This is a genomic window from Candidatus Poriferisocius sp., from assembly GCF_965219775.1.
Taxonomy (GTDB): domain Bacteria; phylum Actinomycetota; class Acidimicrobiia; order Acidimicrobiales; family Bin134; genus Poriferisocius.
The window spans coordinates 461372-576714 of sequence record NZ_OZ244793.1 but is presented as its reverse complement, the minus strand read 5'-3'; the positions used below and the strand labels follow the sequence as shown (position 1 = coordinate 576714).

The 115343-nt window shown below is 68.8% G+C and carries 92 protein-coding genes and 1 pseudogene (2 of these 93 running past the window's edge); 34 read left to right on the top strand and 59 right to left on the bottom strand.

The genetic code is table 11. The features are described from left to right. The 10 genes from ACOQPQ_RS02565 to ACOQPQ_RS02520 form a co-directional block, all read left to right on the top strand. Positions 1–458 carry the 3' portion of a hypothetical protein gene (locus tag ACOQPQ_RS02565; protein ID WP_420637880.1) on the top strand. It extends 4 nt beyond the left edge of the window, so the window shows 458 of its 462 coding nt (coding positions 5–462); the start codon falls outside the window, past its left edge; its stop codon occupies positions 456–458. A 69-nt stretch (positions 459–527) separates the two neighbouring features. After that, entirely contained in the window at positions 528–1784 is a 1257-nt protein-coding gene (locus ACOQPQ_RS02560) for an amidohydrolase family protein (RefSeq protein ID WP_420637879.1), read from the top strand. Continuing rightward, complete coding sequence (locus tag ACOQPQ_RS02555; RefSeq protein WP_420637878.1) at positions 1784–3601, top strand: AMP-binding protein; 1818 nt, start codon at positions 1784–1786, stop codon at positions 3599–3601. The genes ACOQPQ_RS02560 and ACOQPQ_RS02555 overlap by 1 nt, the downstream gene beginning before the upstream one ends. A 70-nt stretch (positions 3602–3671) precedes the next feature. Next, positions 3672–5924, top strand: coding sequence for a hydrogen gas-evolving membrane-bound hydrogenase subunit E (gene mbhE, locus ACOQPQ_RS02550; protein WP_420637877.1), 2253 nt, complete (start codon positions 3672–3674; stop codon positions 5922–5924). A 17-nt stretch (positions 5925–5941) separates the two neighbouring features. Beyond that, positions 5942–6418 (top strand): MnhB domain-containing protein, encoded by a 477-nt coding sequence (locus ACOQPQ_RS02545; RefSeq protein WP_420637876.1) that lies wholly within the window; start codon positions 5942–5944, stop codon positions 6416–6418. Continuing rightward, positions 6415–6777 (top strand): sodium:proton antiporter, encoded by a 363-nt coding sequence (locus tag ACOQPQ_RS02540; protein WP_420637875.1) that lies wholly within the window; start codon positions 6415–6417, stop codon positions 6775–6777. The genes ACOQPQ_RS02545 and ACOQPQ_RS02540 overlap by 4 nt, the downstream gene beginning before the upstream one ends. After that, positions 6774–8267, top strand: a complete 1494-nt coding sequence (locus tag ACOQPQ_RS02535) for a proton-conducting transporter membrane subunit (RefSeq protein ID WP_420637874.1) — start codon at positions 6774–6776, stop codon at positions 8265–8267. The genes ACOQPQ_RS02540 and ACOQPQ_RS02535 overlap by 4 nt, the downstream gene beginning before the upstream one ends. Continuing rightward, complete coding sequence (locus ACOQPQ_RS02530; protein ID WP_420637873.1) at positions 8264–8773, top strand: Na+/H+ antiporter subunit E; 510 nt, start codon at positions 8264–8266, stop codon at positions 8771–8773. Before ACOQPQ_RS02535 ends, ACOQPQ_RS02530 begins: the two co-directional genes overlap by 4 nt. Beyond that, on the top strand, positions 8770–9045 hold the full coding sequence (locus ACOQPQ_RS02525) for a monovalent cation/H+ antiporter complex subunit F (protein ID WP_420637872.1): 276 nt from the start codon (positions 8770–8772) through the stop codon (positions 9043–9045). The genes ACOQPQ_RS02530 and ACOQPQ_RS02525 overlap by 4 nt, the downstream gene beginning before the upstream one ends. Further along, the gene (locus ACOQPQ_RS02520; RefSeq protein ID WP_420637871.1) at positions 9042–9377 is read left to right on the top strand and encodes a cation:proton antiporter; all 336 of its coding nucleotides are present in this window, start codon (positions 9042–9044) and stop codon (positions 9375–9377) included. Before ACOQPQ_RS02525 ends, ACOQPQ_RS02520 begins: the two co-directional genes overlap by 4 nt. Before the next feature lie 100 nt (positions 9378–9477). Here ACOQPQ_RS02520 and ACOQPQ_RS02515 read toward each other — a convergent pair whose 3' ends face one another. Next, complete coding sequence (locus ACOQPQ_RS02515; protein WP_420637870.1) at positions 9478–10455, bottom strand: Gfo/Idh/MocA family protein; 978 nt, start codon at positions 10453–10455, stop codon at positions 9478–9480. Between the two features lie 139 nt (positions 10456–10594). On the opposite strand from ACOQPQ_RS02515, the gene ACOQPQ_RS02510 reads away from it, so the two are divergent. After that, positions 10595–11446, top strand: coding sequence for a phytanoyl-CoA dioxygenase family protein (locus ACOQPQ_RS02510; RefSeq protein WP_420637869.1), 852 nt, complete (start codon positions 10595–10597; stop codon positions 11444–11446). A gap of 123 nt (positions 11447–11569) precedes the next feature. Continuing rightward, positions 11570–13666: a glycoside hydrolase family 3 C-terminal domain-containing protein gene (locus ACOQPQ_RS02505; RefSeq protein WP_420637868.1), complete on the top strand. Its 2097-nt coding sequence runs from the start codon at positions 11570–11572 to the stop codon at positions 13664–13666. Positions 13667–13810: 144 nt separating this feature from the next. On the opposite strand, the gene ACOQPQ_RS02500 is transcribed toward ACOQPQ_RS02505, so the two are convergent. Both ACOQPQ_RS02500 and ACOQPQ_RS02495 read right to left on the bottom strand, forming a co-directional pair. Further along, entirely contained in the window at positions 13811–14203 is a 393-nt protein-coding gene (locus ACOQPQ_RS02500) for a type II toxin-antitoxin system VapC family toxin (RefSeq protein WP_420637867.1), read from the bottom strand. Positions 14204–14220: 17 nt separating this feature from the next. Then, positions 14221–14484, bottom strand: coding sequence for a type II toxin-antitoxin system Phd/YefM family antitoxin (locus ACOQPQ_RS02495; protein WP_420637866.1), 264 nt, complete (start codon positions 14482–14484; stop codon positions 14221–14223). A gap of 122 nt (positions 14485–14606) precedes the next feature. Here ACOQPQ_RS02495 and ACOQPQ_RS02490 point away from each other — a divergent pair, with 122 nt between their 5' ends. From ACOQPQ_RS02490 to ACOQPQ_RS02475, 4 genes are all read left to right on the top strand, one after another. Next, entirely contained in the window at positions 14607–15644 is a 1038-nt protein-coding gene (locus ACOQPQ_RS02490) for a dienelactone hydrolase family protein (protein WP_420637865.1), read from the top strand. A gap of 132 nt (positions 15645–15776) precedes the next feature. Continuing rightward, entirely contained in the window at positions 15777–16607 is an 831-nt protein-coding gene (locus tag ACOQPQ_RS02485) for a phytanoyl-CoA dioxygenase family protein (protein WP_420637864.1), read from the top strand. Positions 16608–16693: 86 nt separating this feature from the next. Then, a complete protein-coding gene (locus ACOQPQ_RS02480; protein ID WP_420637863.1) occupies positions 16694–19036 on the top strand; it encodes a putative PEP-binding protein in 2343 nt (780 codons plus the stop codon). Beyond that, complete coding sequence (locus ACOQPQ_RS02475) at positions 19036–19887, top strand: coniferyl-alcohol dehydrogenase (protein WP_420637862.1); 852 nt, start codon at positions 19036–19038, stop codon at positions 19885–19887. The genes ACOQPQ_RS02480 and ACOQPQ_RS02475 overlap by 1 nt, the downstream gene beginning before the upstream one ends. Before the next feature lie 34 nt (positions 19888–19921). On the opposite strand, the gene ACOQPQ_RS02470 is transcribed toward ACOQPQ_RS02475, so the two are convergent. Beyond that, entirely contained in the window at positions 19922–22231 is a 2310-nt protein-coding gene (locus ACOQPQ_RS02470) for a xanthine dehydrogenase family protein molybdopterin-binding subunit (RefSeq protein WP_420637861.1), read from the bottom strand. Between the two features lie 76 nt (positions 22232–22307). On the opposite strand from ACOQPQ_RS02470, the gene ACOQPQ_RS02465 reads away from it, so the two are divergent. The 5 genes from ACOQPQ_RS02465 to ACOQPQ_RS02445 all read left to right on the top strand — a co-directional run bounded on the left by ACOQPQ_RS02465 (position 22308) and on the right by ACOQPQ_RS02445 (position 28592). Next, positions 22308–23705, top strand: coding sequence for an amidohydrolase family protein (locus tag ACOQPQ_RS02465; protein WP_420637860.1), 1398 nt, complete (start codon positions 22308–22310; stop codon positions 23703–23705). A 102-nt stretch (positions 23706–23807) separates the two neighbouring features. After that, positions 23808–24977, top strand: a complete 1170-nt coding sequence (locus ACOQPQ_RS02460; protein ID WP_420637859.1) for a BMP family lipoprotein — start codon at positions 23808–23810, stop codon at positions 24975–24977. A 15-nt stretch (positions 24978–24992) separates the two neighbouring features. Continuing rightward, positions 24993–26543 (top strand): ABC transporter ATP-binding protein, encoded by a 1551-nt coding sequence (locus ACOQPQ_RS02455; RefSeq protein WP_420637858.1) that lies wholly within the window; start codon positions 24993–24995, stop codon positions 26541–26543. Beyond that, complete coding sequence (locus ACOQPQ_RS02450; protein ID WP_420637857.1) at positions 26536–27660, top strand: ABC transporter permease; 1125 nt, start codon at positions 26536–26538, stop codon at positions 27658–27660. Before ACOQPQ_RS02455 ends, ACOQPQ_RS02450 begins: the two co-directional genes overlap by 8 nt. Then, positions 27657–28592, top strand: a complete 936-nt coding sequence (locus tag ACOQPQ_RS02445) for an ABC transporter permease (RefSeq protein WP_420637856.1) — start codon at positions 27657–27659, stop codon at positions 28590–28592. The genes ACOQPQ_RS02450 and ACOQPQ_RS02445 overlap by 4 nt, the downstream gene beginning before the upstream one ends. On the opposite strand, the gene add is transcribed toward ACOQPQ_RS02445, so the two are convergent. From add to ACOQPQ_RS02425, 4 genes are read right to left on the bottom strand one after another with little or no spacing between them, the layout of a single operon-like run. After that, positions 28574–29575: an adenosine deaminase gene (gene add / locus ACOQPQ_RS02440; protein ID WP_420637855.1), complete on the bottom strand. Its 1002-nt coding sequence runs from the start codon at positions 29573–29575 to the stop codon at positions 28574–28576. The genes ACOQPQ_RS02445 and add overlap by 19 nt on opposite strands. Continuing rightward, the gene (locus ACOQPQ_RS02435) at positions 29572–30810 is read right to left on the bottom strand and encodes an acyl-CoA dehydrogenase family protein (protein ID WP_420637854.1); all 1239 of its coding nucleotides are present in this window, start codon (positions 30808–30810) and stop codon (positions 29572–29574) included. The genes add and ACOQPQ_RS02435 overlap by 4 nt, the downstream gene beginning before the upstream one ends. A gap of 31 nt (positions 30811–30841) precedes the next feature. After that, complete coding sequence (locus tag ACOQPQ_RS02430) at positions 30842–32671, bottom strand: adenine deaminase (protein ID WP_420637853.1); 1830 nt, start codon at positions 32669–32671, stop codon at positions 30842–30844. A gap of 40 nt (positions 32672–32711) precedes the next feature. Continuing rightward, a complete protein-coding gene (locus ACOQPQ_RS02425) occupies positions 32712–34481 on the bottom strand; it encodes an adenine deaminase (RefSeq protein WP_420637852.1) in 1770 nt (589 codons plus the stop codon). 102 nt (positions 34482–34583) lie between these two features. Here ACOQPQ_RS02425 and ACOQPQ_RS02420 point away from each other — a divergent pair, with 102 nt between their 5' ends. Beyond that, a complete protein-coding gene (locus ACOQPQ_RS02420) occupies positions 34584–35915 on the top strand; it encodes an amidohydrolase family protein (RefSeq protein ID WP_420637851.1) in 1332 nt (443 codons plus the stop codon). Between the two features lie 22 nt (positions 35916–35937). On the opposite strand, the gene ACOQPQ_RS02415 is transcribed toward ACOQPQ_RS02420, so the two are convergent. The 10 genes from ACOQPQ_RS02415 to ACOQPQ_RS02370 all read right to left on the bottom strand — a co-directional run bounded on the left by ACOQPQ_RS02415 (position 35938) and on the right by ACOQPQ_RS02370 (position 45758). After that, entirely contained in the window at positions 35938–37155 is a 1218-nt protein-coding gene (locus ACOQPQ_RS02415; RefSeq protein WP_420637850.1) for an MFS transporter, read from the bottom strand. Positions 37156–37168: 13 nt separating this feature from the next. Continuing rightward, positions 37169–37840, bottom strand: a complete 672-nt coding sequence (locus ACOQPQ_RS02410) for a TetR/AcrR family transcriptional regulator (protein ID WP_420637849.1) — start codon at positions 37838–37840, stop codon at positions 37169–37171. A 66-nt stretch (positions 37841–37906) separates the two neighbouring features. Then, positions 37907–38668 (bottom strand): alpha/beta fold hydrolase, encoded by a 762-nt coding sequence (locus ACOQPQ_RS02405; protein ID WP_420640345.1) that lies wholly within the window; start codon positions 38666–38668, stop codon positions 37907–37909. Between the two features lie 2 nt (positions 38669–38670). Further along, complete coding sequence (locus tag ACOQPQ_RS02400; RefSeq protein ID WP_420637848.1) at positions 38671–39546, bottom strand: alpha/beta hydrolase; 876 nt, start codon at positions 39544–39546, stop codon at positions 38671–38673. A 1-nt stretch (position 39547) separates the two neighbouring features. Beyond that, on the bottom strand, positions 39548–39913 hold the full coding sequence (locus ACOQPQ_RS02395) for a hypothetical protein (protein WP_420637847.1): 366 nt from the start codon (positions 39911–39913) through the stop codon (positions 39548–39550). Further along, entirely contained in the window at positions 39913–40782 is an 870-nt protein-coding gene (locus ACOQPQ_RS02390) for a hypothetical protein (RefSeq protein ID WP_420637846.1), read from the bottom strand. The genes ACOQPQ_RS02395 and ACOQPQ_RS02390 overlap by 1 nt, the downstream gene beginning before the upstream one ends. Positions 40783–40801: 19 nt before the next feature. Beyond that, a complete protein-coding gene (locus ACOQPQ_RS02385) occupies positions 40802–41857 on the bottom strand; it encodes an ABC transporter ATP-binding protein (RefSeq protein ID WP_420637845.1) in 1056 nt (351 codons plus the stop codon). 17 nt (positions 41858–41874) lie between these two features. Beyond that, the gene (locus tag ACOQPQ_RS02380) at positions 41875–43542 is read right to left on the bottom strand and encodes an ABC transporter permease (protein WP_420637844.1); all 1668 of its coding nucleotides are present in this window, start codon (positions 43540–43542) and stop codon (positions 41875–41877) included. 215 nt (positions 43543–43757) lie between these two features. Continuing rightward, on the bottom strand, positions 43758–44960 hold the full coding sequence (locus ACOQPQ_RS02375) for an ABC transporter substrate-binding protein (protein WP_420637843.1): 1203 nt from the start codon (positions 44958–44960) through the stop codon (positions 43758–43760). A gap of 159 nt (positions 44961–45119) precedes the next feature. Beyond that, the gene (locus ACOQPQ_RS02370) at positions 45120–45758 is read right to left on the bottom strand and encodes a hypothetical protein (RefSeq protein ID WP_420637842.1); all 639 of its coding nucleotides are present in this window, start codon (positions 45756–45758) and stop codon (positions 45120–45122) included. Positions 45759–45908: 150 nt separating this feature from the next. Between ACOQPQ_RS02370 and ACOQPQ_RS02365 the strand changes: the two genes are divergently transcribed. Next, positions 45909–46562, top strand: a complete 654-nt coding sequence (locus ACOQPQ_RS02365; RefSeq protein ID WP_420637841.1) for a cyclase family protein — start codon at positions 45909–45911, stop codon at positions 46560–46562. A gap of 32 nt (positions 46563–46594) precedes the next feature. After that, positions 46595–47458 carry a dihydrodipicolinate synthase family protein gene (locus tag ACOQPQ_RS02360; protein WP_420637840.1) on the top strand — a complete coding sequence of 288 codons (864 nt, stop codon included), beginning with the start codon at positions 46595–46597 and terminating at the stop codon, positions 47456–47458. 67 nt (positions 47459–47525) lie between these two features. On the opposite strand, the gene ACOQPQ_RS02355 is transcribed toward ACOQPQ_RS02360, so the two are convergent. Genes ACOQPQ_RS02355 through ACOQPQ_RS02305 form a run of 11 tightly spaced genes read right to left on the bottom strand, consistent with a single transcriptional unit; the run spans position 47526 to position 59413 of the window. Then, on the bottom strand, positions 47526–48422 hold the full coding sequence (locus ACOQPQ_RS02355; protein ID WP_420637839.1) for an ABC transporter substrate-binding protein: 897 nt from the start codon (positions 48420–48422) through the stop codon (positions 47526–47528). After that, positions 48419–49468, bottom strand: a complete 1050-nt coding sequence (locus ACOQPQ_RS02350) for an alcohol dehydrogenase catalytic domain-containing protein (protein ID WP_420637838.1) — start codon at positions 49466–49468, stop codon at positions 48419–48421. Before ACOQPQ_RS02350 ends, ACOQPQ_RS02355 begins: the two co-directional genes overlap by 4 nt. After that, positions 49465–50499 carry an Ldh family oxidoreductase gene (locus ACOQPQ_RS02345; protein WP_420637837.1) on the bottom strand — a complete coding sequence of 345 codons (1035 nt, stop codon included), beginning with the start codon at positions 50497–50499 and terminating at the stop codon, positions 49465–49467. The genes ACOQPQ_RS02350 and ACOQPQ_RS02345 overlap by 4 nt, the downstream gene beginning before the upstream one ends. A 58-nt stretch (positions 50500–50557) precedes the next feature. Then, complete coding sequence (locus ACOQPQ_RS02340; protein ID WP_420637836.1) at positions 50558–51757, bottom strand: anhydro-N-acetylmuramic acid kinase; 1200 nt, start codon at positions 51755–51757, stop codon at positions 50558–50560. Further along, complete coding sequence (gene nagA, locus ACOQPQ_RS02335) at positions 51754–52863, bottom strand: N-acetylglucosamine-6-phosphate deacetylase (protein ID WP_420637835.1); 1110 nt, start codon at positions 52861–52863, stop codon at positions 51754–51756. The genes ACOQPQ_RS02340 and nagA overlap by 4 nt, the downstream gene beginning before the upstream one ends. After that, positions 52860–53831 (bottom strand): ABC transporter ATP-binding protein, encoded by a 972-nt coding sequence (locus tag ACOQPQ_RS02330; RefSeq protein WP_420637834.1) that lies wholly within the window; start codon positions 53829–53831, stop codon positions 52860–52862. The genes nagA and ACOQPQ_RS02330 overlap by 4 nt, the downstream gene beginning before the upstream one ends. Beyond that, positions 53828–54841, bottom strand: a complete 1014-nt coding sequence (locus tag ACOQPQ_RS02325) for an ABC transporter ATP-binding protein (protein ID WP_420637833.1) — start codon at positions 54839–54841, stop codon at positions 53828–53830. Before ACOQPQ_RS02325 ends, ACOQPQ_RS02330 begins: the two co-directional genes overlap by 4 nt. Continuing rightward, a complete protein-coding gene (gene murQ, locus ACOQPQ_RS02320) occupies positions 54838–55809 on the bottom strand; it encodes an N-acetylmuramic acid 6-phosphate etherase (protein WP_420637832.1) in 972 nt (323 codons plus the stop codon). Before murQ ends, ACOQPQ_RS02325 begins: the two co-directional genes overlap by 4 nt. Beyond that, positions 55806–56651 carry an ABC transporter permease gene (locus ACOQPQ_RS02315; protein WP_420637831.1) on the bottom strand — a complete coding sequence of 282 codons (846 nt, stop codon included), beginning with the start codon at positions 56649–56651 and terminating at the stop codon, positions 55806–55808. Before ACOQPQ_RS02315 ends, murQ begins: the two co-directional genes overlap by 4 nt. Beyond that, positions 56648–57607 carry an ABC transporter permease gene (locus ACOQPQ_RS02310; protein ID WP_420637830.1) on the bottom strand — a complete coding sequence of 320 codons (960 nt, stop codon included), beginning with the start codon at positions 57605–57607 and terminating at the stop codon, positions 56648–56650. Before ACOQPQ_RS02310 ends, ACOQPQ_RS02315 begins: the two co-directional genes overlap by 4 nt. Before the next feature lie 51 nt (positions 57608–57658). Continuing rightward, positions 57659–59413 (bottom strand): ABC transporter substrate-binding protein, encoded by a 1755-nt coding sequence (locus tag ACOQPQ_RS02305; RefSeq protein WP_420637829.1) that lies wholly within the window; start codon positions 59411–59413, stop codon positions 57659–57661. Positions 59414–59631: 218 nt separating this feature from the next. Between ACOQPQ_RS02305 and ACOQPQ_RS02300 the strand changes: the two genes are divergently transcribed. Continuing rightward, positions 59632–60456: a GNAT family N-acetyltransferase gene (locus tag ACOQPQ_RS02300; protein ID WP_420637828.1), complete on the top strand. Its 825-nt coding sequence runs from the start codon at positions 59632–59634 to the stop codon at positions 60454–60456. Positions 60457–60466: 10 nt separating this feature from the next. Here the strand turns inward: ACOQPQ_RS02300 and ACOQPQ_RS02295 are convergent, their stop codons facing one another. From ACOQPQ_RS02295 to ACOQPQ_RS02240, 12 genes are all read right to left on the bottom strand, one after another. Next, entirely contained in the window at positions 60467–61198 is a 732-nt protein-coding gene (locus ACOQPQ_RS02295) for a sulfite exporter TauE/SafE family protein (protein WP_420637827.1), read from the bottom strand. A gap of 12 nt (positions 61199–61210) precedes the next feature. After that, on the bottom strand, positions 61211–61948 hold the full coding sequence (locus tag ACOQPQ_RS02290; protein WP_420637826.1) for a sulfite exporter TauE/SafE family protein: 738 nt from the start codon (positions 61946–61948) through the stop codon (positions 61211–61213). Between the two features lie 63 nt (positions 61949–62011). Further along, positions 62012–62989 (bottom strand): ABC transporter ATP-binding protein, encoded by a 978-nt coding sequence (locus ACOQPQ_RS02285; protein WP_420637825.1) that lies wholly within the window; start codon positions 62987–62989, stop codon positions 62012–62014. Between the two features lie 22 nt (positions 62990–63011). Then, on the bottom strand, positions 63012–63992 hold the full coding sequence (locus tag ACOQPQ_RS02280) for an ABC transporter ATP-binding protein (protein ID WP_420637824.1): 981 nt from the start codon (positions 63990–63992) through the stop codon (positions 63012–63014). Beyond that, positions 63985–64875 (bottom strand): ABC transporter permease, encoded by an 891-nt coding sequence (locus ACOQPQ_RS02275; RefSeq protein ID WP_420637823.1) that lies wholly within the window; start codon positions 64873–64875, stop codon positions 63985–63987. Before ACOQPQ_RS02275 ends, ACOQPQ_RS02280 begins: the two co-directional genes overlap by 8 nt. After that, entirely contained in the window at positions 64875–65798 is a 924-nt protein-coding gene (locus ACOQPQ_RS02270) for an ABC transporter permease (protein ID WP_420637822.1), read from the bottom strand. The genes ACOQPQ_RS02275 and ACOQPQ_RS02270 overlap by 1 nt, the downstream gene beginning before the upstream one ends. Before the next feature lie 152 nt (positions 65799–65950). Then, the gene (locus ACOQPQ_RS02265) at positions 65951–67567 is read right to left on the bottom strand and encodes an ABC transporter substrate-binding protein (protein WP_420637821.1); all 1617 of its coding nucleotides are present in this window, start codon (positions 67565–67567) and stop codon (positions 65951–65953) included. A gap of 160 nt (positions 67568–67727) precedes the next feature. After that, positions 67728–68498, bottom strand: coding sequence for an SDR family oxidoreductase (locus ACOQPQ_RS02260; RefSeq protein ID WP_420637820.1), 771 nt, complete (start codon positions 68496–68498; stop codon positions 67728–67730). Positions 68499–68526: 28 nt separating this feature from the next. After that, entirely contained in the window at positions 68527–69972 is a 1446-nt protein-coding gene (locus ACOQPQ_RS02255) for an aldehyde dehydrogenase family protein (protein WP_420637819.1), read from the bottom strand. A 28-nt stretch (positions 69973–70000) separates the two neighbouring features. After that, entirely contained in the window at positions 70001–70474 is a 474-nt protein-coding gene (locus ACOQPQ_RS02250) for a GlcG/HbpS family heme-binding protein (RefSeq protein WP_420637818.1), read from the bottom strand. 32 nt (positions 70475–70506) lie between these two features. Further along, positions 70507–71448, bottom strand: a complete 942-nt coding sequence (locus tag ACOQPQ_RS02245) for an ornithine cyclodeaminase family protein (RefSeq protein ID WP_420637817.1) — start codon at positions 71446–71448, stop codon at positions 70507–70509. A gap of 55 nt (positions 71449–71503) precedes the next feature. Continuing rightward, positions 71504–72991: a gamma-glutamyltransferase gene (locus tag ACOQPQ_RS02240; RefSeq protein ID WP_420637816.1), complete on the bottom strand. Its 1488-nt coding sequence runs from the start codon at positions 72989–72991 to the stop codon at positions 71504–71506. A gap of 158 nt (positions 72992–73149) precedes the next feature. Here ACOQPQ_RS02240 and ACOQPQ_RS02235 point away from each other — a divergent pair, with 158 nt between their 5' ends. The 3 genes from ACOQPQ_RS02235 to ACOQPQ_RS02225 all read left to right on the top strand — a co-directional run bounded on the left by ACOQPQ_RS02235 (position 73150) and on the right by ACOQPQ_RS02225 (position 74705). Then, complete coding sequence (locus ACOQPQ_RS02235) at positions 73150–73905, top strand: TenA family transcriptional regulator (protein WP_420637815.1); 756 nt, start codon at positions 73150–73152, stop codon at positions 73903–73905. 84 nt (positions 73906–73989) lie between these two features. Further along, the gene (locus ACOQPQ_RS02230) at positions 73990–74352 is read left to right on the top strand and encodes a 2Fe-2S iron-sulfur cluster-binding protein (RefSeq protein ID WP_420637814.1); all 363 of its coding nucleotides are present in this window, start codon (positions 73990–73992) and stop codon (positions 74350–74352) included. Continuing rightward, positions 74349–74705, top strand: coding sequence for a Rieske (2Fe-2S) protein (locus tag ACOQPQ_RS02225; protein WP_420637813.1), 357 nt, complete (start codon positions 74349–74351; stop codon positions 74703–74705). Before ACOQPQ_RS02230 ends, ACOQPQ_RS02225 begins: the two co-directional genes overlap by 4 nt. A gap of 19 nt (positions 74706–74724) precedes the next feature. On the opposite strand, the gene ACOQPQ_RS02220 is transcribed toward ACOQPQ_RS02225, so the two are convergent. The 17 genes and pseudogenes from ACOQPQ_RS02220 to ACOQPQ_RS02140 all read right to left on the bottom strand — a co-directional run bounded on the left by ACOQPQ_RS02220 (position 74725) and on the right by ACOQPQ_RS02140 (position 96567). Next, positions 74725–78237: an indolepyruvate ferredoxin oxidoreductase family protein gene (locus ACOQPQ_RS02220; RefSeq protein ID WP_420637812.1), complete on the bottom strand. Its 3513-nt coding sequence runs from the start codon at positions 78235–78237 to the stop codon at positions 74725–74727. Beyond that, positions 78230–79899: pseudogene (locus ACOQPQ_RS02215) on the bottom strand (isochorismatase family protein). Before ACOQPQ_RS02215 ends, ACOQPQ_RS02220 begins: the two are co-directional and overlap by 8 nt. Before the next feature lie 10 nt (positions 79900–79909). After that, positions 79910–80887 (bottom strand): NAD-dependent epimerase/dehydratase family protein, encoded by a 978-nt coding sequence (locus ACOQPQ_RS02210; RefSeq protein WP_420637811.1) that lies wholly within the window; start codon positions 80885–80887, stop codon positions 79910–79912. Further along, entirely contained in the window at positions 80851–81561 is a 711-nt protein-coding gene (locus ACOQPQ_RS02205) for an SDR family NAD(P)-dependent oxidoreductase (protein WP_420637810.1), read from the bottom strand. The genes ACOQPQ_RS02210 and ACOQPQ_RS02205 overlap by 37 nt, the downstream gene beginning before the upstream one ends. Next, positions 81558–82658 (bottom strand): xanthine dehydrogenase family protein molybdopterin-binding subunit, encoded by a 1101-nt coding sequence (locus tag ACOQPQ_RS02200; protein WP_420637809.1) that lies wholly within the window; start codon positions 82656–82658, stop codon positions 81558–81560. The genes ACOQPQ_RS02205 and ACOQPQ_RS02200 overlap by 4 nt, the downstream gene beginning before the upstream one ends. Positions 82659–82725: 67 nt before the next feature. Beyond that, on the bottom strand, positions 82726–84096 hold the full coding sequence (locus ACOQPQ_RS02195) for a xanthine dehydrogenase family protein molybdopterin-binding subunit (RefSeq protein ID WP_420637808.1): 1371 nt from the start codon (positions 84094–84096) through the stop codon (positions 82726–82728). Next, the gene (locus tag ACOQPQ_RS02190) at positions 84096–84623 is read right to left on the bottom strand and encodes a (2Fe-2S)-binding protein (protein WP_420637807.1); all 528 of its coding nucleotides are present in this window, start codon (positions 84621–84623) and stop codon (positions 84096–84098) included. The genes ACOQPQ_RS02195 and ACOQPQ_RS02190 overlap by 1 nt, the downstream gene beginning before the upstream one ends. A 76-nt stretch (positions 84624–84699) precedes the next feature. Then, on the bottom strand, positions 84700–85482 hold the full coding sequence (locus tag ACOQPQ_RS02185; protein WP_420637806.1) for an FAD binding domain-containing protein: 783 nt from the start codon (positions 85480–85482) through the stop codon (positions 84700–84702). 149 nt (positions 85483–85631) lie between these two features. After that, on the bottom strand, positions 85632–86276 hold the full coding sequence (locus ACOQPQ_RS02180; RefSeq protein ID WP_420637805.1) for a response regulator: 645 nt from the start codon (positions 86274–86276) through the stop codon (positions 85632–85634). Further along, complete coding sequence (locus tag ACOQPQ_RS02175) at positions 86273–87952, bottom strand: ATP-binding protein (protein ID WP_420637804.1); 1680 nt, start codon at positions 87950–87952, stop codon at positions 86273–86275. The genes ACOQPQ_RS02180 and ACOQPQ_RS02175 overlap by 4 nt, the downstream gene beginning before the upstream one ends. A gap of 103 nt (positions 87953–88055) precedes the next feature. Further along, positions 88056–88778, bottom strand: a complete 723-nt coding sequence (locus ACOQPQ_RS02170) for an ABC transporter ATP-binding protein (protein WP_420637803.1) — start codon at positions 88776–88778, stop codon at positions 88056–88058. Continuing rightward, positions 88775–89551 carry an ABC transporter ATP-binding protein gene (locus ACOQPQ_RS02165; protein ID WP_420637802.1) on the bottom strand — a complete coding sequence of 259 codons (777 nt, stop codon included), beginning with the start codon at positions 89549–89551 and terminating at the stop codon, positions 88775–88777. Before ACOQPQ_RS02165 ends, ACOQPQ_RS02170 begins: the two co-directional genes overlap by 4 nt. Positions 89552–89580: 29 nt before the next feature. Continuing rightward, the gene (locus ACOQPQ_RS02160; protein ID WP_420637801.1) at positions 89581–91182 is read right to left on the bottom strand and encodes an ABC transporter substrate-binding protein; all 1602 of its coding nucleotides are present in this window, start codon (positions 91180–91182) and stop codon (positions 89581–89583) included. A 77-nt stretch (positions 91183–91259) separates the two neighbouring features. Beyond that, on the bottom strand, positions 91260–92309 hold the full coding sequence (locus ACOQPQ_RS02155) for a branched-chain amino acid ABC transporter permease (protein ID WP_420637800.1): 1050 nt from the start codon (positions 92307–92309) through the stop codon (positions 91260–91262). Continuing rightward, positions 92306–93364: a branched-chain amino acid ABC transporter permease gene (locus tag ACOQPQ_RS02150; protein WP_420637799.1), complete on the bottom strand. Its 1059-nt coding sequence runs from the start codon at positions 93362–93364 to the stop codon at positions 92306–92308. The genes ACOQPQ_RS02155 and ACOQPQ_RS02150 overlap by 4 nt, the downstream gene beginning before the upstream one ends. A gap of 180 nt (positions 93365–93544) precedes the next feature. Continuing rightward, positions 93545–94273: a DNA-processing protein DprA gene (locus ACOQPQ_RS02145; protein ID WP_420637798.1), complete on the bottom strand. Its 729-nt coding sequence runs from the start codon at positions 94271–94273 to the stop codon at positions 93545–93547. Positions 94274–94488: 215 nt separating this feature from the next. Next, positions 94489–96567: a RecQ family ATP-dependent DNA helicase gene (locus tag ACOQPQ_RS02140; RefSeq protein WP_420637797.1), complete on the bottom strand. Its 2079-nt coding sequence runs from the start codon at positions 96565–96567 to the stop codon at positions 94489–94491. A 524-nt stretch (positions 96568–97091) separates the two neighbouring features. Between ACOQPQ_RS02140 and ACOQPQ_RS02135 the strand changes: the two genes are divergently transcribed. Continuing rightward, positions 97092–98357: a DUF222 domain-containing protein gene (locus ACOQPQ_RS02135; RefSeq protein ID WP_420637796.1), complete on the top strand. Its 1266-nt coding sequence runs from the start codon at positions 97092–97094 to the stop codon at positions 98355–98357. A 393-nt stretch (positions 98358–98750) separates the two neighbouring features. On the opposite strand, the gene ACOQPQ_RS02130 is transcribed toward ACOQPQ_RS02135, so the two are convergent. Then, positions 98751–98891 carry a hypothetical protein gene (locus ACOQPQ_RS02130; RefSeq protein ID WP_420637795.1) on the bottom strand — a complete coding sequence of 47 codons (141 nt, stop codon included), beginning with the start codon at positions 98889–98891 and terminating at the stop codon, positions 98751–98753. Positions 98892–99083: 192 nt separating this feature from the next. Between ACOQPQ_RS02130 and ACOQPQ_RS02125 the strand changes: the two genes are divergently transcribed. The 5 genes from ACOQPQ_RS02125 to ACOQPQ_RS02105 form a co-directional block, all read left to right on the top strand. Then, a complete protein-coding gene (locus ACOQPQ_RS02125) occupies positions 99084–99395 on the top strand; it encodes a hypothetical protein (protein WP_420637794.1) in 312 nt (103 codons plus the stop codon). 8 nt (positions 99396–99403) lie between these two features. Then, positions 99404–99820 carry a putative toxin-antitoxin system toxin component, PIN family gene (locus ACOQPQ_RS02120; protein WP_420637793.1) on the top strand — a complete coding sequence of 139 codons (417 nt, stop codon included), beginning with the start codon at positions 99404–99406 and terminating at the stop codon, positions 99818–99820. 364 nt (positions 99821–100184) lie between these two features. Further along, positions 100185–101468, top strand: coding sequence for a DUF222 domain-containing protein (locus ACOQPQ_RS02115; protein ID WP_420637792.1), 1284 nt, complete (start codon positions 100185–100187; stop codon positions 101466–101468). Between the two features lie 235 nt (positions 101469–101703). Next, positions 101704–102189, top strand: coding sequence for a hypothetical protein (locus ACOQPQ_RS02110; RefSeq protein WP_420637791.1), 486 nt, complete (start codon positions 101704–101706; stop codon positions 102187–102189). Between the two features lie 368 nt (positions 102190–102557). Further along, a protein-coding gene (locus ACOQPQ_RS02105; protein WP_420637790.1) for a GLUG motif-containing protein crosses the window boundary here: on the top strand, positions 102558–115343 show its 5' portion. 4089 nt of this gene lie beyond the right edge of the window; only the first 12786 of its 16875 coding nucleotides appear in the window; it begins with the start codon at positions 102558–102560; its stop codon lies off the right edge, out of view.

Sequence of the window (115343 nt, the reverse complement as noted above, 5' to 3'; positions counted from 1 at the left end):
CCGAACCGTCGACGTTCAGTGATCAATTCGCCGATGGATTCGAGATCGTCAAGCACCGTGGCCGGGAGGTGCGACCCCTGTTGCGGTTGGCGGCGTCGGAGGGAACCAAGGTGCGGGTGGAGCGCACCGCGGCGCGCACCGACCGCCGACAGGCCCTCAAGCTGGCCGCGGTCGGCGGCCTGCTGCAGGTGAACGAAGCCGTCTCCGAGGTGATCACCCTGTGGTCCGACACCAGCCCGTCGGAAGTGGAGCTGACCGTGGTCGGCGACCGAATCAGACGGCTGGAGGTGTGGAACGCCTGGGATCTGGGTGGACTGGAAACGGCCTGGCTGGGCAACGCCGGCATCATCGTCGAACCGGGAGATCGACACCTGGCCCTGCACTGCAGCGACGGCCTCGGCCCCCCCAGCTTCACCGACCTGCAGGTCCGCATCTCGGTGGCCGACCCGTCCCCGTAGCCCGGCCCACGACGACGCCCGTGCAGAGGGGCAGTGGCCCGGACCCGGTGCTTCGGGGCAAGCTTGGGTATGGCCATTTCGCTGGACGACCTCACCGCCGACACCTCGTTCACCCAGAACGTCAAGGGCCGGGTGACGTTCCTGCCCGAACCCGAGCGAGCGCCGCGGTGGACCCCGGTCATCTCGGTGGACGACCACATCGTGGAGCCCCCCGATGCCTTTGCCGAGCGGTTTCCGGCCAAGTACGCCGACGACGCCCCCCGGGTGGTCACCCTCGACGACGGGTCCGAGAGCTGGGTGTACGCCGGGCATTCGCTGCCCAATGTGGGGTTCAACGCGGTGGCCGGTCGGCCGGTCAGCGAGTACAGCTTCGACCCCACCCGCTTCGAGGACATGCGCCGGGGTGCCTGGGACATCACCGCCCGCGTCGCCGACATGGACCTCAACGGGGTCTACGCCTCCCTGTGCTTCCCGTCGTTTCTGCCCGGGTTCTGCGGCCAGCGCTTTCAGCAGCTCACCACCGACCCCCAGTTGGCCCTGGCCGCCGTTCGGGCCTGGAACGACTGGAACATCGAAGAGTGGTCGGGAGCCTGTCCCGAACGCATGATCCCCTGCCAGATCACCTACTTCCTCGATCCCGAGGTGGGGGCCGCCGAGGTGTACCGCAACGCCGAGCGGGGCTACCGGGCCATCAGCTTCTCCGAGGCCCCCCACTCGCTGGGCTTCCCCTCGCTGCACACCGGCCACTGGGATCCCATCATGGCCGCCTGCGAGGAGACCGACACCGTGGTGTGCCTGCACGTGGGCTCCTCCGGCACGTCACCCGCCACCGCCCCCGACGCCCCGTCCGACACCGTGGGAGTGCTGTTCTTCGGCTACGCCATGTTCGCCGCGGTGGATTGGCTGTACTCCAAGATCCCGGTGCGATTCCCCAACCTGAGAATCGCCCTCAGCGAGGGGGGCACCGGGTGGGTGGCCGGACTGCTCGACCGCTTGGAGCACGTCCGCAAGTACGACGCCATGTACGGCACCTGGAACGACGTGACCCTCTCCCCGGCCGACACCCTGCGCCGCAACTTCTGGTTCTGCGCCATCGACGACCCGTCGGCCTATGACCACCGCCACTACATCGGCGTGGAGAACCTGATGGTGGAGTCCGACTATCCCCACGCCGACTCCAGTTGGCCCGACACCCAGCGCCTCCTGGCCGACCAGCTTGCCGACGTTCCCGCCGATGAGGTGGCCCGCATCTGCTGGGCCAACGCCGCCGAGCTGTTCCGCCACCCGGTGCCCGACGCGGTGGTCGCCGACCCCAACTCCTTCTAGTGGCCCCGGCGCCCACCGGTGATCCCCGGACATCCGAAGCCCCCGCCGCCGATCCCAACCGGGCGACCGACCCCAGCCCCGCTGCCGACCCCAACCGGGCGACCGACTCCAAACGGGCGCCCGACCCCCTGCCCGCCGCCGACCCCGAGGTGGCCGCCGCCTACGTGGCGGCGGGCTGGTGGGGCCACCACACCCCCACCGACCTGATCCGGCGCAACGTCGCCCAGCGCCCCGACGATCCCGCCTACCTCACCTGGCACCGCCCGCAGGCGGAGCCCGACCACCCCGAGGGGCCCGACGGCCGCGTCGACCGGACCACCTGGGCCGATTACGACCTCCTGTCCGACCGGGTGGCCGCCGCCCTGTTGGCCGCCGGTCTGGACCGGGGCGACCGGGCCGCGGTGATTCTCCCCGACGGGGCCGCCGTCCACGCCACCTTCACCGGGGCCGATCGGGCCGGGGTGGTGGTGATGGGCATCGGCCACCGCGCCGGACCAGCCGAAATCGCCCACCTGGTGGCCACGTCCGGGGCCCGAGCCATCATCACCGGTCCCCGGCACCACGGCCGGCCCGCGGGCGAACTGGTGGCCGACCTCCGCAACACGCTGCCCGCCCTGCGCACCCACCTCACCGTGGACGGTGTCGGCCAAGGGGCGGACCTGAGGCTCGACGGCCAACCGGCCCCGACCCCAGCCGCGGTGGCCGATTTCGACGAAATCGTGGAGGAGCGCCGCCTCGGACCCTCGGAGCTGTGCCTGCTGAACTCCACCTCGGGGACCACCGGGCGGCCCAAGTGCGTGATGCAGACCCACAACCGCTGGTTCTACTTCCACCAGAAGGCGGTGGACTACGGCGGGCTGGGGTCCGACGAGGTGTTCTGCGTGCCGGTGCCCGCCCCGTTCGGTTTCGGCCTGTGGACCGCCCACTACACCCCGACCATCCTCGGGGTGCCCACCGTGGTGATGGCCGAGTTCGACGCCGCCGCCCTGTTGCGCCTGATCGAGGCCGAACGGGTGACCGTGCTGTGCGCGGTGACCACCCAGTTCATCATGATGCTGAACAGCCCGGCGTTCGACGATCACGACCTGTCCTCGTTGCGGGTGATGTTCACCGGGGGCGAGGCCATCCCCGAACAGCGGGCCGCCGAGTTCGAGGACCGCACCGGCTGCACGGTGTTGAACTTCTACGGCTCCAACGAGACCGGGATGCTGAGCGGCACCCGCCGGAGCGATCCCCGATCGGCCCGGCTGCGCACCGGGGGCCGCTGCGAACCGGAGATGAACTGCCGGTTGTACGACCCCGACGACGGCCGGAGGCTGCCCGACCTACGGGGGCGGGGCCGCCCTGCTTGTCGGGGACCGGCCACCGCCCTCGGCTACTACAACGACCCCGAGGCCAACGCCGAGCTCGTCACCGAGGACGGCTGGATGCTCATGGGCGACATCGTGGAGATCGACCGCGAAGGCTATCTGCGGGTGGTGGGACGCACCTCGGACTTCATCATCCGGGGCGGCAAGAACATCAGCGCCCCGGCGGTGGAAGACGAGTTGATGACCCATCCCGCCATCGCCCTGGTGGCCGCCGTGGCCGCCCCCGACCCGACCTTCGGTGAGCGGGTGGCCGCCTACGTGGAGTTGGTGTCCGGCACCGCGTTGGACCTGGACGGGCTGCGGGAGCACCTGGCCCGCCGGGGTGTGTCCCGGGAGTGGTGGCCCGAGCACCTGTTCATCCTGGACGCCCTGCCTCGGTCCTCGGGGGGCAAGGTGGCCAAGGGCCACCTCAAGGCCGACGCCGCCGCCCGACTCCACCGAGGGTGATCCGAACCACGGTCAACCCGCCCGATCGTGGTGTGACCGTTTTTCCGGTCGGACCTATATCTTGTGGCCCATGGTCTTGGGGCTGCTCGCTGCGCACCTGATCGGCGTCGTGGCCGCGGCCCTGGCGGGCCGCAGGTCCATGAGGTCGGGGTTGGCAGTGGCGGCCCTGCCCCCGGCGGCCACCGCCGCATGGGTCGTGGCCCGATTGGTGAGCGACGCGGCACCCACCACGGCCGAGGTCGTGTGGGTGGACGGCCTCGATCTGTCGCTGGGGTTTCGCATCGGGCCCATGGCCGACCTCATGGGGCTGCTGGTGGCGGGCATCGGCGCCCTGGTGTTCGTGTACGCCGTCGGGTACTTCGACCCGCAGGCCCCGGGCGGCACCCGGTTCCCGGCCACCCTGCTGGCCTTCTCCGGCTCCATGCTCGGGCTGGTGTGGGCCGACTCGGTGTGGACCCTGTTCATCTTCTGGGAACTCACCTCGATCACGTCTTTTCTGTTGATCGGTCACAAGCACTCCGACGCCGCCGTGCGGGCCGCCGCCCGCCGAGCCCTCATGATCACCGGTATCGGCGGGCTGGTGTTGTTGGCCGGCCTGTTGCTGTTGGTCAGGACCACCGGCGTCAACGCCATCAGCGACCTCGGCCCGGCAACGGGGGCCACCGCGACCTTGGCCGCGGTGCTGATCCTGATCGGTGCCGCCACCAAGTCGGCTCAGGTGCCGTTTCACGTCTGGCTCCCGGGGGCGATGGCCGCGCCCACGCCGGTCAGTGCCTACCTGCACTCCGCCACCATGGTGAAGGCGGGCGTGCTGCTCATGGCGTTGACCGGTCCGGCGCTGCGCCACACGGTGAGCTGGCAGGTCGTGGGGGGATGCCTGGGGGTGGCAACCATGCTGTGGGGGGCGGTGGGCGCTCTCCGCCACCGTGACGCCAAGCTGATCTTGGCCTGGGGCACGGTGTCGCAGCTCGGGCTCATGGTCATCCTGTTCTCCCTCGGCCCGGCCAAGGCCACGTTCGCCGGCGTGGCCATTCTCTTCGCCCACGCCCTGTTCAAGGCCACGTTGTTCCTGGTGGTGGGCGAAATCGACATCCGCACCGGCACGAGGGACATCGCCGAACTGGGCGGCCTCTGGCGCTCGATGCCGATGGCCGGTGCCACCGCCGCCCTGGCCTCGCTGTCGATGGCCGGTGTGCCCCCGCTGATCGGCTTCATGGCCAAAGAGTCCGCCATCGAAGCGAGCCTCGAACTCGGTTGGGCCAACCGCATCGTCTTCACCGGCGCCATCGCCGCGGGGTCAGTGCTCACCGTGGCCTACACCACCCGGTTCCTCGTCAGCGTGTTCGGCCCCGGTCCCGCCACCGCGGTGCGCCCGTTGCGGGCGGCGATGGCGGTGCCGTCGGTGCTGTTGGCCGCCGCCGGAGTGTTGGGCTACGCCGCCGTCAGCGGGGCCAACCGCATTGTCGCCCCGGCGGCGGTCCAGCTCGACCCTGCGGCCGAAGTCCACCGCTTGATCGCGTGGCCCGGCGTAAACACCGCCCTGGTGATTTCCGCGGCGGTGGTGGTGGCCGGAGCCCTGGTGGGCGCCACCCTGGCCCGGCGCGGCGTCGGCAACGCCCCCGTAGCAGTGGGCGAACAACGCGCCGATGCGTTGACCGACGGCGTTCTGACGTGGTCACCGCGGTTCACCGGGATGGTCCAGCACGGATCGCTCCCCGTCTACATCACCACCATGATGGCCGCCGCGTCCCTGGCGTCGCTGCCCTTCTTCGTATCGCTGGCCGGCGTCGATCTGCGGTGGTGGGACCACCCCCTCGAATGGGCCATCGCCGTGGCCACCGTGGGCTCCGCACTCGCGGGCACGATCCTGCGCTCCCGGTTGGGCGCGGCGCTGACGCTGGGGGCCGTCGGGCTGGGTATGGCCTCACTCTTCGTGATTCGCGGCGCTCCCGACCTGGCCCTCACCCAGTTGCTGGTCGAGACGATCATCGTCGTCGGCTTCGTGCTCGGCCTGGGGCGTCTCGGGCGCCGATTCCCCCCGGCCGGCAACACCTGGAGGAGTGTTCGGATTGTCTTCGCCGCCGTCGGCGGCGCGGCCGTCACCGTTGCGTTGGCGGCCGCCGGCGCACGCCCCACCGGCCGCGCCCCGGTGGACGAGCTGGTGGCCTCCGCCGTCGACGAGGGGGGTGGCAAGAACGTGGTCAACGTGATACTGACCGACATCCGTGCCCTCGACACGCTGGGCGAGGTGATGGTCCTCGCCGCAGTCGCCATGGGGGTGCTGGCCTTGGCCCGCGTCCGTCGTCTGGAGCGATCCCGGTGATCCGTTCACGTTCCCCGGTGGCGCAACTGGGCATTCGGGCCGCGGGCCCCTTCGGGTTGGTCGTCGGCGCGTACCTGCTGTTCGCCGGACACAATCGGCCCGGCGGGGGGTTCGCCGCCGGGCTGGTGTTCGGCGCGGTTCTGACCCTGCGCTCGGTGGCCGGGTTCCCGCGTACCACGCACGGTTTCGGACTGGTCGCCGCCGGGATCACCGTGGTGGTGGCCACCGCGGCCGCGCCGGTGTTCTGGAACAATCCCCTCTTGGATCAGGCGGTGTGGTCCACCGACCTACCGCTCTTCGGCACCGTCAAGTCGGGTACCGCCCTGGTGTTCGACATCGGCGTCGCCGCCATCGTGGTCGGCCTCGTCATCGCCCTCCTCGACGGCCTCGCCACCGAGGACCCGGAGCTCGACGAGCCAACCCCGGACGGCGACGCGCCCCCGAACCCCTCCCCCTCCGACGTTGCCCCCAAACCGAGGGAAGAGATCCGATGAGCATCGCGCTGCTGTTCGCCATTGGCGGCCTCACCTCCTGTGGCCTCTTCCTCATCACCACCCGCTCGTTGAGCCGCATCGTGCTCGGCTTCACGCTCTTGGGACACGCCGCCGTCCTTGCCCTGCTCGGCGCCGGAGGCCCCGGAGGCGACGCTCCGATCACCACCACCGGCGAGGAGATCTCCAACCCCCTTCCGCAGGCCCTCGCCCTCACCGCCATCGTCATCTCCTTCGGGCTGACCCTGTTCCTTTTGGCGCTGGCCGGCCGCCAGCAGACCCTGACCGGTGACGACCTGGTCGAAGACGACTTGGAGGACCGCCGGATCGCCGAGTCCGCCGACCAGCAGGACGACCCATGACGGCGTTGATTGCCACCACCATCGTGGCCCCGCTCATCTGCGCCGCCCTCAGTCTCGGGCTGCGCACCCAAACCCACCTCCGTGACGCCGTCACCCTGTTGGGGCTCGTCACCGCCGCGGGCGCGGCCATCGGGGCGCTCGTCCACGTGGCCGACCAGGGAACCCACTTCGTCCGCGTCGGCGGCTGGCACCCGGAGTTGGGCATCGTGCTCGTCGCCGACCTGCTCGCCGTGCTCCTGTTGCCGGTGGCTCTCATGATCATCGTGGTGGTGGAGATATTCGCCATCGGCCAGCGCCGTACCGCCTGGGGGGCCAACCCCGAACTCACCGGGCCGCTGCTGTGCGTGCTGACCGCCGGAGTCTCCCTGGCCTTTTTGACCGGGGACCTGTTCACGCTCTTCGTCGCCTTCGAGATGATCCTGGTCTCCAGTTACGTCCTGCTCACCCACCAAGGTCAGCGGGATCAGGTCCGCTCCGGGATGACCTACGTGTCCTTGAACCTGCTGGCCTCCACCCTGTTCCTCATCGGGGTGGCCCTCGTCTACACCGCCACCGGAACGGTCAACATCGCCTTGGCCGCCGAACGCATGGCCGATCTTCCCGACGGTGTCCGACTCGGCATCGGCGCCTGGTTCCTGGTCGTGTTCGGCACCAAGGCCGCGGTGTTCCCCCTGTTCGCCTGGCTGCCCGACTCCTACCCGACCGCGCCCACCACCATCACCGCGGTGTTCGCCGGTCTGCTCACCAAGATCGGGCTGTACGCCCTCATCCGCTTTCACTCGGCGACCGCCATGGACGATCTCGGTCCGGCCATGCTGATTTTGGCCGCCGTCACCATGGTCGTCGGCGCCATCGGCGCCCTGGCGCAATCCGACGTGAAGCGCATCTTGTCGTTCCACATCATCAGCCAGATCGGCTACATGCTCATGGGCCTCGGGCTGTTCACCGCCGCCGGCCTGGCCGGGGCCATCTTGTTCCTGGTGCACCACATGCCGGTGAAGACCGTGCTGTTCCTGGTCGGTGGGCTCATCGAGAACGAGCAGGGAACCGGGTCGCTGGAGCGCACCAGCGGGCTCGGCGCCCGCCGGCCCCTCTTTGCCGCCCTGTTCGCCATCCCGGCCCTCAGCCTGGCCGGGATGCCGCCCTTTTCCGGCTTCGTGGCCAAGTTCGCGGTGATCTCCGCGGGCATCGCCGAATCGTCCACCGTCGTGGTCACCGCCGCCCTGCTGGCCGGGGCCCTCACCTTGTTGTCCATGGCCAAGATCTGGCTCGGCGTGTTCTGGGGCCCGGCGCCGGGTGCCGGTGACCCCCCCGAGGACGAGAGCGACACGCCGCCGGGCAACCGGGCCACCATGGTGGCCGCCACCGGCCTCGCCGTGGCCGGAACCCTGGCCATCTCCTTGTTCGCCGGCCCCTTGTTCGACCTCAGCAAAGACGCCGCTGATGCCCTGCTCGCCCAAGCCGACGCCTTTGGCCAGGCCGCCCCATGAGCCGACTGTTTCGACTCCGCAGCCTGATCTCGCTGGTGGCGCTCACCGCCGTGTGGTGCGGTCTGTGGGCCGACCTCGCTCCCGGCACCGTGGTGGCGGGCTTGGCGGTAGCGGTGGCCGTCACCGCCATGGGCGTCGGCACCCGGGGCGCGGGCGGCGTTCGGTTGTGGCCCCTGCTGCGACTCCTCGGGGTGGTGGCCGCCGACCTGGCTCGGTCCACGCTGAATGTGGCCGTCGAGATCATCACACCGGTCGACAGCACCGACGAGTCCATCATCGCCGTGGACGTGCCGCTCTCCAGTCGGGACCATCTCCTGCTGCTGGTCATCGCCATCACCCTCACGCCCGGAACCGCGGTGGTGGACGCCGACCCCGACCGCAACATCTTGTACCTCCACCTCCTCCACGACCGGCTGCGAGACGACACCGTCGCCCACGTTCGCCAGCTCGCCCGCCTGGCCCACGACGCCCTGCCCGTCCCCCGACAAGAAAGCGCCGTGCTGTGATCTTCGCCATCTGCGGGTTCGCCTTCGCGGCGGCGTGTGGCATCGTTCGGCTCGTCATCGGCCCCGGCCTGGCCGAGAGGATCATGGCCATCGACGTGGCCCTCATCAGCGCCATGGGGGCCATCGCGGTGGACGCCGCCCGCCGCGACGACACCACCTACCTCGTCATCCTCATCGTGATCGCCATCATCGGCTTCACCGCCACCGTGGCCGCCAGCCGCTACCTCCAGCAGGAACAGCGCGGCATGGACTCCGAAGAGGCCCGACCGTGACCGTCCTGGCCACCACCCTCATGGTGATCGGCGGCGCCGTTGCCGTGCTGGCGGGCATCGGTATCCTCCGATTCAGCACCCCCTACGCCCGCTTGCACGCCGCGGGCAAGGCCAGCCCGGTGGCGTTCCTCATCGCCGCCGTCGGCGCGGGCATCCAACTCGGCGCCGGCGGTGCCGCCGCTTTGGCCATTGCCGGCGCGGCCATGGTCCTCACCCTGCCCGTCGGCGTCCACCTGCTCTTCAAGGCGGTCCACCGCACCACCGACAACCGCCACCTACTGGTCGACGACCTCGCTCCCGCCGAAGACGAAGCCGATCAAGACCCCCGCTGACCCACCCCCGGGGCCCGTCATCTGCCCCACCGCTCCTCGCACCCCGCACCCGACCGGTGGGGTGGCCGTGGCGGCGCCCGCCTCAGGGGGTGTTAGGGAGCTACTCGAAGGGGTAGGACACCTGGAGGTCGCGCCGCAGTCGGTCGCAGAGTTCGGCCATCTCCAGCGATTGGGCATGGGGCATGCGGTGGCTCTCGAGGACTCCTGATCGTACGCAATCCATGACTTCTTCGATTTGGTACTCGAAGCCGTTGCCCCGGTGCGGCACCTCCTCAACTATCTCCTCACCGGTGGTACGCAGGGTGGCCCGTTCCGCCCCCCAGAAGTCGGGAATCTCGATGGTGCCCTCGGTGCCGGTCATCACCGCCACCGGGTCCAGCTCAGCCACCACCGCGCATCCGAGCTGGGCGAGGCCACCGGTGGGGTACCTGGCCGAGATGGCCACGTGCTCGTCCACCCCGGTGTCGCCCACCACGCCGACCGCAGCCACCTGTTCGGGAGGCGCCCCGAACAGCCAGCGGGCCAGGCCCAGCGGGTAGACCCCGACATCCAAGAGACTTCCCCCGGCCAACGCCGGATCGAACAACCGATGGGTCGGGTCCACCGGCACCCGGAAACCGAAGGAAGCCGACAACTTGGTGACCTGGCCGATGCGCCCGTCGTCCAACCACCGCCGAACGATCTCGTAGACGGGCAGGAAGCGGGTCCACATGGCCTCCATGACAAACGCCCCACCGGCGGCCGATGCCGCCAAAATTTGCCGCACCTGGGCCTGGGTGGGCGCCAGCGGCTTTTCCACCAGCACCCCGACGCCGGCCTCCAAACACGCCACCGCCGCGTCGGCGTGCGCCGGATGGGGAGTACACACGTACACCGCGTCGAGTCCACCGGCGGCCAACATCTCCCCCGCCGACCCGTAGGCCGCCGGGATGCCGTGGGCATCGGCGAACGCCTCGGCCCGAGCCCGGTTGCGACCCGACACCGCCACCACCTCGGCACCGTCGACGACCCTGATGGCCTCCGCGAACCGACCCGCGATCATCCCGTGACCGACCATCCCGAACCTGAAGTCACTCACCACATCACCCATCGCCGCACCATCCGCAACACCCGGCCAAGCTAGCGGTGTGTCGCCGTCTCGGCCACCATCAGCTTCAGCGACGCTGAGGGACCGAGAGCGCGAGTGGCAAATCGACCGCGTTCACTATGATGCGCCGGTGACGACTCCGGGAAGCGTCTCTTCGCTTGAGATTCCCAGGCTTGCGGCCGACGCCTCCGACCACAGGGTGTGCGAAGCCATCACCGAGGCGGGTTGCTGCGTGATCGAACGAGCGGTGGACCCCGACATCATGGACGCCGCGGCCACCGAGATGGCCCCCTACACCGCCCACACGCCGCGGGGTACGTCCGACTTCGCCGGATCCGGCACCCGGCGCACCGGTCTGGTGGTGGGCCGCTCCCCCACGTTCCGCACCCATCTCGCCCGCCACCGGGCCGTCCTGGCCGCGGGCAGCCACATCCTCGGCCATGCCACCTCCTGGAAGCTCTCGTTCGCCCACTACTTCGAGCTCTTTCCCGGCGAGCCCGACCAGTTGCTCCACCGCGACACCTGGAAGTACGGGGCACCCCCGTTTCCGGTTGAGGTGGATCTCAACGCCCTGTGGGCGGTGTCCGACTTCACCGAGACCAACGGCGCCACCCGGGTGGTGCCCGGAAGTCACCTCTGGGCCGACGACCGGCGACCGGAACCGGGCGACGCGGTCGCCGCCGTGGCCCCCAAGGGCTCCGTGCTGCTCTACACCGGCCTGGTGTTCCACGGCGGCGGACACAACACCTCCGGCGACGTCCGGCTCGCCATCAACGCCCAGTACGCCGCCGGGTGGCTCTGCCCGACCGAGCAACTGCTGCTGGAGTACCCACCCGCGGTGGTCGCCGACTGGGACGACGACCTCATTCGCCTAATCGGCTACCAGCCCAGCGGCCCCGCCCTCGGCCACTGGCGCAACGCCGAAGACCCGTTCACCGCCGTCAAGGAGTACCGAAACGCCAACCCGCACGATCAGGGGTAAAGGCGATCGCGGTGTTCGCTGCGGTCGCGGTCAACCGCGACCGGCTCGTACAGTGGTCGACCGCGTGGCATCCGTTCGGGGTGTGCAGTTGCTTTGGCTGGGTTCCGGGGGCAACATTCCGCGGTGACTGCTTTCGATGACGCGGTGAGTCGGGTGGGTGCGGGCGCCGATGCCCGTGCCGAGGCCGAAGCGCTGGTGGGACAGATGACCCTGGAAGAGAAGCTGGGGTGCCTCGACGGCGATCTGCCGTTCTGGCCGGGTTTGCGGCAGATGATGGTGGGCTACGGGAGCCGGACGTGGCCCGCGGCCCACGTGGATCGCCTCGGCGTTCCGGGCCTCGATTTCGCCGACGGCCCCCGTGGCTGCGTGATGGGCCCCTCCACGTCTTTTCCGGTGTCGATGGCCCGCGGCGCCACTTTCGATCCGAACCTGGAGGAGCAGGTGGGCGAGGCCATCGGGGCCGAGCTGCGGGCCAACGGCGCCACCTTCACCGGGGCGGTCTGCATGAACCTGCTGCGTCATCTGGGGTGGGGACGAGCCCAGGAGACCTACGGGGAGGATCCCCACCACGTGGGTGAGATGGCCGCCGCATTCACCCGGGGGCTGCAGCGTCACGTGATGGCCGCCATGAAGCACTTCGCCTTGAACTCGATGGAGAACACCCGGTTCAAGCTCGACGTGACCGCCGATGAGCGGGCCCTGCACGAAGTGTACCTTCCCCACTTCCGTCGGGTGGCCGACGAGGGCGTGGCCGCCACCATGAGCGCCTACAACTCGCTCAACGGCCAATGGTGCAGCCAGAACCACGAGCTGCTCACCGACATACTCCGTGAGGAGTGGGAATGGGACGGGTTCGTGGTCACCGACTTCGTCGCCGGCCTGCGCGACCCGGTGCGGTCGGTGCAGGCCGGGTGCAACGTCGAGATGCCCTTCGCCCAGCAGCGGGCCATGACCCTGGCCGACGCGGTGGCCAACGGAACGCTCTCCACCGACGACGTGGACGCCCGGGTCGCCGAGACGGTGACCACCATGTTGCGCTTTGCCCGCGTCTACGGGGAACAACCGGACGCCTCGGTGGTCGGCTCCGAGCCGCATCGGTCCTTGGCCCGACGGGTGGCCGTCGAGTCGATGGTCCTCCTCAAAAACGACGGGCTGCTGCCGGTTGATCCTCGCGCCGTCACCAAGATCGCGGTGTTGGGCGAATTGGCCACCGCGGTGAACATGGGCGACGCCGGATCCAGCAACGTGGTGGACGTTCCCGACCCCGTCACCCCGCTCGCGGGCATCATCGAAGCATTCCCGGGTGCCCAGGTGACGCACTCCCCGGAGGACGCCACCATCGCCACCGACGCCGACTTGGTGGTGGTGGTCGTGGGCTACACCCGCCACGACGAGGGCGAGTTCGTCGGTGGGGTGGCCGAGATCATCTTCGACATCACGCCCCCCATGGACCACCCGACGCTCGGCCTGGATCCCGAGGCCCTGGCCTCGGACAGCGGCTGGGACGACGACGAGGAGGCCGCCGCGGGCGGCGACCGGACATCATTGCGGCTGCCCGCCGCCCACGAACGCCTGATCGAAGCCGCCGCGGCCCGAAGCGACCGTGTGGTGGTGGTCGTCGTCGCGGGCAGCGGCGTGGTGGTGCCCTGGCTCGACACGGTGCCCGCGGCCCTGGTCTCGTGGTACGCCGGCGTCGAGGGCGGTCGGGCCCTGGGCGACGTGTTGACCGGCACCGAGCCGGGCGGCCGGCTGCCCTTCGCCGTGCCCCGCGCCGAATCGGACCTCGTCGATTTCGAACCCGACGCCACCGAGGTCACCTACGACCTGCTTCACGGCCAGTGGTATCTCGACTCGTGCGGGGTCGACGCCCACCTACCCTTCGGCCACGGCCTCAGCTACGCCGACTGCGCCATCGCCGGTGCGACGATGAGCGACGACGGCCACCAGGTTGTGGTCACCGTGGAGAACCGGGCCAACCGACCGGGGTTGGCCGTGGTGTTCGCCTTCGGCTCGGTGGCCGACTCGGAGCACCGGCGTCCCGAACGCCGCCTCGTCGGCTTCGCCAAGGTCCGCCTCGAAAGCCAGGCCCGAACCGAGGTGGTCATCACCCTGGACCTTGGCCAACTCGACGTCCGGATCGACGGCCGGTGGCACACCGAGGACCGCCCCATGGTCATCTCCGTCGGCCTCGACGCGGCCCACACCCAACCGGTGGGCTAAGGCGGCGACTCCCGCCTCAGCACTCTGACGGCTCCAGGAACCGGCCCGCGACCAATTCGTGGGCGACCATCCCGAACCTGAAGCCACTGACCACGTGACCGATCGCCGCACCTTCCCAAACAACACCGCACCAAGTTTTCCTGTTCAATGCGGGGCCAGGACCGCCACACCATGGGCCGCCGCCGCCTCCGCCAATCGCCGGTCGTAGGTCACCATCACTTCGAGGTCATCTCCCAAATCCAGCGCGGCCGCCAGGTGAACGGCGTCCAGGGACCTCAACTCCACCGGGTCGATCCGACCGGCCTCGGCGAAGACCGCGGGGGTTACTTCGGTGAGGGTGACCGAATCCAACACTTGTTGGGCCAACACCGCCCGGTCGGGGGCAACTCGGCGCACCGCTCGCAGCAGTTCGGTTCGAACCAGATCACTGGCAACCAGATCGGCATCGGCTTCTGCGATCCACGCCCGCAGCGACGCAGTCTCGGGCTCGGCAACGACCAGCTTCACCAACGCCGAGGTGTCGAGATAGAACGCCACCTCAATACCGCTGATCTTCAATACCGCTGGTCGTCGCGCATCTCCGCCAGTACTCCGGACAGATCCGGGCCGGGCTCGGGAATCGGCAATTCCGTGGCCTCGCGGCGTGGCGGGCGGGCCCTCCCCGCTTCGACCAGGGCCTCCAGGCGCGACTTGCGCAGAGGCGTCATCTGAGCAACGGGCCTTCCCCGGTCCGTGATCGTCACCGTCTCACCGGCCGCCGCCTCGGCCACGACCGCAGACGCGTTCTGCTTAAGCGCACGAATCCCGACTTCCGACATGTGCTGCAATGTAGCACATACTGATGCCCGACGGCTCTACCGGCTCGGACAGCATGAGGCGAGGTTGCAACTGTCCGGGATGTGCAGTTGCTTTGGGCCGGTTCCGGGGGCAACATTCCGCGGTGACCGCTTCCGATGACGCAGTGGATCGGGTGAATGCGGAGGCCGATGCCCGAACCGAGGTGGCCGTGGCCACAGCCGGCATCACGAGGGAGGTGATCGCCTTCGAGTCGGCCAATCCACGGAACTACTGGCAGGCGATCACCGATCCCTCCGGCTGCCCCAGTGTCGAGATCACCGCCCAGCTCTACCTTCCTGAGGGCCCGCGTCCGCTTCCGATCGTGGCGGTGGTCCCCGGGAGTCTGGGGATCGGACCCAACCATCGGGCGCACGCCCGGACCCTGCTCGAAGCCGGGCTCGCCGCGTGCATTCTGGACCCCTTCGGCGGACGCGAGGTGGAATCCACCGTGGCCGACCAAACCCAGTACAGCTTCGCCGCCTCCGCCTTCGACGTTCTCGCTCTGGTGGCCACCCTGGCCGCCCGACCCGAGATCGACTCCCAGAGAATCGGGGCGCTCGGGCACAGTCGAGGCGGCACGGCGGTCACCCTGGCCGCCTGTCGACTCTTCGCCGATCCCATCCTCGGTCCCCACACCGGCATGGCCGCGGTGTACGCGGCCTATCCGTGGTGCGGCCATCAGTTCGCTCATCCGGCCATCGGCGCAACCCGCTACCGGGCGATCATCGGTGAACTCGACGAGTGGTGCTCCGTGCAACAGGTACAGGCCCAGACCCACGCCATGCGCCTTGCCGGTGCCGACGCCACCGTGGCCGTCGTGGCCGGGGCCCACCACAGTTTTGATCGCCTGGAGCGGGTCCATCGGATCGACGACGCCGCCGTGGCCGTAACCGCTCCCACCGTGCTGATCGATGACCAGGGTCGCCTGGTCGATCCCCGAACCGGCGTCGCCGATCCCCAAACCGTGGACCGCGACCTGTTCATCGCCGCATACCAGGGTGGCCACGTCACCAGGGGTGCTTCCATCGGAGGTACCGACGGCCAACCCGAACTCTTCCGTCAGGACATGCTGGACTTCTTCATGCCCCTGGCAGAACCCTCCTGGGACTCACCCAGACGCCATGGGCACCACGATGAGTGAGATCCCCAGCCTTTCGCCCACGACCCCGACGACACCGCCGCCCTACGGCGGGCCACATCCCCATGACGGGGCCAAGATGGGCCAACATGGTGTGGTGGCTCCTGAGCAATGTCCGGCCCCGGCGGTGAATTGATGCGGCGGCACCCCTGGAACACGGCGTTCGAGTGGAGCGCACCCTCGTCGGTGCCGACCACGCTGACGGGCGAAGAGGTCGACGCCTACGACCGCCACGGCTATGTGGTGCGGCCCGGAATGATCGACGGGGACACACTGGCCGGGGTCATCGGCGAGTGCGACGCCTTCGAGGCCGAGGTGGACGCCGGTCTGCGGCAGCTCCCCGACGGGCGCCTGGCCATCGCCGAGGCCGACGCCATCGTCTTCGCCCCCCATCTGGCCTCCCGCTCCGCGGTGCTCGGGGAGTTGGCCCGTGACCCCCGCGTCGTCGGTGCGGTGGTGGACCTCCTCGGACCCGACGTCAACCTCTACTGGGACCAGGTGGTGTACAAGAAGCCGGAAAAGCCCCGCCGGTTCCCGTGGCATCAGGACAACGGCTACACCTTCATCGAGCCCCAGCAGTACGTGACCGTGTGGTTGGCCCTCACCGACGCCACCGTCGACAACGGCTGCCCTTGGGTGGCCCCCGGCGTCCATCGCCACGGCACCCTGCACCACGACTACGTCGACCCGCTGGGCTTCCAGTGCTTCACCGAACCCCCGTCGAAGGCTGCGGCACCGGTCGGCGCGGGCGGGGCGGTGATCTTCTCCTCGCTCACCCCTCATCTCACCGGGCCCAACACCACCGAGGCGGTCCGCAAGGCCTACATCCTGCAGTACGCCCCGGTGGGCGCCGAGCTGCTGGAAGGCGACCCGGCCCAGGGCCCACCCACCGGCCGCCGACGCTGCGACGACCCGGTGAACCAGTTCCCGGTGGCCCGCAACGGCCACCGCGTCCCCACCGAGTAGCGCAGCATGGATGACACCGGTCACCGCGGCGAAGCTGGAATCCGCAACGGCCACCGCGTCCCCAGCGAGTAGCGAGACCCTCCGCCGTGTCCGACATCGCCGCAACCATCCGCGAAGCCGTTCGAGGGGCCAGAACTACCAGGGACCGCTTGGCCGTGGTCACCGCCCTCCGGAGCGTCGAGCCCGACGATCTGGCGGCGTTCTTCCACGAGGCCCTCGACGTCACCGACGCCGAGGCCATCACCACGGGCTTGCCCGCCTCACCGGGCGCGGCGGGCGGCGAGATCGTGCTCAGCGCCGAGGACGCCGTGCGGGCCGCCGACGAGGGGCGCGCCGTCATCCTCGTACGGGCCGAGACCACCCCCGACGATGTCGTGGGCATGCAGGCCGCCAACGGCATCCTCACCACCCGGGGCGGACTGGTCAGCCACGCCGCCGTGGTGGCCCGGGGCTGGGGCATCCCCGCGGTGGTCGGGGCCGCCGAAGCCCACATCGCCGACGGCACCGTCACCATCGGCGACCGCACCCTGTACCCCGGCGACCTGATCACCATCGACGGCAGCACCGGTGCGGTCTACACCGGGGCGCTGGCCACCATCCACCGCGACCCGCCGGCCGAACTCGACCAGCTCCTGGGGTGGGCCGACGAGGTGAACGCCGGCCACGTCGAGGTGCGGGTCAACGCCGACACCGCCGGGGACGCGGGCCACGGTCGAGAACTCGGCGCTCAGGGCATCGGGTTGTGCCGCACGGAGCACATGTTCCTGGCCGCCGACCGCCTCGGAGCCGTGCGGCGGTTCATCCTGGCTCCCGATCAGGCCACCGAGGCCGCCGCCCTCGCCCAACTCGAACAGGCTCAGCAGGCCGACTTCGAGGCCCTGCTGGCCGCGATGGGCTCGCTGCCGGTCACCGTTCGCCTGCTCGATCCGCCCCTGCACGAGTTCCTCCCCGACCTTCACGACCTGATCGCCCGAGAGGCCCGAGGCGAACTCACCGGCCCGGAGCAAACCGAACTGGCCGCCGTTCGCCGCCTCCACGAGTCGAACCCCATGCTCGGCACCCGCGGCGTGCGCCTCGCCGCCGTGCGCCCCGGCGTCTACCAGATGCAAGTGCAGGCCCTGTGTCGGGCCGCGGCCATCCTCTACGAGCGGGGCCTGCGTCCCCACGTGGAGATCATGATCCCGTTGGTGGTCGACGCCGAGGAGCTACGCATTGCCCGCGGCTGGGTGGCGGGCGTGCTCGACGAGATCGGCCACCCCGAATTCAGCTCCGACATCATCACCGTGGGGGCCATGATCGAGACCCCTCGGGCGGCCATCACCGCGGGTGCCCTGGCCGAACACGCCGACTTCTTCTCTTTCGGCACCAACGACCTCACCCAGATGACGTTCGCCTTCAGCCGCGACGACGTGGAGGCGAAGCTGTTGCCCGCCTACCGGGAACTCGGCATCCTGGCGGCCAACCCGTTCGGGGTGCTCGACCAGGAAGGGGTGGGGGCCATGCTGGAGCACGCCTGTCGCCACGCCCGGTCGGCCAAGCCGACCATCAAGCTGGGGGCCTGCGGGGAACACGCCGGGGACCCGTCCTCGGCTGCTTTCCTGGTCGGCCTCGGCGTCGATTCGGTGTCGTGCTCGCCGTACCGGGTGCCGATGGCCCGCCTCGGGGTGGCCCAGTCGCTCCTGGCGTGCGGGCGGGTCGACATCGCCGACGTGACGTTCACCTTCCCCACCGCACCAGATCCGAAGGCCGCCGCTCCGTCGGACACCGACACCCCGTCGGAAACGTCCCCCCCACCGGCCCCGGCGCCGTCGAACCCTGCGGTCGACGTCGGCGACATCACCGAAGCCCTGGTCCTGCACACCGTCAAGGTGCGCGGTTTCGTCACCCCCGAGGGCCTGGCCGCCAGCCTCGGGGCGGAGCCCGCCGGGGCTTTGGCCGACCTGGCCGAGCGGGGGCTGGTCCGCCACATCGAAGCCCGCAACCTGTACTGCCTCTCGCCCCCCGGCCAAGAACTCCACGCCGAGCAGATGGCTTCGGTACGCGACGACATGAAAGCCCAACTCGGCCCCCCGTACCAGCGGTTCCTCACCCTCAACGGCGAGTTCAAGACCCTGTGTACCACGTGGCAGATGCGGGGCCCCGACGAGCCCAACGACCACACCGACCCCGACTACGACGCCGCCTGCATCGCCCACCTCGCCGACCTCGCCACCCGCACGGCCCCGGTGATCCAGGAGTTGGCCGCCGTGCTCCCCCGCATGGCCCGCTACCAGCACCGCCTCGAGGAGGCAGCCGCCGCCGTCCGGGCCGGGGACACCAACCGCTTCACCGGCGTGATGTCCGACTCCTTCCACGACGTGTGGATGGAACTCCACCAGGATCTGATCGTGCTGCAGGACGTCGACCGGGTGGCCGAAGGGAGCTTCTGATGGAACCCGCCCCACCACCCGAACTGCTCCCGGTGTCGGGCTCGATCCGGGGCCTTCGCGTGCTGGTCACCGGGTGCGCATCGGGCATCGGCCTGGCCACCGTGCAGCTTCTGGCCGCTGAGGGCGCCCGGCTGGTGGGGGTGGACCGCCACGAACCCCCCGTGCCCATGGACGAGTGGTACCCGTGCGATCTCGGTGACCCCGAGGCCATCGACCACCTCGTGGCCCGCCTGGACGGCGCACTGCACGGCGTGTGCAACGCCGCAGGCCTACCCACCACCCGGCCCGCCGCCGACATCATGAGGGTGAACCTCTTCGGTCTCCGCCACCTGACCGAGCGGTTGCTGCCCCGACTGGAGGACGGTGCGTCGGTGGTGAACATCGCCTCGTGTGCCGGAACCGGCTGGCCCAAGCGACTCGACGTCATCACGCAACTCCTGGCCACCGACTCCATGGCCGCCGGTCTGGCCGAGTTCGCCCAACGGCAACTCGACCCGGTGGAGGCCTACTTCCTCAGCAAGGAGGCCGTCACCGTCTACACGATGGTCACCGCCACCAAACACGTGGACCGACGCATCCGGGTCAACGCAGTGAGCCCCGGCGCGGTCTACACCCCCATCCTGGACGACTTCTACACCACCATGGACGCCGATCGCCTGGCCGAACTCCGCACCTACGCCGGGGGGCGCGAGGGCTATCCCGCCGAGATCGCCGCCCCCATCGCTTTCCTGCTCAGCCGGGCCGCCTCGTGGGTCAACGGCACCAACCTGATCGTCGACGGCGGCGCCGAAACCGCGGTGACCCTCGGCACCATGGCCGAACGAACCCCCAACACCCCTCGCGACATCTGAGTACTTCCCGCCCGCCCGAACACAACGGTGGCGGTCAACCCTCGCCGTGCATGGCCTCCCACATCCGGTCGGCCGACAGCGGTGTGGTCAACTCCGACCAGTCGACGTCGGGCAACGCAGCGCACACCGCGTTCACCACCGCCCCGTAGGCGCCGTTGGTTCCCCCCTCGCCCATGCCCTTCATGCCGCCGGGGGTGTAGGGGCTGGGAATCTCCAGGTGCTCGATGCGGATGTCGGGCATCGTGTCCCCCGTCGGAACGTGGTAGTCAAGCAGGGTTGAACACCGGGGTTGCCCGTGCTCGTCGTAGACGAACTCCTCGATGAGCGCTGCCCCCAGGCCCTGGGCGACGCCGCCTTGGATCTGCCCCTCCACGATGGTGGGATTCACCATGGTGCCGCAGTCGCTCACCACCACGTAGTCCTCCACCTCCACCAAGCCGCTACCGGGATCGACCGCCACCCGGCAGGCGTGGGCAGCGTAGGAAAAGGTGGCGCTGACCGGGTCGTAGCAGTGCGACGCAACCAACCCCGGTTCCACCCCCTCGGGAAGCCGGAAGCCCTGCCAGGCCCGCCGAGCCACCTCGTCGATGCTCACGCCGATCTCAGTGCCCACCACCCGGGCCCGCCCCTCCCCCAGCTCGATGTCCGCCGCGCCCGCCTCCAGCATCTCGGCGGCGATGGACTTGATCTTGTCGGCCACTTCCCGAGCGGCCACCACCGCTGCGCCCCCACCCACCGCGATGGAACGGGAGGCCGCCGTGCCGTAGGCGGAATAGGGGGTGGTGTCGGTGTCACCGTGGACCAACTCGACGGCGGCCGGCGCCACACCGAGTTCATCGGCCACCAACTGGGGAATCGTGGTCTCCAGACCCTGACCGTGCGGAGATACCCCGGATGCCACCCGTACCCCGCCGTCCGGCTCCACGCGCACGGTGGCGCTCTCGAACCCGCCGATGCTGAGCCCGATGAACTCGTTGGCGTTGCTCGGCCCGATCCCGGCCATCTGCACGTAGCAGCAATAGCCCACGCCCCGGGCCCGACCGTCGTCGGAGGCCACCGGGCCCTCCTCCATGAGCCGTCGGGCCCGTCGTAGGGCCTCGGGATAGTCGCCGTTGTCGTACTCGATCATGGTGCGGGTCCGATAGGGCTGCTCCTCGGGGCCGATCATGTTCTGCAGCCGCAGCTCCACCGGATCCCACCCCAACTCGGACGCCACCAAGTCAACCGCCCGCTCCCGGATGATCGCCGCCTGGGTCTGCCCGAAGCCCCGGTAGGCACCGGTGGTCATGGTGTTGGTGGCCACCACCCGGCCCACACCCCGAACGGCGTCCCACCGGTAGGGGCCGGGCACCACCCCGAACACGGTGAACAGCGGCCCACCGCCGAACACGGCGAATCGGGCCCCGGCGTTTCGGCAGCTCTCCACCCGCAAACCCCGCAGCGTCCCGTCGTTGTCGAACGCCACCTCCACGTCGTGGATCTCGTCGCGGGCGTGGGTGGTGGCCACCAGCGACTCGCTGCGGTCCTCGACCCACTTCACCGGCCGGCCCAAATCCAGGGCGACGGCGGCCACCATCACCTCGTCCTCGTACACATGGTCCTTGAGCCCGAAGCCACCCCCCACGTCGGGGGCCACCACCCGCACCCGGCTTTGGGCCAAATCCAGGGACTCGCACAGGGAATCGCGCACCGAGTGGGGGGCCTGGGTGGACGTGTACACAACGAGCCTCCCCCCACCCTCGGGCACCGCGACGATTCCGCGCCCCTCCAGGGCCAACCCGTGAATCCGCCCGATCCGCAGCCTCATGCCCACCGTGCGGTCCGCACCGGCGAACACTGCGCCGGTGTGGTCGTCGGTGTCACCGGCGTCGAAGGCCGCCAGCACATTGGAACCCAGTTCGGGGTACAGCAGCGGGGCGCCGTCGGCCAAGGCCTGGTCCATGGCCACCACCGGCTCCAGCTCATCGATCTCCAGGCTCACCTGCTCGGCGTGGTCCTCGGCCGAGTAGCGGGATTCGGCGACGACCACCGCCATGGGCTGGCCCACATACCGCACCACCTCGTCCACCACCGGGGTGGAGTGCTGTTGCTGGCCCCCCAGAACCCACAGGACGGGCAGTTCGCCGGGAATCAGGGACGCCAACCGCTCGGGGCCGTACACCGTGGCCCGGCCACCGTCGGCCCCGTCGAACCCCACCAACCGCCCGTGGGGAAGCGGGCTGCGCACGATGGCCGCGTGCACCATCCCCGGAAGCACGATGTCGTCCAGGAATCGGCCGGCACCGCGCACCAGGCCTTCGTCGTTGACCCGAGGCACCCGCTGACCGACCCAGGACGACTTCATGGCACCCGTGACACTAGCCGTGAGGTTGGCGGACGGCGATTGCGCCCGTGCGGCCCAGGGGCGAGACTCGCAGGCGGTGACCGACACTCTCATACGGAACATCAGCCACCTCGTCACGTTCGATGCCGGCAACCGGGAACTGGAGGACGCCGACCTTCTGGTGTCCGGATCCCGCATCGCCGCGGTCGGCCACCACCTCGAGGTCGACGACACCGTGGAGGTGATCGACGGCCAAGGGTTGCTGGTGCTGCCCGGACTCATCAACGCCCACCAGCACCTCTACCAGGTGGGATTGCGCTCGTTCACCGAGCTGGAGCGGGCTCCCATCCACCCCTGGCTCACCGCCCTGCACGTGAAGACGCTGTACCTGTGGCGACAGGGCCACTACACCCCCGAAGCCGTGGGCGCGGTGGCCCGAGCCGGGATGGTGGAATCGCTGCTCGGGGGCGTGACCACCGTCGCCGATCAGCACTACGTGTACGTGGAGGGCCGCACCGAGCCCTTCATCGAGGAAATGATCGAGGGTGCCCTGGAGACCGGTATCCGGCTCCACGCCGGCCGGGGCTCCATGACCAAGGGAAGGCGGCACGGGGGCGTGGTGCCCGACAACGCCTGCCAGACCATCGACGAGGTGCTGCGCCACGCCCGAGAACTGATCGACCGCTACCACGATCCCGATCCGCTGGCCCGAATCCGGGTCGACCTGGCGCCGTGCGGGGTACACACCGACGAACCCGAGATGTACCGGGAGTTCGCCCGGCTGGCCGGCGACCACCCCGGGGTGGGTCTGCACACCCACCTCTACGAGGTCATCGACACCGGGTACTGCGTCGACACCTACGACATGACGCCGTGGCAGTTCCTGGTGCAAAACGGCTGGGACCACGACCGAGTGTGGCTGGCCCACATGGTGGATCCTCCCCACCAGGAGATTCCCGAGTTCGCCCAGGCCGGGGTGGGCATCGTGCACCTCATCGCCCCCGATCTGCGCATGGGCTGGGGCTTGGCCCCCTTGCGCCGGTACCTGGACGCCGGGTGCAAGGTGGGGTTCGGCACCACCGGGTCGGCCTCCAATGACGGCTGCAACCAGCTCGGCGACCTTCGGGTTGCCGCCCTGGCCCACCGTGACATGCACACCTCGCCACAAACGTGGCCGACCGCCCGGGAATTGCTCGGTTTGGCCACCCGGGGATCGGCCGCCTGCCTCAACCGGCCCGACCTCGGGGTGATCGAGCCGGGCAAGGCCGCCGACATCGCCGCGTGGGACATGACCACCGTGGACCGGGTCGGGGTACACGACGCCGTCGTCGGGCTCGTGCTCGGCGGGCTTTCGGATCGGGCCTCGCTGGTCATGGTCAACGGCGAGGTCGTGGTCCGCGACGGCCACTGCACCACGGTGGACGAATTCGCCGTCGCCGACCGGGCCCGCCGAGCGTATCCCGTGCGCCCTCCGTCGCACCGGCGCCGGAACTGACCTGGCTGTCGGCGGTTATCGACACCCCACCCACCAGGGGCTAGTGTCGATTGCCGATAGGCGCGCGGCATGTGGGCCGCGTCGGCAAGGAAGGATATTTCCGTGAATCGGCGTTCTTCGATCCTGTTCAAGCTCTTCGCTTTGCTCATGGTGGTCGGCCTCCTGGCCGCCGGTTGCGGCAACGACGACGACACCGACACTGCGCCGGCCGACGACCCCGCACCGAGCGAACCCGAAGACACCGCCCCGGCGCCCGACCCCGAACCGGAACCCGAGCCCGAGGAAGAACCCGAGGACGACGGGGATGCCCTCCGGGTGGCCCTGCTGTTGCCCGGTGTCCGCAACGACAACTCCTTCAGCCAGGCTGCCTACGAAGGGCTGCGTGACGCCGTGGCCGAGGACGGCAACGTGGAGACGCAGGTGCTGGAGGAGATCATCGACCCCACCGACTCGTTGCCCGCGCTCCGTGACTTCGCCAGCCAGGGCTTCGACCTCATCCTCGGACACGGCATCGAGTACGTCGACCCCATCCAGCAGCTCTATGCCGAGTTCCCCGACGTGGCCTTCTCGATGACCGGCGGCGTGCTGGTGCCGGGCTCGGTGACCTCCGCCAACGTCGTGGACTGGCTCTACAACGTCCAGGACATGGCCTACCCCAACGGTGTCCTGGCCGCCCGGGCCGTTGTCGGCGACACCATCGGCATTGTGGGAGGCCCCGAGTTCGACTTCGTCAAGACCATGCACCAGTCCTTCCGGGATGCGGCGCTGTCGGAGAATCCCGACTTGAACTTCCTGGAGGGCTTCGCCGGTTCCTTCGTCGACGTCCAAGCGGCCGCCGAGGTCACCCAGCAGCTCATCGACCAGGGTGCCGACTTCATCTACTGCTCCGGTGACGGCATCTGCATCGGCGCCGCCCAAACCGCGTCGGCCGCCGGGGTGCCCATCTCGGTTGGCTTCGGCTCCCAGGAGCAGACCGCGCCCGACGTCTACCTGGCGGCCACCGTCATTCGCATGAAGGATCTGTACCTGTCCTACTTCGACCAGGTCCGCAACGGCACGTTCGGCACCGCCGACGGCGGGGTCCACGCGGTGGGCGAAGAGGGCTACATCTTCTATCCGGGTGGGATCTTCAACGCCCAGGTGGAGGTGCTGCCGGTCAACACTGAGGCCACCGTAGAGACCGCCGTGAGCCTGGACGAGTTGCAGGCCGCGCTCGACGAGCTGGTTGCTTCCATCGAGGCCGGCGAGTTCTCCATCCCGTTCCCCGGCTAGACGAACAAGCACTCGTTGAACCCGGAATCCAGCCCAACCCCCGCCGACCACACCCCCCTGGTCGTCCGGGGCGTGTCCCGGCGGTTCGGTTCGGTCCAGGCCCTGCACGCGGTGGATTTCACCCTGGAGTCCGGCGAGATCCACGCCCTGGTGGGCGAGAACGGGGCCGGCAAGTCCACCCTGGCCAAGATCGTGGCCGGGGCGATCCGGTGGGATGCCGGTTCGATGACCTTGTTCGGCGAACCGTACGAGCCGCCGTCGCGCCGAGAGGGCGCGGCCTGCGGGGTCGCCCACGTGCGACAGCAACTGTCGCTGGTGCGAGGGCTCACCGTGGCCCAGAATCTGCAACTGGGGCGGCCGCAGGCCCCGGCGATTTTCCGTGCCGCTGCGGCCCGGACCGAGGTGGAACGGTGGGCCGACGAGTTCGGCCTCGAGGTGCCCGCGGAGACCCTCGTCGACGATCTGCCCCTGGCGGTGCGCCAGCAGGCCGAGATTCTCATCGCCGTCGCCTGGGGGGCGCGGCTGCTGATCCTGGACGAGCCCAGCTCGGCGTTGGGACCGCGGGAGACCACTGCGCTCATCGACCTGTGCCACCGCCTGCGGAGCGAGGGCACCCCGATCATCTACATCTCCCACCGGCTGCCCGAGCTGGCCGAATTGGCCGACCGGCTGACCGTGCTGCGGGCCGGCCGGGTGGTGGTGGAGGGCGCCGACGTGCGCGACGCCGACCTCCGCGAGGTGGCCACCTTGATGATCGGCGACGTGTCCCTGCTGGAGGTCAACCGGCCCGACATCGAGCGGGGGCCCATCCGATTGAGCGTTGTCGGCCTCTCGGCCACCTCCGGTCAGGACGTGGGGTGCCACGGCTTGGATTTCGCGGTGGCCGGCGGAGAGATCCTCGGCGTGGTCGGCATTGCCGGCAACGGTCAGGAGTCCCTGGCCCGGGCCCTCACCGGCCAGGTCAAGCCGACCACCGGCCAGGTGCTGGTGGACGGTTCCGACATCTCCGGATCGGCCCGGCGGGCAGTGGCCGCCGGGGTCTCGCACCTCCATGAGGACCGGGCGACGGGGCTGGCCGCCGCCTTCTCGGTGGCCGACAACGCCTCCGCCCGTCACATCGGGAACCGGCAGTTCACCCGATTGGGCCTGAGGCTGCCCGACCGGATCGCCCACCACGCCCGCCAATTGGCCGAGCGCTTCCAGGTGCGGCCCGCCGATCCCTCCGCCAGGGCCGGTTCGCTGTCGGGGGGCAATCAGCAGAAGCTCATGGCCGCCCGCGAGTTGGAGAAGAATCCCACGGTGCTGGTGGCCCACGGACCGACCAAGGGGCTCGATCCCGAAGCGGCCAAGGCCATGCGCGACCGCTGCTTCGCCGCCGCCCAGGCCGGTGGTGCGGTGGTCGTGATCTCCGCCGACCTGGACGAGGTGGCCGATCTGGCCCACCGGGTCATCGTGTTGTACCGGGGTCGGGTCACCGATGCCTTCCCCACCGGACAGATGACCTCCGAGCGCTTGGGCGCGGCCATGTCCGGACTCACCGAGACCCCGGAGCCGACCCGTGTCTGAGGCAGTGACCGGGGAGGAACTCCCCCAGGCTCCCCCCGATGACGCCGGTCCCAAGCTCACCACGGCGTTGTCCACCAGCGCGCTGGCGGTCCTGATCGCCGTCGTGCTCGGTGGTCTGATCATGCTCGTATCGGGAGAGAACCCGCTGACCGCCTACACCGCCATGATCGACGGAGCTTTCGGGTCGCGATTCGCCCTGGGTGAGACTCTGTCCCGAGCGGCCCCTTTGGCCATCGTGGGGTACGGCACCGCGGTGGCCCTGCGCTCCGGGCTGATCACCATCGGTGCCCAAGGGCAGGTGATCGCCGGGGCCATAGGCGCCCTGTTGACCGCCCAGTTCTTCGACGGCGCCCCCTCGGCCACCGCCATTCCCGCGGCGGCCATCGGAGGTGCCCTCTTCGGCATGGCCTGGGTACTGATCCCCGCGCTGTTGCGAGCCCGATTCCACGTGAACGAGATCCTCTCCACCCTGCTGTTCACCGAGTTCGCCGCCCTGCTCATCGAATACCTGCTGAACAATCCCCTCAAGCCCCCCACCGCCATCACCCCCCAGTCGGACCCGTACCCCGACAACGGCGTACTCGGGCTGGTGCTCGACGGCACCCGCTTCCACTACGGGGTCCTGGTCGCCGTGGTCATCGGGCTGGCCTTCGCCTGGTGGGTGCACTCGGACCGGGGGTTCGCCTACGACCTGTACGGTGAGAATCCGGCCTTGGCTCAGAGCCTGGGCATCTCCGGCAACCGGGTCATCATCAACTCCCTCCTCATCTCGGGCGCCACCGCCGGTCTGGTGGGGTGGATCCAGGCCGCCGGGCTCCTGCAACGGGTCTATGTGGAAATCGCCTCCGACATCGGGTTCTTCGGCCTCGTCGTGGCCTTCCTCGGAGGAGCCACCCCCGGTGGGGTGTTGGTGGCGGCCCTGTTGTTCGGGGCCCTGCAGTCGGGCGGGCTGGCCATGCAGTCCTCCGAGGGCATTCCCGCCTCCCTGTCCGACATCATCCAGGCCCTGCTGCTGTTGGGGTTCTCCATCCGCTACGCCCCCCAGATCGTCCGCCTCACCCGCAAGGTGGCCGCCAACTTCACCCTCATCGGCAAAGGGCGGAGCCGGCACCCATGAGCCAACTCCTGGAGGCCACGTTCTGGAGCGCCACCACCGCCGGTGGGCTGCGCTTGGCCACCCCGCTCATTTATGCCGCCATCGGCGAGACGTTCGCCCAGCGGGCGGGCGTGTTGAACTTGGGTCTCGAGGGCTACATGATCATCGGCGCCCTCACTTCGCTGTACGTGGCCGACCCCACCGTTGCCCCCCTCGGCTTCCTGGTGGGCGGGCTGGCCGGGATGGGCTTGGCCGCCATCATGGTCCTGTTGTCCGTTCGCCTGCTGGCCAACCAGGTGGTGGTCGGCTTCGGGCTGACCATTCTGGGAATCGGCATCACCGGCTACATCTTCCGGGTCACCACCGACGTGGGGGGCCGGGACCGGCAGGTCTCTTTGCCCTCCGAAGTCCACATACCGGGGCTGTCCGACATCCCATGGCTCGGCGACGCCCTGTTCGGCCACAGTTGGTACACCTGGCTGGCCGTCGCCCTGGTGCTGGTGGCCGGGTTCGTGGCCTCTCGGACGATCTTCGGACTCGAGGTGAAGGCGGTGGGCGAGGATCCCGACGCGGCCGCCGCCAAGGGGGTGGATGTCCTCCGGGTCCGCACCCAGGCCACGCTGATCTCCGGGTTCCTGGGCGGCTTGGGCGGTGCCGCCCTGATGCTGGGCAGCGTCGGTCGCTTCCAGCCCTACATCACCGCCAACCGCGGGTTCATCGCCCTGATCGTGATCATCATGGCCAGTTGGAGCATTTGGGGCGCCGCGGTGGGGGCCTTCGTCTTCGGGTTCTTCGAGGCACTGGGGTTCAACCTGAACAACGTCTTCGTGGACATGCCCGTCGAGGGCCTCAACGCCATTCCCTTCTTCGTGGCCCTGGTGATCCTCAGCGTCAGCGCCCGTTGGGCCCGCATGCCCCGGGGGCTGGGCGAGAACTACGTGCCCACGGTCTGATCAAGCCGCCGCCGCAGCGCGTCCTTGTCAACCTCGGAGCAGAACGCGGCGTCGATGGCCCGGTGCTGGGCGGCGATCAGGTCACCGAGATCCCAACCCAGATGGTCGGCGGCCAACTGCAGCTCGCCGCAGAGGGTGATGCCGAGGGTCTCGGGATCGTCGGTGTTGATCGTGAAACGCACCCCGGCGTCGGCCAGGTCCCGAATGGGGTGGCTGTCCAAGTTCGGGTACAACAGGGTGCAGTTCGAGGTGAGGCACACATTGAGGGTGATGTCGTGCTCCAGCACCAGGGCCAGAGCCGTCGGATCCTCGCCGCAGCGGACCCCGTGATCGATGCGACTGACCCCCAACAGCTCGATGGCGTCTCGCACGCCCTCGGCCCCCGACGACTCCCCGGCGTGGGCGGTGCGCCCCAGCCCGATCCGGCCCGCCTCGGCATAGGCCGACGCGAATCGGGGCCCGGTTCGCCCGGCGGCCGCCTCGTTGCCGTCAATGGACAGACCCACAATCCGGTCCAGGGCGGCACCCTCGATCCACGCCACCAACTGCCGGGCCTCCTGTTCGGTCTGTTGGCGAAGGACGGAGGGCAGCAGCCGGAAGTCGCCCAGCCCGTCGGCCTCAGCCCGGTCGAACCCCTGGGCGCAGGCCGAGAACAGCTCCTCGGTCGACAGCCCCGACCAGTGGGTGGGGTTGACGATGACCTCGGCGTAGAGGATGCCCTGGTCGTGGGCGTAGGCGGCGAAGTCGTGGGCCACCTGCTCGGCCGTCGGTTCGTCGCGCACCAGCCCGCACACCCAGTCGAGGGTGTCCAGGAAGTCGGCCAGATTGTCCACGTCGAAGAGCTGGTCCACCGGTCGGGGCGGGGCCTCGCCGACGAGGGTGGCCAGCTCCGCCACCCGTTCGGGGCGGAACGTGCCCTCCAGGTGGACATGCAGCTCCACTTTGGGCAGGGCGCGGATCTGCTCCCCGCTGGGGGGGGTCATGTGTAGATGCCGGGCGGCGGGTCCCATCCGGTGAGGACGTGGCGGCCGATCTCCACGTGCTTCCATTCCACCGGATCGTGCAGCGTCAGCGTGCGGACATTTCTCCACCACTGGTCGAATCCCAAGGGCCTGCGGGCCGACCGAGTGCCCATGAGCCCGTAGATGCCCTGGGCGGCGGCCAGTCCGGCCCGATCCGCGGCCGACCGGGCGGCGTAGACGGGAATGGCCAGATCGGTGCGGCTGATCTCACCGCGTTCGAACGAGTCGAGGAGCCCACCGCAGCGCATGGTCAGCTCATGGGCGGCGGCCAGATCGGCCACCAGCTCCCCGGTCGTCCGCTGCACCATGGGGTCTTCGGCCGCGTTGTCCACCTCGGCCGAGGGCCATGGTCGGCTGTGTTCGTTGACGAAGGGGATGGCGGCGGCGAGCGCCCCGATGCCGATGCCCACGTTCACCGCGGCAAAGCCGGCCTCGAAGCGAACCCCGGAATGGGGCAGGGGCGCCCGGCCGGGAATGCTGGCGTTCCATTCGGGGCCCACGCGCACGTTCTCGAAGCTGATCGAGCCCGAGTCGGTGGCCCGCTGGCCCAGCGCGTCCCAGTCCCGATGGATCGTCATGCCCGGCGTGCCCTCGGCCACCAGGTTCAACTGCAGGGCCAGGAACGGGTTCTCCGGCGTGAACCGCTCGGGATTGATGCCCCACACCGCCACGTAGTCGGCCTCGGCGGAGCCGGTGGTGTAGATCTTCTGGCCGCTGATCACGTGACCGCCGTCGTCTTGCTCCCGCGCCACCGTGGTGAACGGGTCGGCCACCGTCTTCCCGGCTTCGGCCACGGCCAGCCCCAACACGGCGCTTTCCTCCAACACCAGGGAGGCCAACCGGGGCTTCAGGTCGTCGGAGCAGTAGCTGAAGATCTCCCGCACCAGCTCGTCGTGGACCTTGTAGACCTGGGCCACCGAGGAATCGGCCACGGCCAGGCGAACCTGGGCGCTCAGACTGGCGGTGTGCGATGCGCCCACGCCCCCGAACTCGGCGGGAACGGCCAGCCCCAGGAAGCCACTGGCCTTGAGCGCCGCGATGGCCCGGGTGGGGTACCGGCCCCCTTCGTCGTGCTCGGGCGCCAACGGTGCCACCACCTCGGCGATCACCTCGTCCAGTACGGCCAGCGCCCGTTCTTCGCCCTCCGGTAGCGCCGGGGGTGCGATCGCCGATCCCAGCAGCGGTGCCAGTGTCATTGCTTCCTCCCCGGTTGCGGGTTCATCCTCATCATGGTGCCACGTCGCCGGGTCGGCCATCGGTGCCAGCGTGGATGTGCTGGGGGCAGCGGCAGCACACCAGCACGGGGAGGAACGACTGCGTGAAGGTGTCGATGAGGCCCTTCTCGGTCAAGCCGTAGTCGGGAACGCCGGCCAATCCGACGAAGGCCAGGATCATGTAGGGCGACGGTATCCGGCATCCCAGCGAGGCCGCCGCCTGGTTGGCGGCCACCGACTCCTCGTACACCTGCTCCCAGGGCCGGTCGCTCATGATGCCGCCCAACGGCAGCGGAACGGTGGCCAGCACCTCCCCGTCGGCCACGCAGACGTAACCGCCCCCGATGTCCCGCAGGGTGCGGGCCGCGTGAGCGAGGTCGTCGTCGCTGGTGCCCACCACCACCAGGTTCTGATTCTCGCAGTTGCTGGTGATGCCCAACGCGCCCCGGTGCAGGCCGAATCCCCGCACGAACCCCGTTGCCCGGGTGTCGGTGCCGTGGTGGCGGTCCACCACCGTGATCTTGGCCACGTCGTTGGCCGGATCGGGAACCACGTTGCCGTCCACCACCGGGAGTTCGGCCTCGAAGGCGCGCTTGAAGTAACCGTCGTACATCTCCATGGCCCGCACCACGGCCACCTCGTCGGGGGCCGGCGCGGCGCCCACCCGGAACGCCTCGGGCCCGAAGTCCGCCGGCAAGTGCACGGTGTTGCGCACCCAGTCCGGCATGGTGTCGGGATTGGTGAAAGTGGCCCGGCCCTCTCGACCGACGACTTGGCCCCCCACGATCACCAGCTCCGGCCGTACTCCGGTGAGGTCGTCGATGATCATCACGTCGGCCAGTCGGCTGGGGGTGACCGAACCCAGCAGGTGGTCGAGGCGGTAGTACGAGGCCGCGTTGAGCGAGGCCATGCGGTAGGCCTCGATGGTCGGAACCCCGGCGGCGATGGCGCGGCGCACGTGGTGGTCTATGTGGCCGTGGTCGTGAAGGTCCTCTACGTGGCGGTCGTCGGCGCAAAAGCTGATGTGGTCGAACCCGCCGGCCACCGCGTCGGGATCCTCGAACACCAGGGGCACGTTGTCGTTCATCGACCCCGCCATCACCGTGATCATCACCCCCAGGCGGAGCCGGTCGATCACCTCGGCGGTGTTGAAGGCGTTGTGGTCGTCGCTCACCCCGCCAGCCAGGTAGGCCCACAGGGGCTCATCGGCGATCCGAGCGGTGTGACCGGTGAGACGGCGACCGGCGGCGAGGGCGGTGTGGGCCTTGCGGGCGGCCGAGAGGTCCAGATCGAAGGGGTTGCTCTCCCCCAGGGTGGCCACGTTGGGCGCAGCAAGGCGCTCGAGGACGTCGGCCTCGGGCATGGTCGCCCCGCCCAACTCCAGCTCGGGCACCCGGGGAATCTTGTGGGAGATCTGCTGGAAAATGCGCAACGGCGTAGCCGTGGAAGCCATGGCGTCGGCGCCCCTGGTGCCGACCACGTTGGCCAGGCAGTTGGGATCGGCCAACACCGTGGTGGTGCCCCGGGGCACCACCAGCCGGGCCAGTTCCCCCGGCGTCAGCAGGGTGTACTCGATGTGGAGATGGACGTCGATGAACGTGGGGGCCACGTACCGGCCGGTGGCGTCGATCTCGGCGGCCGCCTCCAGTCGGCCCGGCGGCGTCACCGCGGCAATGTGGGGGCCGACGATGAGCACGTCGCGCTCGATCAGCTCCCGGTTGTGGAGCGCCAGCACCGTCCCGCCCCGAATGGCCAGGTCGGCGGGCCGGTCGCCCCGGGCGACCGCCTGCAGCCCCATGATCTGTTCGGGACTGGGAGCCAGGTCGGCGCCGATGAACGTCATGGAAGGGCCAGGAGGAAACGAGGGCCCCGAAACGGACGCCTCACGACAACACGAGGTCGTCCACCAGTTCGCCCAGGGTGCCGTCGACCACGCCGATGTCGGTCACATGGGGCCCCGTCAGGCAGGCCAGGCTCATCAACATGACCGAGAACAGCGGTTGGGTGAGCGGCCCTGGCGGCAGTCCGATGGCCTGGGCGGCGGCACCCACCTCGGCTTGGAGCCGGGCCACCTCGGCGGCGGGCAACGGCGACAGGATCCCGGCCACCGGGAGTTCGAGCAGGGCGAGGATCTCGCCTTCGCCGACCACCGCCACTCCCCCACCGGTGGCAATCACCGCGTTGGCGGCCACGGCCATGTCGGCGGGGTCTCGGCCGAACACGCAGAGGTTGTGGGTGTCATGGCTGAGCGTGGTGGCCACCGCGCCGGTCCAGTGGCCCCATCCGCCGAGCAGACCGGCCACCGGGGTGGCCGGAATCCGCCCGTGGCGATGCACGACCACGTTGAGCAGGTAGCCGTCAGGGATGACGACGGCGCCGTCGACCACGTCCACCTCGGTCTCGCCCCATTCCGTCATCACCACCCCTTCGACCACCTTCAGCCGGTGGCGTCCGTCGGGCACGCCGGGCAGCCGGTACACGAAGTCGTCGGCGGTCAACGGGGGCACCTGGATGGTGTTCAAGGGGGTTTTGGCGGGCGCCTCGGTGACCGGCTCCAGCATGGCGCCGCCGTGGGCCACCCGGCGACCGTCGACGAACACGTCGTCCACCGCCACCGCCTCCAGTGACGACAGCACCACGATGTCGGCCCGTCGCCCGGCGGCCACCACCCCAAGGTCGGTGCGCTGCAGTCGATAGGCGGCGTTGTAGGTGGCGATCCGCAGCGCTCGGGCCGGCGCCAGCCCGTAGCGGATGAGCCGGCGCAGCAGGTCGTCGATGCCGCCCTCTTCCAGCAGGGTGGCGGCGAAGAGGTCGTCGGTGGCGGCGATGAGGTGGGTGGGGAACTCGGGGAGCCGGCCCAGTTCTTCCACGAGCAGCGGTAGGACGAAGTCGAACGCGCCCCGCAACTCCACCGTCATACCGGCCCGGAGCTTCTCCATGGCATCCACGTGGGCGAACACCTCGTGATCCGAGAAGATGCCCGCGCTGAGATAGGCCTGCAGGGCGGGGCCGGTCAGGCCGGCGGCGTGGCCGCTCACCAGCTTGCCGCTCTGGTGGCCGGCGGCCACGATGTCCACCATCCGGGCGTCCCGGCTCAACACCCCGCCCATGTCCATGACCTCGGCCAAGCCGCCGACCTCGTCCCAGGAGAGCATCTCGGCGATGTCGGCGGCGTGCAGGTCGTGGCCCGACAGCTCCAACCCCGGCAGCGGGGGCACACACGACGGGGCCTGCACCACAAACCGGACCGGCAGCCCCCGGCTGGCCTCCACCGCGTAGCGGACCCCTTCCACGCCCGCAATGTTGGCCAGCTCGTGGGGGTCGATGAACACCGTGGTGGTGCCTCGAGGGCAGACCGCCGCCGCGTACTGGCCGGGGGTCAGCATGGAACTCTCGAAGTGCACGTGCATGTCGATGAAGCCGGGGCTGATCCAGCGGCCGGCGCAGTCGAACCAGTCGGCGCTGTCGGTGCGCGCCCCCGTCGGGTGGACGCTGGCCACCATCGGCCCGACGATCCCCACATCGGCCGGGCGCAACTCGCCGGTGCCCACGTCGATCACGGTCCCGCCCGCCAGCACTAGATCAAAGGGCTCGTTGCCGAGCGCGGCCCCCACGGCCCGGGCCCGGATGTCCTCACCGAGGTGGCTCTCCATGGAATGACGCTAGCCGCTGGCCGCTACCGTGGCCGGAAGGTACGGCTCCGAAAGGCAGGCAGGGTGACCAGCTTCTTGTTGCGCGGGGGAACGGTGCTCCCCATGGAGGGATCGAAGGTGGTCTTCGATCCGGGTTCGGTACTGGTGATCGACGGGCGGATCGAATTGGTCGGTCGGGTGGCCGACGTGGATCGACACGAGGCTGCCGCCGGTGTCGAGGTGATCGATGTCACCGGGCACGCGGTGGTTCCCGGCTTCCACAACTGCCACCTGCACTCCGGGCTGCTGCGGGGAACGGCCGAGTCGCTGGCGTTGTGGGAATGGCTGGAGAACCACATCGACCCGGCCCACCGGGCGCTCACCCCGGAGATCGCCGAGGCGGCTTCGTGGATGGCCTACACCGAGGCGCTGCGGGGGGGCACCACCTCGGTGCTGGACATGTGGCGGCACATGGAGGGGTCGGCCCGGGCGGCCGAGGCCATCGGCATCCGGGCCACGCTGGCCCCCTACACCGCCGATCTCTACGACTACTTCGAGTCTCTGGAGACCAACCGGAAGCTGCTGGAGACCCACCGGGTGGCCGCCGACGGCCGGGTACGCACGTGGGTGGGGCTCGAGCACATCTTCTACTGCTCCCCCGAGATGTTCCGGGCGGCGGCCGATCTGGCCGAGGAGTTCGACACCGGCATCCACACCCACTCCTCGGAGTCGATCTGGGAGGTGCAGGAGTGCCTGCGCCAGTTCGGTCGCCGCCCCATCGAGGAGTTCTACAACCGGGGCATCCTGGGGCCCCACTGCGTGGTGGCCCACGGCGTGTGGCTGGACGACCGCGAGGTCCAGTTGATGGTGCAGACCGGCACCAGCGTCACCCACTGCCCTTGTTCCAACATGAAGCTGTCCTCGGGCCCGGCCCGAATCGGCTTCTACCGCCAACAGGGCATGACGGTGGCGCTGGGCACCGACGGGGAGAAGGAGAACAACAACCTCGACATGCTCGAGGAGATGAAGTTCGCCTCGCTCCTGCAGAAGGTCAGCACCCTCGATCCCACCACCGGCGACCCCTGGGACATCCTCGACATGGCCACCCTGTCGGGGGCCCGGGCCCTCGGACTGGACGAGGTGACCGGTTCGCTGGAGGCGGGCAAGGACGCCGACATCGTCACCGTGGACCTGGGCGGCCTGCACTTCGTGCCGGTCATGCACGGCGACGACTTCAACATCGCCGCCCACCTGGTGTTCACCGCCTCGTCCCACGACGTGGCCAACGTCTGGGTGCAAGGGCGGCGGTTGGTGGCCGACGGCCAAGTGACCTCCGTGGACGTCACCCAGGTGGCCGAGCGCGCCCAGGCCGCCGCCGAAGAACTCTTCGACCGCCGACGCCAACTCCAAGGCACCACCCCCAGCCCCGCCACCACCCTCGGCAAGAACGACTAGCCCGGCCTCAGGCCATGTCCTTCTACCTCACCGGTGGCCGGGTTGGGCTTCCGGGCCACAGCCATGCTGCGGCCATGGCGAAAGCGGGCAGCGCGAACAGTGCCGTAGTGGGTCTGACCTGCCAGGCGTCGGCAATCGCCCCGTCGGCCAACGCGGCCACTGGTCGGGAACCGAGGAAGGCGACTCCCCACAGGGCCATGGCGCGGCCGAGTCGTTCGGGTGGCACGATGGCGTGCAGTCGCGCCGTCGCCTGGCTCACCGAAACCAGGTAGCCCCCTCCGGCCACGGCCAAGGCGATCAGGGCAACGGCCTCATGGGGCGCCATCGCATAGGCCACCATGCCTACTCCAAGGCTGATCATGGAGACCTCCAGCGAGCGTGAGAACCGCCGCAGCCTGCTCATGGCCGTCAGAGCCGTTGCCGTGGCACCGATGCCGAAGGCGCCGATGAGGATCCCGGCAAACTCGTCGCCCCGCCCGAAGACGTCAACAGCAAACGACGGGGCCAGAGTGCTCACGGGATCCATCGATATCGACAGGGACGAAACGGTCAAGAGCACGTAACGGGCCTCCTTGGAGTGCCACACATAGTCGAGACTGTCGCGGAACATCCGGCTTGTGGGCGGGGCCGCCTGCTGGGACCGCGGCCGCAGCGTCGACACGGCGACCACGAAGACCAGGAAGGACACCCCATTGAAGGCAAAAGCCGCCGAGAGCCCGAGCGAGGCAATGACGGCGGCGCCGATCAGAGGCCCCAAGGCTCGGGCCAAATTGAAGGTAAGCGAGTTCAACGCCACCGCGAGGTCGGTGTCGCGCTCGGGAACGAGCAGGGGAATCAACGCATGAAGCGCGGGGGTGGTGAATGCCAGAGCGAATCCGAGAAGCGCGCTGCTGGCGATGACGACCCCCGCGGTGGCGTTCCCGGTGGCATTCATCACCGCCAGCGCCCCGGAGACCAAAGCGCCTCCGGTCTGGAGTGAGGTCAAGAGCCGGCGCCGGTCGAACCGGTCCGCCGCGGACCCCGCCCACGGGGCCAACAGAATCGTGCCGGCGAACTGGGCCGATGAGACCGCTCCGACCAGCAACGCGGACCCGGTGAGGCGGAAGACAAGGATGCTTGCGGCCAGGTTGTACACCCACGTGCCAGTGTTGGAGATGCTGTTGCCGATCAGGTAGCGGACGACGTTGCCCGATGCCATGACTCTCCAGATCGACGTCGGAGGCATCGACGACGCGCTCATCGGGGCGAGCGGATCACGTCTCGGTGGAGGACAGTCCCGGCAGGAAGCACGCGACGAGGCTCTCGGCATGGGCCTCGATGTGGGCGGGGTCGGTCGGCGACGAGCCGATGAGCAGCTCTGCCTCGGGGGCGTTCACGTACGGCAGCGTGGCCGCACCGATCAGCACATGGTGAACCACCAGTTCATCGACGGGTGCCGCGATGTTGTCTCGTCGGAGTTGTTGCCAGTTCTTGCGACGCTCCTCGAAACGCGGCCGCACGTGGGTCTCGGTGACCCACTCCATGCGGGCACTCGGCGAGCTGGCCTCTTGGACGATGATCCGGTTGAGTTCAGGATGCTCCGCGGCGAACCGAACCTGCCGTCGGATGGTCTCTGCGAAACGCTCTCCGAGGTCCTCGATGTCCTCCACGCCCGCCATCGCACTGTCGAGGAGTGAGAACAGGTGATTGACCGAAGCCCGCCAGAGATCCTCCTTGCACGAGAAGTGGTAGTTGATCTGGGGCTGATGGGCGTCGACCCGGGCGGCGATGGCCCGCGTCGAGGCGCCCTCGAAGCCGTGTTGGCCGAATTCGATGCAGGCTGTCTCGATGAGGAGGCTTCGGATGTCGCCGCGATCGCGTCGCTTGCGCCTCTTGGCGGACCGCTGTCCGGCTTTGTCCTGCTGTATGCCTCCCGATGCCGCCACGGCCACGATTTTACTCAGCCACCCTTGTCACCAGAACGAGTCATCCTGCAACGGCGCCAGGGTGGCTCAGAGCCGATTCCGGACGCGTTCCGCCGCTTCGACCAGCGCGTCGGGGCATTCGAGAGCGGTGAGATGCTTGGCCTCGGGGATCACCGTCAAGCCTGCCCCCGAAATCCTGGCGGCAAGGTCGCGGGCGTGTTCGGGTGGCGTTGCCGGATCGTGCTCACCGACCACAACCTCGGTCGGAACGGCAACGGAGCCGATCTCCGATCGCCCGTCGAAGGCTCCCATGGCGTGGCACGCCGATGCGTAGGAGTCGATGTCATTGGCCGCGAAGCACTCCAGGAGTTCGCCGCACAGATCCGGATGCTGCACGCGGAATTCTTCGCCGAACCAGCGTTCCAACTGGAACTCTGCGAGTGATCGCAGGCCATTCGCTCGGGCCCGCTCCGCCCGTCCGGCCCAGGCCTGGGGTGCATCGGGTCCGTACCACGCGGTGGTGTCAGCGAGCACGAGGCCGGACACAAACCCGGGATGACGAACGGCAACCGCCTGGGCCACACATCCGCCCATGGACAGGCCCACCACGATGGCCTTGTCGATGTCCAGGCGCGTCAACGTCTCGGCCACGTCGTCGGCCATCTCCTCGATGCTGAAGTCAACCGACCTCGGGGAGGCGCCGTGACCCCGCAAGTCGATGGTCACGACCCGGGCCCTGTGGGCGAGCTGCGGCCCCACGAATTGCCAGACGCGGCCGTCCAGGCCGAGGGAATGCAGCAGAACGAAGGAATCGTCGAAGCCGGAGCCAAGGCTGGTGGAGTGAAGCATCATCAGGAATCTCTCCGAACAGGTAGAAATCGGTCCAGCCAGCTCTTGACGATTTCCCGGACCCGGACGTTGTCCTCCGAAAACATGAAATGGTCGGTCTCGGCAAACAGGTGCAGGTCCGTCGGCATACCGGCCCTCTGGAACAGGGAGACAGACTGCTCGGTGGGGGTGATCGAGTCGTCCGAGGAATGCAAGAGCAAGAGCGGGCGGGGGGCAATCTGCCCGACCACGTCTTCTGAGCAGAAGTTGTACATGCTCTGGGCGACTTCGGCCGGGAATTGCACCACCGAGTTGGGGCTGAGGTGCGTCCGCAGGTGCTGCGGCATCGGGACGATGTCGTACCGATCCACCATGAGTGACTCGCCGGTTCGGTCGCGATGCCGCCGACCCTCTTCGAGCATCTGAGTGAATCTGAGCCACTGCTCGGCACCGGGATGCTGGTGGCGGAACTTGCGTTCTCCGTGACCCCATCCGCCCGAGGAGATCACCGCGGCAACCCGGTCGTCGACGGCTCCGGCATAGATGGCGACCGCCGCGCCGAAACTCGAACCGATCAAGGCGATCCGTTCCTTGTCGATCTCCGGCCGTGACCGGAGATAGTCGACCGCAGCCCGCGTGTCGTCCACCTGTTCCAGACAGATGACCCGGCCGAACTCACCGTCGCTCTCGCCGCAGCCCCGCATGTCGAAGCGGAACGCGCCGTAGCCCCATTCGTTCAGCATCTGTACCGGCCCGCGGACGTTGGTCGCATCCTTGTTGGAGCCGAAGCCGTGAAGAACGGCGAAGCAGGGCACGACATCATCACCGGACCCCTCGGGCAGATGCAGGACGCCCGCGAGTTCAAGTTTCCCGGAGCGGAAGCGAACCGCCTCTTCCACGTCACCGCCCCCGTTCGACGCTGCTCACCGCGGCGGTGCCTCGGGCCTTTTGGGCCGCGGCAAAGACCCGGCGGAACTCGGCAACGGCTTCCGGGGCTGCACCGATGGCCTCGAGATACGCGGGCATCGGGAGGTGATTGGCGTGGGCAAAGAACATCACCGACATCGGGTGGACGCCCAGGTCGATCAGCCGGGCATAGTCCTTGTTCTCCAGGGCAGCCCGCCGCTCACCATCCACTCCCAGGCGTTCGCACGCCGCGGCCAGGTAACCACTCGGGTCGGCACGGTAGTCATCTCCCCGACCGCGCCGATGCAGCTCCCAGACCAGTCGCTCAACGGCGGTGGGGTCGCTTTTCGGCGGGCTCATCAGGACGCTCTCGCTCTGTCTTCTTCTTCGACTTCGGGGGCTTCCTGGCCTTCGGGGGAGGTCCAGGCAATTTGGTAGACGCCGACGTTCCAACCCGGCACGTGCGGTTCAGCGAGCACGAGTTCGGGCGCCAACCCGGACTCGGCCGCGGCGCCCGCGGAGGTGATCCAGGTGCGGATTTCGTGCGCGCCGTCGCCCCCCGGCTCGATGTCGGCGTCGCTCAGCGACCGTAGAGCCTCACGATCGCCGTCCATCACCAGTCCCACGAAGTGGCGATCGAAGTCGCCGTTCATGGACCCATGATTCCGGTTGCCCACCCAATGGGAGATGCCGCCGGTACCCATCACCACCACCCGCTCGTCCCGTTCGGCGGCGAAGCGAGCGAGCAGGGTTCCGAGGTCGTCAGCGCTGGACGGCGAAGGGAACGGTGCCCACACGGTGTTCACCAGGATGGGCACCACCGGGATGTCATAGCCGGGACGAACGAATGAGAGGGGGAGGTTGGTCCCGTGGTCGAGTCGGAGTTGGTTTCGGGCCTCAAGGGGGAAGCCGGTTCGGGCCGCGGCGTCGACCAGGGCGCGGGCCAGGTCGGGATGGCCGGGAACGCTCCGATCCGGGAGCCCGAACTCGGGTTGGGTGGGGTTGGTGTCACCAACCGAGACACACCACCCCGGGGTTTCGTCGCCCACGAAATTCGTAATGTGTTCGCTCGACACCGTGATGATGACTTCGGCGCGGACCCGGTCGAGTTGTTGGGTCAGACGCTCGAATCCCCGGGCAACGGCCTCCCGCTTCTCAGGAGGGGCCAGCTCGGGCATTCCGGCAATGAACGGGGCGTGGACGGTGGCGAAGGCAGCAACGATGGTCATCGGGTCGGGGGCTCCAGTCTCAACGAAGGAGGGTCACGCAGTCCTCGGGGCGGATGCACACGGTGACGGCGTCACCGGCCTTGGGCTGAGCGGTGCGGGGGACGTGGGCGCGGACCCGAACCCCGTCGACGTCGACGAAGCAGTCCCACAGCGTCCCCAGGAAGAGGGCCGAGATGATCCGTCCCGGCCAACGGTTCTCCGACGAAGGGCCGGGTGCTTCAAGGCTGACGTCCTCCAGCCGCACCAGCACCGAGACCTCGTCCGAGCTGAGCGCCCCCGGGTCGCGGGGGAATCGAATGGTCCCGAGATCGCAACGGGCCGTCATCAGCCCGCCGTCTTCTTTGACGTCGGCCACCTCGAAGATGTTGGCCAATCCGATGAACTCGGCCACGAAATGGGAGGACGGCCGCTCGTAGATGCGTTGTGGCGGCCCGATGTCGAGGATTTCCCCGTCGGACATCACGATCACCTGGTCGGAAATGGCGAGCGCCTCGGTTTGGTCGTGGGTGACGTAGAGAGCGGCAATCCCGAGCCGCTGCTGCACCTCCCGTATCTCCTGGCGCATCGACTCCCGAAGCTGGGCGTCGAGATTCGACAGCGGCTCATCGAACAGGAGGACCTCCGGCTCGCTGACCAAGGCGCGAGCGAGGGCAACCCGCTGCTGCTGGCCGCCGGAGAGGTTCGGCGCCGGGCGGTCGGCCAGTTCGCTCAGCCCGACGAGGTCGAGGGCGTCGTTGACCCTTTGTCGTACCTCGGACTTGCTGATGCGGCCGACCCTCAACGGATAGGCCACGTTTTCGAGCACCGTCATGTGGGGCCAGATGGCGTAGGACTGGAAGACCATGCCGGTGTTGCGCCGATTGGTGGGAACCCTGATCCGCTCCTCGGAGGAGAAGACGGTTCGCCCGCCGATCCGGATGCGCCCCTCGTCGGGGCTCTCGAGGCCCGCGATGCAGCGAAGCGTGGTCGTCTTGCCACAGCCTGAGGGACCGAGGAGCGTGACCAACTCGCCGTCGGGAACCTCGACGTCAATGCCCTTCACCGCGGGTTCGGTGGCACCCCGGTACGTCTTCACCAAGCCTTCGAGACGGATCAATATTCCCGCACCCCATATCTCTGACTGATCAACCCCGCGGCTACTGCGGCGAAGAGCAGTACGCCCATGATGACGATTCCGAAGGCGCTCAGCAGCCCAAAGCTGCCGTTCTCCCAGAGATCGAGAATAGCCACCCCCACCACTTCGGTGCCGAACGAGGAAACGAGCACCGACGCGCCCAGCTCGCGGAACGCATGCACCATGACGAAGATCCAGGCGGCGAGCAGCCCGGGTTTCAGGAGCGGCAGGATGATCGTTCGAAAGCTCGTCCACCATGTGGCACCCGACACCTCGGCGGCTTCTTGCAGTTCGTCCGCGATTTGGGTGGTCTGGGCCGACAGGATCCGAAAAGCGACCGGAGGGAATCGGGCGACGTAGAGGATGAGGAGTATCCACAGTGTTCCGAAGACCGGAAACGGCAGGATCAGGTACATCCAGAGCACCGAGAGGCCGAACATGATCGCGGGCACCGCGATCGGCGTGAACGCCAAGTGGTCGAGCAGTGACCGGCCGCGCACATTGGATTTGACCGTGATCCAGGCCACGATTGCCATCAGGATGGTCACGATGGACGCCGCGGCCACCGCCAGAATCGACGAGTTCCACAGGGCCCGTCGCGTGAGTTCGGAGTCGAAGGCATCCCGGTAGTTCTCCAGGGAGAAATCGCCGAATCGCACTGCGGCCTCCGGGGTCAGGGGAGGAACGCCGGAGAAGGGCGGTTGGATGCTGGCCCAGGCCAGGACGATGAGCGGCAGCCCGACCGACAGGAACAACAGCAAGGCGGCCAATCCGAAGGAGACCCACCGACCCCGGCCCAGATCGATGCGCTTGGGGCGAAAGGCCTTGCCCGACACGATCTGATACGCCTCGCTGTGGCGGGTGACCCGGTTGTACCCCCACACCAGGACCACCGCCAGCATCAGGACCAACACGGCGTAGACACCGGCCAGACCCAGGTCGGTGGGCACGGCGCTGGTCCGCTGCCAAATCTCGACCACGAAAGTGGGGATTCCGGCGGGCAGCCCGATGAGCGTGGGCGTCTCGAACGTCTCGACGCCACGGATCAGCAGGAAAATGAACGTGGCCAGTATCGCGGGAAGGATGAGGGGAAGGGTCACACGATAGGTCGTGGACAGCGTGCTGTGACCGGCAACCTGCGACGCCTCCTCCAGTGAGGGATCCATTGAACGCAGCGCGGCCGACATCAAGAGGAAGGAGACCGGAAAGACGTCGAGCGCTTCGACGAAGATCATCCCGTGCATCGTGTAGACGTCGAGCAGGGGCTGGTCGATGCCGAAGATGCTCTCGATCCAGCTATTGATCATCCCGGTTCGAGGGCTGGCGAGAAATATCCACGAGACCGTGGTGAGGATGCCCGGGACGATCAGACGGGCGAGCACCAGGACGGTGATCAGTTGTCGGAAGGGTGTGTTGGTGCGTTCCACCGCCCAAGCCAGAAAGGTCCCGAAGCAGAAGGCCAGCAGGGTGGTGCCGATGGCGAAGACGGCGGTGTTGGCGAAGATCTCCCACAGCTCGGAATCAAAGGCCCTCGTCCAGTTGCCGAAGGTGAGATTGCCGATCGAGAAGAAGTCAGCCGCACCCGGCCGTGACGACGAGAAGCTGCCCCACACCAGCACCACGATGGGCGCGATGATCAGCCACACCAGGAGCAGCGCGACGGCAATGAACAGCGGCCGACGCAGGTCGATCCTGATGCGCCGCTTCAGGGGCCCCCGGGTTGCCGGTCCGCCCCGGTGGCCCGAGATGGTCGGATCGGCGACACCGACGCGGGCCTCGGACTGCGAGTTCACAAGAGGCTTCTCGTTGGCGGATGGCGACGTGGGGCGAGGCCCTGTGTACCCCGCCCCACGTCAGTGGATCATCCGAAGACGTCGGTGAACATCTCGAGGCCGGTCTCCAGGGCCTCGGACTCGCGCGGCCCCAGCACCAGCAGGTTCGCGCCCTCCATGAAGGCCCAGTACGGGTGAGAGTCGGCGGTGGACGTTGTGGTCGCCTTGCCTTCGTTGGTCATGGCCGTCTGTCCCTCCGGCATGAGCCAGAACTCCTGAAGCAGCCGCGCCGCGTTCGGGTTGGGCGGATCGGCGAGGATGGCCGACATGTCCACGATCGCCGGCATCGGATCGGCGTGAGGAATCATGACCCCGACATTGGCCCCTCCGTCGATGAACCGCTTGGAAACGTGACCCATACCGTCGAGCTTCACGTCGAACTCACCGACGTTGACCAGCTCGGTGCCCGCAGTGGTACCGCGGTGCAGGAACGGGTTGTTGTCGTTCAGGCACTCGAGGAACTCGCGCGCCTGCTCCTCACCCCACGCCTCGATGAAGGCCGCGGCCCATTCGAAGGATTCGGCATCGAAACCGATGCGCCCCTCCCACTCCGGCTCACAGAAGCCGAACCAGTCGGTGGGGAGCTCGTCCGGGGACACGTTCTCGGTGTTGTAGGTGACGTGGCGGGACAGGTAGTTGAGACCGACGTAGGGACCGGCGAACACGAACTCCGGAGCCACGTTCTCGAGACCGGCGGGTTGGTACTCGGTCAATGCCCCCTCGTTTTCGAGCAGCAGCATCTCGACGCCGGCGGCACCGAACACATCGCCTTGGGTATTGCCAGTGCTGACCTCAAGCAGGGCGCGCTCGAGAATCGTGCCCGCCCGGGCGGTGACCGGCTCGAATTCGACGTCCGGGAACAGCGCCTCCCACTGCTCTCGGATGAACTCCAGTTCCGACTCACCGGCCGACTGGTAGTAGATGACCTCGCCCTCCTCCGATGCCGCCGCATACAGGCGGGCGATGTAGTCGTCGTAGGACTCCCCGTCCATCCGCACCACGATGCCGTCGTCGGCTGCGGTGTCCTCCTCCACCGGATCGTCGACGGGGGGCTCGGCGGCGGGCGGATCGTCGGCCGGTGGATCGTCGGCGGCTTGATCCCCCCCGCCATCGCCGGACGACGCCGCGCTGCCATTCCCGGCGGTCGGGCTGTCGTCGTCGTTGCCGCAGGCTGCCCCGAACATGGCCAAGATCACGACCAAGGCGACAAGCGTGAACATTCTCATTCGCATGGATCCCCTCCTATTGGTACCCAATCGCTTTGGTGGTGCCGCAAACCCGCAGAGATCGGCGGCGTCCCCCACTGTTAGCAGATGATAATACCGCTGGGTGCCACGGGCACAAGCGCGTGGTGGCCCAAGCCATGACACGAGGGGCCGGCCAGAGGCACGTCACCGGAAATCGGTTCCGGACATGACCCGGAACGGCCGATACCGAAACTGGGCAGAGGCGCGTATCCCGCTTCCAGCCGAGACGCCATCGGGAGCCCCGAGTTGGCCCAGCAGATCATCGATCGGGGCCGACGCGGCTGCGTCCCCCACAGACCGGTCCACCTCGTGGAGGCCCAGATGAGTCCACTCCGGGCCCGCGCCCTCGCCGGTCGTTCGGTAGAGGCGCACTCTTTTCCAGCGACCCTGCGGCGTCGCCGCTTCTCCAGCCCAGGCGCGGTACCGGACTTCGAGGCCTTGGGCCTCAGACGGGCCGACGTCCAGCGCGTGGACGATCAGGTCGCCGGTGGGCTCACAGTGACCGGTGTCGGCAACGAGTTCGGCAATGTAGCGGGTGAACCCGCGGACGGCCGCCAACATCTGCTCAGTCCGCGCCGAGGGCATCGTCTTCAGGCGCTTGTAGTCGTCGCGTTGAAGCGCGACGAGGTCATCGATGAAGTAGCACACGGCGAATCGGGTGGCGTCGCCGGTCGCCTCGTAGCGCACCGCGCTCTCGAACCCCGGGATCCGCAGGCGTGCCGGCACGTGCTCGGTGTCGTACCAGTCGTGGAAGTCGGCCACCAGGGTCTTCGGTGGATCCATCTGAGAGAAAAGAAGGCCTCGCATGGCCTCCTAGTATGAACGGACAATTGGATTCCGTGAACTCGCCGGTGGGAACCTCGCAATGGCTTGCACCAACGTTTCGCCCAAACAGCCGGCTCGTCGGGTGTGACGACAAGGAGATGACCGAAGATGTCTCACTACATTGACGCCAGCCAACCACTTCACGACGGCACACCGGCCATTCCGCCCCTGCCGCCGGTAGAGATTTCGTGGCTCTTCCGCATGGCCGACGGTGCGCCCCTCGACGTGTCCATCCTCAACACGGCGACCCACGCCGGCACCCACGTGGACGCCCCGGCACACGCCATCTTGGGCGGCGCGACCATCGACGAGATCCCCCCGGAGCGCTTCCTGCGACCCTGTCTCGTCGTCCACGTGGACGTCGGACCACACGACGAAATCACCGCCGACATGTTACGCACCGAGGCCGGCGACGACCTTCGACCGGGCGACGCCCTGGTCCTCGGCACGGGAATGGGTGAACTGTTCGGAACCGACGCCTACCGGGAACACCCCGCCATCAGCGTCGATGCCGCTGAGTGGATGATCGAGAGTGGTGTCGACATGGTGGGCGTCGACCTCATCACCGTCGATTTGCCGGTGTCCCGGAGAGACCAAGACTTCGACTTCCCGGTGCACCGCGCCCTGCTCGGCAACGATGTCCTCATCATCGAGAACCTTGTCGACCTCTCCGCCCATGTCGGTCGCGGTCGACTCCACGCACTGCCCCTCCCCCTCGCCGGCCGTGATGCCGCTCCGGCGAGGGTGCTCTTGGAGGTCTGAGGATGCCCGGATCCGGGGACAGGGGAGTGATCGTGGCCGCGCTGACGCCCTGGGACGACGACGGACGCCTCGATCTCGCCGCCTGGGACGCCCAAGTGGAGTGGTTGGCCGACCAATCGCCGCTGGGTATCGGAGTCGCCGGGGTCGAAGTCCAGGAGTACCACCTCCTCGATGATGCCACCCGGGTCGACCTGGTACGCAGGACCGTGGAGCGCGTCGGTGAGACCCCTGTGGTGGCCGGCGTCACCAGCCCGATGCCAAGAACCTCAGCCGCACTGGCGAGGCAAATGCACGACGTGGGGGCGAGTGCCGTGCTGGCCCTCTGCGGTCCCAAGCCTTGGGCGGCGCCCATGACGCAAACCGAGCTGGTCGGCTGGTTCACGAGGCTGGCCGACGGGTCACCACTGCCGGTCGTCCTCTACTCCAACCCCCGAACGGGTTCCGATCCCACGGTTGCGGCCCTCGCCGAACTTGCCGCCCACGAGAGCATCGTTGCCCTCAAGGAGACCTCCCGGGACATGGTCAAGGTTCTCGGCTTGTGCGAACAGCTCTCCAAGCCGGGACTCGCCGGCGTCTACAACAACATGGAGACGTTGCTCGCCACCCTGTTGCTCGGCGGGGAGGGGGCCATGGTGCCGGCACCCGCACTCGGCGCCTCCCAACGAATTTTCTCGGCCGTCGCGGCCGGCGACCTGGACACCGCCCGCCACTGGCAGGGCTTCTTCTCCATCTTCCCGTCACGCTGGATGGGTCTCGGGCTCGGTCCGGTCTGCAAGGCGGCCATGGGAGTGCTCGGCGTGCCGGTGGGTCGGCCACCGGCGCCGTTCGAGACGCTCGGTCACGAGCAGGTACGGGAGGTGGCCGACACGTTCGCCCGCTGGGAGCTGTCCCGCTGACCACGGCCGGGTGACGGCCCCTGCGGCCGGGTCAATCGCCGGCCCCGACCGTCTCGCCAAAGCAACTTCAGGGTGCCAGGGCCAAGACCCACCTGGCGTCGAAGGCGCCCTCCACGGTCTGTCCGGTGTGGGCAGCCCGCATGTCGGCGACCTTGGCCACCGCCTCGGCCGACGCCACGGCGTCGGGCAACGTACTGGTGCGGGCTCGAGCCTCCCGGTCGATGATCCTCGCCGCTTCGTCGCTGGTGATGTCCAGGTAATCGGCCACGTGGGCGCGGAACACTTCAGTGTTGGCCGAATCCGACGCCCACTTCATGGCGTCGTGAAGTGAGCGCGTGTAAGCGCCAATGTCATCGGGACGGGAATCGGCGACCGCACGACTCGTCGCCGCGGCGACACCGGGATACCAGGGCACGGCATCGGCCGCTCCGGCGAGAACGGTGAGACCGGCCTCGGAGATGCGTGCCGACATGGCCGCGCTCAACAGACCGACCTCGATGTCGCCCGCGATGAGAGCATCGAGACGTTGACGGCTCGTGCCGACGGAAACGACGTCACAGCCCTCCACGCTCACGCCGTTGCCCTTCAGCATTTCGTAGACAACAAAGGCGAACCCCGATTTGGGGTCGTCGACTCCGATTCGGCCCCCCTGCACCTTCCCCCAGGTGTCCACACCGGCACGGCCCACGAGGAGCTGGGGCAGTCCCGTGTCCTGCACGAAGAAGACGAAGACGTCGTCTCCGTCGTCGAGGCGAGCCTTCATCACATTGTCCGGTGATGTGTGGACCACGTGCAACGTACCCTCGCGCAGGCCCTTCATCTGCTGGCCGGAACCCTTGACCTCCTCGACATCCACCTCGATTCCGTTCTGGGCGAACAGACCGAGGCCCTCGGCTGCGGCAAGCACGCTCGAGGTGGTGAAGACCCCGACCCGCAGTGGGCGGTTCGAAACTGGGGTGGTCACTGCGGATCCTCCTGGGGTAGCAGCACGATCTTGCCCACCGTTTGACGGGCTTCGGCCAGTCGGTGTGCTTCGGCAGTTCGGGCAAGCGGCAAACGGCGGTCGATGTTGGTGCGGAGCCTACCCTCGGCGGCCGCCGCCAGCGTGCGGGCGATGTCCGCAGGTCCGTGGCCCCCGCCACCGACCAGCCGCAAGCGGTTGCGGTAGAGCGAGTGCAGGTTCAAACCCACGTGACCACCGCCATGGGCCCCGGCGGTCACGAGCCGGCCGCTGCGGGCCATCGAGGCCATCACGGCGTCCCACATTGCCGGATCCCCGATGTTCTCGTACACGATGTCGGCGCCACGACCGTCGGTGATTTCGGCAACGGCGTCGGCCAGCGGGGTCTCCCCGTAGGCCACGCCGTGGTGCGCGCCGAGAGCCATGGCCGCGTCCACCCCGGCCGTGGTGCGGGCACCGGCGATCACCGTGGCGCCCGCAAGTAGGGCAACCTGAACTCCCGCGCCCCCGAGCCCGCCGGACGCGCCCATCACCAGGACCGTGTCTCGCTCCGTGATGGCGGCCTTGGCATGCAGCAGGTTGAACGATGTGGGGAAGTGCCGAATGATCACCGAGGCGTCGGCATAGTCGAGATGCCCGGGGATGCGGTGGACATTGGACGCGGGCACCACCACGAACTGGGCGTAGCCACCCCAGCGATGTACGCCGATGTGACGGGTCGCGGCGCAGTCCGCCTGGTCGCGGCGCCGACATGCCTCACAGGTCCCGCACCACATGGCCGAGGCCACGACCACCCGGTCGCCTTCGCAGAGACCACCGGCAGCGTCACCCCGCCCGACGACGATCCCCGAGGGGTCGACCCCCAGAACGTGGGGTAGTTCGGTGCCGCGTCGGGTGGCGCCCTGTCGCAACTTGATGTCGAGCGTCTGATTCACCGACACGGCGTGGACCTGCACCAGCACCTCCCCGTCCGCCGGGGCGGGGGTCTCGATCTCCTCGTATCGGAGGACCTCAGGGCCGCCGAATTCGTGCACCACGATGGCCTTCACCCCGGCATCTCCACGCCCAATCGGCCGACAATCTCCTGCAGCGATACCCGGACCTTGGCGTCGAGAGGAATGCCGGTTCGATTCCTGGCGGCCATGATGCGGTCACCACGGTCGCCCGGAGCCAGGACTTCCCGGTGGCCCTCGGCTGGAGGCAGATTCCGGAGCGCGTCGGCCAGCGCGTCGACGTCGGCCGCGAAGGCATCGAACGGACGGAAGGCCTCCACGTCCAGGGCCAGGACGGCGCCACCCTGAGCATGGTGCCGCAGGCGGCCCGAGAGCGTCGGTTCGATGAGCGGCATGCCCGCGGTGACGTTGGCGAGGCACTCGAACAGGGTGGCCATGCCCGATCCCTTGGGCCCTCCGAGGGGTGTCGGCAGGACCGCTTCGGTCGGGTCGCAGGTGGGGTGCCCCGAGGCATCCACCGCCCAACCGGGCTCCAGCGGGGCCTCGGTTCGACGGTGGCGCTGCAGGAGGCCCCGCGAAACCGTCGAGGCGGCCATGTCCACGGAGACGACGCGCCCATTGCCCGCCGGGACGGCGATGGCCAGCGGGTTGGTGGCTGCCCCTGCCGCCCGTGAGCCGTGATACAGCATCACGGGCCGCGAGGCACCAACCGCCAAGGCCGCCATCCGTTCGCGGGCGATCCGGTGGGTGAAGTAGCCGATGGCCCCGGCGTGTGAGGCGTCCCTGATCGACACCCACCCCACACCCGCCTCACGGGCCATGGCCACGGCTTCGTCGGCGGCCGTCCTGAGGGCCAGTTGGCCCTGGCTGCGGTTGCCGGCAACGGTGGCCACCGCCGCTCGGTGGCGGGTCACCGTGGGCGCAGCGGACGGATCGACCTCCCCGGCTTCGATCCTCTCCACGTAGCGTGGGAGACGACTGACGCCGTGGGTGTCGAGACCCCGTAGATCGGCCCAGACCAGGGCGTCGGCCACCACGGCGGCGCCGGGCGAACCCATGCCGAGCTTCTCGAACACCCGAGTGATCACCGCCCGCAAGGCGTCGGCGCCGACCGGCCCCTCCTCCATCACCGGGATGCTAACGGGGCTCGGCCCCCCGCCGATCCCTGCCGTCGGATCATCGGTCTCAGGTGATCACGAGGTGGGGGGGGCGGGGGCGGTGGAAGGGGATGTCGTGGGTGGTGATGGGGGTGGTGGGGGCGGGGACGATGACGCCGAGGCCGCGCTCGGCGGTGGCCCCGGTGCAGGACGGGACGGTGGCGGCGTGGCCGCAGGCGGTGAGCGCGGCGAACATGGCGAAGAACACGGCCTCCTTGGCCCCATTGGGCACGCCGTAGTCCTCCATGGTGGTCACCCGGGTGGCCGAGCCCAACTCCTCGGCCAGCCACCCCATGAGCACCGGGTTGGCGGTGCCGCCCCCGGCGGCCACCACCTCCCGGATGCCCCGGCGCCCCAGGTCGTCGGCCACCACCTTGGCTGCGTGGTGGGTGGTGGTGGCCACCACGTCGTCGGGGTCCACCGGCCCCACCGCGTCGAGGGCCGCCCGGAGGTAGGCGGCGTTGAACAGTTCCTTGCCGGTGGACTTCGGGGGGTCGAGGTCATAGAACGGCTCGTCCAGCAACCGCGCCAGCAACTCGGCGTCGACGTGGCCCGCTCGGGCCCTGGCACCGTCGGCGTCGAAGAACTCGGTGCCGCCGCTGGCCCAGCCGGTGGCGATGTCCACCAGGGCGTTGGCCGGCCCGATGTCGTAGGCGATGGGCTCCGGGTCGTCCACCAGGGTCACGTTGGAGATCCCGCCGAGATTGAGCGAGGCCCGAGGCCCGCCCGAACGCCCTCGCAGCAACATCACGTCGAAGGTGGAGGCCAACGGGGCCCCGTGACCGCCGGCGGCCACGTCGGCCGCCCGCAGGTCGGCGACCACCGGCAATCCGGTGGCCTCGGTGATCCAGGCCGGTTGGCCGAGCTGCAACGAGCCCATGGCCGTGCCGTCGTGTACCCAGTGGAACATGGTCTGGCCGTGGGAGCCGATCAGCTCGGCCGCTCCCCCGGCCATCTCGCCGTTGGCCCGCACCGCCGCGGCGGCAAAGGCCTGGCCGATCCTGGTGTCGAGCTTGCACACCTCCTCCATCGAGGTGGCCGCCGGGGGCAGGGCGGCGGCGATCTGGTCCACCAACTCCGGGGGATAGTCGTAGGTGTCGCTGCCGATGATGGCCAGCTCCACCTCGTCGGTCCCCACGTGGACGTCGACCACGGCCACGTCGATGCCGTCGAACGACGTGCCCGAGATCATGCCGATGGTGCGCAGGCGGCGGATGGGGTGCTTCATCGTTCGTAGACCTTTCGTCCGGCGATCAGAGTTTGGTGGATCACGAGGTCGTCGTCGGTGACCACCACGTCGGCCACCGCTCCCGGCCCCAGGGAGCCCCGTTCGGGTTGACCCAGCAGCGCCCAGGTGGCGGAGGTGGCGGCCCCCACCGCGTCGGCGAAGCCGATGCCGAGGTCGATGAGGTTGCCGATGGCGTCGGGCATGGTGAGGGTGGAACCGGCCAGCACGCCGTCGGGGCGTCGAGCGACCCCTGCCCGCACGTTGACCACCTCGGCGCCGAGGGTGTAGTCGCCGTCGGCGCAGGCCGCGCCCGCACAGGCGTCGGTCACCAACACCAGGCGGGGACCGGCCAGGGCGGCCACCATCTTCACCATGGTGGGGGCCACGTGGAGCCCGTCGGCGATCACCCCGACATGGACATCGCCCCGCATCAGCGCCGCCGCCGCGATGCCGGGATCCCGGTGGCCCATCTGCGCCATGGCGTTGAAGATATGGGTGACGGCCACCCCTCCGGCCTCGAAACCGGCCTCGGCCTCGGCCTCGGTGGCCTCGGTGTGCCCGAAGGAGACGGCCACTCCCCCGTCGCGCAGAACCCGAATCATGTCGATGGCGCCGTCGAGTTCCGGTGCCATGGTCACCAGCCGCAGATCGGCCACCTCCTCCAGCAGCCGGCGGGCCAACCCGGCGCCGGCACTCACCACGTGGTCGCGGCAATGGGCCCCGGCCCGAGCGGGGTTGATGGCCGGGCCTTCCAGATGCACGCCCCCCACCTGCGCCCCCCACTCGTCGGCCGGTGCGCCGGTGATGGCGTTGGCCTGGGCGATGGTGTGGTCGAGGGCGCCGGTGATCAGGGTGGGAAGGAAGCCGGTCACCCCCGTTCGGACCAGGGCTCGGGTGACCTCCCCCACATCGCTCGGCGACGCGGTGGCGAAGTCGACGCCGGCAAAGCCGTTGACCTGCAGATCCACGAAGCCGGACACGGCGATGCGCCCCGACCCGTCGCCACCCCCCACCCCGACGGCGACCACCCGACCGTCGTCCACCTCTACGTCTCCGGGCACCAGCTCACCGGCGACCAGGGCGGTGTCGACTCCCAGCCTGGTCACCGCGCCCCGATCTCCTCGGCCCGATGGCACGCCACCAGGCGCTCGGCCACCGCCCGAAGGGCGGGTGGTTCCTCGGCGCAGCGTTCGACGGCGTGCGGACAGCGGGGATGAAAGGCACAGCCCGAGGGGGGATCGGCCGGATTGGGGATCTCCCCCAGCACGGGCGCCTCCGCGGCCCCGGCCTCCCCGTCGAAGCGCATTTCGGGAACCGCGCTGAGCAGGGCCCGGGTGTAGGGGTGCACCGGGCGGTCGGCCACCTGCTCCCACGTGCCCAGCTCCTGGATGGTCCCCACGTACATGACGGCGATGCGGTCGGCCAGGTGGCGCACCACCCCCAGGTCGTGGCTGATGAACACGTAGGTGAGGGCAAGCTTCTCCCGCAAGGCCACCATCAGGTTGATGATCTCCGCTTGGACCGACACGTCCAACGCCGACACCGCTTCGTCGAACACGATGATCGACGGCTCCACGGCCAAGGCCCGGGCGATGCCCACCCGCTGGCGTTGACCACCCGACAGCTCCGCCGGGTAGCGCTGGGCAAAACCGGGGTCGAGCCCCACCATCACCAGGAGTTCCTCCACCCGCTCGGCCCGCTCCGCCGCCGAATCCACCAGCCGGTGTACCTTCAGCACCTCCTCCAGCGTGGTTCCCACCCGCCGGCGGGGATTGAGCGACGCGTACGGATCCTGGAAGACGAGCTGCACACTGCGCCGCAGCCGCCGGAGGTCTCCCCCGCCGAGGTGGGTGACGTCGTGGCCCAGCAGTTCGATGCTGCCCTCGGTGGGCCGGTCGAGGCGGACGATCAGCCGGGCCAGGGTCGACTTGCCGCAGCCCGACTCCCCGACCACCCCGAGGGTCTCGCCCGCAGCAATGGTGAGCGACACGCCCCGCAGGGCCTGGACCGGGGGTGAGCCCCGACCCCGCCGGAAAGTCCGGCTGAGGTCCTGCACGCAAACCGCCGGGGTCACGGCGCCCCCTCGACGGGAGCCCAGCAGGCATAGGAGCGGCCACCGTCGTCGTAGCCGGCGGGAGGCATGGTGTGGCAGGCGGCCACGGCGTGGTCGCATCGGGTGCGGAACGGGCAGCCGGTCTGCACCTCTTCCAGCTTGGGCGGCCCGCCGGGAATCTGGGACAGGCGCCGGCGGTCCGTGGAGCGGTGATCGGGCAGGGCCCCGAGCAACGCCGCGGTGTAGCGGTGCCGGGGCGAGCCGAGCACCTGGCCCACGGGGCCCTGCTCCACGATGCGCCCCCCGTACATGACCACGATCCGGTCCACCAGATTGGACACCAGGGCCAGGTCGTGGGTGACCCACACGATGGCCGTGTTGCGGGCAGCGTGGAGGCGACGCACCAACGTCAGGATCTGGGCCTGGATGGTGACGTCCAGCGCGGTGGTGGCCTCGTCGAAGATGATCAACTCGGGCTCCATGGCCAGCGCCATGGCGATCATGACCCGCTGGCGCATGCCGCCCGAGAGCTGATGGGGGTAGCACTGGGCGATCCGATGGGGGTCGGGAATGCCCACCTCCCCGAGCACCCGCAGCACGGTGGCCTCCACCTCGGGGCCCCCGGCGCCGTGGGCCCGCAGCCCTTCGGCGATCTGGTGGCCGATGCGCATCACCGGGTTCAGCGCCGACATCGGATCCTGGTAGACCATGGCCAGCCGGGAGCCGCGGATGCGCCGGTAGTCCCGCTCTTGGAGTCCGGACAGTTCCACGCCCCCGAACACGGCCCGCCCCGACGTGATGGCCACCTTGGGCGGCAGCAGGCCCATGATCGACAACATGGTGATCGACTTGCCCGAGCCGCTCTCGCCGACCACCCCCACCTTCTCGCCGGGCTTCACCTCGAGGGTCACCGCCTGGATGAGGTGGCGCGTCTCGGCCCGGTCGGAAACCGAGGTGGTGAGTTCCTCCAGTCGCAGCACCGGCTCAGCTTTGGCGGCCACCCCTCCGGGGGCCTCGTACGTCGCCGTCATGGCTGCCGGTCTCCCCGTTCGTCGGCCAGAGCCGCCCGGAGGTGGCCGTCGTGGGCATTGAGCAGCTCGGCGGCCCCGTCGGCATCCAGCCCGCCGGCAATCATCACCGTGGCCACCTTGGCCCGTCCTCCAGCGGCCTCCAGGGCACCGAGCGCGTCGGCGGGGGACGCCCCGGTGATCTCGCTCACGATGCCCGCCGCCCGGGTGCGGAGCTTGTCGTTGGACACCCGCACGTCCACCATCAGGTTGCCGTAGGTGCGGCCCAACCGGATCATGGAGATGGTCGACAACATGTTGAGCACCAGTTTCTGGGCGGTGCCCGCCTTGAGCCGGGTGGAGCCCGCGATCAGCTCCGGGCCGGTGGCGATGTCGATCCCCACGTCGGCCATGGCCGACAGCGCCGACCCCTCGTTGCTGGTGAGCCCCACGGTGGCCGCCCCCCGCGCCCGAGCGGCCTCGACGGCCCCGAGCACAAACGGGGTGCGTCCGCTGGCCGAGATGCCGACCACCACGTCCTGCGGCCCTACCCCGAGGGTGGCCATCTCCTCGGCCCCGGCGCCGTGGTCGTCCTCGGCCGCTTCCACCGGTGCGGTCACCGCGTCCATTCCGCCGGCCACCACCGCCTGCACCCTGTCCGGCGCCACGCTGAAAGTCGGCCCGCACTCGGCGGCGTCGAGCACGCCCAACCGCCCGGCCGTGCCCGCCCCGGCGTAGATCAGCCGCCCACCGGCTCGCTGGCCGGCAACGATCAGCTCGATGGCCGCGGTGATCTCGTCCGTACAGGCCCCCACCGCCTCGACCACCCCGGCGTCCAGGGCGTTCATGGCGGCCACGATGTCGCGCACCGCCCACAAGTCCAGGTCGCTGTGGGCTTCATTGCGACGCTCGGTCTCCAGAGCCCCCAGCGCCTCCTCCACCGGGCCCGTCGGCCCCAAAGTCTCGGCCCCCCCGGTGACGCCGCCCGTCATTCGTCCTCCTGAGTGGGGTCGAGGGCGTCGCGCAGGCCGTCACCGAGCAGGTTGAAGCCGATGACCGCGGCGGCCACCACCACCGCCGGTCCGGCGAAGGTCCACCACGCCGTGGTGGCCAAGGGCCGGGAGTCGGCGATCATCAACCCGAGCGAGGCCTGGGGTGGCTGGGCCCCCAGCCCGAGAAAGCTGAGGCTCGACTCGGTGAGGATCGCCCACGACAGGGCCAGGGAGATCTGCACGATGATGGCGGCGGCCACATTGGGCAGGACGTGCACCACCAGAATCCGGGCCGGGTGAAAGCCCAACCCCTCCGCCGCCTCCACGTACTCCCGGGTCCGAAGCGACAGCACCGGGCCCCGGGCCACCCGGGCGAAGATGGGGGTGTAGACCACGGCGATGGCGATGGCGGTGTTGCGCCACCCCGAGCCCAGGGCGGTGACGATGGCCAGAGCCAACAGGATGGCGGGGAAGGCGAAGAACACGTCGGCCACCCGCATGGTGGCGGTGTCCAACCAACGCCCGAAGAACCCGGCGGCCAGCCCGATGGTGCTGCCGATCACCGCGGCCACCGCCACCGCCACGATGGAGACCTGCAGCGACAGCCGGACGCCGTCGAGCACCCGGGACAACACGTCGCGCCCCAACAGATCGGTGCCCAGCAGGTACGACCACGACGGCCCCTGCAACCGGCTCTCGGGGTGGGTTTCGGCCGGGGGGTAGGGCGTGGCCCCCACCAGGGCCATCACCATGGCGATCACCAGCACCGCCACGATGATCCCGCCCACCACCGCCGAGGGGCTGACCATCAGGCGCCGAATCAGGGGTTGGGGGGCGCTCACTGGTTTCGGATCCGGGGGTCGAGGCGGGCGTAGAGCAGATCGACCAGCAGGTTGACCAGGACGAAGAGCCCGGCGATCACCAAGATGGTGCTCTGCACCACGGCGTAGTCCCGCTTGCCGATGCCGTCGAGCACCAAGCGGCCCAAGCCCGGCATGGCGAAGATCTGCTCGATGATCACGGTGCCGCCCAGTAGGTAGCCGAACTGGATGCCGGTGATGGTGACGATGGGGATGGAGGCGTTGCGCAGGATGTGGACGTAGCGCACCCGCCGGGCCGAGACCCCCTTGCCCCGGGCGGTCCGCACGAACGGCTGGGTGGAGGTCTCGATGAACGCCGACCGGGTGGTCCGCATGATCGTCCCGCTCAGGGCGACCCCGAGGGTGACGGCGGGGAACACCAACTGCTGCACGTTCAGCCAGGGGTCCTCCCAGGGGGCGGCGTAGCCCCGGGCGTTGGGGAAGTAGTCGAACCAGTAGGCGAACAGGGTCACGGCGAAGGTGCCGATCACGAAGTTGGGAATGCCCAGGCCCATCAGCCCGAAGAACTGGATGGTGGCGTCGCCGCGGGTGCCGGCGCGGGCCCCCGACAGCACCCCCAGGGGCACCCCCATGATCATGCCGACCAGGATCGACAACAGGGCCAGCTCCACGGTGACCGGGAGGGCGTCACCGATCAGCGAGCCCACGCTGGTGCCCGAGCGCACCGAGAAGCCCAGGTTGCCGGTGACCACGTTGCCCAGCCAGGAGAAGAACTGCTGGACGGCGGGTTGGTCGACGCCGTAGTAGCTCCGCAGCGACTCGATTTGTTTTTCGGTGAGAACGCCGGTTTCAGTGCCGAAGGTCGAGGTGATCTCGTCGCCCGGCAACAGCCGGAGCACGATGAACACCAACAGCGCCACCCCCAGCAGGGTGAACACTGAGGTGACCAGGCGCACCAGGGCGAAACGCCATGGCATTGTCAGCCCGGCCGGTCACGGAGAACGGGCGCCGGCGTCAGTGAGGCGACCTCAGCCGACGAGAGTGGCCTCACGCAGGTACTGAAGCGAGCCGGTGGGCATGGGCGTGAAGTTCTCCACGCCGTTGAGAATCCGGTACTCGAAACCGTGGTAGATCCAAATCCACGGCGACGCCTCCTGAAGCGCCTCCGAGAAGTCGGCGTAGATCTCGACCCGGGCGGCCTGGTCGGTCTCCACCCGCCCGGCGGCCATCAACTCGTCGAGGGTGTCGGACGAATAGGATGCGATGGCGTTCAGGTTCCCGTCGGAGGTCCAGTAGCGGACGTACATCTGGTGGGGGTCGATCTTGCCGCTGTTGAGGGCCACGGCGGCGTCGAAGTCGGCGGCCAGCCAACGGTCCACGTAAACGTCGGTTTCCAGGACCTCGAGGTCCAAGTCGATGCCCACGTCCCCAAGCTGGGCCTGGATCACCTGGGCCTCGTTGACGGCCGAGGCGTAGAAGGTGGGCACGATCACGTTGAGTTCGAACCCGTCGCCCTGACCGGCTTCGGCCAGCAGGCGCTCGGCCTCGGCCACATCCCGTTGGCCGCCGCAGGGCAGACCGTCGGTGGACGACTGGTAGGCCGGAATGGTGATCGGCCCGGTCACGGCCCCCTCACCGAGGGCGGCGGAGTCAACCACCCCTTGCCGGTCGATGGCGCACGAGATGGCCCACCGGACCGACTGGTCGGCCAACGGCCCTCGGTTCGAGTTCATCATCAGGGCGTGGTACGCCAGCGCCGGGGTGCGCAGCACCTCCACGTCGTCGCCGGCGAGCACGGCCACCAGCGGGTCGGTGATCACGGCCACGTTGACCTCGCCCACGTCCACTGCGGCCAGCAAGGACGACTCGTCGGGCAACACCCGGATCTCGACGCTCCCCACCTGGGGCGAGCCCCGCCAGTGGTCGACGTTGGCGGTCAGCGTGACCGCCTGGCCCTGCTGCCAGTCGCTCCAAGCGAACGGGCCGGTGCCGTCGGGGTCGGTGTCCACCGTGCCCGCGGCGATGGCGTCGGCCGACACCATGGCGGCGTTCAGGTCGGCCAGCGACGCCAGGATGGGGGCGTCGGGCTGCGACAGGTTCAACACCACCGTCGAGGAATCGGGGGTGTCCACCGAGGCGATCGAGGCGATGTTGGCCCGGGTGACCGCGCCGGTCTCCTCGTCGAGGATGCGGTTCAGGGAGGCCGCCGCGTCCTCGGAGTCGAAGGAGTCCCCGCCGTGGAAGGCCACGCCCTCCCGCAGGTGCATGGTCAGCGTCAAGCCGTCGTCCGAGAACTCCCAGCTCTCGGCCAGGCCGGGGCCGACGGCCAGGTCCGGGCCGAGGCTGAGCAGGGTGTCGTACACCATTTCCAGGGCCTGCACCGACTGGAAGGCGGTGGCCAGGTGGGGGTCGAGCACGTCCACATCGGCGGCCCGGCCCACCACCAGGGTCCCGGTCGGGGCGGGCGGGGCCGCGTCGGCCGCGTCGTCGTCGCCGCTGTCACCGTCATCGGGGGCGGCGGCATCGCCACCGTCATCGCCGGCTGTGTCCCCAGCGTCGTCGGCACCTCCGGCGTCCCCGGCGTCGTCGGAGGCCCCGGCGTCCCCGCCATCGGAGGCATCGTCGCCGGAGTCGTCCGACGAATCGCCCGAAGCATCGGAGGGCTGTTCGGTCGTGGTACCCGTCTCGACCCCGTCGTCGTCGTTCCCGCAGGCGGCGGCCAACAACATCAGAGCAGCGATCAGGGCAATGACCCCTGTCATCCACCGTGGCTTCTGGCTCATGCGAATCTCCCTCCAATCGCCCGGCCCCTCGTCCGGGCTCAGGCCCCTACTGGCCCGAGATACTCTAGACTAACGGGGCTTGTGACGTTGATGACCCATCGAGCAGTCGGAGCCGACGATGCCGCCTGCGAAATCGTCCGCTCGGTGTACCGGGGCGACCACTCCCGCTTCACCACCCGGCTGTTCACCTAGTCTCGACCGGTCCCGTGGCGCACCGCGTGTTCTCGTCTCGTGACCGGGCCCAGGCCCTCGAGGCGGCCCGCGGGTTCCTGGAGGCCGACCCCGCCCACAACGTGCTGCTGCTGGAGGCCCTTTGCCACCCGCAGCCCGACGCCCAGGGTCAACAGTTCTGGTGGGTGGTCGACGGCGGACCGGTCGTCGGCTTCGTGGCCCGGCCCAGTTCGGCATCGCACGCCCTGGCCTCGCCCATGGACGCGGCCTCGCTCGACGCCGTGGTGGCCCAAGTGGCCACAGCCGCCCCCGACCTCGCCGGCGTGAGCGCGGACGCGGCCACCGCGGCGGCCTTAGCCGGCCGCTGGACCGACCTCACCGACGGATCGGCCGTCCCGAGCTTTGCCCAGCGACTCTACGAGGCCACCAACCCGGTGGCGCCGCCGCCCACCGGCGGCCGGGCCCGGTTGGCCACCGAGGGCGAAGCCCCGGAGCTGATCGCATGGCTCGACCAGTTCGGCGCCGAGACCGGTGATCCGGTCCCCGACGCCGAGTGGTTCGTGCGCCGGCGTCTGTCCGAGCAGGCGCTCTGGGTCTGGGACGACGGCGGACCGGTGAGCATGACGGCCCGGACGGCCGCCGTGGCCGGGGTGAACCGGGTGCAGGCCGTCTACACGCCCCCCTCCCACCGCCAGAAGCACTACGCCGCCAACCTGGTGGCCGCCCTCACCGCCGCCATCGGCGGCGAGGGCCTGCGAGCGATGCTCTACACCGACCTGGCCAACGCCGCGTCCAACGCCATGTACCGGGCGCTGGGCTACCGGGCCGTCGTCGAGGTCACCCGCTACCGATTCACCCGCCCGGGCCGCTGACCCCGGCCCCTCACACCACCTGGCGGAGCAGGATCGACACCGCCGAGGCGGTGGCGAACAGCAACACGGCGGGACGGGTGTAACCGCTGTCCAGGATTTCGCTGGTCCAGCGGGACAGACCGAACCCGGCCAGGATGCCGGGCACAAGTAGCGACGCCAGGCCCAGGTCGGTCCAGTCGAACTCCCCCACCACGATCAGGGCCAGCAGCGAGAAGCTGGCCCCGAACACCATGAAGGCGGCCAACGAGGCCCGCAACTCGGGGCCGGTGCTGCGCTGGTAGAGCAGGGCCACCGGCGGACCTCCGACCGAGGTGGCCGTGCCCATGGCCCCCGACACCACCCCGGCCACCACCAGATTCCTCCTGGTGGGCAGAGCCGACAAGCCCACCACGCTCAGGCCGACCGCGGCCAACACTGCGATGGCGAACAGGCCGGCCAGCCACCGCTCGGCCAGTACCACCACCGCCACCGAGCCCAACATGCTGCCCGGCACCCGGCCCACGATGGCCCAGCGAATGCCGCTGAAGTCCAGCTCCCGGCGTCCCCGCCAGGCGATGAGGAAGGTGAGCGGCACCCCCATGCACAGCAGCGGACCGGGCACCAGGCGGGTGTCGAGCAGCACCAGCACCGGGGCCGCCACCAGCCCGAGCCCGAAACCGAGCGACCCCTGCAGACACGCCCCTACCACCACGGCCACCAGACCGATGCAGAGTTGCGTCACGCTCAAACCGAGGACTTCCATCTCCTGGCCCCCTCAGCCGAAGACCCCGAGCAGCCGGGCGGCCAGCACCACCGCGGCCACCACCATGACGATGCGGATCAAGCGTTCGCCCCCCCGGACGGCCACGTGGGCCCCCAGCCACCCCCCGGCGGTGAACCCGGCGGCCAGCACCAGGGCGGGCAGCCACACGATCTTGCCCTGCCACACGAACACGGGCAGGGCCACCAGGGTCACGGTGAAGCTGACCAACACCTTCACGCTGTTGGCGGTCACCAGGTCGAACCCGGCTCGGGTCAGCGCGGCCAACAGCACCAGCCCGACCCCGGCCTGGATGGCCCCCCCGTAGACGCCGATGCCGAAGAACACCAGGTAGGTGACCGGTCGGCTCCACCGGGTGCCCTCCCCGCGGAACTCCGGGGTGCGCACCGTCAGGATGATGAGGGGGATCATCAACAGGCCGAAGACGGTCTCGAAGGCGTCGTCGGTGAGGCGGCTGATGGCGAACGAGCCGACGAGCGATCCCAGCACCACCGGGATGAGGATGGGCACGGCATGGGCGATGCCCTCCACCCCCAACCGCTGGAACGAGGCCGCCGACGCCGCGTTGGAGGTGAGAATGCCCACCCGGTTGGAGCCGTTGGCGCTGTTGCCGGGCACGCCCGCCAGCACCAGAAGCGGCACGGTCAGGGTGGAGCCCCCGCCGGCCACGGTGTTGATGACCCCGGCGAACGTGCCCCCGAACACCAACAGGAGCGCCTCCCACCAGTTCACGGCCCACCCCGCCGCGGGCCGGGCACACACCAAGGGCAACGAACGGGCACGTCGAAGTCGGGCTCAGCGCACCCAGCAGGCGGCTCGGTGGGTTTCGGACCGCACGGTCAACGGCGGGGCCTCCTCCAGGCAACGCTCCTCCACCAGGGGGCACCGCGAGGCGAAGCGGCAACCGGGAGGCGGTTTCACCGGGTCGGGAATCTCGCCCTCCAGCACGATGCGGCGCCGGGACCGCTGCACCGGGGGGTCGGGGATGGGCACGCTGGAGAGCAAGGCCTCGGTGTAGGGGTGGACGGGGTGGTGGTAGATGGTGTCCCGGTCGGCCAGCTCCACCACTTGCCCGGCGTACATGATGGCGATGCGGTGGGAGATGTGGCGCACCACCGACAGGTCGTGGGCGATGAACAGGTAGGTCAGGCCCCGCTCGTCCTGCAGGTCCTGCAACAGGTTGACCACCTGCGCCCGGATGGACACGTCCAGGGCGGAGACCGGTTCGTCGGCCACGATGAACTCCGGCTCCAGCGCCAGGGCCCGGGCGATGCCCACCCGCTGGCGTTGTCCGCCGCTGAAGGCATGGGGGTAGCGATCGGCCGCTTCCTCCGGCAGGCCGCACCGCTCCAGGAGGCCGACCACCCGGTCGCGGGCGTCGGCCACCCGGTTCACGATGCCGTGGACCACCAGGGGTTCGGCCACCAGCTCCGCCACCGTCATCCGCGGGTTCAGGCTGGCGTACGGATCCTGGAACACGAGCTGCATGTGCTTGCGCAGATGGCGCAGGGCCTCGCCCTTGGTCCCGGTGATGTCGCGGCCCCGAAAGCGAATGGTCCCCGCCGTGGGGGGGATGCGGCGCAGGATGGCCCGTCCGGTGGTGGTCTTGCCCGAACCCGACTCCCCCACCAGCCCCAGCGTCTCCCCGCTTCGGATGTCAAAGCTCACGTCGTCCACCGCGTGCACCACTTTGCGGTGGTCGCCCCACCAGGGGGCGCGTCCCACCGGGAAGTGGATCTTGAGGTTCTCCACCTGCACCAGCGGCTCACCCACCGGGGGCGGCCCGGCCGAGGCCTCAGGCGGCGGCGTAGGGGTGCCAGCAGGCAACGCTCCTCCCCTCTTCCAGCGGGGTGAGCTCGGGCAGTTCCCGACCGCACCGGTCGGTGGCCCAGGCACACCGGTCGGTGAACGGGCAGCCCGGCGGGGGGTCCAACAGGTCGGGCGGGGCGCCGTCGATGGACACCATCCGGGGCTGCACCTCGTCCACCCGGGGGGTCGACTTGATGAGGCCGTGGGCGTAGGGGTGGGCCGGTCGGGCGTAGAGGTCGTCGGCGGGGGCGACCTCGGCCAGGCGACCGCCGTACATCACGCACACCCGGTCGCACATGCCCGCCACCACGCCCAGATCGTGGGTGATCAACAGCACCGACAGGCCGAGGCGGTCCTGGATGTCGGCCAACAGTTCCAGGATCTGGGCCTGGATGGTCACGTCCAGGGCGGTGGTGGGTTCATCGGCGATGAGCAGCTCCGGCTCGCACGACAACGCCATCGCGATCAGCACCCGTTGGCGCATGCCGCCGGAGAACTCGCTGGGATACTGCTTGAACCGCTGCCGGGGGTTGGAGATGCCCACCAGGTCGAGCAACTCCACCGCCCGCTCCCTGGCTTGCCCGTGGGTGTAGCCGAGGTGGCGCCGGGTGACCTCGGTGAGCTGGTTGCCGATGGAGAACACCGGGTTGAGCGAGGTCATCGGGTCCTGGAACACCATGGAGATCTCGTTGCCCCGGACCCGCTTGAGCTCGGCGCCTGCGTCGGGGCCGCGCACCAGCGACCGGCCCTTCCAGGTCACGTCGCCGCCGGTGATCCGCCCCGGCAGCTCGGTCAACCCCAGGATGGCCTGCGACGTGACCGTCTTGCCCGAGCCCGACTCCCCCACCAGGCCGACGGTCTCGCCCCGGTCGATGTGCAACGAGACCCCCCGCACCGCCTGCACCACGCCCCGGCGGGTGAAGAACCGCACCTGCAGGTCGTCCACCGTCAACAACCGCTCACCCATGGGCGACGGCCTCCCGAAGCCGGCGGGCGTACAACACCGCGTGGCGCTTCTCCCGCTCTTGGGGATCGGCCACCACCCGCAGCCAGCTCGCCACCAGGTTGATGGACAGCACCGTCAAGGAGATGACGATGCCGGGCATCACCACCAACCACCAGGAGTTGAACACCTGGTCCTGACCGGAGGCCACGTCCAGGCCCCACGAGATGTCGGTGCGCTTCACCCCCACCCCCAGAAACGACAACGCCGCCTCCGCCAGCACGATGCGGGCGAACTCCAGCACGGCCAGGGTGCTGATGGGGGCGGCCAGATTGGGCAGGATGTGCTTGAGCATGACCCGCCGGGGGCGACAGCCGATGATCTCCGCCGCCTCCACGTACGGGGTTTCCTTCACCGACAGCACGACCCCCCGGGTCATGCGGGCGTAGATCATCCAGCCGTTGATGGACAGCACGATCACCACCGTGCGCACCGACGGGCCGAGCAGCGAGGCCAACAGAATCGCGATCAACAAGCCGGGAAAGGCGATCTGGGTGTCCACCACCCGCATGATGAACCGGTCGGTGCGTCCCCCCCGGTAGCCGGCCACCAGCCCGGCCAGCACCCCGGCCACGCCCGCGATCACCAACACGGCCAGCCCCACGAACAGCGACACCCGGGCCCCGTAGATCAGCCGGGAGAGGATGTCGCGCCCCAGCGTGTCGGTACCCAAAACGTTGCTCCAGTCCCCGTCGCTGTCCCAGACCGGGGGCTGCAGCCGGTTCATGATGTCCTGTTGGCCGGGGTCGTGGGGGGCCACCAGCGGGGCGAACACCGCGGCGGCCACCAGCAGCACCAGGAACAGGGCGCCGAGGAATCCGGCCTTGTCCCGCCACAGCTCGGCCATCACGACAGTTCGATCCTCGGGTCGATGGCCTTGTACAGGATGTCCACGATCACGTTGATGGCCACCACCAAGACGGCGGCGATCAACACGATGGTGGACAACAGGAACAGGTCCCGGCGTTGGATGGCCTCCAGGGCGAAGAAGCCGAAGCCGGGCCAGGCGAACACCCGCTCCACCACCACGGTGAACCCGGCCAGGGCCCGGGTGATCTCCCAGCCCGACAGGGTCAGCACCTGCACGCCCGCGTTGCGCAGGGAGTGCTTGGCCACCACCGTGCGGGTGGGCATGCCCTTGGCCTTGGCCGCCCGCACGTACTGGCTGTTGAGTTCGTCGATCATGGCCGACCGCACCACCATGGTCAGGCGGCCCAGCGCGGGCAGGGCCAGGGCGATGGCCGGAAGGATGATGTGCTTCAACCCGCCGTAGCCCCCCACGGGCAGCCACTGGAACTGCACGGCGAAGATGATGATCAACAGCAGGCCCACGAAGAACTGCGGGATCGACAGCCCGGCCAGCGACAGCGTGACCAAGAGGCGGTCCAGAATGCTGCCCGGTCGCAGGGCGGCGATCATCCCCAGGGGCAGGGCCAGGGCAATGGCCAGGAACATGCCCGCGGCCACGAGCTGCAGGGTCTTGGGCAGCGTCTGGCCGACGATGTCCATGGTGGAACGGCCGGGCTGCCACAGGGAATCCCCGAAGTCGCCTCGGGCCAGGTCGCTCACGTAGTCGCCGAACTGCACCACCAGCGGGCGGTCGAAGCCCAGTTCGGCCTCACGGGCCTCGCGCTCCTCCTGGGTGGCCTCCAGGGGCAGGATGAAGTCCACCGGGTCGGTGAAGGCCCGGGTGAGGAGGAAGACGACGATGGTGGCGGCCACCACCACGACCAGCCCCTGGCCGATGCGCCTGATGATGAACAGTCCCATCGATCCCCCTGGGTCAGAACCGCCGCCAGCCCACGACCGGGGTCCGGCCTCGGGCCCTGGACGGCGGGCGACGGCTCAGGAGCGGGGTGGCCCGGACCTTGGCCCGGTCCACCCCGACCCGACGATGTGGCGGCTGGTGGCCGAAGCGGCGACTAGCCGGCGCTCATCTCCTTGATGAGCAGCTTGGAATCCACCCGAGGACTCCACGACATGCGCTCCGACAGGCCGTAGATGTCCTCGTTGTTGATCAGCCACACGAAGTAGGCCTCGTCGTAGGCGATCTGCACGGCCTCCTGATAGAGGGCCTCCCGGGCGTCGGCATCCACCTCGGCTCGGGCTTCGTCGATCAACCCGGAGAGCTGCTCGTTGCTGTTGGAGCTGCCGATGCCGCCGGCCTGGTAGTAGGTGCTGAGCTGGCGGTCGGCGTCGAGGATGTCGTTCGAGCTGGACACGAAGATGGCATCCGCCCGGCTCTCCCGGTCGAACAGCACGTCGAGATACTCGCCGAACTCGGGGAGCTGGAGGTCGACGTCCAGGCCCGCTTCCTGCCAGTAACCGGCCACGGCCTGGACCAGCTCGGCGTCGAGCAGCCAGCGGCCGCTGGACTCGCCGACCAGGGTGATCGTCTCTCCGGCCACACCGGCGTCCTCGATCAACTGGGCGGCCTGCTCGGGGTCGTAGGGGTAGGCCTCGATGTTCGGATTGTGTCCCAGAATCGACGGGCTGAGGAGCTGCCCGGCGTCGATCACCGCGAACCCGCTGAACAGGCTGTTGGCGATGGCTTCCTTGTCCACCGCCAGGTTCAGGGCCACCCGCACGTTGCGGTCGGCGGTGATGCCCTCGTCGGCGTCCAGGATGAGCACCGGGTGCTCCTGACCCTGGGCCGTGGCCGCCTGCGGGGCCTGTGGGACGTCCTCGGGATTGAGGTTGGTGATGAGGTCGTAGTCGCCAGACAACAGACCGGCGAAGCGGCTGCCCGACTCGGTCACGAACCGGTACTCCACGTCGGTGATCGACGGGGCGCCGTCCCAGTAGTCGGGGTTGGCCGCCAGGGTGACGCTCTCGCCTCGGGTCCAGTCGGTGAGCTGGTAGGGACCGGTGCCGATGACCGAGTCCGACAGGTCGGCGGCATCCTCGGCCGATGCGGGGATCATCTTCAGCCAGTACATGCGGGAGGGCAGCACGCCGTCGGGGGCTTCGGTGGTGATGTTGACGGTCAACTCGTCAACCGCCTCGGCACCGCTCAGGGAGGCGAAAAAGCCGTCGTTGTCGGTAACGCCCTCGTCGATGAGGCGGCTGATCCGATGCACGCTGGCCACCACCGAATCGGCGTTGAAAGGCTCCCCGTTGTGGAAGGTGATGCCGTCGCGGAGGGTGAACTGCCAGGTGGTGTCGTCCAGCCGGGTGGGCATGTCGGCGGCCAGACCGGGGATCAGGTCCCCGTTGGGCGTGCGGGCCAGCAGCGTCTCGTAGACGTTGTCGTTCACCGCCCGCTCACCACCGTCGTCCACCAGATGGGGATCCAGGCTGGTGGGCTCCGACCCCAGGGCAATGGTGATCGACACCGGTTCCGGCGCGGGGGCCGGTGGGTCGTCGCTGCCGTCGTCGGCGCCGTCGTCGGCGCCGTCATCGCTCCCGGTGTCGGTGTCGCCGGACGGGGCCGGGGCTTCGTCACCGCCTCCGGCACCCGAGTCGTCATCGTTGCCGCAACTTGCCGCGAACAGCGCAAAGACGAGCAGCAGCATCAACCATCGGAATTTCCTGGGCACGGGTTCCCTCCTTGACAGGGCAGCCCTCACCGGCCGCCTCGAATCACGTTCTGTTTACCGTGAACAGCCTTGCAGGTCAATCCCGAGACAACCGAGTGTTGCCCCGGATTTCACTCTGTGCTTGCCTCAGATGGAAGCCGGCCCGAGAACCGAGTTTGCCTCAGAACGCCTTGATGGCCCCGCCGTCCACCCGTAGGGCCGTCCCGGTCACGAAGCTCGCCCGGGCGCTGCAGAGGAACACCACCACATCGGCCAGTTCCCGGGCCTCGCCGATGCGCCCCAGCGGTATCTGGGCGATGTGCTCGGCCCGAACCTCGGTGGGCGGGCGGTCCTCACGGGCGGCGCGGGCGGCCTCGAATCGCTCCAGGGCGGCGGTGTCGAACTGGCCGGTGACGATCACGTTGACCAGCACCTCCGGGGCGAGATCCAGGGCCAACGAGCGGGCCGCCGCGGCCACCCCCGACCGGAACACCGACGACAACGCCAGGTCGGTGCTGGCCTCGGCCACCGAACGGGCCGTGAGAAACACCAGCCGCCCCTGGTCCGACCGGCGCAGCAGGGGCGCGGCGGTCCGCACGGCCTCCAGGGCGGGGGCCAGCATGGACCCGTAGGCCCGGCGGTCATCGGCGGCGTCATTGTCGAGGATCCCGCCCGGACTCCCCCCTCCGGTGTTGACCACCAGGATGTCCAGCCCGCCCAGGCCCGCGTGGGCCTCGTGGACGAAGCGCTCGGCGGTGCCCGGCTCGGTCAGATCGCCCAGGACGCCCACCGTCGCGCCGGTGGCCCGTTGGGCCTGGGCCAGGCGCTCGGCGTCTCGACTGGTGACGGCCACCGCGGCCCCCTCGGCCACCAGGCCGGCGGCCACCGCGGCCCCGAGCCCGCTGGAGGAGGCCAGCACCAGGGCCCGGCGGCCTCCCAATCCGAGATCCATCACGCCCTTTTCGGGGTGCGGGCCGGGTTCACGAACCGAAGAACACAGTCTTGAGGGACGTGTAGAAGTCCATCACCGTGGGGCCGAGTTGCTCGCGGTGAGTGCCTGTTCCCGACCGCTTGGTGCCGCCGAAGGGAGCGTTGAAGGCGGCGCCCACCGTCGGGCGGTTGATCCGCACCGTCCCGGCCTGAATGGCCATGGCGAACCGGCGGGCGGCGGCGATGCTCGTGGTGCAGATCGCAGAAGTCAGGCCGTAGTCGCCGGCGTTGGCCCGCTCGACGGCCTCCTCCAGTCCGGACACCCGCTCGAACCCCACCACCGGGCCGAACACCTCGGTGCGGGCCAGGGCCATGGTGGGATCGACATCGGCCAACAGCGTTGGCGCAAAGAAGTGGCCGTGGGCCAGATCGCCCTCCAGGCGGGATCCGCCGGTCACCACCCTGGCCCCGGCGGCCACTGCGTCGGCCACCACCTCGGCCATCGCCTCCACCGCCCGCCCGTCGATGAGCGGCCCCATGGTGGTGGAAGCCTCGGTGCCGCGGCCCACCACGTGGGCAGCGGCCTTGGCCACCACCAAGTCCAACAGGGCATCGTGGACCTCGGTGGCCACCAGGATCCGCCCCGCCGCAGTGCAGGCCTGCCCCGACAGCGAGAAGCTCGACTGGGCCACCACCTGGGCCGCGGCGTCCAGGTCGGCGTCGGCCAACACCACGATGGGGTTGTTGCCCCCCAGTTCGAGCTGCAAGCGGCGGCCCAGCCCCACGGCGTCGTGGATCCTCGCCCCGGTGGCGGTGGAGCCGGTGAAGGTGATGGCCCCGACCCGCTCGTCTGCCACCAGATGGGCCCCGGCGGCCACTCCGTGGACGGTGTTGACCACCCCTGGGGGAAAACCCGCTTCCACGAACGCCTCCCCCAGCCGCTCACCCATGCGGGGCGTCATGGGCGACGGCTTGAACACCACCGTGTTGCCCGCGGCCAGGGCCGGGCCGATCTTGCGGCTGGCCAGGTTGAGCGGGAAGTTCCACGGGGTGATGACCCCGACCACCCCCACCGGCTCGCGCTCGGAGTAGACCGTGGCCCCCGGGTCGTCCGACGGGTAGGTGACCCCGGTCAGACGAATGGCCTCGGCCGCGTAGAGCTCCAGGTTCTTCGGCGTCCGGGCCGCCTCTTTGCGGGCCATGCCGAGGGGCTTGCCCATCTCGGCCACCATCTCGGCCCCGATCTCATCGGACGCCGCCGCCAACACCCCGGCCGCCTTCTCCAGGAGGGCGGCCCGGGCCGAGGGCGTGGTCCGGGACCACTCGGGAAAGGCCTGGGCGGCCGCGGCCACCGCGGCGCCCACGTCGTCTCCGGTGGACTCCGGGGCCACCGACACCAGCGTGCGGGCGTCGGCCGGGTCGTGGCGCTGCAGGGTGGCCCCGTCCGACGCCGGTTGGCGGGCGTCGCCAATTCGGTTCTGTACCTCGAAGGTCATGGGCAGACGGGTTGTGCGGGCCGGGCCGCTATGCCACCGGCGGGGCCGACCAGTTGTCCCACTTGGAGAAGTCGGCTTTCTGACCCAGGCTCTCCAGCAGGGCGGTGATGGCCGCCTGACAGCAGGCGATGTCGTCGGCGGTGTGGCCCCCGCTCACGCCCACGCCGCCGACCACCTGGCCGTCCACCTCGATGGGCCAGCCGCCCACGAAGATGGTGAAGCGACCGCCGTGCATGTTGTTGATCCCGAAGGCCTCCTGGTTGGGCTGGGCGTTGGTGTAGGTATGGGTGGGGCGCCGATGGCAGGCCGCGGTGAACGCCTTGTCGATGGCGATCTGGGGGCTGGTCGGCTTGCCCCCGTCGAGGCGGCGGAGAGCAATGGGCCAGCCGCCCGCGTCGGAGATGCAGATGGTCTCGGGCACGCCCCGCTCCTCGGCCACCGCCTGGGCGGCGTCGAGCATCAGGTTGGCCTCCTCGAGGGTGAGTTGCTTGGTGTCGATCACGGTTGGACTCCTCGTTGTGCGGGTTGGTGGTCTCAGCGTTGCCGGCGGACGCCGCCGCCTCGGTGGCGGAACCATACCGATGCTGCCCCGGCCACATCCTGAATGGCAACGCCTTGGGTCTCAAAGATGATCGGACCATCCCCATCAGGCCGGGACCACCGCTCCGAGCCCCCCAGCACGTCGGCCAGATCGGCCATCGCGTCCCAGGAGATGCAGCCCTCGGCCACCGCGTGCAGCAGATCCCCGCACTCACTGCGGGACCCCTCCAGGGAGTCCACCACCACCGCCCCCGCCCGGGCGAACAACTCGGGCGGCAGCTCACAACGCTCCGGCTTGGTGGCCCCCACCGCACACACCAAAGCGTCATCCCGCACCGCCGAGGCCTCGAAGATCGGCTGGTTGGCCGACGTGACCGCCACGATCACCTCGGCGCCGGCCACCGCCTCGTCCGACCGGTCCACCCGTCGGACCGGCATCCCGCGGGCCACGCCGTGATCCACCACCCCCTGGGCCCGCTCAGCGGAGCGGCCCCACACCCGGAGATCCTCCAACGGGAGTTCCCGGGCCAGCATCTCCAGGTGGGGCACCGCCTCCACCCCGGTCCCCAGCAGGGCCGCCGTCCGGGCCGACGGCGAGGCGAACCGACGGATGGCCACCGCACACAGCGCTGGAGTGCGCACCTGGGTCAGCGCGCCGCCGTCCATCGAGCAGAGCAGCCTGCCGTCCAGGTCGAACAGCACCACGTGGAACGTGAAGCGACCGGCCTTGGTGGCGTAGACCTTGCCCCCCGACACCCCCATGGACGGAATCACCGCCGCCATCGCCGAGGCCATGCCACCCCCGGCCTGGGCCCGGACCCGGACCGTGGAGGCCGCTTCCCCCCGCCCCAGTTCGGTGAACACCCGGTCCAGGATGTCGGTCATCTCGGCCGGGTCCAGCAGGGCGGCCACGGTGGCTTCGTCCAGATGCTCCACGGGCTGATTCGTCCTCCGTCCTCGGGTCGCTGGTCGGGGCCGGCGAGCGGCCAGGCTACAGGGCGCAGACCCCGCCGCCGGTACGGGGATCGACCACTGCCATCGCCGTGCCCGGCGCACCCTCGGGACGGTCGTCCACTACGATCTGCATGGCCGACCGCAGCCCCCACCGGCCCACCCGTTCCAGCCGTGGGGCCACCGCCCCCAAGGCCTCCACTTCGGCGTCGGCCATCCCCTCCTCCACCCGCACCCCGTCGTCGTCGCTGCGCCACTCCCACCGGGCCTCCACCACCGCCTCGGCCACGGCGTCGGCCACGGCGGTTGGCCGGTGCATCAACCGGGCCAGCGTCTGGGCGTTCCAGGGCATCTGATTGGCCCCTCCCGGCGTCGCCCCCTGCACCCGCCGCCCGTCGCCGGGGGCAATGGCCCAGGCGTGCAGCGTGGTGGCGGGCTTGCGGCCCGGCCGGGGGAAGTTGGGGTGGCCCTCCTCGGTGCTGAAGCCCCGTCCGGCTCGGTTGGACAACACCAGGTCGTACTCCGGCACCACCAGGCCGCTGCCGAACTGGGGGAACGAATTGGAGTGGATGACGGTCACCATCTGCCCGGTGCGGTCCACCGCGCTGACCATGGAGGTGCCCGACGGGTCGGCCAGGGTGGCCCGTCGCCGGGCGATGGCGTCCATGACGTGACGGTAGAGGTCGCCCTGGCTGAGCGGCCCGCGGGCGCCGACGGCCTGCACCACGTCCAGCAGCGACGGCCCGTGCGTGGGGGCGGGCGTGACGAAGCAGGTGCCCAGCAGCCCAGTGGCCGAGGCCACCTCCACCCACGCCGCCCCGGAGAACGCCATGTCCTCGGCCCGCAGCACCCCGCCCGCGTCCCGCACCCGAGCGATCATGGCCTCGCCCACGTCGCCCCGCAGGAACGACTCCGGGTCGGCCCCGAACATCTCCATGGCTCGAGCCAGTCCAGGCAGGCGGGTGACGGTGCCCGGCGCAATGGGGTCACCCCCCGGCAGGTAGACGGTCCCGTCGGGGTTGTGGACCCCGAGCAGCTCCCGCGACTCCTCGGCCAACAGCGAGCAGATACGCGCCCAGGCGAATCCCTCGTCGGCCAGGCGCACCGCCGGGGCCGCGAGCTGCGCCATGGCCAGGGTGCCCCGCTCGGCCAGCGCCCGGTAGCCCGCGGGCGCGCCGGGCACCCCCACCGACACCGGGCCGGTCGCCCCCAGCGCCCCCCGGCGGGCGGCGTCGGCCAAACCGGCCGGGGCACCGCCCACCGCGATCAACGCCTCCGGGCGGGTCGCCTGCGGGGCCCAGCTCAACGCCACCAGGTCGCCCGCCAGACCACACTTGGGGGGCAACAGCACCGTTTCGGCCAGAGCGGCGGCCACCACCGCGTCGTAGGCGTTGCCCCCCCGCTCCAGCATGGCGGCTCCGATCCGGGCCGCCTGCGGGGCCGCCGCCGCGGTCACGCCCCCGACCCCCCGGGCGGAACACTGCTCGGCCATGACGGGCACGGCCCCCACCGGTCGCAGGGCGCTCACCGGCCAACCTCGGGTCGCCTCACGGGGAAGCCCCCGCCGACCCTCGGTCCTGCTCGGCGACGACCGTACCGGTATGCTGCATGGAACCCCCGAATCTCACCGTCGGGCACCGAATCCTTCGCCACGAAAGACCCTCGGATACGAAAGGCCTCACGAGAATGGCACATCTACTTTCCGAAGACGATTTCCGGGTTGCGCTCCAGGACGCCATGTCGGGCCGCGAGGCCAAGGACGCCTCCTTCAGCCAGGCCTGGGCCCAGGGCAAGCTCCAGCGCAAGCACTTCGCCCGCTGGGCCGAGAACCACTACCACTACGTCGGACCGTTCGCCGACTACCTGGCCTACATCTACGCCAACACCCCGGACTCCGCCGCCTCCGCCAAGGACTTCCTACTGCAGAACATGTGGGAGGAAGAGATCGGCGACATCCGCCACACCGAGCTGCTGATTCGCTTCGCCGAGGCCTGCGGCACCACCCGCCAGGCGGTGGAGGATCCCCGCAACATCACCGCCGTCACCCGGGGACTGCAGTCCTGGTGCTATGCGGTGGCTTTCCGCGAGCACTTCACCGTGGCCACCGCCGCCCTGGTCGTGGGCCTCGAATCCCAGGTGCCCAGCATCTACCGCAAGCAACTCCCGCCGCTGCTCGACCCCGACGTGTACGGGTTCACCGAGGACGAGGCCGAGTTCTTCGACCTCCACATCACCTCCGACGAGATCCACGGGGAGCGGGGCTTTCAGATCGTGGTGCAGTACGCCGACACCCCCGATCTTCAGCAACGGTGCATCGAGATCACCCGGGACGGGGCCGACATGCGCTTCGCCTACACCAAGGCCCTCTACGACACCTACGTGGCCCCCGACCTCGGCGACTGGCAGGCCGCCCCCGAAGGGGAACTGCTCGGCGTCGCCTGACCCCCGCCCCTCCCCGTCCGGCGACGGCCCCCGACGACGTTCGCCACCGCCGCCCTCCCAGCACCACCACCGAGGCCGCTGTCCATGCCGACCATCAGGTTCCTGACCTCCGGCACCGATGTCGATTTCCCCGACGGCGAGGACGTCAACTTGCTGCGGGTGGCGCTGCGGAACAAGTGCGGAGTTCCCTTCAAGTGCGCCACCGGCCTGTGCGGCACCGACCGGGTCCGCATCGTGGACGGCGCCGAGCACCTGAGCCCCCCCAAGCGCCGGGAGCGAGAACTCCTGGGCGACCTGCTGGACGAAGGGGTCCGACTGGCGTGCCAGACCTACGTCTCCGGTCCGGTCTCGCTCTACTGGGACCCCGACCAGAAGAGCATCGACGAGGACTCCCGGGCCGGAAAGCGCCTGCTGGCTGAGTGGCTGGACGCCGAGGACGGCCAGTGACCGCCCCCGAAGAAGACGCCGACCGGTGGGTGGCCGCCGTGGCGGTTGACGTGCTCGCCAAGCGCCGCAAGCTGAAGATCGACACCGACGTCGGCGAGATCGTCCTGCTCTGGCACGAGGGACGGGCCTGCGCCCTGGCCAACATCTGCATCCACCGGGAGCGGGAGTTGGTCAACGGCACCATCTTCAACGGGCGGATCGTCTGCCCCGGCCATCAATGGGCCTTCGACTTGGAAACCGGCTACTGCAAAGAGCGCGAGGAAACCCAGCCCGTCCATCCCACCCGGATCGAGGACGACATGGTCCTGATCAACCTCAGCGCCTCCAACATCCCCGACGCCCAGGACCGCTGAGCCCGCGGGGGCGTCGCCCTCAGCGGGCGGCGGGGCGAAAGTCCCCGAGGCGGCGCGCCAGTTGGATGCGGTACTCCCCGGCCCGGCGCATCTTGAGGTCCTCGTACCCCCGCACCCGGTCGGGCAGCCCGGCGATGGCCACGGCCTCGGCGTGATTGCCCGCATCCAGCCCCGAGAGCACCGTCTCGACGGCCTCTCGGTACTCCCCCGGCAACGCCCGCTCCAGACGCCGCAGCGCGGTGGCCCCGAACGGGTCGAGCCGTGAACCCCGCAGCCGCTTGGCCGCCCGCAGGGCCACCAAGGCCGGGCGGGCCCACCGTCCGAAGCCGATCTTGCCCTTCAGGCCCAACGCCTTCAGCACCGGCGGATGGAGTTGCCAGGTGACCTTGGCCCCGCCGCCTGCCACCGCGGCGATCTCGGCCTCCGCCTCGGGGGCCAACAGCAGGCGGGCCACCTCGTACTCGTCCTTGTAGGCCATCAGCTTGTGCAGGTTCACCGCCACCGCCTCGGTCAGCGGCCACGAGCCGTCGCCCACGCGGGCTTCGGCGTCGGCCACCCGCTCGGTGAACGCCAGGAAGCCCTCGGCGTAGGCCACCGACTGGTAGTCCACCAGGTCGGCCACCCGACGCTCGACCACCGGCCCCAGCCCGGTACGGCCGGCCAGGGCACCCACCCTGGGCGCCAGCCGGTCGGGCACACTGGCCCGCGCCGTGGCCCCAGCCCCGGCGGCCCCCAGACCGGCGGCCCCCTCCACCACCGACGGGTCCAGCGCCCACTGGCGGCCCCACCGGAAGGCGGCCCGGTTGCGCTCCACCGCCACCCCGTTCAGCGCGATGGCCTCCTCGATGGCTCCCGCGGCGAGGGGCAGCGCCCCGCACTGGTAGGCCACCCCCACCAGGAACACGTTGGCCGCCACCGAGTCCCCGAACAGCCCGGTGCAGATGGCCGCCGCGTCCACCCACCGGTTGTCCCCGGCCCGCGAGGCCCCGTCAATGGCGTCCTGCAACTCGCCGGTGGGCGTGCGGCGATGCTCGGGGTGCAGCACCATCGAGCCCGTGGGGGTGCGCGACAGCGACCCGATGACCACGGTGCGCGCCGTCGACACCCCCCGCAGGTGCTGATCGGAGGCCGCCGTCAGCAGATCGAACACGAGATACAGGTCCACCCCGTCCTGGGGCGCCTGGTTCGACGACGGTGCGCCCGCCCGAGAGAGCCGGACGTCGCTGACCACCGGCCCGGCCTTCTGCGACAGGCCGGTTTGATCCAACCCCCGCACCGAGGCCCCGTCGAGCATGGCCGCGGTGGCCAGCACCTGCGACACGGTGACCACCCCGGTACCGCCGATGCCGGGCATCCGCACGGTCACCTCCTCCGACGGCACAATCGGCACCGGTGCGGGCAGCTCCGACGGGTCGGGGGGCGTGACCCCGCCGGGGGCCGAGCCCCGCCCCGCAACCTCCCCGCCCCCCTCCACGGTGACGAACGCCGGGCAGTCGCCCTCCAAACACGAGTAATCGAAGTTGCACGACGTCTGGTCGATCCTGGTCTTGCGGCCGAACTCGGTGTCCACCGGCTGCACCGACAGGCAGCCGCTCACGTCGGCACAGTCCCCGCACCCCTCGCACACCCGGCTGTTGATCACCACCCGACGCGCCGGCGTCGGTCGGGTCCCCCGTCGACGCCCCCGCCGCAGCTCGGCGGCGCAGTGCTGATCGTGGACCAGCACCGTCACCCCCGGCACCCCCCGCAGCCGCTCCTGTGCCTCCACGATCCGATCCCGGTGCCACACCTCCACCCCATCGGGCATGGCCGCGCCTCGGTACCGCCCCACGTCCTCGGTGGTGACGATCACCTGGGCCACCCCCTGCTCCAGCAGGACCCCGCACAACTCGGGCACCCCGATGGCCGCGGTGGCGTCTTGTCCGCCGGTCATGGCCACCGTCCCGTTGAACAGGAGCTTGTAGGTCATGTCCACGCCCGAGGCGATGGCGAACTGAACGGCCAACTGCCCCGAATGGAAGAAGGTGCCGTCGCCCATGTTTTGCGTGAAGTGGGCCAGGTCCACGAACGGCGCCATTCCCACCCAGGCCGCCCCCTCGGTGCCCATGGCGCCGATGCCGCCGCGCCCGCCCACCCGGTCCTCGTCCATGAGCGCCACCATGCCGCTGCACCCGATGCCCGCCCCCACCACCGTTCCCTCCGGCACCTTGCTTCCCCAGTTGTGCGGGCACCCCGAGCAGTAATAGGGCGTGCGGGCCTCGGCCACCGGGATGAGCGTGCGGGCCGGGCGCTCCGGCGGCGGAGGCCGGAGCCGCTGCCCGTCCACCCGTCGGCGGAGACGCCCGTGCAGGGGCCGCACGATGGCATCGGCGCTCACCATGCCCCCCAGCGGGATGAGCGCCCGGTTGTGCTCGTCGCGCTTGCCCACCACCACCGGGCGCTCGGCCTGCCCGTACAGCGCCTCTTTCACCAGCGACTCCAGAACCGCGTCCTTCTCCTCGATCACGAACACTTCGGCCAAGCCCCGCCCGAACGATCGCAGCACCTCGGGATCGAGCGGATAGGGCTGCTGCACCGCCAGCACCCGGACGCCCACCTCTTCGGGCGACACGCCCAGCAGTCCGAAGGCCTCCATGACCTCGTGGTGGGTGTAGCCCGCGGCCACGATGCCCATCCACGCGTCGGGGGGATCGGCCGAGAGCCGGTTCAGCCGGTTGGCCGTGCCGTAGGCCATGGCCAGCTCCAGGCGGGTCTCCAGCAGCTCGGCCTCGATCTCCAGGTTGAACGGGGCGATGAGCTGGGCCGACGGCCGGGGCACGTGGTCGGTGGGCGGCAGCACGGGGAGCCCCTGCCCCGACGCCCCCAACGCCACCGTGCCCGAACCATCGGCCACCGGGGTCACCACCTTCATGGCCACCCACGACCCGGCCAAACGCGACAGCGCCACCGCGTGGGGCCCCAGGTCCACCACCTCCTGGGCATCGCCGGGGTACAGCACCGGCAGCCGCAGCCCCGACAGCACCACGTTGGACGACGACGGCAACGTGGACGACTTGCCCAGCGGATCGTCCCCCACCAGGGCGATGGCCCCGCCCAGGGGGGCCGCCCCGGCGAACACCCCGTGGCGGATGGCGTCGCTGGCCCGGTCCAGCCCCGGCGCCTTGCCGTACCACACCCCGAGCACCCCGTCGTAGGGGCTGGTGCTCATCTGGTGGGCGAGCTGCGTGCCCATCACCGCGGCGGCGGCCAACTCCTCGTTCTGACCGGGTTGATGGACGAACCGCAGCCCGTCGTCGGCGGCCAACCGGGCCGCGTGGTCGGCCTCCCGGTCGAAGCCCGCCAGCGGCGAGCCCGGATAGCCCGAGGCGAACGCCGCCGTCCGCACCCCGGCGCGCCGGTCGGCCCGCAGTTGCTGCAGGGGAATCCGGGCCAGCGCCTGCACCCCGGACATGAAGACCGTGCCCTCGTCCCGCCGGTAGCGGTCCTCCAGGCGGTAGCCGGCGGTGCCCGAGAGGGCCGGCCCCTCAGCCAAAGGCGCGGATCACGGCGTCGGTGTTGGTCACCGTGGAGACGTTCTGCAGGGCGTAGTTGATCGCGGCTGCGTGCCACTCCGGGCTGATCGTGGAGCACGAGTCCTCGGGCACCACCATGTAGTAGCCCTTGTCGGCCCCGGTCCGCGAGGTGTGCTCGATGGACATGTTGGTCCAGGCCCCGGTCACGATCACCGTGTCGCGGCCGGTGCCCTTCAGGATGTGCTCCAGGTTGGTGCCCTCCCAGGCGCTCATCCGCATCTTCTCCACCACGAAGTCACCGTCGGCCGCCTCCAGGCCGGCCACCGGGGCCGCCCCCCAGGTGCCCCGCACCAGCGCCCCCTCGGCCACCCCCTCGAACAGGGGGGCGTTGATCTTCAGGCCGGGCGCGCCCTGCTCCACCACGTACCACACGTGGATGACGGGCACCCCCTTGGCCCGGCACGCCTCGGCCAGCCGGGCTGCGTTGGCCACCACGTTCTGCGCCGCGGCGTGGACCGGGGCCCCCGAGTCGGCGAAGGCCCCGCCCTCCACCATTACGTCGTTCTGCAGATCCTGGATGATCAGCGCACAACGATCGGGGTCCAGCGTGATGTCGGTGTTCAGTTCGAGTTCCACCATGGCGGTTCTCCTTGTCTCTGTCTCTTGTCTCGTCTGGGTTCGTCCGGTCTGGGTTCGTCCGGCCTCGGTTCGTCCGGTCTCGCCTTGGCCGGGCCGGCTTGGTCCCCCCGGTCGCCCCGAGAGGCTCAGCCCATGTAGGGCTCGCGGTGGGGGCCGACCTTGGTGGCGATGGCGTACAGCGAGGTGCTGCTCGGCAGGAACAGGGTGTGCCAGTCCTCTCCCCCCCAGGTCAGGTTCCCCACGTTCTCGGGCACCTGCACAGTGGCGAGGTGTTGGCCGTCGGCGTCGAACACCCACACCCCGCCGGGGCCGGTCACCCAGATGTTGCCGCCCTCGTCGCACTTCATGCCGTCGGGGATGCCCTCGGCGATGACGCCCGAGCCGATCCCGTCGGCGAAGACCCGGCCGTTGAGGAGCGAGCCGTCGGAGGCGTCGTAGTCGAACACTTTGATCAGGGCGTTGGGGGTGTCGTTGATGTACATCAGGCTGCGGTCCGGCGAGAAGCACAGGCCGTTGGGCATCTCGAACTCGTCTCGGGCCACCACCAACTGGAGGTCCCCGCCGTCGGGGGGAACCCGGAACACGCCCTGCCAGCCCAACTCCCGGTCGCGCTCCACCCCGAACACCGGCATGCGCCCGAACCACGGGTCGCTGAAGTAGATGGCGCCGTCGGGGGCCACGATCACGTCGTTGGGGCTGTTGAGTTCCTTCCCCTCGAAGTGCGAGGCCAAGGTCTCCCGGGTGCCGTCGGTCCGCTCCCGCACCAACGACGACGTCACGTGCTCGCACACGATCAGGTTCAAATCGGCGTCGTAGGTCATGCCGTTGCCCTTGCTGTTGGGCCGCCGCACCTCCTCGATCCCGCCCCCGGGGGTGTACTTGCGACGGACGTCACCGGGGATGTCCGAGAACAGCAGGTGGTGCTCGGTCGGGTGCCAGATCGGACCCTCGGTGAAGTCGAAGCCGGTTCCGAGCTGTTCGAGTTCGGCACCCTCGTCGATCAACTCCCAGATCGCCTCGGAATGGGCTGTCACTGCGCTCATCGTCCACCTCCTATGGGACTAGTGCGGGCTCGGCCGCGGCCAGGATGGCCACGGTCTCGGAAATGGCGTCGTCGAGGGGGGTCGGGGCCACGTCGCCCAGCAACTCGGCCAGGCCCGCGGGCGACGCCCCGTGGGACAGCGGCAGCGCGTCGGTGCCCACCTGGATCCCGTCGAACCCGGTGACGGCCACCGTGCGGGCCACGAACTCGGCCACCGACACCACGTGACCCTCGATGTTCAGCACCGGCGCCCCGTCGGGCTCGGAGCGGGCCGCGGCGATGAACAGCCGGGCCACGTCGGGTGCGTACTGAAAGTCGAGCACCCCGCCGTAGTCCACGGCGTAGGGGTCGCCCCGCACCGCATGGGCCATGGCCACCGTGGGCTGCGAGGTCACGCCCTGATCCCGGCCCGCACCGAACACGGTGTGGGGCCGCAGGCCCACCGAACGCAGGCCGTGCTCGGCAGCGTAGACCCCGGCGGTCTGCTCGTTGGCCACTTTGTAGGCCCCGTACAGCGTGCGGGGCATCCTCGGGGCGTCGGCCGCCAATACGTCGCTGTCGTAGTCGTCCGGCCCGCCGTACACCGCGATGCTCGACGCGTACACCACCGGGGCCACCCCGTGGCCGAGCGCGGCCTCGAACACGTTCACCGTGCCCACCACGTTCACGGCGGCCCCCAAGCTGGGCTCGGCCCGACAAAACGGGATCTGCAGCGCGGCCAGATGGATCACCCGATCCACCCCGGCCATGGCCGCGGCCACCGCCTCGCCGTCGGTGATGTCGCCGGTCACCCGCTCGAAGTCCAACGGGCGGCCCCCGGCCACCAACTCGTGGCGGGCGTTGTTGGCCCCCTGGTCGAACACCCGCACCTCGTCGCCCCCGTCCAGCAGCAGGCGCACCACCCAGGCCCCGATGCAGCCGTCGGCCCCGGTGACCAGGAAGCGCTCGCCCATCAGTAGGTCGCCCGTCCCCCGGAGATGTCGTGGCACGATCCGGTGCTGAAGGTGCACTCCTCCGACGCCAGCCACCCCACCAGGGCGGCCACCTCCTCGGGTTGGCCGGTGCGGTTCATGGGGATCTTCGACACCATGTAGTCCAGCACCTCGGGCGCGGTGTCGGCGTTCATGGGGGTGGCGATCACCGCCGGGGCCACCGAGTGGACCAGCACCCCGGTGGTGGCCAGCTCCTTGGCCACCGACTTGGTGAGGGCGATCACCGCCCCCTTGCTGGCCGAGTAGGCGCTGAGATTGGGGTTGCCCTCTTTGCCCGCAATGCTGGCGATGTTGACGATCCGACCCCAGCCCCGCGCCACCATGCCGGGGATCACCGCTTGGAGCACGTTGAAGATACCGGTCACGTTGATGGCGAACGTGCGCTCCCAGTCGGCCGGGGCCACGTCGGTGACCGGCACGTTCGGCCCCACCGTGCCCGCCGACTGCACGACGATGTCCACCTTCTCAATGCCGGGAACGGCCCGCACCGCGGCCGCGTCGGTGACGTCGATCTCGCAGAGGGCTTCCAGCTCGCCGGTGCGACCGGCCATCGACCCCGCGGCGAGGTCCACCGCGATGACCGAGTGCCCCGCCTGCAGGAAACGGTCGACGCACGCCGCCCCGATGCCCGATCCCGCACCGGTCACCAGCACCCGCCGAGGGATGGTCATGGCACCCAGGAGAGTCCGGTGGCCACCGTGTTGACCGAGAGTTCCTCGTCGTAGATCACCCGCTTGCCCTCTCGGCGGGGTTGACCCCCTCCGGCGGCGCGGGCATCCAGAGCGGCCAGCACCCGCTCGGGGGTGATGGGGAACTCGGTCAGCCACACCCCCACCGCGTCGTGGATGGCGATGGCGATGGCCGAGGGCTGCGCGTTGTTGGCCATCTCCCCGATCCCCTTGGCCCCGTACGGCCCGCCGGTGGAGGGGTTCTCGATCAACACGTTGGCGATCTCGGGCAGCTCCCCCATGGTGGGCACGTGGTAGGTGTTCATGCTGTCGCCCCGGTGGTCCACGGAGGGGTAGTAGGGGTAGCACGTCTCCAGCAGGCCGAAGCCGAGGCCCATCACCGCGCCCCCGTCGATCTGCCCTTCGAGCAGGGTCGGGTTCATGGCCCGGCCGATGTCGTAGGCCTGGGTGAGCTTCAGCACCTGCACGTCACCGGTCTCGTCGTCCGCCTCCACTTCGGCCACGCAGGCGGCATACGAGATGGCGGCGTGGGGCGGCAGGTCCACCTCCCCGGTCTCGGGGTCCACGATGGCGGCCCCCGGATTCAGGTGGGCGCCGTCTCCGGTGAGCAGCTCGCCGTGGACGAAGGTGGCCGCCCCCGCGATCTCGTCCACCCCCATCGATCTGGCGGGGGTGCCCGCCACCGACACGGTGCCGTCGGCGATCTCCAGGTCGGCCGGGTCGATCTCCATCTCCCGCCCGGCGATGGCCAGGATGCGCTCACGCACCTGGCGGGCCGCCTTGAGCACGGCGTTGCCCGCCACGAACGTGGCCCGGGAGGCGAACGTGCCCGTACACATGGGCGACGAGTCGGTGTTGGAGTTGTCGTAGGTGACCCACTCGTAGGGCACGCCGATGGTCTCGGCCACGATCTGCGATTGGATGGTCTTGGACCCGTTCCCGATGTCGGCGGTCCCCGAGAACACGTCCACCCGGCCGTCGGGCTTCACCTTGATCCACGCCTGCGACGGATCGCCGTTTTGGTTCATGCCCGTCGGATACTCCACGGTGGCCATCCCGATTCCTCGATGTCGAGCCATCAGTGCGTTCCCTCCTCGCTCGGCGCCGCCAGGCGGGCGGGCCCGAGATCGCCGTGCATCCCGGCCATCAGTGAACCCCCTCCCCGATCTGGGCCACCAGGTGATCCGGCAGCATGTCGCCGCTGCGTTGCTCCCGGGACATGGCCGCGAGCGACCCATCCAGCCGGGTGCCGGTGGCGTCGGCGATGTGCTGGAGCACCTCCACGGTGCTCGGGTCCTCGTAGCTGATGCGGTTGGGCGACGTGTCGTTGACCCGGTTGGCGTTCTTCAGGCGGAACTCGTAGGGGTCCATCCCCAGTTCGGTGGCCACCCGCTCGGCGTGGACCTCGATGGCCGTCGACAGGCCGGTCACCCCGTAGCCCCGCATGGCCGTGGTGGGGATGCGGTTGCTGAACACCACGTACCCGTCGAAGTGCAGGTTGGGGATGGTGTAGGCCCCGGTGTGGTGGAAGCTGTGCTTGGTCAGCCCGTACACCGAGAACCGGCCGTAGGCCCCGGCGTCGTGCAGGCTGAGCATCTTGCGGCCCAGGATCCAACCGTCGCTGCTCACCGCGTCGATGATCTCCATGTGCCACGGACCCCGGTTGGACGAGGCCAGCATCTCCTCCTCCCGGGTCCACCGCCACTTGACGGGCCGGCCCGACTTCTGGGCGGCCAGGGCGGCCAGGGTCTCCGAGGCGGTGTCCACCTTGCCGCCGAAGCCGCCGCCCACGGTGCCGCCCACCAGCTTCACGTCGCTCATCGGCACCTGGAGGTGGGCGCAGATCACCCCCAACGAGAAGTACATGGCCTGCGTGCAGGTGTGGATGGTGAGGCGTCCGTCGGGCTCGGGGATGGCCACCGCCACCTGGGTCTCCAGGGGCACCTGCTCCACCGCCTGGGTCCGGTACACCCCCTCCACGATCAGATCGGCCTCGTCGAAGGCCTGGTCGATGTCACCCTTGCGGATCTGGCGGCGCTCCAGGCCGCCTTCGAACTCGTTGTACCAGTTGCCGAACCGGTCGTTGATCACCGGGGCGTCGTCCTCGAAGGCCAAGCGAACATCCAAAAGGGCGGGCAGCTCCTCGTACTCCACCCGGATGGCGGCGCACGCCGCTCGGGCGATCTCCACCGTGTCCGCCGCCACCAACGCCATGGGCTGGCCCTTGTAGCGCACGTAGTCCTTGGCCAACAGCGGCTCGTCGCCGTCGATGCCCGCCCCCGACAGATGCCCGTACACCAACAGGGGCACGTCCTCGTGGGTGACCACCGCATGCACCCCGGCCATCTGCTCGGCCGGGCCGGTGTCGAACGCGGTGATGCGGGCGTTGTGGTGGGGCGACCGCAACGCCGCCGCCCGCAGCATGCCGGGCACCCGCACGTCGTCCACGAAGTTGGTGCGCCCGGTCACGTGGCCCACCCCGTCATACCTCGGAAGCCGAGCGCCGACGACTTTCATCAGGAGCCTCCCCCGTCGATGGTCACGTAGGTGGTGTTGGGGCTGTCGGCGGTGGACGACGTGTCGGCCCGCTCGCCCCGAGCCGCGTGCGCCACCGCGTCCAGGATCTTCACGTAGCCCGTGCAGCGGCAGAAGTGGCCCGACAAGGCCTCCTCGATGGCCTTCCGGTCGGGTTGGCCGCCCCCGTCCACGTAGGCGGTGGCCGCCACCACCATGCCCGCGGTGCAGAACCCGCACTGGGCGGCGTAGTGGTGCAGGAACGCCTCCTGCACCGCGCTGAGGGCCTCCGGCGTCCCCAGGCCCTCCACGGTGGTCACCGGCGCGCCCTCGGCCATGCACACCGCCAGCAGGCACGAGCGCCGGGGCTCGCCGTCGATCAGCACGGTGCAGGCGCCGCACCCGCCGGTCTCGCACCCCGCCTTGGGGCTGGTGATGTCCAGTTCCTCCCGCAGCACCTCCAGCAGCGGGGTGAGCGGATCGGACTCCACCTCACGGCGAACCCCGTTGACCACCAACTCCATGCTCATCCTCCCCGCTCTTCCTCTCTTGCCCAAACCAGCGTCTCTCCAGCCCAAACCATCGTCTCTCTTGCCCAAGCCATCGTCAGCCTCCCAGCTCGTCCACCGCCCGGCGGACCAGCGCGGGCATCACCCGCCGGCGATAGGCCGCCGAGGCCAGCACGTCGTCGTAGGGATCGATGTCGGCCAACGCGGCCTCTCCGGCGTCGGCCCCGCTGCCCCCGTCGGCCAATACCGCCTCGGCGGCCGCCAGGCGGCGAGCCTGAGGGGCCGCGCCGGTGGCGGCCAGGCGCACCTCACCCCCGGCGGTGCGCACCGCGCTGATCCCCATGGCGGTGAGGGCCTGGGTGTGATGACGCTGCAGGGCCACGAACGAGCCCCCGGCCGGCACGGCGAAGCTGATCTCCAGCACCAGGCGGCCCCCCCACCCCCCGGCGAACAGCGACGACGCCGCCACGTCCTCCACCCCGTCGGGGCCGCCCACCCGCACCGTCGCCTCCAGGGCCAACAGCGGGCCGCGCAGGTCGCCGTAGGGCGCCGGTGCGCTGATGTTGCCCCCGATGGTGGCCTGGGCCTGCACCTCCCCGTCGCCCACGTTGGCCGCACAGGGCCCCAACGGCGCGGGCAACCCGCCACAGGCGGCCAGCGACACCGCTGCCCCGAGTGTGATCGTCCCGGCCTCGTTGCGCACCTCGTCCAGCCCGGCCCGGCCCAACCACAGGGCCCGGTCCACGGCCCGTCCGCCCACGTTGTGCTGAGGCACCACCAGGGTGCCGCCCCCGATGACGGTGATCTCGGGGTCGGACGCCACCGCGGCCACTGCCTCCTCGGTGGACGAGGGCATCAAGACCGTGCCCGTCGATGACATGTGATCCCCCCGGCGCAACAGAATCGGCAACTCCCGGCCAGTCAAGCCGGGCCGGGCCATCGGCGGTAGAGACGAGTGGAGGAAAACGCCCGCCACCATCGACGGGGGGCAAAAGCACTAGTTGCGCCCTGGTTGAGCACAAGAGACCGTCAGGGCGAGGGGGCCCGGCCCGGCGCCGGCTTGCCGTACCGGTCGCTCAGGATCAGGGCCACCAGCTCGGTGCGCGACTGCACGTGGAACTTCATCAAAATGTTGCTCACGTGGTTCTTCACCGTATAGATGCTCAGGTAGAGGGCCTCGGCGATGTCGGCGTTGGACAGTCCGTTGGCCAACAGTCCGGCCACCTCCCGCTCCCGGTCGGTCAGATCCCGCAGCAGGTCGTCCTTTTCCGTCGCGATCATCCGGGTCACGGTGGGGTCCAACGCCGATTGGCCCGAGGCCGTCAACCGGACCGAGGCGGCCAGGTCGTCGCCCGACACGCTCTTCAACTGCAGGCTCACCGCCCCGGCCTCCAGGGCCGCCCGCACCAGCGAGGAATCGGTGAAGCTGGTCAACGCCAGAATCCGGGTCTCGGGGGCCACCTGGGTGAGTTCCTCGATGGCGGCCACCCCGCCCCGGCCGGGCATCACCAAGTCCATCACCACCACGTCGGGTTGCAGCTCGATCACCCGCTCCACGGCCAGCTCCCCGCTGTGGGCCGCCCCCACCACGTCGATGTCGTCGTAGCCGTTCAGACAGGCGCTCACCCCCTCCCGCAACAGGTCGTGGTCGTCCACCACGATCACCCGGATCACCGCGGGAACCTCACCACGCTGGTCACCGTCACCGACACCGTGGTGCCCTGGTTCTCGGCGCTGCGGATTTCCAGCTTGGCCCCGATCGACTCGGCCCGCTCGGCCATGATGCGCAGCCCCAGGTGCTCGTGCACCTTGGTGGCGTCGAAGCCGACGCCGTCGTCGCTCACCTGCAGGCTGATCTGGTCGCCGTCGGTGGCCAGCTTGATCTCCACCGCCCCGGCTTCGGCGTGGCGGGCCACGTTGTTGAGCGACTCCTGCAGGATGCGGTAGAGGGCCACCTTCTCGGTGGGCAGCAGCTCGGGAATCTCCTCCAGCTCCACCCGGCACGGGGCGCTCTTGCGACTCTCGAACGCTCCCACCAACTGGTACACCAGATCGGCCAGCGGCGTCTCCTCGATCACATCCGGGCGCAACTCCAGCAACAGGGTGCGCATCTCCGACAATGCCCCCTTGGTGAGCTGGTGCAGGCGGCGGAGCTGGGCCGTCTCCGGGTCGGTCAGCGCGGCGGTGCGGGCCAGGGTCTCGGCGGTCAGCGTGGCCGTCCACAGGGTCTGGCTCACCGAATCGTGGAGGTCGTTGGCCAGCCGCTGGCGCTCCTCCACCGCGGCCAGGCTGCGGGCCATCATCAGGGCTCGGCTGTTGGAGATGGCCGACGAGGCCTGGTCGGCGATGGTGGCCAGCAACCCCACCTCCTCGGGGGAAAAGCCCGCACCGGGGAGCGGTTCCACCGCCAGGTAGCCCAACCGACGGTCGGCCACCTCCAGCGGGAGGATCACGGTCCCGTCGCCGCCGATCACCGGCCCCGATCCCCCGCTCAGGCCGGCCTCGCCGGTGACCGGCACCAGGGGATCGGGCACGCGGGCGTGGGGTTCCACGTCGTCCAGGTTGTCGCGCCCCGGCCCCCGTTGGCCGGCCAGCTCCAGCTCGCCCTCGTTGTCGTACAGCGCGATGTGGCTGCGGCGATGGTCGAAGAGCTGCTCCACCCCCCGCAGCACCTGCTCGATCACGTCGTCGAGCTGCAGCGAGCCCGCGATGGCCGCCGCGGTGTCCCGCAGCGACTCGGCCTCGGCCCGGCGGCGGCGTTCCCGCTGCTCCAGGCGAACCCGCTCCTCCACCTCCCGGCGCAACGTCTCGTTGGCCGCCCGCAGCTCCGAGGTCCGGTCCCGCACCCGCTCGTCCAGCTCGGCCAGGGTGCGCTTGAGCTCGTTCTCGGCCTCGATCCGCTCCGAGATGTCCACGAACGTGCCCAGCGTCCCGATCACGTTCCCCCGGAGGTCCTTGAGCGGCACCTTGTTGGTCTCCACCCACATCACGTGCCCGTTCACGATGCGCACTTGCTCCCGCAGACCCAGGATGGGCCGGCCGGTCTCCACCACGGTGCGGTCGTGGTCCCGGAACCAAACCGTGCCCGAGCGGGCCTGCTCGATCTGACCCCACGGACAGTCGGCGTCGGTCTTGCCGATGAGCTCGCTGGCGTCGGCCACCCCCGCGTACTCGGCCAGCTTGCGGTTGCAGCCCAGGTAGACGGAGTTGACGTCCTTCCACCAGATGGCCTGCTCCACGTTGTTCATGACCAGTTCGAAGATCTGCCGACTGGCCAGCAGCGCCTCGTCGCCCTCGCATTCCCCCCGCAGGAGCGCCGCATACAGCGACAACGCGCCGGCCTCGGTCATGCTCCCCCCGCTGCTACCGCTCATCGGCCCCACTCGCCAGGACCGGGGGGCCCAGGGTAGTGGTGTGCCCGATTCCGGGCCAGAGGCGGTGCCCCCGGCCCGCTCACGCCTCGACGCCCAGGTATCGGGCCTGGAGGTCGCGGGACTCCCGGAGTTCGTGGGCGGCCAGCTCGGTCTCGATCCGCCCGGCCGACATCACCAACTGGCGGGGGGCCATGGCGGTGGCCGCCCGCAGGTTCTGCTCCACCACCAGCACCGCCACCTGTTCGGCCACCAGCCGGCCGACCGCCTGGATGAGGAGGTCCACCATGAGCGGGGCCAATCCCTCCGACGGCTCGTCCATGAGCAACAAGGGCGCGTTGAGCAACAGCGCCCGGCCGATGGCCAGCATCTGCTGTTCCCCCCCGGACAGCTCGGCTCCCCCGTTGCGGCGCCGCTCCCCCAGGCGGGGGAACAGCTCGTACACCGCTTCGGGGGTCCACCGCTTGCCCCGGGTGCCCTTGGCCAGCATCCGCAGGTGTTCGTCCACCGACAGCGACGGGAACAGGCGCCGCCCCTGGGGCACGTAGGCGATGCCCCGGCGGGCGATCCGTTCGGGGGGCTGACCGTCCAGCCGCTGCCCGGCGAACACGATCTGGCCCGAGGTGGGGCGCACCAGGCCCATCAGGGCCTTGCAGAAGGTGGTCTTGCCCATCCCGTTGCGCCCCACGATGCACACCGCCTCGGTGCCCATGACAAAGCTCATGTCGTCGAGCACCCGCGAGGCCCCGTAACCGGCGCAGAGGTTCTCCACCCGCAGCAGGGGTGCGCTCTCCGCCGGCCTCACGACTGCCCCAGGTACACGGCGTGGACCAGCGGGTTGGCCCGGATCTCGTCGGGGGTGCCGGTGGCCACGGTGGTGCCCTTGTCCATCACCACCACCCGTCCGGCCACCCGCAGGGCCACGTCCATGTCGTGCTCGATGAGCAACACGGTCGTGGTCGGGGGCAGTTCCTCCAGCAGGTCCACCAGTCGCTCCCGCTCCCCCCGGCTCAGCCCCGACGCGGGTTCGTCCAGCATCATCAGCCGGGGATGGTTGGCCAGCGCGATGCCGATCTCCAACTGGCGCTGCTGCCCGTGGGAGAGGTCGGCCACCAACGTGGCCAGTTGGTCGCCCAGCCACACGGTGCCGGCCAGCTCGCCCGCCGCCTCCCGCAACCTCCGGTCGGTGGCCGACCGGCGCAGCGAGAAATGGCGGCCGGCGTAGCCGGTCTGGGCCAGGTAGAGGTTGTCCTCCACGGTGAGCCCCCCGAACAGCCGGGTCTTCTGGTAGGTGCGGGCCACCCCCAACTGCGGCCGCAGCCGCGAGGGGAGGTGCGTGCAATCCACCCCGTCGATGATGACCCGGCCCTCGGTGGGGGCGTGGTCGCCGGTGATGGCGTTGAACAGGGTGGTCTTACCCGCCCCGTTCGGCCCCAACACGGCCACCCGCTCCCCGGTGGTGACCACGAGGTCCACCCCGTCGAGGGCCCGGAGGCCCCCGAACGCCACGGCGACCGACTCCAGCCTGAGGAGGGGACCGTCAGGTGTGGTGGTCGTCACGGCGGCGTCCGGGGGCATCGTCGGGAAGGGACTCTCGGCCGGTTCGGCTAGTTCTGCGGAACGCCGTCGACCACGGGGATCAGGTTCCCCTGCCACGGCAGCGACCGCACCTCACACGGCGTGTTGTCGCGCTCGGGCGGGGCCGTGTCCGGCGAGTAGGTGCCGCCGAAGGTCTGGTCCACGCCGGGCACGATGGCCACGGTCTCCTGCACCACCTGGCCGTCGTCGTTCAACACCAGTCGGGCCACGAACGTGTCCACGATGGCCTGGCGGTTCTCGTCCAGGCTGATCGGGCCGTAGGGGGCGTCCAGGGTGATGTTCGACAGGGCCTCCCGCAGAGCCGCGTGGTTGTTGGACAGGTCACCGTCCACCTGCTCCAGCGCGGTCACCAGCGCCAGGCCGGCCGAGTAGTAGCCGTAGGCGAACCCGAAGCCCATCGCCAGCGAGGGCGCAGCCGGTTCGTTGCCCGAGAGGGCACCGGCCAGGCTCTCCCAAGCGGCATCGGCGTCGGCCAGGTAAGCCTGGATGGCCGGGGTGGACACGTCGCCGGGCAGCGTGGCGAACCCGGCCACGTAGGCCCCGGCAATGTCGGTGCCGAGGGCCTCGGCCAGCGCCGGGCTGAAGAAGAGGTTGCCCGCGTGCTGGTCGCCGGTCAGGTCGCCCTTGGCGTTCAGGAAGGCCTCCAGGGAGGCGTTGGTGCCGGTGCCGCCGACCACCCAGAAGTAGCCGTCCACTTCGTCGGGGTCCGGAAGCTGCTGCACGAACGAGGAGTAGTCGGTGGTGCCCAACGGTGGGAAAACCTGGGCCACGATCTCGCCCCCGGCAGCGCAGAAGTCGGCCACGAAACCGGCCGCCGACGTCCAGCCGAAGCCGTAGTCGTCGGCGATGACCGCCGCGGTGCGCCAGCCGGCGTCGTTGTAGAGGATGTCGCCGATGCCCGCGTTCCACTGGGCGCCGTCCCCGTTGAACCGGAAGAAGTTCGGGGCCCGCACGTGCAGCGTGCTGTCCTGGGCCCCGGAGATGCCGTTGATGAACGTCACCTCGGGGTGGTCCAGCGCGTAGTTGGCGATGGCGATGCCCTCGTCACCCGACAGCGGGCCGATCACCACGTTGGCGCCGTCCTGCTCCACGATCTTGCGGATCTCCTGGATGGCCCGGTCCGCGGTGTCGTCACCGCAGCCGATGCTGACCAACTCGATCGGCACTCCGGCCACCTCGGCACCGCTGAAGCCCTCGAGGGCCGTGGTCGACGAGTTCGGGGTGGCCCCGGCGTGGCGGACCAGGGCGAACACCGCCCCGGCGGTGACGTCCTCGTGGAACCCGCCGAACGCGCCTTCGCATTCGGCCATGATCCCCAATCGGACCACCGTGTCGCCCTCGTCGGCGGCACCGTCGTCGGCCGCGCCGTCATCGGTCGCCCCGTCGTCGGCGGCACCGTCATCGGCGGCACCGTCGTCACTGGGGGCTGTACCGTCATCGGCCGCACCGTCGTCGGCGGCGCCGTCGTCGCCGGCGTCGTCGCTGGGCGCCGCAGGCTGGCTTGGTGCCGCGTCGTCATCGTCGTTGCCGCAAGCGGCCCCGACCAGCGCGAACGCGAACAGGATTGCCAGCAACGCCAGCAATCGGTTGGATCTGAACAATTTCGTCATTGGATTTCCCTCCTGGTTTGCCTTGACGATCGTTGAGAACTTGGAGAACGTTGAGAACGGTGCATCCGGCCGGCTCCTCACGCGGCCTCGAGGGCGGCCACCGGCTCCTTGGCGGTGCCCCGCCGCCGAGCGATCCAGTCGTTGATGCGGATGATGATGCCGACGAGGCCATTGGGCGACACCAGCATGATCGCCAACAGCAGGATGCCCACCACGGTGTTGAACCGCTCTTCGGCCAGAATGCGGTCGCCGACGAAGCCCCCGATGTTGTCGACGAAGGGGATGTCGCGCAGGTAGATGCCCGCGGCCACGAATACGAAGGCCCCCAGCCACGCGCCCTCCAGATACACGATGCCGCCGATGACCGCGATGATGAGCAGGTCCAGCGTCCGACCGATGTTGATCGAGTTGGGGTCGATTTGGCCGTTCCACCAGATGTTGAGGATTCCGGCGAAACCGGCCACGAACCCGGCCAGGGTGAACGCCAGCGCCCGGGTGAGCGGCACGTTGAATCCGAGCGACGCCATCCGCACCGGATCGTCCCGCACCCCTTGCAGGGTGAGTCCGAACGGGGTGCGGGCTGCGGCCCGAAACCCCAGATAGGCCAGCACCGACAAGGCCACGGCCACGTAGTAGAGGCGCTTCGGGTGATCGTCGAGCACGCCGGGCGGGTCGATGCCCGACATGCCGCCGAATCCCGAGAAGGTGGTGACCTGCCCGAAGAAGTAGTACCCGATCACGGCGAAAATGAGGGTCAGCATCAGGTAGTAGATGCCGGTGGTGCGGGCCGACAGCGCCCCGAGCAGAAGCGACACCAACACGACCACCACCAGGGCGATGACCACCCCCAGCCAGGGGTTCCAGCCCAGGCGCAGTCCCCGCCCGGACTCGGCCACCACGTTGCCCACGGCGAAGCCCGCCACCCCGAACACCAGCCACTGGGCCAGCGACACCATGCCTCCGTAAGCGGTGAGGAAGGCCAGGGTGGACGCGGCGATGCCCAGTATGAGGGTCTCGGTCATCACGTTGTCCACGAAGTAGTCCGACCCGAACGTCGGGAGCACGATCAGCAAAACCAGGGCCGCCGCCATCGCCAGGTCACGCAGGGACACGGGCGAGGAACTCATTCAGCCCTCCCGTACAGTCCGGTCGGGCGCACCGCCAGCACCAACGAGAGGACCACCAACGTGAAGATGCTCGAATAGAAGGTGTAGTCGCTGGGGAGGTACGAGGGGGAGAAGGCGATCACCATGCCGTAGAGCAGCGACCCGGCCACCGCTCCCTTGACCGACCCCAAACCGCCGATGATCACCACGATCAACGAGTTGATGAGCCAGTCGCCGTCGGTACCCGGTGAGGCGCCCGCGAACGAGGCCCCCATCACACCCCCCATGCCCGCCAGGAACGAGCCCACGAAAAAAGTGACGGCGAAGACGAGGGAGATGTTGATGCCCAAGGCCCGGACCATGTCCTGGTCGTCCACTCCGGCGCGGATGATCATGCCCATGCGGGTCCGGCTCTGCCACAGCCACAGGGCCGCGCCCACCACTACCGCCACCCCGAGCATGTAAAGGCGGCTGGTGGCGTAGCGTTCGCCGAGGATCTCGAAGAAGTGCACCACCGCTCCCGGCCACACGATGCGCTGGGCCAGACCGCCGAACTCGGCCAGCATCTGGTCGGCCAGGATCACGGTGATGGCCACCGTGATGATGGCCTGGCGGAGTTCCTGCCCCTGGTTCCAGCGAAGAAACAGTTGCTGCACCACCACGCCGATGGCGGCCACGATGGCCGAGCCGGCCAGCAGGGGGATGATCCAGTCCACGATGCCCACCTCGGCAGCCTCGATGTTGCGGGTCTTGCCCACCATCGACTTCTGCAGTTCGATGGCCACGTAGGCCGAGAGCAGGAACAGGCTCCCGTGGGCCATGTTGACCGTTCGCATCAGCCCGAAAATGAGGGTGAAGCCCGATGCGACCACGAACAGGAGGCCCGCGAAGGTCACCCCGTCGAGCACGGTGACCACGAACTCCCCCGGCTCGCGCACCGCCGGGCCATCCGGGGTGCCGGTGGCGAAGAAGAGCACCCACAGCGCCGCGGCGGCCACCAATGTGGCGACGACCGAGCGCGGCAACCACCCAGGCACGACGAGGGCTCGACGGAATCGCAGCCGCTCGTCAGTCACGGCAGGCGCGGACATTCCCCCCCTTTCCGGGCGCGACGGTGGCACGCTCAATCAGACGCTACGGATGGGGCCGGCAGGGCGATAGTCCCGATGGAACGAACCTCAGCCCCCCGATGGCCTAGTCCAAAAGTGCTACCCGCCCGTGCGCCGTTGCCGGCTCCGGTTTCCCGAATGTAGGAGTTACAGGAACAGCCCCTGGGACTCGTACGTCGGCTCCACCCTCACCACCGGACGCTCGAACACGGCAGCCTTGAGTTCCGCCATCGACGATATGGGGAGCCCGCCCCGTTCGATGAGTTCCTCGTTCCCGGGTCCTTGTCCCGGTCCCCGCCACACGCCCACCCGTCCTGCGTTGCTCTTCAACGCCTCGACCGCTCCGGCCCAGGTGCCGCCCTTGTCGACGTCGCTGGCCACCACCAGCGTGATGTCGGACAAGGCGTACACCAGCTTGTTCCTGCCCATGGCGTTACCGGCTCTGAAGGGTGCATTCGGATTGTAGGGCGAACACATGAGGGCTTGTCCATAGTGGATGGCCCGGCGCACATCGGGAAACTTCAGGTTCCGTTCCAGCGAATCCGCCAGTATGCCCACCACGGCTCCACCCGCCCCGAAGGCGGCGTTCATGGCGAGCTGATCCACCCCGCGAGCCCCGCCGGACACCAGTACGCAGTGCTGTCGGGCGGCTTGCACCGCGGCCGCCTCTGCGACCGCAGCGCCCTCCTGGGAAACGTCACGACTCCCGACTACTCCGACTGCGGGAATCCCCAACAGATCAACGTCACCGGCCGTGTACAGCAGAGAGGGCGCCTTGCTTCCGAGTTTGTCGACGAACTGCTTAGGATACCGGACATCAAACGGCGTGAGCGTGCTGATGCCGGACTGCCCCAGCCGTTCCAGCTCGAAGGCCATCGCCCTGCCTCGACCCAGCAACCGAACAATCCTTACCGAGGTCGCAGCTTCCAACCCCCAGTGTCGAAACAGCTCGTCCTCGGTCCGACCCAGCAACTCACCCGGCCGACCGACATACTCACGCAACTTCCAGAACTCCGAGGCCTTGAGCGGTTCCACTCCCTCAGCGCAGAGCCGACTCACCAGCAAGATCGTCGCCAAAGCATCCTCGCCCCTCACGACACTCCCCTCCCGGCCGCGTCGGCCAGAGCGAACGGAAAGACATGCGGAACCCCAGCCGCTCGAAGCCTGCCCCCGATGGCGGTGAGCGTCCAGCGAGAATCTACGACGTCGTCCACCAACAACGCGGCCCCAGCCCGCACCGGCGTGACGACATCGAACGCATCCTGAACGTTGGCATACTGCTGGAGACTGTTCTGCATCGTCTTCTGCTCCGCAGTGTCGCGGACCTTCACCACTACATCTTGGCAGGGCAGACCAAGCAACTCCGCCAACCGCCCGGCAAAGTCCGCCACCAGGTCAGCATCCCGCAGTGACGGCACGAAGGTCACCCACGCTGGTGCCGGATCCGGTTGCCAGCGTCCCCTGATGAGGTCGGCTGCAGCCTGAACGAGCTGGTCATCGAATCGGCCATCGTCGTGCTTGCCAGAGCGCACAAGACTGCCCCATCCCCCGTCCCCCCAGACGGCCAGTGCCCTGCCGACTTCGAGCAGGCGGTCTTGCGGGATTTGGCTTCGGTCCGGAAATCGCTTCCGAGGCCCGATGGGACGGTCTGCCGACCGGAGGAACTCCACAGCTCGCTGCACCTCGGCAGGCGCCGGGGGAAGCAGGGGGCCGGCCTTGGAGCAGTTGTCGCAGATCCCACATGGCTCGTGGACGGGGTCGTCGAGAAAGTTCCGCAAGAGCTGCATCCGGCAGCCAGTGGTCTGCATGTACTGATTCATCTGGCCTTGTTCGGTCCGTCGGAGGGCCGTGACTGCACGCATCCGTTCGTGATCGTACGACCACCTGTTCAGCGTCCTCAGCCAGCGACCGGCGTCGCGCTCCACCGCCCCGTCAACCTCCAGATTCTTCAGTAGAAGTTCGAGTTGGCCTTGTCGAACATTGAGATATTCGAGGATGTCATCAGTCGATATTGGCACGGCGCGATCTTCCAGAATGGACACAACTTGGTCGGCCAGATCTGGATCGGGAAACGCGGAACGAATGAAATGGTCCTGGATGTCAACATCCTCAGAGCCGCTCAGTAGAATGCCCCAAGACCTGGGCAATGCCCTTCCGGCCCGACCTACCTGTTGATAGTAGGCAATCGGCGATCCTGGTGACTGAAAGTGAATGACAAATCCGAGGTCGGGTTTGTCGAACCCCATACCAAGTGCCGATGTTGCCACCACCACCTTGAATCTGTTGGACAGTAGGGCTTCTTCGATCGTCTCCCGCTCCTCTGGATTGGTGCTCCCCGAGTACGCGACAGCGAAAATGCCGTTGACCTGAAGCCACCTGGCGACTCTCTCCGTATCGGCAATCGTCAGGCAGTACACGATTCCCGTACCCGGTAGCGAGGGTACGAGTTCAGCAAGCAATGCTAGGCGTGCAGACTGCTGAGGAATGTGCTGGACGACCAATTGGAGCCCGTCACGGCCCAGTGGACCCCGGACAGGGGCCAGGTCAGCTCCGAGCTGGGACACAACGTCTTCAACGACTCGGCTGTTCGCGGTGGCCGTGCAGCAGAGGACGGGTACCCCGGCCGGGAGCAGCTCGAGCACTCGCACGAGCCGCCGGTAGTCCGGTCGGAAATCGTGACCCCAGTCCGAGATGCAGTGCGCTTCGTCGATGACCAATAGCCCGCTTCGTCTTCCGACTTCCGGAAGGATGTCAGATCGAAACATCGGATTCGCCAGCCGTTCCGGCGAGATCAAGAGCAAATCGACCTCATCGTCCGCAAGTTGGGCCTGGACCTCCTCCCACTCCTTGCGATTCGCGCTGTTGATCGTCGCTGCCCGTATTTCCATGCGTCTCGCTGCCTCGATCTGGTTTCGCATGAGCGCCAAGAGGGGTGACACGAGGAGCGTGGGTCCAGCCCCCCGGTCACGCAGCATCTTGGTGGCGATGAAGTAGACGGCGCTCTTGCCCCACCCCGTCCGCTGCACAAGGAGCGTCCTGCTGCGATCTCCGACCAACGAACGAATCGCGCCAAGTTGATCCCCGCGAAACGCACTCTCCGCGTTGCCAGTAAGCCTGCGCAGCAGGGACAGCGCCTCCGTGCCCAGGCCATCAGCCACGAGTTCGAGCACCTCCGGCAATCAGAGAACTCGGGCGTCTCAACGATCCTGCCTGCTCGGGACAGCCCACTGGTCGCATCACCCCAGAGTGCCCCACAAGTTCGCCCCCCGCAAGGGTCCAGTCGATCCTCCTGGGACACCTCGCCCCAACGCCCACCATGTTTGATCGCATCCCCCGATGGAGCCCGCTCACCCCATGAGCAGGCATAAGTGCAGATGTTCGTGCAAGCACTGACAGCCCTACCCGCCAGTCCCGGGATGCCCCGACGCGTCGGCCTTATCCCTGTCCACTCTCCTAAAAGCACCAATCCCGAGCACGATGCTTCTACGTTTGGATTGTAAGAGGGAAATGAGAATCTGCAGACACTCTGATTAAGTCAGTCCATTTAACATTTGTGGCAGTCTTTTCGCAATTCAGGGGGGATATTGTCACTAGGGTTGGTATACTTATAATCATGGAGTTTGAGCCTTCTTCCGAGACATCTGACAGGGCCTCCGCAGGCCAGGGTTTCTGCAATTGTGCTGGCACAAGGCCGGTGGTTGCTGGTTTTGAGTTGGTGGATTATTCGGGGTTGGGGACGTCGGATTTGATGAAGGTGGCGTTGCAGGGTGATGTGGCCCGCCGTCAGTTGGATGGGTACCTGGCGGGGGTGTTGGGCCGGTTCGGCGACCTCGAGGGTGATGATGCCATGTTCGCGGTGTGCAAGCAGTTCGGGATCAAGGCCCACAAGGCCAACCGCCAGGCCAAGGTGGCCTCGGGGTTGCGGGCGTTGCCCGATGTGTTGGGGGCGGTCAAGGACGGGTACATCTCCATGGACCACGCCGAGATGATCTCCGCCTCCCACGCCCGGGCCCCGTTGGCCGAAGGGGAGCCTCTGGACCTGATTCTCGAGGCCATGCGCCTGGACTGCGACCAGTTCAAGAAGACCCTGGCCACCCGCGAGGACCAACGGGCCTCGGTCGACGGGTTCTCGCGTACCGAACGCCAACGAGCCCGCCGATCGGCCGGCGTGTTCGACGGTGACGACGACATGGTCATCCTCCACGCCGAGTTGGACGCCATCGCCGGCCAACGGGTCAAGTCCGCCATGGCCGCCATGAGCACCCGCCTGCTCCACCACGACACCCGCAACGGCGACGAAAGCACCTACCACCAACGCAACGCGGATGCCTTAGTGGCTTTGATGACTCAACAACCCGCAGGCCAGGCCGGCGGGAAGGGCATGGCGGCCAACGGGTTGTCCCTGCCGCCGGGGGCCGACGAGTCAGATCCCGTAGGCGGAACCGACTGCGGGCCCTTGAGCGGAGCCGATTGCGGCCCGGCCCCGCAGAAAACGGTGCTGGTGGTCACCGCAGAATGGGATCCGATCTACGGCGTGCTCCAAGACGCCGAACTCATCGACGGCACCCCCATCGAAATCGAAGAGCTGCGCCGTTTGGCATGTGACGCCGACATCATCCCCGCCATCTTCGGCACCGACGGCCAACCCCTCTACCTCGGCCGAACCCAACGTGCCCCCAACCAGGCCCAACGGATGGCGTTGTTCGCCCGAGACCAGCAGTGCGTCGACTGCGGTTTGGCCGCCCAAGCCTGTGAGGTGCACCACATCCTCCCGTGGGAACAAGGCGGGCCCACCAACATCGACAACCTCGTCCTGCTCTGCCCCAAATGCCACCACCGAGCCCACCAAGACGACCACCACAAGCGACGCAAGAACGGGCAGCACCAGCCCAACCCCAAGGACACCTACCACCGACCCACCGACCCGACCAGGCCACCCGACACCATCTCACGCTCTTGACGAACTGGGCCTGCTTGTGCCGGATTTGGCTAGAGGGTAAGAACCCCCTGGGTTTGATCGTCACAGGCGAAGCGATCAAGGTCTGATAAGTCCAGCAGGCGATCACCTGTCATCTGACTCTGCGCCGTCTCAAGCAGCAATTGCCTGTCCGACAACCTGATGGCAGCGTTTAAGTCGATTCGTTGAAGGAGCTTTTTCGTGATCGGCCGCTTTGCCCCTGGGTACTTGGTCGCCGCCAGGAAACTCGTCACCACAGGTGAGGTCAGTACCGAGAATGAAAGGAACCAGCACCACAGGTGGGTTCGAGAACTCGCTCGAAGGAACGACCCTCAAAGAGGCCAACCACCTGACGACACAACTCAATCGGGGTCTGGAAATCCCCAAACTCCCTAGTCAATTGAACCGGTGCTCGACGAATGTCCCGACGGCCTTTCCATCTGTCACGCCGAACAGCGACTCGACATCGGTCCGCGAGAGTTCTCGCGCGTACTCAGCCGCTGCCGCTCTAAACGTCTGCTTGTCGAGATTCGCCATCTGTCTCCCGATCGGTCCGAGGAGTCCGTGCCCTCCGACCCACCGATCCCAAACTAGCGTCAGTGGGCCCCCCATCCGTTGACCTGCCGCCCGAGGAGTGGCGAGGCGGTGGGCTCCACCGGCGGCCGAGGCGCCGGCTACAACCCCCTCTTAGGCCTTGCGTGTCGGCCATTGTCAAGGTATCTTGACGGTATGGGTTTGCTTGTGCCGGATGCTCTTCCCGCTGATCCACTGGCTGCGCTTCGTACCCTGGCGGAATCCGAAGCCGAGTTCGACGAACTTCGGCGAGCACAAGTCGCCGCGGCGCGTGACTCCGGGGCGAGCTGGGAACAGATCGGGCAGGCATTGGGCACCAGCCGCCAGGCGGCATGGGAGCACTTCGCAAAACGCGCCAACGACACGCTTGCGGCCTTGGCCGACGCAAGTTCAGACCTCTCAGAAGACGAGGCCATGGCACTCGCAGTCAAGGAAACAAAGGCAGTACGGCGGCAAAGGCGACACTGAGCCCCCCAGTGCAGGTGGTCCTCGACGCGAACGTCTACGTATCTGCTGCGATCGCCAAGGGGCCTTCGCACCGGATCGTGCGAGCAGCCCTCACGTCACAAGAACTCGATGCAATCGTATGTCCGACCCTGATCGCAGAAGTCCAGGATGTCCTCGGTCGACCGCACCTCTTGAAGCGTATAGGCGCTGAACGAGTACGAAGTTTTGTCAACGACTTACGCATCCTGGCCTTGCGGGTCCCCGATCCGTCGACCAACCAGGCTTACACGCGTGATCCCTCCGACGATTACTTGATCACTCTCGCTAGACAACATGATGCCTCCTACATAGTCAGCGGCGACAAGGATCTACTGGAATGGGCTGAGCAACGTCCCCCTGTCCTCACTCCTGCGGCGTTCGAGGAACTCATGAACTTCCCGTGGTAGCCCGGTAGGCGCCTCCCCTTCAAACCATCGCTTCGAGCTACCGGCAAGACTCAACTTAATGCTCTGAATCGAGTCAACCGGAACTGCCCAAGTCGAATTTCAGAGTAAGGCGCAACTGCAGTCTCCTTGCATCAGAGGGGGAGAATGTGAAAGGACATGGGCTGGGTGAGTGGGGGTGGTGTAGCTGGGGCGGGTTTCTTTCAGTAATATCTTGCCTTTTCTCTAAATCAGGGGGGATAGTGTCACCCTGGTTGGTACAATGACAGGTATGGAGTTTGAGTCTTCTTCCGAGACATCTGACAGTGCTTTTGCCGAGGCATCTGCCACTGGGGATTGCTGTACGTGTGGTGGTGCCGGTCAGCCGGTGGTTGCTGGTTTTGAGTTGGTGGATTATTCGGGGTTGGGGACGTCGGATTTGATGAAGGTGGCGTTGCAGGGTGATGTGGCCCGCCGTCAGTTGGACGGGTACCTGGCGGGGGTGTTGGGCCGGTTCGGCGACCTCGAGGGTGATGATGCCATGTTCGCGGTGTGCAAGCAGTTCGGGATCAAGGCCCACAAGGCCAACCGCCAGGCCAAGGTGGCCTCGGGGTTGCGGGCGTTGCCCGATGTGTTGGGGGCGGTCAAGGACGGGTACATCTCCATGGACCACGCCGAGATGATCTCCGCCTCCCACGCCCGGGCCCCGTTGGCCGAAGGGGAGCCTCTGGACCTGATTCTCGAGGCCATGCGCCTGGACTGCGACCAGTTCAAGAAGACCCTGGCCACCCGCGAGGACCAACGGGCCTCGGTCGACGGGTTCTCGCGTACCGAACGCCAACGAGCCCGGCGTACCGCCGGCGTGTTCGACGGTGACGACGACATGGTCATCCTCCACGCCGAGTTGGACGCCATCGCCGGCCAACGGGTCAAGTCCGCCATGGCCGCCATGAACACCCGCCTCCTCCACCACGACACCCGCAACGGCGACGAAAGCACCTACCACCAACGCAACGCCGATGCCCTCGTGGCTTTGATGACCCAACAACCCGCCGGCCAGGCCGGCGGGAAGGGTGAGCCAGCCAACGGGTTGTCCCTGCCGCCGGGGGCCGACGAGTCAGATCCCGCAGGCGGAACCGACTGCGGGCCCGTGGGCGGAGCCGATTGCGGCCCGGCGCCGCAGAAAACGGTGCTGGTGGTCACCGCCGAATGGGACCCCATCTACGGGGTGCTCCAAGACGCCGAACTCATCGACGGCACCCCCATCGAGGTGGAGGAACTGCGCCGTTTGGCTTGTGACGCCGACATCATCCCCGCCATCTTCGGCTCCGACGGCCAACCCCTCTACCTGGGTCGCACCCAGCGTGCTCCCAACCAGGCCCAACGGATGGCGTTGTTCGCCCGAGACCAGGCCTGCGTCGACTGCGGCCTGGCCGCCCAGGCGTGCGACATCCACCACATTCTCCCTTGGGAACAAGGCGGGGCCACCAACATCGACAATCTCGTTTTGCTCTGCCCGAAGTGCCACCGCCGAGCCCACCGCGACGACCACCAACACGCCTACCACAAGCAGCGCAAGAACCGGCAGCACCAGCCCAACCCCAAGGGCACCCGCCACCGACCCACACCCCCCAACCCGGCCAAGCCGCACGACACCGTCTCACGCTCCTGACCGGAGCCGCTCAATCCGGTCCAGCCAGTTGGCTCCGCGTTCACCTAAGGGTGCCGGACACCGGCATGACGCGTTCGTGCCCTGCCGAAGCAGGGCACGCTCTGCGAGTTGGCAGAGGAGCAAGCGCACGGCACCGCATAACTTCGGTCCTCTCTGCCGAGAACAACCTACCCCGACCGGCAACCGCGTCAGCCACCATTTGCCAGCAACCCCACCTGGCAGCGAGTGTCGGGGGTTGCAAACCCCCGACGTAGTCCACACCGGCTATATCTGCGTGGTCCGGCCATTTGCGAGGTCCCACGCGATCGGCAGGCTGTTCCTCGTCACGGAAACCGGCGATGGCTGGTGCCGCGGGATGCTCGCCGGCGCCGAGACCGAGCTGGCCACGGAGGTCGACGCCGTCCTTGCCGCAGATCTCACCGGACTCGGGTATCCCGTCACCGTGCACACCCGATACCACGGGCCGATCTGGCTCACCCAGGTTGCCCAGCGGGTCGGCTCCGTCGAACCACCCGTCCTTCACGAACTCGAACGACTCTCTTGGAGCGACCGGGCCGACGTCACCCTCACCCGCGGCCTGCCCCTACAGCCCAAGGGAATCGACCCCCGTTACCCCGCCCTCGAAGCCCTCTCCGATGAGCTCGATAACCTCACCGACCACTGCCGCCGGTGCCGCAACGAACTCCACCCCCCACTCCCGGAACCGGTCTCGCCGACGTAGCCACCCTGGGAAGTGCCGAGAAGTTGGGGGGTTCAGGGGTCTCTGAGGGACTCTCAGGAGCTTCTCAGGAGATTCTCCGAGGGTTCTCAGAGAACGCAGCATTGGGGGTTGTTGTCGGGGGAGGCGACATGGGAAACGGAGGGGGCGCGGGGCGGGGGGAGGGGTGCCGACGGGGGTCCTAGCGGGAGGGTGGTGGTCAACGGAGCATGAACGGAAGGTGAAACTGGCCCAGGATCCTTGACACGGTGCCATGGTCATCGTCTAGGTTGAGGGGTCTTCCTGTGATACCGGAGTCTGACATGAACCACCTCCCCCGCCCAGTGTCCTCCCCCCGGAAGTCCGAGCCGCCCCCAGGCAGGGTCCATGCCTTGGCCCTGGCCTGGTGGAGTCCCGCCAGAGCCCTCGGCCTGTTGGCCGCCGCGGCCGTGGCCGCGCTGGTGATGCTGGCGTGGATGGCCTCGCCGGCGGCCGCGTCCCACAACGATTACGACTCCGACGACGACGGCCTCATCGATATCACCAACATGGCCCAGCTCAACGCCATTCGCTGGGATATGAACGCCGACGGCAAGGTCGACTTGAACTTCCCCCAGTGGCACAGTTGGTTCGGGTCGGCGTGGCCCCACGCCGAGTCGGGATTCGGCTGCAACGAGGACGAGACCAACTCCGACGACCAGAAGTGCATCGGCTACGAGCTCATGAACGACTTGACCTTCGACTCCAACGGCAGTGGCCACGTCTCCGCCGCCGACCACGGAGGAAAGTACTGGAACGCTGGTAAGGGCTGGCTGCCCATGCAACAAGACTTCAGGTACGACTCGTACACCGCAATCTTCGAAGGTAATGGCCACACCATTGACTACTTCTACATCCATGTTGACGGCAGCGGCACCAACACGGGCTGTGGCTATTGTGCGAGGTATTTTGGCCTGTTCGATACTCTCGATTCTTCGGGTGTCATGAGAAATGTTGGCTTCGGAAACGTCTACATACGGCTAAAGAGCAACACCGACTGGAACAGCGGCAATGTGAGTAGAACACAGCGCTACTACGGGGGTGTCATCGCCGGGAGCATCAAGGGTACGGTCGAAAATGTTTGGGTAGAGGGGACCATCGAGGTTAACGGCGACTCCGACCACGGCGGCGCCCTGGCCGGCATCATGGACGGAGGTACCATCAGCAACACCTTCTCCACCGCCACGGTGAAGGGCGGCGACGACGGCTCCGGGGCCGCAGGAGGCCTGGCGGGCGGCTTCAAGAACGGCACCGTCAGCAATGTGTACGTCACCGGGGCCACCGGCGGTGACGGCGACGTGATGGGCGGCCTCGCCGGCTTCATCAACGGCACCACCGTCAACAACGCCCTGGCCCTGGGATCGGTGACCGCGGGTACCAACACCGACGATGTGGGCGGCATGTTCGGCACATCAACCAATCCCACCATCAGCAACAGCTACTGGGACAAGCAGACAACGGGCCAGAACACCAGCGCGGGCAGCTCCAACAGCGTAGGCAAGACCACGGCCCAGGTACAGGGCCCCACCTCCAACAGCGGCATCTACTCAAGCTGGCCGGCAGGGAATTGGGACTTCGGCAGCAGTTCCCAGTATCCCCAGCTCCGGTCGGACTTCAACGGTGACGGCCACGCCTTGACCTACGAGTTCGGCCCCCAGCGCGCCAATGTGAGCCCCACAGTCGCCAATGCCATCCCCGACCAATTGGCCCTGCATGGTACCGACACCCTGCCGCTGGAGCCCTCAGGCGCCCTTATATTCGGCGACGCCAACACCGGAGACGTGTTTACCTACTCCGCGACCTCCAGCAAACCCTCGGACATCTCGGTGAGCGTCAGCGGCACGACGCTGACCATCACGATCACGAAGGCCACAACGGCGAACATCACGGTCACGGCGACCGACCTCGGGGGCGCGACGGGATCCGACACCTTCGAAATCACCCCGGCCACCGATTACGACACCGATGGCGACCAACTGATGGAAATCAAGACCTTGGCGCAACTGAATGCCATCCGGTGGAACATGGACGGCGACGAGACCGTCGAAGATTCGACAAATGTCTCCAGCTTTAGGACTGCCTTCCCCAATCTACCGACCATCGGCAATTGGTGCGACGGCGGATGCGGCGGGGGGTACGAGCTGAGGGCCGACTTGGACTTCGACACCAACGACAGCGGCACGGCCGATTCGGGGGACACCTACTGGAACAACGGAAAGGGTTGGACTCCCCTCGGTGGTATCACGGACGGTGATCTTACCTCCTTCTCTGATACGTTTGATGGTAACGGCCACAAGATTTCCAACCTCTACATCAACAATACCAACTACAGCCCTGGCATCACTCACTACTTTGGCCTCTTTGGCGGATTCGGTCGCGAGGCAGTGGTCAAGAACCTGGGCCTGGTGGATGTGGACCTGACCACAAGCAGCAGCTCTTCGGCCCGGTCCCGGGTGGGGGCGCTGGCGGGATTCAATATCGGGGATGTGGAAAACGTCTACGTCACCGGGACCGTTACCTCGAACGGCCCCTCAGACAAGGCCGGGGGCTTGCTAGGGATCAACGCCAGCACCATCAGCTCCGACCCTGCGAGCCTCACGAAGGCGTACGCGCGAGTCGACGTGTCGGCAACAGCAGCCAGCGGGGAGGCTGGAGGGTTGGCGGGCTTGAACCTGGGCCATGCGTCGATTTCTGATGCATACTCGGTTGGGTCGGTAACCACCGGTAACGCCTCCTCCAACAGGGCCGGGGGACTCGTTGGCCGAAGCACCGGCCTCAACAGCAGCCCAGTGGCTACTGCTTTTGTGGAGGACAGCTATTCGCACGCGGTGGTGATTCCGGCAGCCACCGCGGGGCTCCGCCGACCGGTGGACAACGCCACGTGCGTCAGTGTGTCGCCGACAGCCACCATTTCGGCCAATGTTGGCGGCCTCATCGGCCAGGTCAACAGCAAGGCGAGCACCACCACCAGCTATTGGAATACCGAGACCAGCGGTCACTCCACCAGCGCGGGGGGCACCGGCGTGGTGGGCAAGACCACCTCCGAGCTTCGTACCCCCACCAGCAACACCGGCATCTACAGCGGGTGGTCGTCCTCGAACTGGGATTTCGGCACCGGCACGGACTACCCGCTGCTCAAGGTCGACTTCAACGGTGACAACACTGCCACCTCGGCCGAGTTCGGCGACCAACGCCTGAACTGCAGCCCGACGCTGCTCCGGAGCATCACCGACACGGCGATCATCCCCGGTACCACCACCGTGAGCGTGGACTTGGAGTCCACCGGCGATCACGTGTTCTTCGACGCCGACGGCGAAGACCTGACCTACACGGCCACCTCCAGCAACACCGACAACGTGACCGTGGCGGTGAGCGGCAGCACGGTGACCGCCACCAAGGTGAAGTCGGCCAGCGAAGCCGACATCACCGTGACGGCCAGCGACGGCAACTCCGACAGCGACACCGTGTCCACCACCTACAACGTGGTCGTGCAGGTGGACTACGACACCGACGACGACGGCCTGATCGAGGTCACCAACCTGGCCCAGTTCAACGCCCTGCGCTGGGACCTCGACGGAGACGGCGTGGCCGACAACGCCACCGACAAGAACGACTACTTCACCCAGTACCCCTACCCGGCGGTCAACTCGGGCTGCCCGTCCACCGGCTGCGACGGCTACGAGCTGACCGCGGATTTGGATTTCGACACCAACGACAACGACACGGCCGACAGCGGTGACACCTACTGGAACAGCGGTGCCGGGTGGACGCCCATCGGCGGGGAGTACGACGCCACTTTCGAGGGCAACGGCCACACCATCTCCAACCTGCACATCAACACCACCAGTTCGATCACCACCGGGGCCGACTACTACGGCTTGTTCTCCACGCTGGGCAGCGACGCCAAAGTGCAGAACTTCGGCCTGGAGAACGTGGACGTGTCGGCCTCCAGCTCCGGGGCCGGGGCCACCCACGCGGGCGCGGTGGCCGGCAAGAGCGAGGGCGAGATCAACAACGTCTACGTGAACGGCACCGTGTCGGCCAACGGCAACAGCGACGTGGCCGGGGGCTTGGTGGGCCTGAGCACCGGTACGGACGCGGCCGTTTCGGTGGCCTACGCCCGGGCCGAGGTGTCGGCCACCGGCACCAGCGGCACCGCGGGCGGTCTGGTGGCCATCAGCGCGGCGGGGGCCTCCATCGACGACGCCTACACGGTGGGCCTGGTGAGCACGGGCACGGCCACCGGCAACACCGCAGGCGGGATCGTCGGCAAGCTCCAGGGCACGTCGTCGATCACCGACAGCCATTCCTATGCGGTGGTCAAGCCCACCACGGTCACCGGCGTGCAGCGGCCCCTCACCGGCAACACGTGCGTGACGGTGGCCGCCACCACCAACTCGGCGTCCACCGGCGGCCTGGCCGGAACGGCGGCGACCAACGCCACGTTGTCCAACAGCTACTGGGACACCGAGATCACCGGGCAGACCGCCAGCGCGGGCAGCGCGGCCACCGCGGGCAAGACCACCTCCGATCTGCGCACCCCCACCAGCAACACCGGCATCTTCGCCAACTGGTCGAGTACCAATTGGGATTTCGGCACCGGTACGGACTATCCGCTGCTCAAGGTGGACTTCGACGGCAACAACACCGCCACCACCACCGAGTTCGGCGACCAGACCTTCAGTTGCGGCCCGTTGTTGCTCAACCCACTGGGCACCCAGGGCATCATCCCCGGCGACAGCACGGTGACGGTGGAACTGGAGACGACCGGCAGCCTCGTGTTCCTCGACCCCGATGGTGACGTCATAACCTACACCGCCGTCTCGGGCACCACCGCCAACGTGACCGTGGCCGTCAGCGGCAGCACCATCACCGCCACCAAGGTGAAGGAATCCAGCTCCTCGGAGATCACGCTCACCGCCAGCGACGGCGAATCCGACACCGACGACGCCACCACCAAATTCACCGTGGTCGTGCAGGTGGACTACGACACCGACGACGACAAGCTCATCGAGATCACCACCCTGAGGCACCTCAACGCCATTCGGTTTGACATGAACGGCGACGGCTACGGCGACACGGACCACAGGGACACCGTGTACGAAGCCTGGTATCCGCACCGGGCGGTCAACTCCGGTTGCCCCTCACCGGGCTGTGAGGGTTACGAGCTCTCCAACGACCTGGACTTCGACACCAACGGCAACGGTAAGCACGACAGCGGCGATCTCTATGGCGGAGGCCAGCTCGGCGACGGCATGAGTGCGATCGGCTCGGCGTTCAACACCGAGTTCAACGCCACCTTCGAGGGCAACGGTCACACCATCTCCAACCACTACTGGGAAGCGACTACCTCGCTCTCCTCGGGGGCCAACTACTACGGTCTGTTCGCCAGTTTGGGCACCGGCGCCAAGGTGCAGAACGTGGGCCTGGTGAACTCCCAGGTGGATACGTCCAGCAGTGGTGCGGGTGAGACCTTCGTCGGGCTCCTGGCCGGGCAGAACAAGGGCACGATCACCAACGTGTACGCCTCCGGCAAGGCGAAGGCCAACGGCAACAAGGACCGGGCCGGCGGCCTGGTGGGCCGCAACACCGGTTCCTCCGCCGACATCTCGGTGGCCTACGCCCGGGCCGAGGTGTCGGCCACCGGGGCCAACGGCATCGCGGGCGGCCTGGTGGCCATCAACACCGCGGGCGCGTCGATCTCCGACGCCTACGCGGTGGGCTCGGTCACCACCGGCACCGCCTCCGGCAACACCGCGGGCGGCCTGGTGGGCTCCCACCAGGGCACGTCCTCCATCGACGACAGCTACACCTCCGCCGCGGTGATCCCGACCACCACCGCCGGCCTGAGCCGGCCGGTGACCGGCACCGAGTGCGTGGTCGTCCCCCCCACCACCAACTCGGCCACCGTCGGCGGCCTGGTGGGCACCGCCGCGGCCACCGCCACCGTCACCACCAGCTACTGGGACACCGAGTCCACCGGGCACGCCACCAGCGCAGGCAGCGCGGCCACCGCGGGCAAGACCACCAGCCAAATGTGGACCCCGACCTCGGCCACCGGCATCTACGCCGACTGGGCCACCGGCACCTGGGACTTCGGCACCAACGAGCAGTACCCCACGCTCAAGTCCGACTTCGACAACAACAACACCGCCACCTCCACCGAGTTCGGCGACCAGTTCTTCAGTTGCGGACCGGTGGTGGTGAACGCCATCCCCGATCAGGCCATCGTGGTGCCCCACGCCACCACCGTGACGGTGGAGCTGGAGACGTCCGGCAGCCCCGTGTTCTTCGACCCCGAGGGCGACGACATGACCTACACGGTCACCTCCAGCAACACCGCCAACGTGACCGTGGCGATCAGCGGCAGCACCATCACCGCCACCAAGGTGAAGAACGCCAGCGAGGCCGACATTACGGTCACCGCCAGCGACGGCGACAGCGACACCGCCGACACGTCCGACACCTTCACCGTGCGGGTGCAGCACGACTACGACCTCGACAACGACAACCTCATCGAGGTGGACAACCTGGCCGACCTCAACGTCATTCGCTACGACCTGGACGGCGACGGCGCCGCCGACAACGACTCCGACAGCACCAAGTACGCCGTCCAGTACCCGTATCCGGCCGCCGATTCCGGATGCCCCTCGGGCTGCGACGGCTACGAGCTGACCGCCGCGCTGGACTTCGACACCAACAGCAACGGCCAGGCCGACAACGGCGACACCTACTGGAACAGCGGCGCCGGGTGGGCGCCCATCGGCGGGGTGTACAACGCCACCTTCGACGCCAAGCGGCACCCCATCTCCAACTTGTACATCGACCGGTCCAGCAGCGCCTCCAAGAGCTACTACGGCCTGTTCGCCCAGGTGGGATCCGGCGGCGCGCTGAAGAACATCCGCCTCGACGGCGTGTCCATCACCGCGGGCAGCTCGGGCCAGAACGCCTCCGCCTACGCCGGCGCCCTCGCCGGGCAGAACCAGGGATCGCTCTCCTCGTGCTCGGCCGAGGGCAGCATCACCATCGGCCCCAACGACACCGCGGGCGGCGTGGTCGGCGAGAACAAGGGCAACTCGGCGGGCATCGTCGGGTGCTTCGCCGCGGTGGACCTCATCAACTCCGGCTCTCACGGCCAGCGCTACATGGGCGGCCTGGTGGGCGAGAACACCGGTGTGATCGACACCAGCTACGCCACCGGCAACATCAGCAGACCCGACGTGACCCTCCTGGCCAACATCGTGGCGGGCGGCCTGGTGGGCGAGAGCAGAGGGGCGGGCAGTGTGATCGACACCTACGCCACCGGCCCCGTGAGCGTGAAGTCCGGCAGCGCGGGCGGCCTCTTGGGCCACGGCACGTCCACCGACAGCTTCGCCATCGGCAGCCTCAGCGTGATTCCCGGAAGCACCCAGTTCTGGGGCGGGCTGAGCGGCTTCGCCACGGGCACGGTGGTGGACAGCTACTGGGACTCCGAGACCACCGGCGACACTACCGGCATCTTCGGCACCCACAAGACCACCTCCGAGTTGCAAACCCCCACCTCCAACACCGGGATCTACGCCAACTGGAGCGCCAACGCCTGGAACTTCGGCAAGAACTCGCAGTACCCGGCGCTGCTGTACGACTTCAACGGCGACGGCACCACCACCTGGCAGGAATTCGGTCGCCAGCGGCCCGACAGTTGGCCGAAGGTGGCCAACCCCGTCCCCAAGCAGATCGTCGCGGTGAACGCCACCCTGACCATCGACCTGGAGCCCACCGGCGGGGCCGACGTGTTCAGCGACCGCGAGGGCGCGGCCATGACCTACACGGTGGTGTCGTCGGACACCGCCAAGGGCACCGTCACCCTGGACCAGACGGCCAAGACCATCACCATCTCCGGGGTGGCCGCGGGCACCACCCAGATCACCCTCACCGCCACCGACGACGAATCGCTGTGGGGCACCCACACCTTCACCACCATCGTGGCCCCCAAGGGGGACATCCCCACGGTGACGGCCATCACCGACAAGACGGCGCTGGTGGAGTCCTCCCTGACGGTGACCCTCACCGGCACCGGTGGCGCGTTCAGCGACCCCAACAGTGACACCCTCACGGTCACCGCCACCTCCGACGACACCGATCTGGCCACCGTGTCGGTGAACAACACCACCGGCGTGCTCACCGTGAACACCCAGCGCAAGGCGGGCACGGCCACCATCGACCTCGAAGCCACCGATCCGTCGGGCTACTTCGTGCGCGACTCGTTCACCGTGACCAGCAGCTACGTGGACCACGACGTGGACGACGACGGCCTGATCGAGGTGGCCAACCTGACCCAGCTCAACGCTATCCGCTTCGACCTGAACGGCGACGGCGTGATCGGCATCCTCGCCGACGACGCCGCCTACCGCCTGGCCTGGCCCAGGGCCGGGCCCGACATGGGCTGCCCGTCCACCGGTTGCGACGGGTACGAGCTGACCGCCGACCTCGACCTGGACACCAACGGCAACGGCCAGGCCGACAACGGCGACACCTACTGGAACAGCGGCGCAGGCTGGACCCCCATCGGCGACACCTTCAGCGGCGTCTTCGACGGCAAGCACCACACCATCGCCAACCTGCACATCAACGCCACCGGCACGCCCACGCACACCAACCATGGCCTCTTCGGCGAGATCGGGGTCGACGGCGAGGTGCGCAACGTGTCGCTGGTGAACGCCTCGGTGACGGTGGCGGCGTCCAACGCCGTCAACGTCGGCGCGGTGGCCGGCGTGAACAAGGGGTCGGTGTCCGCCTGTGCAGCCACCGGCAGCGTCACCTCCAACACTACCGCTACCGACATCGGTGGTCTGGTGGGCAAGAATGACGGCTCTGCGGCCACCATCACCGGCTGCTACGCCGACGTGACCGTGTCGGTGTCGCGTACGGCGTCGGCCGTGGGCGGCCTGGTGGGCCACAACGTCAACGGCGCCACCATCACCAACAGCTACGCCCAGGGTGCGGTGTCGAGTTCGGGCTCGGCCAACCTCGGCGGGCTGGTCGGCGCCTCCAAGGGCAGCACCATCACCGACAGCTACGCCACCGGATCCGCCAGCCTCCCCAACTCCTCGGGCTCGGTCGGCGGCCTGGTCGGCGCGGTGAGCACGTCCAAGGGCGTCTCCAAGAGCTTCTCGGCCGGCCTGGTGACTCCGTACGTCGGCTTCAACTCCTACGGCGGCCTGGTGGGCCTCGTCAGCGACACCAACAGCGTGCAGATCCAGCACAGCTACTGGGATTCCACCACCAGCGGCACCACCGTCGGCACCCACGGCACGGCCAAGACCACCACCGAGTTGGAGACCCCCACGGCCAACACCGGGATCTACGCCAACTGGAGCGCCACCGCCTGGAACTACGGCAAGAACTTGCAGTACCCGGCGCTGAGCTACGACTTCAACGGCGACGGCACCGCCACCTGGCAGGAGTTCGGCCGCCAGCGGCCCGCCAGTTGGCCCAAGGTGGCCAACCCGGTGGCCAAGCAACAGGTGGCCGTGGGCTCGACGGTCACCGTCGACCTGGAGCCCTCCGACGGGGCCGATGTGTTCAGCGACCGCGAGGGCTCGGCCATGACCTACACCGCGGCCTCGGGCGACACCACCAAAGCCACCGTCACCGTGAACCAGACGGCCAAGACCGTCACCATCACCGGCGTGGCCACCGGCGTGGTGGAGATCACCCTCACCGCCACCGACGACGAGTCGTTGTGGGGCACCCACACGTTCACCACCGTGGTGGCCTCCTCCGCGGACATCCCCACGGTGACGGCCATCCCCGACAAGACGGCGCTGGTGGAGTCCTCCCTGACGGTGACCCTCACCGGCACCGGCGGCGCCTTCAGCGACCCCAACGGCGACACCCTCACGATCACGGCCACCTCCGACAACACCGACGTGGCCACCGTTGCGGTGGACAGCACCACCGGCGTGCTCACCGTCACCACCTACCGGCTGGCGGGCACGGCCACCATCGACCTCGAAGCCAAGGATCCGACCGAGTACTTCGTGCGGGACTCGTTCACCGTGACCAGCAGCTACGTGGATCACGACGATGACGACAACGGCCTGATCGAGTTCAGCACCCTGGCCCAGCTCAACGCCATCCGGCTCGACCTGAACGGCGACGGCGAGATCGACAACGCCTCCGACGACGCCGCCTACCGCCTGGCCTGGCCCAAGGCCGGGCCCGACATGGGCTGCCCGTCCACCGGGTGCGACGGGTACGAGCTGACCGCCGACCTGGACTTCGACACCAACGGCAACGGCAGGGCCGACAACGGCGACACCTACTGGAACAACGGCGCGGGCTGGGACGCCATCGGCGGCACCTACAGCGGGGTCTTCGACGGCAACCACCACACCATCTCCAACCTGCACATCAGCCGCAACCGCACCTCCACCGAGGATTCCTTCGGGCTGTTCGCAAAGATCGGAGCGGACGGCGAGGTGCGCAACATCCGCCTCGACGGCGTGTCCATCACCGCGGGCAGCTCGGGCAACTCCACGGCCAACGCCGGGGCCCTCGCGGGCGACAACCAGGGGGAGATCTCCGCCTGCTCGGCGCAGGGTTCGGTCAACGTGAGCTCCAACGACAACGCCGGCGGCGTGGTGGGCAACAACAGCACCACCGGGGCCTCCATCACCGGCTGTTACGCCGACGTGGCGGTCACCTCCTCCGGCATGTCCAGCTACTCGGGCGGCCTGGCCGGCAAGAACAGCGGCACCATCGACACCAGCTACGCCATCGGCGCCGTGGAGACCATCACCGGGTTCAGCCACACCGGCGGGCTGGTGGCCGAAAGCACCGGCACCGTCACCGACAGCTACGCCACCGGGTCGGTCACCGCGGTGTTCGGCATCGCGGGCAGCCTGTTGGGCGGGGGGGCTTCCACCGACAGCTTCGCCCTCGGCCGGCTCAACGTGGATCCCAAGAAGATTCAGTGGTGGGGCGGGCTGACGGGCGTGGCCGCCGCCAACTCGGTGGAGGACAGCTACTGGGATTCCGAGACCACCGGCGACACCTCCGGCATCTTCGGTGTCCACAAGACCACCTCGGAGTTGCAGTCCCCCACCACCAACACCGGGATCTACGCCAACTGGAGCGCCTCCACCTGGAACTTCGGCAAGAACACGCAGTATCCGGCGCTGAAGTACGACTTCAACGGCGACGGTACCGCCACCTGGCAGGAGTTCGGCCGCCAGCGGCCCGACAGTTGGCCCACGCTGGTCAACCCCATCCCCACGCACATGGTTCCCGTGGGCACCACGGTCACCATCCACCTGGAGCCCACCGGCGGCGACAACGTGTTCCACGACCGTGAGGGCTCGACCATGACCTACGCCGCGGTGTCGGCCGACGCCACCAAGGCCACCGTGGCCGTGAACCAGTCGGCCGACACGGTCAGCGTGACCGGTGTGGCCACCGGCAACGTGGACATCGCCCTCACCGCCACCGACGATGAGTCGTTGTGGGTGAACCATACGTTCATCGCCATCGTGGCCCCCACCAGCGACATTCCCACGGTCACGGCCATCGCCGACCAGGCGGTGCTGGTGGAGTCGGCCACGCCGGTTGCCCTCGGCGGCACCGGCGGGGCGTTCAGCGACCCCAACGGCGACAAGCTCACGTTTGCGGCCACCTCCAGCAACACCGACGTGGCCACCGTGTCGGTGAACAACGCCACCGGTGTGCTCACCGTGAACACCAAGCGGCCGGCGGGCACCACCACCATCTCCGTGCGGGGCACCGACCCGTCGGGCTACTTCGTGGACGACTCGTTCGACGTGACCAGCAGCTACATGGACCACGACGTGGACAACGACGGCCTGATCGACGTCGGCACGGTGGCCGCCCTCAACTCCATCCGCTACGACCTGAACGGCGACGGCGTAATCGGCAACCTCTCCGACGACGCCGCCTACCGGGCGGGCCTGCCCAGGGCCGGTCCCGACATGGGCTGCCCCGCCGCCGGTTGTACCGGGTACGAGCTGGTGGCCGATCTGGACTTCGACACCAACGGCAACGGCCAGGCCGACTCCGGCGACGCCTTCTGGAACAACGGCGCGGGCTGGACCCCCATCGGCGGCGGCTACCCGGCGGTGTTCGACGGCCAGCACCACACCATCGCCAACCTGTACATCAACGCCTCGGGCACGCCGTCGCACACCAACCACGGCCTGTTCGGCTGGATCGAAGGCGACGGCACCGTGCGCAACGTGTCGCTGGTGGACGCCTCGGTGACCGTCTCGGCCACCAACGCCGTCAACATCGGGGCCCTGGCCGGGCTGAACGAGGGCACCATGTCGGCGTGCTCGGCCACCGGCACCGTCACCTCCAGCAATACCGCCACCGACGTCGGTGGTCTGGTGGGCAAGAACGACGGCGCCAAGGCCTCCATCGCGGGCTGCTTCGCCGACGTGACCGTGTCGGTGTCGGGCACGGCGTCCAACGCGGGCGGCCTGCTCGGCCACAACGCCGACGGCGCCGCCCTCACCACCAGCTACGCGCAGGGTGCGGTGTCGGGCTCCACTTCGGTGAACCTCGGCGGCCTGGTCGGCACCACCGACGCCAGCACCGTCAGCGACACTTACGCCACCGGAGCGGCCGGCCTGCCCACCAGCCCGGGCTCGGTAGGTGGCCTGGTCGGCTCGGTGACCACCTCCAAGGGCGTGTACAACAGCTACGCCACCGGCCTGTTGACCCCGAATCCCGGCTTCAACTACTACGGCGGCCTGGTGGGTATCGCCAGTGGCGGTGCGCAGGTGCAGCACAGCTACTGGGACGCCACCACCAGCGGTACCACCATTGGGGCCGACGGCACCCACAAGACCACCGCCGAGCTGCAGACGCCCACCGCCAACACCGGCATCTACTCCCACTGGAACTCCGGCTCCGACGAGTGGAACTTCGGCATCAGTTCGCAGTATCCGGCGCTGAAGTACGACTTCGACGGCGACGGCACCGCCACCTGGCAGGAGTTCGGCGACCAGCGGCCCCTCAGCCGGCCCACGCTGGACAACCCGATCTCCGACCAGATCGTGGGCACCTCCTCCACCATCAACGTGGTCCTGGAGCGGTCGGGCCAGGAGGTGTTCACCGATCCCGAGGGTGGGCCGCTCACC

Bases quoted from the DNA above. Each gene is read 5' to 3' on its own strand.
- murQ (WP_420637832.1), bottom strand. From the start codon at position 55,809: ATGACGGGCGGCGTCACCGGGGGGGCCGAGACTTTGGGGCCGACGGGC.
- ACOQPQ_RS02495 (WP_420637866.1), bottom strand. From the start codon at position 14,484: ATGTCGGAAGTCGGGATTCGTGCGCTTAAGCAGAACGCGTCTGCGGTC.
- ACOQPQ_RS02405 (WP_420640345.1), bottom strand. From the start codon at position 38,668: ATGCTTCACTCCACCAGCCTTGGCTCCGGCTTCGACGATTCCTTCGTT.
- ACOQPQ_RS02420 (WP_420637851.1), top strand. From the start codon at position 34,584: ATGGAGGGATCGAAGGTGGTCTTCGATCCGGGTTCGGTACTGGTGATC.
- ACOQPQ_RS02275 (WP_420637823.1), bottom strand. From the start codon at position 64,875: ATGGCCGAGCTGTGGCGGGACAAGGCCGGATTCCTCGGCGCCCTGTTC.
- ACOQPQ_RS02430 (WP_420637853.1), bottom strand. From the start codon at position 32,671: ATGACGTTCATCGGCGCCGACCTGGCTCCCAGTCCCGAACAGATCATG.
- ACOQPQ_RS02395 (WP_420637847.1), bottom strand. From the start codon at position 39,913: ATGAGCCCGCCGAAAAGCGACCCCACCGCCGTTGAGCGACTGGTCTGG.
- ACOQPQ_RS02435 (WP_420637854.1), bottom strand. From the start codon at position 30,810: ATGACACTGGCACCGCTGCTGGGATCGGCGATCGCACCCCCGGCGCTA.
- ACOQPQ_RS02255 (WP_420637819.1), bottom strand. From the start codon at position 69,972: ATGACCTTCGAGGTACAGAACCGAATTGGCGACGCCCGCCAACCGGCG.
- ACOQPQ_RS02125 (WP_420637794.1), top strand. From the start codon at position 99,084: ATGGGTTTGCTTGTGCCGGATGCTCTTCCCGCTGATCCACTGGCTGCG.
- ACOQPQ_RS02280 (WP_420637824.1), bottom strand. From the start codon at position 63,992: ATGGGTGAGCGGTTGTTGACGGTGGACGACCTGCAGGTGCGGTTCTTC.
- ACOQPQ_RS02370 (WP_420637842.1), bottom strand. From the start codon at position 45,758: ATGGATCCACCGAAGACCCTGGTGGCCGACTTCCACGACTGGTACGAC.
- ACOQPQ_RS02160 (WP_420637801.1), bottom strand. From the start codon at position 91,182: ATGACGAAATTGTTCAGATCCAACCGATTGCTGGCGTTGCTGGCAATC.
- ACOQPQ_RS02390 (WP_420637846.1), bottom strand. From the start codon at position 40,782: ATGACCATCGTTGCTGCCTTCGCCACCGTCCACGCCCCGTTCATTGCC.
- ACOQPQ_RS02345 (WP_420637837.1), bottom strand. From the start codon at position 50,499: ATGGAGGAGGGGCCGGTCGGCGCCGACGCCTTGCGGGCGGTGATCACT.
- ACOQPQ_RS02325 (WP_420637833.1), bottom strand. From the start codon at position 54,841: ATGACGGCGACGTACGAGGCCCCCGGAGGGGTGGCCGCCAAAGCTGAG.
- ACOQPQ_RS02200 (WP_420637809.1), bottom strand. From the start codon at position 82,658: ATGGCTCGACATCGAGGAATCGGGATGGCCACCGTGGAGTATCCGACG.
- ACOQPQ_RS02530 (WP_420637873.1), top strand. From the start codon at position 8,264: ATGAGCCGACTGTTTCGACTCCGCAGCCTGATCTCGCTGGTGGCGCTC.
- ACOQPQ_RS02130 (WP_420637795.1), bottom strand. From the start codon at position 98,891: ATGGCGAATCTCGACAAGCAGACGTTTAGAGCGGCAGCGGCTGAGTAC.
- ACOQPQ_RS02470 (WP_420637861.1), bottom strand. From the start codon at position 22,231: ATGAAGTCGTCCTGGGTCGGTCAGCGGGTGCCTCGGGTCAACGACGAA.
- ACOQPQ_RS02295 (WP_420637827.1), bottom strand. From the start codon at position 61,198: ATGGAAGTCCTCGGTTTGAGCGTGACGCAACTCTGCATCGGTCTGGTG.
- ACOQPQ_RS02185 (WP_420637806.1), bottom strand. From the start codon at position 85,482: ATGTCATCGACGGGCACGGTCTTGATGCCCTCGTCCACCGAGGAGGCA.
- ACOQPQ_RS02190 (WP_420637807.1), bottom strand. From the start codon at position 84,623: ATGAGCATGGAGTTGGTGGTCAACGGGGTTCGCCGTGAGGTGGAGTCC.
- ACOQPQ_RS02445 (WP_420637856.1), top strand. From the start codon at position 27,657: ATGAGCCAACTCCTGGAGGCCACGTTCTGGAGCGCCACCACCGCCGGT.
- ACOQPQ_RS02540 (WP_420637875.1), top strand. From the start codon at position 6,415: ATGAGCATCGCGCTGCTGTTCGCCATTGGCGGCCTCACCTCCTGTGGC.
- ACOQPQ_RS02485 (WP_420637864.1), top strand. From the start codon at position 15,777: ATGCGGCGGCACCCCTGGAACACGGCGTTCGAGTGGAGCGCACCCTCG.
- ACOQPQ_RS02235 (WP_420637815.1), top strand. From the start codon at position 73,150: ATGGCACATCTACTTTCCGAAGACGATTTCCGGGTTGCGCTCCAGGAC.
- ACOQPQ_RS02195 (WP_420637808.1), bottom strand. From the start codon at position 84,096: ATGAAAGTCGTCGGCGCTCGGCTTCCGAGGTATGACGGGGTGGGCCAC.
- ACOQPQ_RS02230 (WP_420637814.1), top strand. From the start codon at position 73,990: ATGCCGACCATCAGGTTCCTGACCTCCGGCACCGATGTCGATTTCCCC.
- ACOQPQ_RS02310 (WP_420637830.1), bottom strand. From the start codon at position 57,607: ATGCCATGGCGTTTCGCCCTGGTGCGCCTGGTCACCTCAGTGTTCACC.
- ACOQPQ_RS02365 (WP_420637841.1), top strand. From the start codon at position 45,909: ATGTCTCACTACATTGACGCCAGCCAACCACTTCACGACGGCACACCG.
- add (WP_420637855.1), bottom strand. From the start codon at position 29,575: ATGACCCCCCCCAGCGGGGAGCAGATCCGCGCCCTGCCCAAAGTGGAG.
- ACOQPQ_RS02155 (WP_420637800.1), bottom strand. From the start codon at position 92,309: ATGAGTTCCTCGCCCGTGTCCCTGCGTGACCTGGCGATGGCGGCGGCC.
- ACOQPQ_RS02270 (WP_420637822.1), bottom strand. From the start codon at position 65,798: ATGGGACTGTTCATCATCAGGCGCATCGGCCAGGGGCTGGTCGTGGTG.
- ACOQPQ_RS02425 (WP_420637852.1), bottom strand. From the start codon at position 34,481: ATGGAGAGCCACCTCGGTGAGGACATCCGGGCCCGGGCCGTGGGGGCC.
- ACOQPQ_RS02375 (WP_420637843.1), bottom strand. From the start codon at position 44,960: ATGCGAATGAGAATGTTCACGCTTGTCGCCTTGGTCGTGATCTTGGCC.
- ACOQPQ_RS02145 (WP_420637798.1), bottom strand. From the start codon at position 94,273: ATGGCCTTCGAGCTGGAACGGCTGGGGCAGTCCGGCATCAGCACGCTC.
- ACOQPQ_RS02260 (WP_420637820.1), bottom strand. From the start codon at position 68,498: ATGGATCTCGGATTGGGAGGCCGCCGGGCCCTGGTGCTGGCCTCCTCC.
- ACOQPQ_RS02175 (WP_420637804.1), bottom strand. From the start codon at position 87,952: ATGACCGAGGCCGGCGCGTTGTCGCTGTATGCGGCGCTCCTGCGGGGG.
- ACOQPQ_RS02305 (WP_420637829.1), bottom strand. From the start codon at position 59,413: ATGAGCCAGAAGCCACGGTGGATGACAGGGGTCATTGCCCTGATCGCT.
- ACOQPQ_RS02560 (WP_420637879.1), top strand. From the start codon at position 528: ATGGCCATTTCGCTGGACGACCTCACCGCCGACACCTCGTTCACCCAG.
- ACOQPQ_RS02340 (WP_420637836.1), bottom strand. From the start codon at position 51,757: ATGAAGCACCCCATCCGCCGCCTGCGCACCATCGGCATGATCTCGGGC.
- mbhE (WP_420637877.1), top strand. From the start codon at position 3,672: ATGGTCTTGGGGCTGCTCGCTGCGCACCTGATCGGCGTCGTGGCCGCG.
- ACOQPQ_RS02535 (WP_420637874.1), top strand. From the start codon at position 6,774: ATGACGGCGTTGATTGCCACCACCATCGTGGCCCCGCTCATCTGCGCC.
- ACOQPQ_RS02415 (WP_420637850.1), bottom strand. From the start codon at position 37,155: ATGAGCGCGTCGTCGATGCCTCCGACGTCGATCTGGAGAGTCATGGCA.
- ACOQPQ_RS02165 (WP_420637802.1), bottom strand. From the start codon at position 89,551: ATGCCCCCGGACGCCGCCGTGACGACCACCACACCTGACGGTCCCCTC.
- ACOQPQ_RS02205 (WP_420637810.1), bottom strand. From the start codon at position 81,561: ATGACCATCCCTCGGCGGGTGCTGGTGACCGGTGCGGGATCGGGCATC.
- ACOQPQ_RS02475 (WP_420637862.1), top strand. From the start codon at position 19,036: ATGGAACCCGCCCCACCACCCGAACTGCTCCCGGTGTCGGGCTCGATC.